This window comes from Glutamicibacter sp. GQ173 (genome assembly GCF_059759215.1).
This window is the reverse complement of record NZ_JCAXDT010000008.1, coordinates 113,973-226,239: the sequence shown is the minus strand read 5'-3', so window position 1 is coordinate 226,239 and position 112,267 is coordinate 113,973. Positions and strand designations below refer to the sequence as shown.

Sequence of the window (112,267 nt, the reverse complement as noted above, 5' to 3'; positions counted from 1 at the left end):
CGACACGTTGTACGGCACCAAGCCGATGCCGATGATGCCTGCCGCGACGATCAGCAGGCACCAGCGCACGATCCGCGGGCGTGGCCGAACCATCCTGGCGAGCCTGTAGCGCTCAAGGCTCGGCCGGCAGCGGTAGGTCTGCGACAGGCGCACCAGGTCGCGGGTCAAGAATTCGGAGAAGGCTGCCAAGACCAATCCGGAGACCACCAGCGTGAGGTTGAAGGTCCAGAAGGATCCCATGCCCGCTTGCGTGGTCCCCAAGGAGGAAAACATGCTCTGCCACCAGCCCTGGTCTTCGGCGAGCAGCATGCTGATCAGCACCCCGGCAGCCATGAAGATTCCCAGGACTACCGAAAGGGTCTCGGCATTGATGCGCGCGGTCGCTTCCAGGCACAGGTATGCCGACATGCCGGTGGCAACACCCACGGCGAGCGATCCGGCGAGCACATCCAGGCGCAGCCCGAAGAAGGCTTGCTGGAACAGGTGGAAGACCACCAGCAAGATCATCACCGTGCTCGCCACATGCACCAGCACCAGCCCGAGCGCAGCGACTACCTGGCGCCATTTGGGAATCCGCTTCAGCCAGGGTTCGCGGGCGCGCAGCATCGTGCGGAAGGCATAGGCGCTGCTGCATCCGGCCGCTGCGGCGCCGCAGACCGCCGAAACAACGCCCACCGACAGCTTCCCGAACAACGCCGGGCGTTCGCCGGCGAAAACAATGAGTCCCACTACCAGCCCGAAGAGCGAACAGAGCAAGCCGGACCACAAGGCCCGGCGTTCGATATCGAGTTCGGTGATTCTATGGCTCACGGCGGCATCGGCATTCAGGTATGGCACATCCCCCATTCTCCCATTGAGGTTGACGAACCCGCATCCGGTGTAGCTTGGGCCTACTGGCCGGCGAGCGCGGCAATGCCTTCGGCCATCAGGCCGATGGCTCCGCCAAAGGCGATCAGCACCACGAAGATCCTGCTGTATTTGGCAGGGATTTTCGGTGCCAGATAGTTTCCCAGCAGGATCCCCACGAGCATGGCGCCAAAGCAGGCCACCCACTGGGTCCAATGAAGGTGCGGCACTCCGCCCTTGGCCAGCAGGGAGGTGCTGGAGAGCACCAGGAAATACAGCTGGACGGAGATCGCGAACTTCGCCTGCGGCCACCGGCTGGCCACGGCGTATCCGGCGATGGCCGGCCCGGAGACTCCCGCGGTCACAGACATGAAGCCTGATACCGCTCCGGCCCCGATGGCCATCGTCTTGCCTTGGGCTGCCGGAAGGTTGCGGACCAGGAAGCTGGATACCAGTGCGAGGATGACCATGAGCGAGATGCCGATGGACAGCCATGGCCCATCCACCCTGGCGGCCACCCACGCGCCGGGGATGGTCATGAGCATGGCCGGGATCAGGATCAACGCGACTTTTTTGTACTCCACCTGGCGGAAAACCTGAAGGAAAATCAGCAGGCTGCTGCAGGCGCCGAGCAGATTGACCAGCGTGATTCCTTCATGCGGACCGAGGACCATGACCAGGAATGGAGAGGCCACCAGCGCGAAGCCCATGCCGGAGATGCGCTGTGTTGAAGCCCCGACGAAGACCGCTGCCGCCAAGGCGATCACCGTCGCCAGTTGCGCGCTCTGCTCCACGCTGCCTCCACATCCTTGTTGCCGTCCAACTATTACGTTAGTCCAGGGACATTGCGTCTGCTGACCTGACGGCGCCGGGACTTGGGTTCTAGGCTGTAGAAGTGAGCAACAACGTAGAATTCCTGATCATCGGCGGCGGGGCCATGGGCTCTGCGACCGCCCTGTCCCTGGCCTCGGCTGGCCATGAAGTACTGCTGCTGGAACGATTCGCCCCGGGCCATCATGAAGGGGCCTCGCACGGCGCAACCCGTAATTTCAATCCGGCTTATGCCGAGCCTGCCTACCTGCGCCTGCTGCAGCGGGCCGACGTCTTGTGGGATGAGATTTCCGCGCAGGCCGGCACCCGGCTGCTGCATCGCACCGGGCTGGTGAACCATGGCATTGCCGCCGAGCAGCGCGTGATGCACGGTCTGCTCGCCCAGGCCGGCTTCGGCAGCGAGCTGCTGCGCATTTCAGATGCCGAAGAGCGCTTTGCCGGCATGAAGTTCGAGACCGAAGTACTGCATATTCCCGCTGGCGGCCAGATCAACGCCGATCTGGCGGTCTCGTCGCTGCAGCAGCTGGCCAGTGCGGCCGGGGCCGTGATCAAGCACGGCCACCAGGCCTCGCAGCTGGAAGTGCTCCCGGCCGGCGGCGTCCGGGTGCAGGTGCAGGCCAATGGCGCGAGCACGGGCATCAGCGCCCGCCACGCTATCCTCACCGCCGGGGCCTGGACCAGGCAGCTGCTCGGCGGCCAGATGAAGCTGCCTGCCATCCACGTCACCGAAGAGCATCCGGTGCATTTCGCCCAAATAGGCCAGCCGGTGCATTGGCCGGGGTTCAACCACAGCCTGGATCCCCAGCGGTATATCGGCTCGCCGGTCTACGGCCCCATCTATGGAATGCATACCCCTGGCGAGGGGATCAAGGTGGGCTGGCATGGCAGCGGGGACATCATCGATCCCGGGCATCGGCCGCACCGGGCCAGCGAAGCACAGTTGCGCGCCCTGCAAGAGTATGCGGCCCGGTGGCTTCCGGGCGTGGACCCCTCGAGCTATTCCACCGTCTCCTGTACCTACGCGAATACCGAGGACGAGCATTTCATCCTCGACAACTTTGGCCCGCTCACAGTGGGCGCCGGTTTCAGCGGACACGGCTTCAAGTTCGTTCCCGCTATCGGCGAGTACCTGGCCGAGCTTGCGCTGGGCAAACGCCAGGCCGAGCCGCTGTTCTCGGCCACGCGCAGCATCGCGAAGCCGATCTTCCTGGAGCGGCGCAGCTCCGCCGGCCTGGCCTGAGCCGACAGCGCCCCGCAGCCACAGCGGCTGCGGGGCGCTCGGCGAGACGCGGCTAGGACGGTTCTTCCAGCTTGACGTATTTGGTTTCGGGACGGGCTGCGTAGAATGTCCCGCGCCGCTTGCGTGCGCCAACCAGGAATAGCGCGCCGAGCAGCAGGATGCCGGCTCCGACCAGGAATACCAGGCCCAGTCCGCCGATCTCGGTGCCCGAGCCATAGGCCGGGTCCAGCGAATCCACGATGGTCTGGAGGAACACCGCCGCAAGCGCCACCCCGCCAAGCAGCGGGGCCAACCCGCGGGTGATGAAGTTGCGCGGCGAGGCCAGCAGCGTATGCCGGAAGTACCAGGCGCAGGCAAAGGCCGTAATGCCGTAGTAGAAGCAGATCATCATGCCCAGGGCCAGGATCGTATCGTTGAGCACGTTGGTGGAGACGAAGCGCATCAGCGCGTAGAACACGGTGGAGATCACCGCGGCAACGATCGTGGAGAAGGCGGGGGTCCCGAACTTCGGATGGATGCGGGTGAACGCCGCAGGCAGCGCCCCGTGGTGGCCCATGGCCAGCATCGATCGGGCAGGCGAGATCATGGTCGACTGCAGCGAGGCCGCGCAGGAGGCCAAGGTGGCCAGCGAGAGCAAGATCGCGGCGGGGCCCATCACCGGGCCGGCCAGCGATGCGAACACGTTGCCGATGCTCTCGGGGTTGGCGAGGCCCAGCCCGGCATCCCCCACTCCTGCGTACACGGTGGCGGCCACGGAAGCGAGCAGGTAGATGCCCAGCACGATCACCGCAGTGAATCCGGCGGCCAGTCCGGAGGTGCGCTCGCCATTCTTCGTTTCCTCGTTCATGGACAGGCAGACGTCCCATCCCCAGAAGGCGAAGATGGACAGGCTCAGGCCGATGGCCATGGCGGAGAAGGAGTCGATGCCCATCGGGTTGAACCATTCGAAGGAGAAGTCCACCGCGGGAGCCGCCTTGGTGAACGCAGCGATGGAGAACCATACCAGCAGCACTACCTGGAATCCCACCAGCAGGTACTGCAGCAGCGAGGCGGCGTGCAGTCCGCGAACAGAGACCCAGGTGGCGCCGAGCATGAAGGCCAGGCAGGTGGCCACGTTGATCCAAGGGTTCGCCGCGAGGTCGGCCAATGAGTCCTTGCCGGTGAGCTGAGCGAGGAACAGGTAGAAGAAGTCCACCGCCACGCCGGCCAGGTTGGAGAGCACGATGATGTTCGCGGCCAGCATGCCCCAGCCGCCCATCCAGCCCGCGCGCGGGCCGAAGGCCCGCCACACCCAGGTGAAGGTTGTGCCGTTATCCGGCATCGCCCGGTTCAGCTCGCGGTAGCCCAGGGCCACCAAGAACATCGGGACGAAGCCGAGGATGAAGATTGCCGGCAGATGGGTGCCGACAGCTTCGGCGGTGGGGCCCAGGGTGCTGGCCACCACGTAGCTGGGGGCGATCGTGGAGACGCCGATGACGATTGCGGTGAACAGGCCGATCTGCCCGGCGGTCAGCCCCTTGCCGGTCTTGGTGACAGGGCTGGTGCTCAGTGTGCTGGTCTTCGTGCCGCCGTTCATATCACCGGAGCCTTTTCTTCGGCGCAGCGCGCGAGTGCGTCCATGGTCTTGCCCTCCAAGAATAAATAGAATGATGTTCATTTACGATGATAGGGAGTGATCCAGGTCTCACGCAAGCATAAAATGAATCACTTTCATATTCATTGCCGGTGCTGGGCCGCACCGCTCCATCGCTCTTCATTAAATGCGGCACCCCATCAGCTCTTTGCAGCTGCTGCCCCGCGACGCCGCAGTGCCTGAAAATAAGTGAAGAGCCCCTGAGCGGTGCCGCTCAGGGGCTCAAGGCGCAGCTGCGCCTTGCGGACGGCCTAGACCGTTGGCACCTGCTGGGTAATGCAGTGGATTCCTCCGCCGCGCGCGTAGAGCTCGGTGGCATCGACAGCCACCACCTCTCGGCCCGGGTACGCATCGGCCAGGATCCTTGCGGCCACGGCGTCGTTCTCGTCATTGAAGGCGCAGGCGATCACGCCGCCATTGGTGACCAGGTGGTTGATGTACGAATAGTCCACCCAGCCCTCCTCGTCGCGCAGGGCCTTCGGCGCAGGGACGCCGATGAGCTGCAGCTTGCGGCCCTTGGCATCCGTTGCGGCTTCCAGGGTGGCGCGCACCTGGGCGGAGATCTCGAAGTCCGGGTGCGCGGGGTCCTGCTGGTCGTGGTACAGCACCACTCCGGGCTCCGGGAAGCAGGCGACGATGTCCACGTGCCCGCGGGTGCCGAATTCCTCGTTGTCGCGGGTCAGGCCGCGATCCAGCCAGATGACTTTGCTGATGCCCAGCAGGCTGGAGAATTCTTCCTCGATCTGCGTTTCGGTGGCACCGGGGTTGCGCCCCGGATCCAGCTGCACGCTGCGGGTGGCGAGCATGGTGCCCTCGCCATCCACATGGATGCCGCCGCCCTCGTTGGTGATCGAGGACTGCACTCGTGTGGTGCACTCAAGCCCCGCCACCTCCGCGGCGATCTTCGAATCCTTGCCCCAAGAGGCCCAGGACTGGGCACCCCAGCCGTTGAAGTTCCAGTCGATGGCGGCCAGTGCGCCATTCCCGTCGCGGACGAAGGTCGGACCGATATCGCGCATCCAGGCGTCGTCCAGCTCGCGCAGCTCGTAGGCCACCGCGTCGCCCAGATGGCGGCGGGCATCAGCCTCGGCCGACGGGTCGACCACCATGGTCACAGGAGTGAAGGCTGCCACCGCGCGGGCGACGTTGGCCCAGGTGGTGCGGGCCGCTTCGGCCTCCGCTTCGGTATCCCCCAGCGTGTAGCCACTGGAGGGGAAGGCCATGTAGATGCGCTGTTGTGCCTCGGTTTCCGCCGGCATGAAGAATCTAGGCATGCGCTTTCTCCTGCTCGCCCAAGCCAGCGTCGTTGCGCTGCTGCGCCATTGCCGCGTAGGTCTCCGGTCGGCGGGTGCGCAGGAACGGGAAGAGGGTCAGCCAGTCGCGGCGGGCATCGAGGTCCAGGGTGGCGACCAGGACCGCGGATTCGTCGCGCGGGGCGCGGGCCAGGATGCGGCCGTAGGGGTCGGAGATGAACGAGGAACCGTAGAAGGTCAGCGCACCTTCATCGCCCCAGCGGTTGGGCACCACCATGAACAGGCCGTTGGCGATGCCGTTGCCGATGATGGTCTGGCGCCACAGCGGCTCGGTGTCGAAGTCCGGGTGGTCCGGCTCCGAGCCGATGGCGGTCGGGTAGGCCAGCAGGTCCGCGCCGGCCAGCGAGTAGATGCGCGGCGGCTCGCTGAACCATTCGTCCCAGCAGGTCGGCAGGCCCATGGCCAGGTCGCCCAGGGCCTCGATCTTGTGGACCGGGTAGGGATCTTCGGCCGGGCCTTCGCGGAAGTACTTGTCCTCGTAGTAGCCGGCGGTGCGCGGGATGTGGAGCTTGTTGGTCAGCGCGACGATCTGGCCTTCCGGGGAGACGACCACTGCGGTGTTCAGGCCCAGGCCGTCGGCGGCGGGGGCCTTGCGGAACAGCGAGATGTGCACGTGCAGGTTGTACTTAGCGCTCATCGCGCGGGCGAAGGTCAGAGTGGGGCCGGTTTCAAGGTCCTCGGCGGTCTCGTCGGCCGCTCCGGGATCCGGCACCGCAAAGGCCGGGTACTTGCTCAGCGTGACTTCCGGCAGGTAGACGATTCGCGCGCCGTGGGAGGCCGCGCGGGCAATGCCGTCTTCCAGCTCTTCGCGCAGGGCCTGGGGGTCCTCGTGCCATCGGTGCTGGACCAGCGCCACGGTGATCGTGCCGCGCTCGGCAGCTTCAGCGCGGGCCGGGGAAGCCGGCGGATTCATGGCGAGTATTTCTTGCATGGTTCACCTTCACGGGTTTAAACGAATGTGATTCGTTTATTAGAATAGATGCGTCCTGTTGGCGAAATCAAGTGTTTTAACGAATGACTTTCGTTTAATTTGTGTATGCTCAAGCCAAGAACATTCGACGCGACCGGAGAACTCATGGCAAGGCCTTCCACACCCAAGCTCAGCACCCGGGCCATTGCCGATGCGGCGCTCGGGCTCGTCGATGCCCACGGCGAATTCACCCTTCCGCAGCTGGCCAGGAAACTCTCGGTTTCCGCCTCCTCCCTGTACAACCACGTCCAGGGAAAGGGAGAAATCATCGAACTGATGCGCGGGCGGGCCATGGCAGAGATCGAGCTGCCGGATTTGGGACATGTCAGTTGGCAGGAAGCCGTGCGGGCTATCGCGACCGAATATTGGGCTTCCTATTCCAAGCACCCTCGCCTGATACCGTTGCTGACCAGCCATACGGTGCGGGACAGCACCACGCTGCGTGTCTACGACGCGCTGGCCGAAGCATTGGCACTGGCGGGAATCGAGCCGTCGCAGCGCCTGCAAGCGATCACCATCATCGATTCCTTCGTCCTGGGTTCCGCATTGGACGCGGCCGCGCCAAAAATCGTGTGGGAAGCGGCTCCCGAGTCGTCAAGCTACTTCAAGGAGGCGCTGGAGGCCGGCTTGTCGGACAGCAGCCGCCCGCAGATCACCTTCGAGCTCGGGCTCTCGATGCTCCTTGGCGCATTGGGCCGCCAGGCTGCAGCCGACAGCGACGGAGGCTAGGAGCAAGTAAAGTCCCTGGCGAGCAATAGTCCTGGGTGATAGACGATGCTCCTGGTGGGCGAGGTCCCCGCTGGCGAAACCCACCCGATATTGCTACCGGTTTCATTCACCGCGTTGCCATCGGTGGTGTAGACAACCAGCAGCTTCAGCTCCATGGAGCGGGACCCGCCCGAGGTGACCAGCCCCAGCAGATTCAGTCCTGGCCCATAAGACGCCGTAGTCGCACCAGCCGGCAGATTCGTGTAGCCATAGGTCGATGCATCGGTTTGCAGCCTCAGCACTAGCCGGGATCCGGCCGGAATCTGCTGCGCAGGCCAAGAGATATTGGCCGTGGTCAGCAAAACCCCGGATTCGTTGCAGGCAAGCGGCCCGGTGGCCGGAGCCACCGCGCCCGCGTTGAGGGCCGACGACGCATTAGCTGTTCCGGTGAAGGCGGCCTGGGTCAGTTCAGCCTTCGGGCCGTGCACCGCAAAAGCGGCGAGCAAAGCCGCTACGGCCAACCCGGCCCCTAATCGCCACCATTGAAAGGTTTTCCGTCCAGGCCGGGGCGGCTCTCCGTGGCTCTCCGGCAAGCTGCGGTTCCACGCCCCCGGCGCGCCGGTTCCACCTTCATTGCCCCTGCCGCGGAAGGCGATGAAGAGCAAATAGGCACACAACAAGCCCCCGAGGGCGTAAGCCCAGGGCTGGCTGAGCCAGGAAACGACATAGCCCAGCCCGGGAATTCCCACGAACAGCCGATCCACCTGGCCGGCCTGGTAGGTTTCCAGATCGGGTACGGGATTGGCATCTCCCTTGAGCACCAATCCACCCGGGACCTTCTCTACCACTCGGTGGGTAATCCGCTGGTTCCCGCTGTTGACCACCGACACCACGTCGCCCACGACGACGTCTTCGGCAGCCGCAGGAACAGCCAGGCCCAGGGATCCGGTGGGAATGCCCGGAGACATGGAGCCCGAGGCGAAAACCAGTGGCTTGATTCCAAACGCTAGGGCCAGCACCGCCATCACCAGGCACAGCGTACCCAGGACAGCACAGGTGTTCAGCAGAATCTTCTGGAATGGCTTCAACGAGGATGCCCGATCCGAGCGGGTTCGATTCACCGCCATCTCAAGACCCCACGGTCGAGGTGAAGGCCAGGGACACCGTCGTTGACGCTGATTGCAGGGCATTGGCCGCATTCACGGGAAGCGCGTACTGCACGCACAGCGTTTCGCTGCCGCCTGAAGCCAGGGGCCTGGGATCCGAGGCACTGCCGAACTGGGAGCCGGCGTTCTTCGTCATCAGCGTGGTACCGCCCGAGCAGGTGACGCTGGAGCCGCTTCCGCTGACCGTGGCGCCGGTTTTCACCACGATACTCAGTCCCGCGCCCAAGGCCGCGGATCCCGATTCCGTGATTGCCCCCTGGAAGGCATACGGCGCGGAGATGGAGCCGGTATTCTTGACGGTCACCACCGAGGCCGAGCTGGACCCCGGAAAGAGGCTGTTGCCGTTGATCGGCATCTGGTAGCTGGCCGAGGTGGCGGTGCCCGCGGCGGCTCCAACCCCCAGCGCAACGGTTGCCGTGCTGATTCCGGCAGTGGCGGTGGCTTCGCCCGTCCACGAGGCCAGGGTGGAAACAGCGCCGAATCCCACGAGGATGCCCATGGACAATACCGCCTTAATGCGCAGTGAACGTTCGCTCATCGTTGTGCCCCGTTCCTTTTCTGTTCACGTCGGTTCATTCGCCTGGACGCAGCCAGCACGGCGCCTCCTAGCGCCAGGATGCCAGTAGCCGCCCACAGCACGGCACCGCTGAATCCAGTATCCGGGAGATCCACTTCTTGCTCCGGACCCGGAGCATCGGGGCCACCGCCCTCCTGGGCCAATTCCACTGCATCCACGCGCACTTCCAATGCCGGCACCAGCTGGTCCGCCGAGCCATTGGACGCGGACCAAGGCAATCCGAGCCGCAACTCGACCTCTGTGGTTCCCGAAGGCACCAAGGTGAACGTCGAGGCGCCGACTGTCGTGAAATAGATTTCAGTTGACGCCGCTGGCGCGACCGCACGGACGCTGACCTCGATTTCCCGATCCCTGTCATTTCTGATCCATAGGGATTTGCCGACTTCGTCGCCGGGCACCAAGGCGTTGCCCCCAGCGAAGATTGGAGGAGGATTCCGGACGTAGCTGCGCCCATCCAGGCTGTAGCTCAGCCCGCGATCTGTTTCCGCACCCGCTGCCGCAGACACGGCCAGGCCTAGAACAAGGCAGGAAACGGCAGTGATAGCGCCCGTGGCGATTTTCAGCAGGGTCCTATTCATCACTGCCTCTTCCTTTGCCGTTCACGCCAAGCTCCCACGAACATCACCACTGAATACACCATCAGCCCGCTCGCGGCAGCCCACGTCAGCCAGGTCCTCTGCTGGCCGGACAGGGCGCTGTTGACGAATCCGAGCATTGGCACCGAATACCAGAGCTTGCCCCGGATCTGCTCGGGCTGCACCGGCTGGTCATCGACATTATTGGCATCCCCGCGAAAGGTGAAGCGCTCTTCGCCCGCAATGCTGGATCCGATTCCGGCAATGCGATGGGTGACCACTTCGGGCTCCCCCGATACCAGTTGGTAGGTCGCCACGTCGCCGATCCGCAGCAACTCGGGATCAATGGGCTTGACCACCACCAGCGTCCCGGGCGGAAACTGCGGTCTCATGGATCCGGTCAACACGGTATACGCCGTCGCCCCGCCCAATTTCGGAACCACGATCATCACAGCGATCAGGGCCAGCACGATGAAAAGCAGCAGCCAGGAAAACACCTGCCCGGCCCACCACAAGATGCCCGTTCGCTCCCGCAGATCCCTGCGGCGCACCACGTGTCCAGCAGTCATCGTTGCTGACCTGCAAACTTCAGGGCCAGTTCCACTGTGCCGCCAGCGGCCGATTGCGCCGCCCCGGACGGAACCGCAACACGCACGCACAAGGTCTCGCTCTCGGGCACCGGCTCGGCATCCAGTACCCTGGCATTCGCAAAGCTTGCGGCAGAGCCCAGGGGTCCTGCATACAGTGCTTCGCCGGCCAATGGCTGGCCGGCTTCGCAGGCCACCGGATCCATGCCGGCATAGACGCTCAGCTGCAAGGCGCTAGCCAGCGCCTGGTCGGCGCTGCTTGGCGAGGCGGCCGCATTTATGGCCCCATTGAGCTGGTACGACAGGCCAACCGTGCCCGCGTTGCTGATCTGAAGCGGTGCCTGGGTGAATGACCCGGGAATCAGCTCGCTGCCTGCCAGCTCCAGGAACTGGTACTGCGCTTCGCCGCCAGCCAGCAAGGCCAATGATCCGCTGGCCAGCGCTGGCGGATCCACGGTGCTTTCGGCACGCCAATTGGCGGCTGTGCCCTGCGCACTGACTCCCAGCAGCAAAAGCACAGCCGCGCATATGGCGAACTTCAAGGGTTTGGGCATGCACCGGCCGATCCACACGCCATGGCTAGGCGCGAACCTGGTCCAAGGTCAGGGTCAGCGCTTCAAGGTCGAGGACCTGGTCATAGGTCGAAGGCGGAGTGTCTCCGACGGCCCCTTCATCAAAGGTGACGGTGATGAGGAACGGCACCGAATACGTTCCCGGCTCAGCAAAGGTCAGTGTTCCGTCGGCTTCCTCGGTGATCCCCGGCGCCGAAGCATCAACCTGCAGCGCGACGGTCACGTAGCCCTCCAGCGCGCCCAGCGCGGTGTCCAGCTGGTCAACACTCAGCGAACCGGCGATGTTCTTGCCCTCGGCATCGATAGTGGCCGTCTGGCTGAATGAAACCACATCGCCTGGCACTAGCTGCTGGGTTGCCGGGTTGAAAGGCTCAGGCGCATCAGGGTTGCTGATATCTTCCCAGACGCCGGCTCCCCCGGTGGTCAAATTCAGGTGGCCCGTTTCCACGGTGCCCGCATCGATGGTCTGCTGCGCCTGCCAGCGCGCTACCGTGCCGGCACCGCCGAGAAGCAACGCGCCAGCGGCCACAGCCGCAATGGTTGCCTTGGTTACTTTCTTCATGAAATACGCTTCCTCAAAGTCCACGCGCCGCAGATGGCACATACCTCCAAGTAAAGCTTATTTAGTAAATTTTTCAAGCCCTCAACTCCCCCCTGCCCATCGCTGGTGGAACGCAACATGGAAGAACTGCCCATTCGAGCGCCCGCCGCCAATGACGCGAAAGCTGCCATTCTCCAAAGATGCCCGGTTGACTAGGCACCTTAAGTCGCCATAGCAATACTGGGCATCACAGTTGGGAGATTTTCGACAAGTGGTTGAATTTGCCATACATCTGTCCAAGAAAGTCTAGCTAGTTGGCAGATCTTCACGCATCACGAAGGAGTTCGACCATCCGCAAAACTAGCTTCGCCGATCCGGAGCCGAGGCAAAAAGGTTCAGCCCCATGGCGCGCGAAAGCGCTCCGATGGCAAGCTGCGCCCGCACCGAGTTCCCGGCCATATCCAGCGGTGGCGAAAACGCGCCAATGGCGCCCTTGCCCGGCGCCACCGCGACGATGCCACCCGAGACCCCCGACTTCGCCGGAATGCCAATCTCGAAGAGCCACTCCCCGGAGCGTTCATACAGGCCATTCGAGGCCACCGTGGCCAAGGTGTCGCGGCAAACGTCAGCCTCGACTACGCGCCGTCCGGTGACCGGGTTGACTCCTCCATCGGCAAGAGTCGCACCCATGACCGCCAAGTCATGGGCGGTGATGTTCAGCGAGCACTGCTTGGTGTAGACATCAACAGCCTCAGAAGGATCATTCTCCAGCCGTCCGTAGCTCTTGAGCAGGTGCCCCAAGGCCCTATTCCGCTCATTGGCCAGCGACTCGGAATGGTAGACCTCGTCATCCAGGCTCAACGGACGACCGGCAAAGGCCGAGAGCCCCTCGCGCACGTTTTCCCACTTCTTGGCGGCAGTCCGCCCTGGCATCATCGACGTCGTGGCGATGGCGCCGGCATTCACCATTGGATTCATTGGCAGCCCGTTGTTCAGCTCCACAGCCATCACCGAGTTGAAGGACATGCCGGTGTTGTTCACGCCGATTCGCTCGCGCACTACTTCGCGGCCATGCTCTTGGACCACCAGTGCGTAGACGAACATCTTGGAGATGGATTGGATCGAGAACGGGTGCGAGCAATCGCCGACGGCATGCACCGAACCACCCACGTGGGACATGGCAATGCCAAATAACCCGGGGTCAGCTTGGCCAAGTATGGGGATGTAATGGGCTAAGAGTCCGTCATCTGCGTCGGCGTAGCGAGCATGCGCTTCCTTCAGCAGGGCATCGATGCGGTCATGCTCCAGCTCGCCGGTGGAAACCTGCTGAACCACGTCATCGAAGTCGGTAGGAATAGTTTCGTTATTCCCTTCCGAGGGGTAGGTCATTTTCACCTGTCTTCCTTATTGGCCTTGTTGATTCGTGCTGTGTGACTTGACCTTATCAACAGCGCGCACGGTTGGCACCCACGAACCACGAAGCGAGAACACAAGGTGCGGATCCAGCCTTCCTTGCCCCGGGGACTGAAGGGAATCCCCGCTGCGGACCATATGTGTTTTCACCTACACTGTGCATCACCTAACAGCGCAAGGCCCCCTCGCTGACTTAGCATTTTGAGCATGGCTAAGGGTATTACTTTTCATACGCGCAAGTGGGTTCGCCCAGAAGATCTGAATGCAAACGGGACGCTGTTCGGCGGCAGCCTGTTGCGCTGGATCGATGAAGAAGCTGCGATCTACTCCATCATCCAGCTGGGCAACAAGCACGTTGTTACCAAGTTCATGTCCGAAATCAACTTCATCGCCTCGGCAAAAGAAGGCGATTTGATCGAGATGGGCCTGACTGCCATCGACTTTGGGCGGACTTCGATCTCGCTGCGCGCAGAAGTGCGCAACATCTTCACCCAAGAATCGATTCTCACCATCGAGAAGATCGTCTTCGTGAACATCGGCGAGGACGGCACGCCTCAGCCGCACGGCTACGACCACATCACCTACACCCGTGACCGCATTCCGCTGGAAATCACCAAAGCGCTCGTCTAGGTTTCCTCAACTTATGCCCTAAGCCCACACTGCATTCAGGGTGCTTTCAAGGCCTCGACCAGCGGCGCTGCCACAGTGCCCTGGCCGGGGCCTTGTCGTATCCTGCCGGAAGTTCGCCTATGCCCTTGATCTGGCACGAAGCATGGCGCAGAGTAGTACTTGCCATCAAGCAGCACCCGCCGAGACTGAAGCGAGAATAGCCATGGGCCGAATGATCTTCGTCAACCTTCCAACCGCAGATCTAGCCACAGCCGACAAGTTCTACGAGGCACTGGGATTCACGAAGAATCCCGCCTTCTCCGATGAGAATGCCACCTCTTGGATCATCGACGAGAACATCTTCGTCATGAGCCTGCAGCAAGAATTCTTCTCCAGCTTCCTGGTCAACGGCGACAAGCCGGGCCTTGGCTCCGGCCAGCGCGAAGCACTCAATGCCCTGTCTTCCGAGACCCGTGACGGCGTGGATGAATTTGTCGCCAACGCCCAGGCCGGCGGCGGAAGCATCTACCGCCCAGCCGATGAGCCATTCCCCGGAATGTATCAGGCAGCCGTCCAGGATCCCGACGGCCACGTCTGGGAAATTTCCTGGATGAGCCCCGAAGCCCTGCAGTCCATGGAAGCACCAGAGGGCTAGATCCGGGCGGAAAGCTAGGACACGTCTGAATTCCGCAAATGCCGCGCATCAGTAACTCCGCGGCGTTTGCGGAATTGCTTTTTCATCCCCTTGGCTGGATACATCGGTTCTGGCCACCTCGGCTGAAGCACATCGCCCAGGGTCACTCCGCGCAGCCGGCGCCCGAACATCGGCAGCACCCATTGCCGCAGCCATTCGACATCGCGCTGGGTGGCCTGCCAGAAACCCACCCTCTGGGCATCCTCGAGCGGATCGAATTCCAGATGGTGTTCCGAGCCGAGAATCTCCAGTATGCGGATCGCCATATAGCGGTGGCCGGCACGGTTCATATGCAATTTGTCGGTGTCCCACATGCGCTTGTCCCGGTAGACATCCCACTGCCAGTAATCCACGAGCACCACGTTTTCGGGATACATGAGCGCCAACTCCCGCACGCAATCATTAAAACGCCAGTTCCGTCTTTTGAACGGGGCCAGGACCGGGTGCACCGGGATATCAAAGCCGGTGAACAACAAGACCTTGGCCCCGGTCGAAACGAGGTCGGCGACGGCCTGGGAATAGCGTTCAAGGAAGAGCTTCATATCCTTGCGAAACTCCAGGATGTCGTTGCCGCCAGCGTAGAAGGTGATCACTTCCGGCTTCAGGTCCAACGCGACCGGAATCTGCTCCTCGACGATCTGTTCCAGTCGGCGGCTACGGATGCCCAGGTTCACGTACTGCCATTGCGGGTCGGCCTTGGATAGCTGCTTGGCCACGCGATCGGCCCAGCCACGCACGCCGTTGGGCAGCCGGGGCTCCCAGTCCCCCACACCTTCGGTGAAGGAATCTCCTAGCGCCATGAATAGCCGTCCCATGATAGCGACGCTATCGGCACAGGCTAAAGCTCCGATTGCAAACCGGCAAACGCCCGGGCACGGGCAAGTGGACATTGAACCAACTACCGGGCTCCATCAGCTGGCAGACGTCAGCGGCTATCTGCCAGGCTCTCCATCACCGAGAGCCCTTCCACCTTGGTGAAATCGGCGCGGATCTGCGAGGAAATCACCGTGGCAACCTCATTGGTAGTCATTCCCATTCCTGGGCCGGCCAGCTGCGGCAGATCCTTCAGCACGTTCACCGCTGCGGCTTCGATGGCTTGCGCCGCGGTCTTTTCCCCGAGATGGGCAAGCATCATCGCGGCTGAAAGAATTGCACCTACCGGATTCGCCCAGCCTTTGCCAGCAATATCCGGCGCAGATCCGTGAATCGCTTCGAACATGCTCGGAGACGAGCCATCAAGATTCAGGTTCCCGCTTGCGGCAACTCCTAGCCCGCCCTGAATGACGGCGCCCAAATCCGTGATGATGTCGCCAAACAGATTATCCGTGACCACGACGTCGAACCTTTCCGGCGCGATGGGAAGGTGGAAGCACATGGCATCAACGTGGACGTAGTCCACTTGAACTTCGGGGTACTGCTCCGCCATGGAGTCAACGACTTCTTGCCAGAGTTTTCCGGCTTCGATGAGGATGTTTTTCTTGTGGCAGAGCGTCAGTTTCCTGCGACGGCTCATGGCGAGCTTGAAGGAATATTCAACGACTCGCTCGATGCCGGCTCTTGTATTGACCGACTCCTGAACAGCAACAGTATTGGCCGTATTGGCATGGATCGTTGACCCCTGGCCGACGTAGGCTCCTTCGGTGTTTTCACGCACGATGACCAGATCGCAGCGTTCAGGCGTGAGCCCTACGATCGGAGTCGCTACGCCGGGATAGAGCTTGACCGGGCGCAGGTTGACGGCTTGCTCGAATGCCTGCCGCATCGCGAGGATGAATCCGCGTTCCAGGATTCCCGGTTGCACTGAGGGATCTCCCATGGCCCCGAATAGCACGGCATCGTGCGTTCGAAGCTGTTGTTCAAGCTTTTGGTTCCACAGTTCTCCGGTGGCCAGATAATGTTGCGCGCCCGCTGCGTAATGCTGGTATTCCAGGCTGATGCCAAACGTCTCTTGCGCGGCCGCCAGCACTTTTAGCGCGCTTTCCATGACTTCGGGACCAATACCGTCTCCGGGTACTACTGCGATGGAGTAGCTGTTCATAGCGTGGTCCTTTCGTTGTTCTCGATGAGTTGGAGCAGTTCGTCGAAGTACTTCTGAATCTCGCTGCGCGCATCTGGCACCGAGCCGTGCACGATCGCATCACTGGCCGCCTCGATATATCGAAATAGGCTGTTTTCGGATTCCGCATGCCAGGGTCGGGTGGGCAGCCAGACTTCCTCTGTCAGTCGCACCATAGGCACGCCGTGGCGCAGGTGATCATTGCGCGTGTGCTCAAGCAGCTCTGTGTGAAATCTTGATCGGTTTCGAGGCGAGTGGTCGCCGCTCAGGCTTGCCAAAGACTTCTGCAAGTCGGCCAGCTGTTCGGCTGCTTCATTGCGCTGCACGAGGTCGCAGGCACCCATCTCGATCATTCGCCGGTAGTGCAATGCGTCTTTGAAGGCACGCTGCGTCATCACTGACACGGTGGCTCGGCCAGATTCATCGAACTGGATCAGCCCGTCGCTTTCCAGCAGGTTCAATGCATCCCGCAAGGGCGTCCTGCTCACTTCCAATTGCTCCGACAAGGAAGCTTGCCGGAGCTGCTCCCCTTGCGCGTACCGCCCAGAGAAAATGCGCTCGCTGATCAGCCCCGCGGTTTCAGTCGCCAAAGAGATGCTACTGCGCCACTTCGTTGACATCTTCACCGCCCGGCATCAGATTCCTGCCTATCTCTGGCTTGGTATCCAGAGTCATCTTATTGACCAATACTGTTCCTGTGCCCCATCAGGTTGTCAATGATTTCAATGATTCTGACCATCTTTGGCGTCAAATTGAGCAAATTCATTGACTGCGAGGTAGATCACAGGTTAGCTTGAATCACCTACTGGTCTGACCAGTACAACTTCCGCTAACGGCGTCTCGAAAGTAGGAATGGTGTCGACTTATCTGAATGCCTATCCCGAAGGCCTGCCAATCGGCAACCAGTGGGTTCCGGGTGGAGACAGCGTTGATATTGTCTTCCCCTACGATTCATCGGTGGTTGCCACAGCGCCGGTGGGAACCGTGGAAGATGCCGAGAACGCCTTGGATGCTGCTGAGCAAGTCTCGGCCGAAGTCGAACATCTGAGCACCGGAACGCGCCGTGCCATTTTGACTTCCGTGCATGATCGCTTGGCAGAACATCGCGAAGAACTGGAGCAGCTTCTGATCCTCGAAACCGGAAAGCCGCTGGTTGACTGCCGGGTGGAAGTAGCTCGAACCCTCACCACTTGGTCTTCGGCGGCCGAAGAAGTCGCCCACATTCATGGCGAGACAGTCCCGCTGGATCTGCAGTCCGCCGGCGAAGGCATGATGGGCTTCTGGATTCGCAAACCTGCAGGAATTGTCATAGGCATCGCAGGATTCAACTACCCGCTGTTGCTGGCAAGCCACAAACTGGCACCGGCCATCGCTGCTGGATGCCCGATCATTCTCAAGCCGGCGCCGAATACTCCACTCGCCACGTTATGGGCCGTGCACATCATCCGGGAGGTCCTGGCCGAATACGGCGTTAGCCGTAGCGCCGTCCAGCTTGTCACCGGCGGCATCGATGTCGGCGAGCGCCTGGTGGACGATCCACGCTCGGCGGTGGTTTCCTTCACCGGTTCCGCTGCCGTCGGACATCAGATTGCCAAGAACGCCGCACCGCGGAAAACCGTGCTCGAGCTTGGCTCGAATACCGGAATCATCGTCGCAGCGGACGCCAGCATTCCAGATGCTGTCGACGCTGTGCTTCGCGGAGGGTTCTATGCCAACGGCCAGGCCTGCATCTCAATCCAGCGTGTATTGCTGGACCAGGAAATAGCCCAAGATTTCCAAGAGCAGCTTCTGGAGCGGATCAAGGAAGTTGTTGTCGGAGATCCACGCTCCCCAGACACCCGGGTAGCGCCCGTCATTAATGAAGCGTCAACCCGAAGAATTCTGGGATGGCTCAACGATGCCGCAGAACGAGGCGCTCAGGTGCTGGCAGGTGGCGCTGTCGAAGGACGGTCCCTTCAGCCGACCGTGGTTCGCGGCGTCCCGAGGGACCTGCCGTTATGGAGCGAAGAAATCTTCGGTCCGGTTGTCTGCCTGGAGACGGTTCCCGATCTTGATACGGCCTTCGAGGTTCTGAATGACTCCCGGTACGGACTGCAGGCCGCCATCTACAGCAGCTCGCTCAAGACCGCTTTTCGCGCTATCGATACGCTCCAGGTCGGCGGAGTTGTCATCAATGAAATCCCCGGCTTCAGGTCCGACATCATGCCATACGGAGGTGTCAAGGATTCGGGCATCGGCCGAGAAGGCCCTCGCTTCGCCATCGAGGAGTTCACGGTAACCCGGATGGCACTGATCCGACCATAACCGCCCGTACAGAAAGAAGCCCGCTCGTGGACTACTCACAATTATTCCAGTTCTCCTCACGCCGCGTTCTGGTCATCGGTGCTGGCAGTGGCATCGGGCGCGAAGCCGCCCTCGCCCTCAACGCCCACAATGCACAAGTCATCTGCGCAGATCTCAACGAAGAAGCAGCTCAAGAGACAGCGAGAATGCTTGGCGACACCGCGACGGCCATCAAGCTCAACGTCCTGGACCAGGAAGCAGTCCAAGCAGCCGCAGAAACGTACCAAGACATCTCGGCTCTGGTGTTCACTGCCGCTATGAACGTGCGCAAGCGCATTGTCGATTACACGCTGGATGAATTCGACAAAGTCGTGAACCTGAACCTGCGTGCCTCGTTCTCTCTGATCCAGGCCTTCGCGCCCCGCTTGGCAGCCAATGGCGGCGGATCCATCATTGGTGTCTCTTCAATTCGCGCTTCCGTAGTCGAACCCGGACAGAGTGTCTACGCAGCAACCAAGGCGGCGCTGGTGCAGCTGGTTCGCACCGCCGCGGCAGAGTTCGGTGAGCAGGCGGTGCGGGTCAATGTCATCGCCCCGGGAGTTGTCGAAACTCCGCTGACCGCGCAGATCAAGGCCAATGAGCAGTGGTACAACGCCTACGCCACCAAGAGCGCCCTGGGGCGCTGGGCCAAACCCGAGGAAATGGCCGGGGCCATCGTGTATTTGGCTTCCGACGCTTCGAGCTTCGTTACTGGTTCCGTGCTCAGTGTCGATGGTGGATGGACCGCCATCGACGGACGTTTCACACCGCCCAACTGATCTGGATCAGGGAAGAAACCACCCATGGCGCAGTTGCCCCGGCCGGCAGAAGCCCCCAAAGCACGGGCTTTCGAATCCATCGTGAACCACATCGAGCAACAGGTGCTCTCCGGCGAGCTCAAAGCCGGCGAGCACCTGCCGGGCGAACGCGAACTGGTCACGACCTTTCAGGTCAGCCGCTCCTCGGTGCGCGAAGCCATGCGCGTGCTGGAAAGCAACGGCATGATCGCTTCCCGTCCTGGCGACCCCCGCGGGGCGGTGATCCTGGCACCGACCTCGGGGCCCTTGCAGAAAGTGATCTCCCGGCTGGCCCAGGCCTCGGCATCCAGCCTCGCGGACCTGCTGATTTACCGTATGACCCTCGAATCATCGGCTAATTCCCTGGCCGCCACTCGGCGTACCGAGGCCGATCTCCTGCAGCTGGAAAAAGCCATGGCGCGGATGCGCGCGGCCCGGGCACAGGGACAAGAGGCCTTCAGCAAGGCCGACTTGGATTTCCATGATGTTGTGGCCAACGCCAGCGGCCATGCGCTGTTGCGCATTTCCGCTGAGGCCGTGCGCGACTCCATCGAGCAGCTCATCGCCGCAAGCATTGAGCAGAGCGCAGATGACCATGCTCTGATGCAGCGCACCATCGACCACCACGCCCAGGTATTCCAGGCAATTCGCGATCGGGATGCCCACTTGGCGGAGCACTTGGCGCGTAGCAGTCTCTTCGAGTATTACGGCCATCTGCTGGCGGAGGAAGAACGGACCGCCTTGTCCGCTCTTGCCTCCTTCGGCAGCACCCCTGAATAGCAGGATTGCCCGGAACTAATCCAGCTCCAGCCAGTTGGGCACAGCGGTTGCAGGTCGCTGAGATTCGTACCAGCCAGCTGCCTTCAGCACCTGGTCATCTGCTCCTACCCGCCCGGAAAGCTGCACCCCGATGGGCTTGCCATCGCTGGCGAATCCGCAGTTCACTGTCGCAGCTGGCTGTCCCGACATGTTGTAGGGAACGGTAAACCCGATGTGGCTCATCGTGGCATGAGGATCAGGGTGTGGCATGGGCTGCTCGGCGGGGAAGGCGGTCATCGGGGACACCGGCGAAATCACGAGGTCGAATGCGCTGGTGGCGGCAATCGTCGCCTTTTGCATCTGGTCGATGGCCCCGAAGTTCCTGATGGTATCCGCGCCATCAAACTTCCCGCCGTCGGTGCACCACGCGACGATATAGTCCAGCACCTTGGACTGTTCTGCTGCTGGAAGATCCCGGTAGTCCGCCAGCGAGCGTGTCCGCCAAAAACCATCAAGCCGGTCAAGCATCTGTTGATCAATGAATGGATCGAGCACTTCCACACCTGCCCCTGCAGCTGCAAATAAATCAGCGACAGCGGAAACTGCCGCAGCGACTTCTGGCTCGACTGCTGCACCGGCGTTGGCATCGAGGTGTACGGCGACTTTCAGTCCCCGCACGTCGATAGGTTCTGCCGCCCAGTCCATGGCGGGGTAGGGCCTGGTCGTGTAATCCCGAAGATCGGGTTGAGCGAGAATCGACATGAACAGGGCAATATCAGTGACGCTGCGGCCCATCGGCCCCGCGACCCTGCCGATATACGGCACATCCAGCGGAATCAGGCCGGCGCTCGGCTTGAGCGTCGCCAATGCCTGCCATCCGCCCGGCAGCCGAATCGAGCCTCCGATATCCGTGCCGACATGCAGGGGCCCGTAGCCTGCCGCCGCGGCGGCCCCTGCCCCGGCGCTGGATCCGCCGGTAGTCCATTGCGGGTTCCACGCACTGCGGGTAATACCGTGCAGGCTGGAAACCCCGGAGGAGAGCATGCCCCAGTCCGGCATGGTGGTGGATCCGACAATGACCGCTCCAGCTTCCAGGATCCGGTCGGTGATGGGAGCGTTCTGCGTGGGAATCTTTGGATTGGAAAGAGCGGTTCCCGATGGCATCGGAATACCCTCCCGGGCAATATTCTCCTTGACCGTGACCGGCACTCCATCCAGGGCGCCGCGGGGTGCTCCGCTGGCCCAGCGTTGCTCGCTTTGCTCGGCTTGGCGCAGCACGTCCTGAGGATCGAACGTGTACATCGCGTTGAGTACCGGCTCGCGTTCCTCGACACGGCCGATCACCGAGCGGGCTACCTCCACGGGTGATAGCTCGTGCGCGGCGTAGGCCGCACCGAGTTCACGAGCCGAGAGCTGGTGCAGCGCTGTGGAATGCTCTGATAGTTGTGACATGCGAACCTCTCGATGTGGGCAGTACTCCTAGCGAGTCGCTAGTTCCTCGCGAAGCGACATTGATGAATTCACCAATGTGCGGGTGTAGCTATGCTGCGGATTGTCGTAGATCTGCTCGGTGGTCCCGCTCTCGACGATCACTCCGTGGTTCATCACCACGACGTTGTCGCAGATGTAGCGCACGACAGAGAGGTCATGGGAGACGAAGACCAAGGTCAGCTGGTAGCCATCGACCAAATCGGAGAGCAGGTTGAGCACCTGGGCCCTGACCGAAACATCCAGCGCGCTCACGGGCTCATCAGCGACGAGCACCTTGGGCTCGCAGATCAATGCCCGGGCAATCGAAATCCTCTGCCGTTGCCCGCCCGAGAACTGGTGCGGGAAGCGTTCAGCGGCATCGGCCGGCAACCCCACCGCACCGAGCATGTCGGCCACTTGCTTCCGGTGCCTTGCGCTGCCGACCTTTTGCCCCGGAGCCAGCAAAGGCTCGGCGATGATGTCTCTGACTTTCATGCGTGGATCCAGGGACCCCATGGGATCCTGGAAAACGATCTGCAATTGCTGGCGCAGTTGCAGCAGGTCTTTTTCCCTGGCACCAGCGATTTGGTTGCCGGCCACTTGCACGCTGCCTGAAGTCGGCTGGTCGAGTCCGGCGAGGATTCGCAGCAGGGTAGATTTCCCGGATCCCGATTCGCCCACGACGCCGAATCGTTGGCCTGCGGCCACGTCAAAGGAAATGCCTCGCAGCGCTTGCACTTCGCCCGGCTTGCCAAAGAGCGACGTGCGGCCCACCGGGTAAGTGCGGACAAGATCCTTGACGCTGATCACCGGTTCCTTGCCGTCAGCCGCCACCTGCTGATCTGGCTCCGGAACCTTGGCCTCAGTGATGGCTTCTGGCTGTGGATCATCAAGCGATGGTGGCACATAGGCTGCGGCCGAGGCCACCGTGAATAACCGCCCATCGGCATCGGTGGCATTCAAATCCGAAGCCGCCAACAAGCCGCGCGTGTAGTGATGCTGCGGGTTGCTGAAGACTTCTTCGGTGCTTCCCTCTTCGACAATGCGCCCGTTGTTCATCACCAGAACCCGATCGCAGACATTGGCCACAACTGACAAGTCATGGGTGATGAACAGCAATCCGGTACCGCGTTCAGCCACGGATTCCTGGATCAAATCCAGCACTTGGCGTTGCACCGTGACGTCCAGCGCGGTCGTCGGCTCATCGCACAAGAGCAGTCCCGGATCGTTGGCCAGCGCCATGGCCAGCATGGCCCGTTGCCGCTGGCCGCCCGAAAGCTGATGCGGATAAGACCGCGCGGCGCGTTCAGGATCCGGCAATTTGACCGAGGCCAGCAGCTCAACGGCACGCTGGCGCGCTTCGGCCTTGTTACCCACGCTCTTGTGAGTGCTCATGATTTCCGCGACTTGCTTCCCGACCTTCATGAGCGGGTTCAAGGCGGTCAACGGCTCCTGGAATACCATGGCCATGTCCTTGCCACGGATCTTCTGCAGTTCCTTGTCGCTGGCGTCCACCAGGTTTCCGGCATGGCTGGCAAGCTGGATCGACCCCTGGGCGCTGACTCCCTCGGGAAGCAGGCCCATCAATGCCGATGTGGTCATTGACTTGCCCGAACCGGATTCGCCGATCAGTCCCACCCGGTCCCCGCGTTTCATGCTCAGGTTGAAGTCCGTGACCAATGTGCGGGTCTTGGTTTTGATCGTCAGGTTGGAGACTTCCAACAGGTTTGAGCGCACGTCGTTTTCGGCCATGATTAGCGCTCTCCGTTCAGTTTGGGATCGAACCGGTCCCGCAAGCCGTCACCCAGCAGGGTAAAGCCCAATACGGCAGTCGCGATCGCTACACCTGGCCAGACGGCCAGCATCGGGTAGGTGCCGAGGAACTGCTGCGATTCCTGGAGCATGCGCCCCCAGGATGGCACCGGTGGCGGGGTGCCCAGCCCGAGGAAGGACAATGCCGCTTCGGCCAATACGGCGATGGCAAAGGAAACGGAGCACTGGACGACAACCATGCCGATGATGTTGGGCAAGACGTGGCGCCTTGCGATCCTCCAGCTGCTCTGGCTCGCTGCCTTGGCCGCCATGATGTATTCGGTGCTCATCACCTGCAGCGTTCCGCTGCGGGCAACACGAGCGAAGCCCGGGATCGAGCCGATGCCGATGGCAAGCATGGCGGTCAGGGTGCTGGCCCCGAACACCGCGCCGAACATGATGGCTACCAGCAGCGCCGGAAAAGCTAGCAGGATATCGGCGCCGCGCATGGTGACTTCCTCTGTCATGCCTCCGCGCATCCCGGCCAGGATCCCCAGCGGGGTGCCGATCAGCAAGGCGATGCCAACCGCGACAAGGCCAACCAGCAAGGTGATGCGTGCTCCGTAGAGCACCCCGGAAAACACGTCTCGGCCGTATCGGTCGGTGCCCATCAGATGCTGGGCGCTTGAACCTTGCAAGCGGTCGGCGGGGACGGCCTGGACCGGGTCATAGGGGGTCCAGATAAAGGAGACCAAGGCCGCGATAAGCACCAGGGCGACGAGCGCGCCGCCCACGATCAACGTCGATGACAGCTTGCGCTGGGCGGGCTTGGCCACCATTTGTTCTTGCGCCATTACGCTCCCTTTCTGATGCGTGGATCAAGGATCGTATAGAGCACGTCGACGACCAGATTGATGATCAACGTGATGGCCACGAGCACCATCACCACCGATTGCACGGTGAGCAGATCGCGGTTTCCGACGGCATCGAGCAGCATGGATCCCAAACCGGGAATAACGAAGACCCGTTCAATGACTACGGCTCCGATGATCAACGCCGCCAGCTGCACGCTGGTGACCGTGAGCACCGGAATCGACGCATTGCGCAGGCCGTGCTTAATCAGCGCCTGCAGCTTGCTCAGTCCTTTTGACCGTGCGGTGCGCAGATAGTCTTCACTCATGACTTCCATGACTGCGGAGCGGACATACCGGGTAAGGATGGCGCCCTGGACCGAGGCCAGGGCGAGCACCGGCAAGATCACGCGCGCCAGGAAGTCGGCAAAATCAACGCCGGGCGGGGTCCACCCGTTGGCCGGCAGCCAGCCCAGGCCTACCGCGAACACCACGACCAGCAGGATTCCGGCAAGGAAGTTGGGAACGGCAACTCCCAGCTGGCTGATTCCGCTAATCAGGATGCCGCTGGGGTTACGGTGCTTGACCGCTGCGTAGGTTCCAAAGGGAACCGCAATAGCCAAGGCCACGATCATCGCCAATACGACAAGGATCAGGCTGACTTGGACCCTGTCCGCGATCAGCGGGCTGATATCCTGCCGGGTGACATACGAGGTGCCGAAGTCGCCAAATGGCAGACCCAGCGCCCAATCGAAGTACTGGACGATCAGCGGACGGTCGGTGCCGAATTCCGCACGGGTCTTGGCCAAGAGCTCGGGCGTCGCATTCACGCCCAGGGCGATTTGCGCAGGATCACCGGGGATCGCTCTCATGAAGAAGAACACCGCCACGGTAGCCACCACATACGTGACAACAAACCTCGCCACATTGATCAGTATTCGAAGTCCCATCAGCGATTCCCTTCAGATATCGGCAGCTTGTCAGTTCCAGCCGATTCCGGTCAGATCCAGCGCTTCGGTGACGGAGTTTTCTGGAATTCCAGTGACTCCCGACTTGGCGACAACGATGTTGGGGAAGATGAACAGGGTATCCGCGGCAGCGTCGTCGACGATGGTGCGTACGACCTTCTTCATTCCGTCGACGTATCCGGCTTCATCGGCCGCGTCGGCCTTGGCCGCCACATCCTTGATCTTCGAGTTGTCGTAGCCCAGGTAGTAGTCCGGATTATTGAACATGGCCAAGACATCGCGGCTCTCCACGGCCAGCACCACCGACATCTGGTAGTCCTTCTTGGTGAAGACCTGGTCCAGCCATACCGCAGGGAATTCGGCGGATTCGATACTTGCCTTGATGCCCACATCGGCCAGTTGCGAGACGACGATTTCGGACACCGCGGTGGCGTAAGGACGGGTAGGCACCGTGAACTTCACGCTGAGGTCTTCTGCTCCCGCTTCCTTCAAAAGCTTCTTGGCTTTCTCAGGATCGTAGGGGTAAACGCCATTGAGGTCTTCGTAGTACGGGTCGGTTGTCGGAACTGGCCCACCGACTACAGTTCCGTAGCCATTCCACGCAGTATCGACGACAGCTTGGCGGTCGATGGCATACATGATTGCTTGGCGGACTCGCTTGTCATCAAATGGAGCTTTCTTGTTGTTCATCGACAACACGATTTCTCCGTTGGAGGTTCCCTCCAGAACCTGGAACTGGTCGTTGGATTCAAAGGAGGAAAGCAGTTCCGGGGACTGCATGTTGTAGACGACATCCACGTCACCGGATTGCAAGGCGTTGGTGGTCGCAACCGCGTCCGCGAAGTAGCGCAGCGTCGCCTTTTCGACTGCTGGCTTCTCGCCCCAGTAGTCGTCGCGCGTGGCGAAGTTGATGGACTGGCCGCGGTTCCATGCTTCGATTTCGTACGGGCCGGTGCCGATGGCGGTGCTGGCCAAGTCGTCGACGCCGCTCGGGTCGAACATGGCGCCGACCAGGGTTCCCATGTCGAAAAGCCAGGCATTGCTTGGCTTCTTGAGCGTGACAGCCACTTCGGTGTCGTTGATGACCTTCACCGAATCAACGATGTCCATTTTCGCTTTCAGGCTGGAGACCCATGCGTCGGACTTGACTCGGTCGATGCTGAATTTGACGTCATCGGCGGTGAAGGCTTCGCCGTTGGAGAAGGTAACGCCGTCGCGAAGTGTGAACGTGTAGGTTTTGTTGCCGTTGCCCAGTTTCCATGATTCGGCCAGCAGGGGCTGGATCTTTCCTTCCTGGTCGATCTCGACCAGGCCTTCGTAGACGTTGGACATGAGCGCCTGGGGAATTGCGGCGCCTGCGGTCTTGGTGAAATCGAGATTGACCGGCTCGCCGGTCAACGCCACGGTGACCGAAGTCTTCTCGCTAGCATCGTCGGTCGCGGTCGAGCTTGATCCGGCAGAGCACGCGCTCAAAGCCAATGTGCCAACAAGTGCTGTGGTAACCAACCGGCAGAGGTTTTTCTTCGAGCTCATGATTCTCCATCGTTCAACGTGCCAATGAGTGATGTGATCCATGAAACACCATCCATGCTGATATTTCTACTAAGTTTTCTGGTCTTACCAGTTTGAGAAGTTTTCGGTTTTGCGTGTTATTGAAGCGACAGCTGGGATATCTTTGTCCTCAACCGAGTGTTTTCGATCCAAGGAAGGCTCCACATGAGCAAGCTGACTTTTACGCCGGCCGTGCCAACGCTGACCTACGAGCGAGTTGTCCAGCAGATCGAAGAAGCGATCCTGTCCAAGGAGATCAAGCCGGGACAGCATCTGCCCAGCGAACGCGAGCTGATGACTCAGTTCTCGGTCAGCCGTCCCACGGTTCGCGAGGCATTGCGGGTGCTCCAAAGCCAGGGGCTGATCGCGTCCAAACCCGGTGGACGCAGTGGTCCGGTCGTCTTGCCGGTATCCACGGATCATCTGGAAAGGTCCTTCGCCAACCTCACCCGGATCACTTCCCTGTCGCTCGATGAGCTGGTGCAGTTCCGCATCGTTTTGGAAAGCTCAGCCTGCCAGCTCGCCGCAGTCATGCACAACGATGAGCAGCTGGCCGCGATGCGTGACGCCGTCGAACGCATGGAAGTCGAATCCAGCACCGGGTCCGATTCATTCAACCGCGCCGATCTGGATTTCCACGCCGCGGTATGGGAAGCCAGCCATAACAGCATCCTGCGGATCTGTGGCGAGGCAGTCGCCGGCGCGATCCTGCAGGTCATGAACGATCAGATGAGCCATGCCGATAACGAGACGCGGGAAATGAAGAAAGTCGTTTCCCTGGACCGCGCCATATTCGATGCCATCGAAGCCGGCGATCCGGTCGCAGCGGGCGACGCGGCTAGAACGGCGATCTCCTCGTACTTTCACAAGAGCTTGGATGAGCAAGGACTGCTAGGTGTGCAGGCCCTCACCGAAAAACGGTAGCCACCGGCTCTCTGCCTCGGATGCATCACAACATCTTGCGCATGATCAGCCTCGGCATTCGGCTGGCCACCGCATCGCTGACGCCCACCACTTCGAAGCCGGCCTCCTCGAACATCTTGCGTGTCCCGACAAAGGCCATAGTCAGATCCATCCGGCCTTCAGGATCCACCGGGTAGGCTTCCACCGCAGGTGCGCCCTGGCTCTTGGCATAGTCCAGCGCGCCGAGCACCATCTGGCGGTTCACTCCCCTGCGCCGGTAACCGCCGCGCACCACCATGCAGATGATGCTCCACACCGCCAGATCATCCACCGGCCGGATCAGCTTTGAGTTCTCCAGCCTCGGAATCCGCGCCCGCGGCGAGATGCTGCACCACCCCACCGGCTGGTCCTCCAGATAAGCGATGACTCCCGGGGCGATCTTTTCGCGGGCCAGCGAGCACATCGCTTCATAGCGGTCCTCTCCGCCGTGTTCCCGGATTTCCTGGGCGCTGAGCCGGTGAGACAAACACCAGCAGTGCTTCTGCCGATGATTCGGGTTCACCACCGCAGCGAAGTCTTCCATCCGCGACTCGGTCAACGGTTCGATTCTCAGGGATTGGACGGTATCCATGCCATCATCTTGCGCTCAATCAGGATCCACCACCAGAGCCAACCTGTGAAAAGTTCGGGTTTTCCCTACCGAACTTCTCCGGTTCCCTCGGTACCCGCGCCACAACGCGCAATCTACTGTTGAACTATGACTTCGACACCTTGGTCTCCACCGGGCGCCAGAACCGGGCGCCCACCACTGAAATTAGGCTTCACGCTGCTGCATTTGGCCGTGCTCGGCAGCTTCGGCACCATCGGGCTCTCGCTGCTGATCGCCTGGCTGGCCATGGGCATCGGGCTGACACCTCTGCTGGGCATCGGCCTGCTCCTCCTGGTGGGCCTGCTCTACACATTATTCGCGGTGGCCCGCACCGAAATCGTGCGCATCAGCGGGCTCTACGGCATCGACGCGGTGCCGCTGAATTGGCCGGCCCGTCGCGGACCGGGCTTCGGCCACTACCTGAAAACCCTGGGCCGGGCCTTGGCCGATGGTCGCATGTGGGCTTCGTTGGGCAGCCTGGTGCTCTCCTGCATCATCGGCACGATCATGCTCGGGGTGCTGCAATGGACCGTGCACTTGGCCATCATCTCCTTCGCCCCGCTGACCGATGTGGACACGGTCGCGGGCCCCTTCTCCCTGCATACCCCGGCCGCCCAGGCACCATGGCTGATGCTGCTGGCGATCGCGGGCGCCGGCATCGTGATCGGTACCGCCTTCCTGCACCGCAGCGTCACGGTGGGCATCATCGGGTCCTTGGCCCGCGAAACCCAGCTGACCGAGAAGGTGCGCAGCACCACGGTCCAGCGCGAGGGAGCGGTACGCGCCGCCGAGGTGGAACGCACCCGGATCGAACGCGACCTGCACGACGGCGTCCAGCCCCGGCTGGTTTCGGTGGCGATGACCTTGGGCCTGGCCCATCAGCAGATCGACAGCAACCCGCAGCAGGCCAAGGAATTGGTGGCCGAGGCCCACGCCTCCACCAAGTCGGCCATCACCGAGCTGCGCCAGCTCGCCCGCGGCATCTACGCCTCGGTGCTCGATGACCGCGGCCTGGATGCGGCGCTGTCCGCGGTGGCCGGGCGCTCCCACATCCCGGTCCAGCTTGATGTGCAACTTGAAGGGCGCTACCCCCGGGTGGCCGAGGCTGCCATGTACTTCGCCATCGCCGAAGCGCTGACCAACGCGGCCAAGCATTCGCGGGCCCAGCGCTGCCAGGTCACCGTGCGGGTGCGCGAGCATGACGGGCAAGAGCATTTGTGGGCCCGGATTGAAGACAATGGCGTGGGCTCAGCCCGCATCACCCCCGGCGGCGGGCTGGATGGCATCAACAACCGGGTGGTGGCTGCCGGTGGAACCCTGCAGCTCGACAGCCCGGCCGGCGGACCAACAACACTGGAAGTGAGCGTGCCATGCGTGTACTGATTTGCGAGGACTCGGTCCTGCTTCGCGAAGGGCTGGTGCGATTGCTGGATCACAGCGGGCACCGCGTGGTCGCCGACCTTCCCGACGCCACCGGACTGATGGACTTCCTGGACGCGGCGGCTGGAGAGGACTTCCCGCAGATCGCCATCCTGGATGTGCGATTGCCGCCGAGCTACACCGATGAAGGGATCCGCGCTGCCTTGCAGGTGCGGACCAGGTACCCGGATCTGCCGCTGCTGGTGCTCTCCCAATATGTGGAGGAACGCTACGCCTCGGAATTGATCTCCACCCAATCCGGATCCATCGGCTACCTGCTCAAGGACCGGGTCGCCGACGTCAACGAGTTCATCGCCTCGTTGGAACAGATCGCTGCCGGCCGAACCATCCTGGATCAGGAAGTCGTGGCGCAGCTTTTGACCCGGCGCAACCACGATGACCGGATGCAGCGGCTGACCGATCGGGAACGCAGCGTGTTGGCCGCGGTGGCCGAAGGAAAATCCAATCAGGCGATCGCCGCCATGCTTTTCCTTTCGGAAGCCAGCGTCGAAAAATACATCACCTCCATCTTCCAGAAGCTCGGCCTCGAAGCCGATGGAACGGGCAACCGGCGTGTGCTGGCAGCCCTGGCATATATACAAAACCTGGGCAGCAACAGCACAGATAGGAACGGATCATGACCGACACGCAAACGACTGGGATGCCACCGGTTCATCCCACGCCCCAGGGCAATCCGCGGGCCAACGGCACGGCGCTGAATATCACCCTGGCCGTGATCGGCGGCCTGGTGATCCTGACCCTGCTGATCAGTTCCGCGCGCAGCGCCTTCGCTGCGCTCAACCGGGATAGCACCACCCAGAACGCCAGCATGGAAGGGGTGGGCGGCCTGCAGATCACGGCCGGCTCGGGCAGCTTTGATCTGCGATTCGCGAAGGTCGATGAGGCCACGCTGGAGGTGGATAGCTCCAATTCCCGGGCCTGGGAGCTGAAGCGCGAAGGCAATAAGCTCGTGGTGGATTCGCCGGATTCCTGGGATAACTGGTGCTTCTTCGGTTGCGGCTCCTACGAGAATACCGCTGTGCTGACCCTGCCGGAGTCGATGAATGACGGCAGCCTGGACGCGTCCTTCGAACTGGCCGCCGGGGACTTCAACGCTGTGGGCTCCTACAAGAACCTGGATATCGAGGTGGGCGCCGGCCAGCTGGATATGTCCGGCACCGCACAGACGGCCAAGGTCCATTTGGGCGCTGGCCGGGCCGACGTGTCCCTGGAAGATGTCAACCAGGCCGAGTTCGATATTTCCGCCGGGCATTTGAGCGGGACCCTCTCGGGTAAGGCGCCGCAGAACATCACCGCGAAGGTGAGCGCCGGAGCCCTGGAGCTGGAGCTACCCGATGGCACCTACGATCTGCGCCAGAATGTCGAGGCCGGCGACGTGAGCAATTTGCTGGCCACGGATATGGATTCGCCGAATAAGATCTCGGTAGATGTCTCGGCGGGCCATGCTACCTTCTACCCGCAGGATTCGGGCCCCGGCCTGTGGGAGCACTAGCCTTCTCCCAGCACAACAGCGCGAGCCGCCATGGATTCTTGATCCTTGGCGGCTCGCGCTGTTGCTGTCTGTTGTGGCGGCTAGGCCTGCTTGTTCTTCAGCGCGGCCAGACGTGCCTCGACTTCGGACAGATCCGGGGCCGCGGCTTCCAGCTCTGGGCCGGCTGGTGCCTGCTCGATGACGTCTCCGGGATTGCTGCTGGCCTTCAGCGCGGCCAGGCGGGCATCAACCTCGGTGGCTGCGCCCAGATCCTCGAGCTGTGCGAACTGCGCATCCAGCGATGAGGCGGCCAGTTCCTGGGCGCCGCGGACCTTGGCCTCGTCCTGGCGGATCTTCTGCTCAAAACGGCTGATCTCGCTGGATGGATCCCTGAAGTCCAAGGCCTTCATGGTATCCATCATCTGGGTCTGGGTCTTGGCGTTGCGAGCACGAGCCACCAGCTCGTCACGCTTGGCCACCAGCTCTTGGCGCTTGGACTGCATGGAGTTCAAGCCGGTCTTGAGCTTCTCGACCACTTCGCGCTGGCTGGTGACGGTGGACTGCAACGAGGCAGTTTTCTTTTCCGCCGACATCTGGCGCTGGATGGCGACGGTGGCCAGCTGGTTGAATTTCTGCTGGTTGGCAGCGTCCCCGGCAGCCGCGTATTCATCGGCCTTGTTCGAGGCGGCCACGGCCTTGGTGCCCCATTCGGTGGCTTCCTGGCGCAGCTTGGCCAGGTCGTCCTCGGCCATGCGCAGATTGCCGATGGTCTGGGCAACAGCCTGCTCAGCCTGGGCAATATTGGTGGTGTAGTCGCGGACCGTCTGGTCCAGCATCTTCTTTGGATCCTCGAGGGCGTCCAGTGCCGCGTTGGCGTTGGCCTTGCCGATACCGAAAATTCGAGCCCAAATTGAGCGCTTCTGTGCCATGGTGCGTCCCTTCATCGTCCTTTGCTTAAAAGCTTAGGGGAAGAGCGCCGGCCTCAATAACTGGGGGTTGCTTCGATGAACTCAGGCGTCGAAGTGCCGCAGGTAGCGTCCTGGCGCTTCGAGGAACAAGCGCCAGTTGCTGACCATTTCCAATTCATCATAATTTGCCGGGCGAATTCCCCACTGGCCGATTTCATAAATTCTTGCTTGCGGCAGCGAGGCAAGAATAGGCGAATGGGTGGAAATGATGACTTGGGATCCGCTGCGCAACAGATCAGAAATGTGCGAAAGCAGCATCAGGCAGCCGTTGAAGGAAAGCGCGGATTCGGCTTCATCGAAAACCCACAGGCCGTTGACGCTGGAGCGTTCAGTGAAAAACTCGATGAAGGATTCGCCATGGCTTTGGAAATTGTGCTTGCCGCGCGACCCAATGGACCCCAGATAAGCGAAGAGTCCGTGCATGGTTTCGGCCCGTAGGAAGACTCCTGCCTTGGAGGCTCCGGCGCCTCGTTCCAGCTGCAGGTGCGAGGACAACCCGGATTCGGTCATTTGGGATTGGTGCATGGAGTTGCGGGTTCCGCCTTCGGGATTCAGCCCGAAAGCGGCGGCGATGCCTTCAACCAGCGTTGATTTGCCGGCCCCGTTTTCACCGACCAGCACTGTCAGCTGCCCCAGTTCCAGTCCTTCGTCAAGGACCTGGCGCACTGCCGGGATCTGGGCCGCCCAATCGGTGCGGTCCATGGGCGCTTTGGGATGCTCGGCGATGCGGCGCACCGGCAAGGAATCAAAGAACGCGTTCATGCCCCAGAGAGTATCAGCCCCGTACGACAGGACGAGTTGCTGGTCGTACGGGGCTGGGACTGCCCCTGCCCCTTAGCAGTTCCCGCCGTTGCCCACCGGCAGCATGTTCCCGGCAAAGAACTCGCTGATTTCCTCACGGGCATCCAGCGGGAAGATGCCAGCAACATACTGGTCCGGGCGGACAACTACGATGGCACCGTCCTTGCTGATCTCGCGGTCACGGAAGATATCGCGTCCGTGGCCTGCAGCGAAAACCTGGTTGATATCGTGCAGTCCATAGGGGACCTTCAGCGGCTGGAAGATCTTCGGCACGTCATGCAGTTCGACGTCGGTGTAGTCCTGCTGGTAGATGGCCTTGGTATCAAAGACCGCGTCCTGATCTCCATCAACCGGAGTGTAGAGGTTGCGCGGGGAAGCTGAATCCTTCTCCCACCACGCAGCGAAGCCGGCCATGGCGGTGCCTTCCAAGGCAGGAGCCGCAGCATCGGCGAAGGCGTAGACCCGCCAGCGTCCGTCGGCCTCATGGAAGTGGCCCAGATGGCGCCAACGGTTGTCGGAGCGGCGGATCACTTCAGCTGATTTGAAGCGCTTGCCCACCGGGAAGCCGGGTGCCAGATCCTGATGCTCCAGCCCGGTGGTGATGGCCGATTCGGTGTACTGGGTCATGAAGCCGGCAGGGAATTCCTGGGTCTTGGTGTAGTACTTCTCCAGTTCGTCCGGGTCTTCCCAGTCATCCACGGACTTGGCCATCAGGGTGGACCATTCCTTGTCGAAGTCGATGAGGTTCTGGGCGATGACCTTGCGCTCCTCGGCGTAGGTATCCAGCAGCGCGTCCGGGGCGCGGCCTTCGAGCACGGCGGCCAGCTTCCAGCCGAGGTTGAAGCCGTCCTGGATGGATACGTTCATGCCCTGGCCCGCCTTGGCCGAGTGGGTGTGGCAGGCGTCGCCCATGATGAAGGCCCGGGCGCAGCGGGTGCCGCGCTCGTGGTCTTCCACATCGTCGAAGCCATCGGTGATGCGGTGGGCGACTTCGTAGACCGAGAACCAGGCAACGTTCTTCACATCCATGGTGTACGGGTGGATGATGCGGTTGGCGGTGGCCACGATCTCTTCCACCGGGGTGTTGCGGATGGCCCCGGCATCTTCCGCGGTCAATTCTCCCAGGTCCACGTAGAAGCGGACCAGGTAGCCGCCTTCGCGCGGGATCAAAAGGATATTGCCCGCCTCGTGGGACTGGATGGAGCACTTGACCTGGATGTCCGGGAAGTCGGTATTGACCATGACATCCATGACGCCCCAGGCATGCAGGGCCGCGTCGCCGTGCAGCTTGTGCCCCAGCGAGCGGCGCACCTGGCTGCGGGCACCGTCTCCGCCGACCAAGTACTTGGCCTTCACGGTGCGTTCTTCGCCAGCGCGTTCGCCGGCCACGTACTTGATGTGCGCGGTAACCGGGTATTCGGCGCCGGGGTCGATCTCGCAGCCGAGGTATTCCACCCCGTAGTCCGGAGTGACCTTGCCCGGGGCTCGTTCCGCGTCGCGCAGGAAGTAGTCCAAGATGCGCGACTGGTTCACGTAGATGTGCGGGAATTCGCTCATCCCGGTGGCATCGTCGGCGGCGCGCGAGTGGCGCTTGATGTTCTGCGGGTTTTCGGGATCCGGCGTCCAGAAGCACATCTCGACATTGCGGTACGCCTCTTCGATGACCTCATTGGCAAAGCCGAAGGCCTGAAAGGTTTCCACCGAGCGGGCCTGGATGCCATCGGCCTGGCCGACGTCCAGCCGGCCCGGGCGCATTTCGATGGCACGCACGTTGATGCTGGGGAAACGGGAGAGCTGCGCGGTCACCACAGAGGCAGCCGGCCCGGTGCCGACAATCAATACATCCATTTCGTCGGGAATTTCAGTTGCCCGGTTGATCCCGTAGCCGGCGGCTTCCTTGACGCGTGGATCTCCCGAGACGTATCCCCGGTGGTGAATCTGCATGGTGTGACTCCTAGGTCCGTGCCGCAAAAACTTCATTGTCTCTATATTTGCGACAATGTTCTAACTATAGAAACAAGTGTAGCTTTACTTGCCCCTCGCACACCATGGCCAGCGGCATTTTTCTGCGATGCCACAAATGATAGGTGAACTGAATTGGGAAAACAGGTGCGTCCAAGGATCTGAAATCATCTTCACAGGGCCATTTCGATGCCCATGTAACCAGGGGTTCACGTGGTGAGATCCTGTTTACCTGCTGGACACAGAACGGCCGAGCCCAGCGAAACATGCGCTCACTAGGCTGATGCACATGACAGCGACGAATGAACAACAGCAGGCACCGGAACGCGTTTCCGCCGGCACGAATCAAGGGCAGCTAAACGCCGCCAAGGAGTCCCTGGAGGACTACACCCTGCGCTTCGCCCCGCGCTCCTACCGGCGCTGGGTGCCATCAGTGGTGGCCACCAGCGCTCTGGGCGGGATCGCCTATCTGGCGGACTTCTCCATCGGCGCTAATATCGCGTTGGCCCACGGCACGGCGAGCGCCATTACCGGTGTACTCATCGCGGCACTGATCATCTTCGTCACCGGATTCCCGCTGGCCTACTATGCAGCCCGCTACAACCTCGATCTGGATCTGATCACCCGCGGCTCGGGATTCGGCTACTACGGTTCCATCGTCACCAACGTCATTTTTGCCACCTTCACCTTCATTTTCTTCGCCCTGGAAGGTGCCATCATGGCGCAGGGCCTGGAACTGGGCCTAGGAATCCCTAAGCCGCTGGGATATGCAATCTCTACTGTCATGGTCATCCCGCTGGTCATCTACGGGATGAAAACCCTGGCCAAGCTGCAGGTCTGGACCACACCGCTCTGGCTGGTCCTGATGGTTGTGCCCATGGTGTATCTCGTTGCCACCCACCCGGAATCCGTGGAGACCTTCGTGAACTACGCCGGCGAACAGGGCACCGGCGAAGGCGTGAACTTCGCTTCGGCCATGCTGGCGGCCGGTGTCTGCCTCTCGCTGATGGCGCAGATCGCCGAACAGATCGACTACCTGCGTTTCATGCCTCCCAAGACCGCCGCCAACGCGCGCAGCTGGTGGGCCGCAGTGATTCTTGGCGGCCCGGGCTGGGTCATCTTCGGTGCCATCAAGCAGATCACCGGCATGTTCATCGCCGTCTACCTGATTGCCACGCTGGATCCGCAGGCTTCGGCCACCGCCAACGAACCGGTGCACCAGTTCCTCGGCGTCTACCGCGAAATGATGCCGGCGTGGCTGGCCATGAGCCTGGCCGTGGTCCTGGTGGTCATCTCCCAGATCAAGATCAACGTCACCAACGCCTACTCCGGCTCGCTGGCCTGGACCAACTCCTTTACCCGCGTGACCAAAACCTATCCCGGACGCATGGTGTTCGTGCTGGTCAACCTCGGCATCGCCCTGATACTGATGGAAGCGAACATGTTCGACTTCCTCAATACCGTGCTGGGCTTCTACGCGAACTGCGCCATGGCCTGGGTGGTCACGGTGGCCAGCGACATCGCGATCAACAAGTACCTGCTGAAGCTCTCCCACAAGGTGCCAGAATTCCGCCGCGGCATGCTCTATGCGGTCAACCCGGTGGGCTTCATCTCGATGCTCGTCTCTGCCATCGCCTCGATCGCAGTGTTCTTCGGGCTGCTCGGCCCGCAGATCCAGCCATTCAGCCCGCTGGTGGCCGTGGGCCTGGCACTCTTGATGCCACCGCTGCTGGCCATCGCCACCAAGGGCCGCTACTATCTGCGCCGCAGCGATGACGGCATCGACAGCCCGCTGCTGGACGCCGAAGGCAACCCGAGCGACGAGCTGTACACCTGCTGCGTCACCGGCCTGCGCTTCGAGCGCCCGGACATGCTGGCCTCCGCGGTGCCCGGCCCGAATGGAGAACTCCAGTACATTTCTTCGCTGGCGTTGGCCACGGATCGAACCGGCGAGCACCTGCTGCCGGCTGATCCACCCATCCGCTAGTTCCAGGAGCGCCCCTCGCAGGGGCACTGACAACGGAAGGCAGGCTGCACCGCGCAGCCTGCCTTCCGTTGCCTATCACCCCGTTAGCCCTGCGAATCCGCATCGAGGCATTGGGCTAGGCTGTGAGCTAGAAATAGATCACTTGAAGCAGTACCTTGCCGAGCTAACGGCAGGTGGGATGAAATGATGAAGCAATGACCAAATCCACCGAAGGCGGGTCCCAGACCTTGGGCCGCGGGCTCGAAGCTCTGACCCTCATTGGCGAATCCGCTGCACCGCTAAGTGTTGCCGAACTGGCCGCGCAACTCGGAATTCACCGCTCCATGGCCTACCGCCTGGTCAAGACCTTCGAACAGTATGGCTTTGTCGAGCGCATGCCTTCCGGAGATTTGGAACTGGGTGCACGCCTAGGCGCCTTGGCACGCAATGTCGCCAAGTCCCTGCAGTCGGCAGCTGCCCCGCATCTGGCAGCGGTGTCAGACGAGCTTCGGATGACTGCCCTGCTGGTGGTCTTTGACGGCGAAGCCGCGGTCACGTTGAGCACGGCCGAGCCCCGAATGGCCGATGCAACGGTGGCCCAGCGCCCCGGCACGCGCCATCCCATTGATAACGGAGCACCTGGACGGGTCATCCGCTCGCAAATCAATCCGGTGCAATACCCGGCCAAGGACTTCGAATCCAGCCACGACGAGGTCATCCCGGGACTGCACTCCATCGCGGTCCCCTTGCTGTTGCCACAGGATAAGCCGGCGGCCGTTGCGGTGATCTATCCACCGCTGGAATTGGATGAAAACCATATCGCCCAGGTACTCGCCACAGCCTCCGAGCGCATCTCTGCTGCTCTGGGAATCCGGCTGAAGTAAATACCTGAGCGATGGGTTGTACTGGTTATTGCCTACGCGGTGCAGGCTTCATTGGAGCATCCGGCATCACGCGGCTTGTAGGTTTCCGTACCTTCGACTTTTTCCCACACAACGTGACGATGCTGTCCGCAACGCTCGCATGAAGGAGCAAGGTAAGTGGCCCGCTCTTCCATGGTGTATGTCCGAAAATCACCCATCAGAACCTCTCCTAAACCAGCCTCGAATCAAGGACCCGGGGCATGCTGGACCTGCTTGGTGCCTTCACTCTACGCGCGGATCACATCACCGGCTAGAGTCGTTCCCAAACAGTTACCCACACCCAGCCAAGCAGCATTCCCGATGACCTGCAACACTGGTGCCGTGAACCAGCACAAGCCGATTCGCTACCCATCGCACTGCCCGGAAAGAAGATGTCATGAGCACCTCTGAACAGAAGCTTCAGCGTCTGAAGGAACGGATCGCGCTGCTGCTGAACAAGGCGGAGAACACCAACTTCCCGGCAGAGGCCCAAACTTTCCAGGAGCACGCCGAGCGGCTCATGGTCCGCTATGGCATTGGACGCGCTGAACTGGATGCGCAGCCGATAGGCCCTGGCAAGAAGAAGGAACCGATCGTTGAAGAGCACTTCGATATGCGCGGCACCTACCGGCTGGGCCAACGCGATGGACTGTCTTCGGTAGGCCACGCCTTCAGAACCGTAACCCTACTGCAAACGAACTACTCGAACTTCTGCCGCCTGTACGTCATTGGCCACGAGTCCGATGTGAGTACCGTCAAGAATCTCTTCTCATCATTGGTGATCCAGGCAAGCCTGGCGATGAGCCATTGGTGGAGCGAAGAAGGAAAGCATGTGGCCTGGGATCGGACCGATTCCGAGAAGGTCATTGAGCGCCGCGAGTTCCAGCGCAGTTTTTACCTCCAGGTGGCCGAACGCATCAGCGGGCTTTACCAGGAAGAAAGCCGGCACAGCGGCAGCGGTACCGAACTGGTATTGGTGAGCCGCAAGGAACAGGTGGATGACTTTGTCAGTAGCAAATATCCCTCTCTGCGGCGCAGCCGAAATCGTGCTGCCACCGGCAGCTTGAACGCTGCCTTGGCTGGACGGGTCGCCGGCAGCCGTGCAGACCTGGTTTTTGGAAAAGACGTTGAGTCCAATGGGGCCGCCGGAGCAGTTGCCAGTTAGAAATTCTTACTCGGAATTTTGCCTCAGATTCCGAATTAGACGATCCAAGTGGAAATCTTGGACTGCTGAAGATACAGCAAAGGGCCGCTCCGAAGAACGACCCTCAGTACTGGAAACCGCCAATATTTAGCCAAGCTTGGCGCGAACCATCTGCGAGACGGCCTTGCCGTCGAATCGGCCGGCAATTTCAGCTCCAACCAGCTTCATCGCCTGCCCCATATCCTTCATGGTGAGCTCATGATCCGCTGCCAGTTCAGCCATCACCTTGTCCACGATGCTCTGGGCTTCTGCCTCATCAAGCATCTTTGGCAGGTAGGTAGAAATGAACGCAGCCTCTGCCAGCTCGCGCTCTGCAAGATCAGTTCGGCCATCCTTGGCTGCCAGCTGCGCAGTTTCCTCGCGGTTGCCCACTTCCTTGCGCAACAGGTTCTCGACATCCTGGTCGTTGAGTTCGCTAGGGTTTTTGCCCGACTTCTCCTTGGTGCCAATAGCACTGAGGATATTGCGCAGAGTAGTTTTCTCCAGCTCGTTGCCTGCCTTCAGGTGGACGATGCTGTCTTCGCGCAGGCGATCTTTCAAACTCATGGGGTCTCGCTTTCAAAGTACGTGTGGTTGAAACTCTACCCGCTGGCTCCTCCGATCGAGTGGTCGTGTTGGTACGGTAGCTAAATGAAACCACTGCGCCTTGGAGCGATCATCACGGCTCTCATCCTTGCAGTGGTCATCGTGCTGATCTGGAAGCCCTGGGACGCGTCCAAATCATGCGATGCCCCCAAAGAGTACTGCGCACTCGCCGCGGAATTGGATCAGAAGGAAGGGATCGACTCGACCAGCGTCGACCATGAAATCACCTCAGTTGATGCCAAGGACGGAAACTCCTCGCAAGCGTCGTGGACGGTGAATCTCGATGAGCATCTGGCGCCTGAGCAGGCAGGCGATATCGCGCTCTGGGCTTCATCCCTAATACAGGCATTTACCGGACAGCAATCCAAGGTACACAGTTCCGTTCGTTTTGTTGCCGGAGAACCACAGGATTCGGACGTCCCTGATCTGGTGCTGTACCCGCTGGACGTGTCGGACAGCGAGAACGTCAAAGAGCAAATAATCCAAGCGTTCTCCCTGCGCCAGCTCGGTGCCCACAGCGTGGGCCAGGGATCTGCGGTAGCCAAGGATGTCCCAGGGTTGAAGGTCCTGGGCGGCTATGCGGCCGAGCATGACGAACCGGTCTCCCTGCGGCTGGAAGACTCTTCGCTGATCTATAGCTCTGATCAGCGATTGGATCTCGCCGAGTTTGATCTGGCCGTGGAAGCAGCGGCACTGGATGCCGTTGAAAGCACAGTATTTGATTCCAGCGGTCTGTCGGTGCACACCACCGCTGAGGCAGACTCGGAAGACACTGGCCGGGTCAAAGAATGGCTCGCCAAGCATGCTCCACTGGAACAACCAGTGGCATTCACCTTGAGCACTGCCGGCTACGCCGATGTCATTGAGGGCTGGGTCGGCGGGAAGCTGCCCGAATCGCTCATTGCGCGTCCGGCGCCGCTGCCTGAAAATGTGGCAGCTTGGCCCGAGAACCCCGCTGCCCCAGCCTGCGCCCAGGACGATTTGGAGCTGGCCCTTGGCTCTCCTGATGCTGCGTTGGGCTCGAGGTACATGGCTCTCTACGCCAAAAACACCTCAACGGCTCCGTGCGCCGTCGAAGGGTACCCGCAGGTTAGATTCCGCAATTCCCAGGGCGAGGCACAACGGGATGTCGCCCTGGTGCCGATGGCAAGCATTCAATCCCAGCGTGTGGTTATTCCCGCAGGCGAAAGCATCCTCTCTGCGCTGAAGTGGAAAGCCATGTCCACCGCAAATGATCCAGATGCGACTACCTCGCTGGACATAGCCGCAACTGCGGGATTCGAGTCCGCCGAGCTTGTCCCCGAAGTTCAGGGGTCTGCCACTAGCCTCGACATTCTCGACGGAGGCGAAGTCGCCCAAAGCCCATGGCTTCAAGCCCTGGACGGCTGGCCAGTGCCAGGTGCTGTCGGCCAGCAGCCATCTGGAGGGCGTCCCTAAGCGCAGGCGTTACTGTGCGCGCGGAGGGAACTTCTTGTACTTGCGGTAGTGGTTGACCGCATTCAAGACCAGGTAAAGCTTGCGGCGCGGGTTCTTCTCCGCCGAGAACTTCAACGGGTTGGACACCTTGCCTGCCTTGAGCAGCACGGCCGCTTTCCTGCCAGTCCCGCTATCGAGGAATCGGCGGAGCAAGTGGTGCGGCAAAACAGTGAACAGCTGCTCGCGGTGCAGCTGCAGCACCCCAGCGGCGGTTTCCACGACGGCATCGGTGTGCGGATCCGAGTTGTCGAAGTCGGCGCCGAGGAACTCGGTGACGTAGAAACGCGCCGGGTTCACGCCAGCGGCGGTGAGGTAGAAGTGATTGCGGCCCAGTCGGGGGTTGATCTCGAAAAACTTGATCTTGCCGTCACGGCGGTCGTATTTCGCATCGATCATCGCGATGCCACGCCACCCCAACTCTTCGAGCATGCGGGCACCGTCGGCGGCCATCTGGTCGTTCTGTCCAGTGACGATGGCGGCCGAGTTGCCCAGCACCAGCGGCGCATGCTCCTCGATGACCACTTCGCCATATCCGGCAAAGATGACTTTGCCTTCCTGGGTGGCGAAATAGGTGCACAACCGCATGGCGTCATCGCCTCCTGGAACGTATTCCTGCAGGACGTAGCCGGAGGTGTAGCCGCTGCCGTCGATCTTGGACAGCAATGCTTCCAGCTCAGCCCGGCTGTTGATCGTGTGGATCTTCTGCTTGCCCTCGAACTTCGCGGCGATCCAATCCGCCGAGCTTGAAGGCTTGCCGATCACCGGGTAGGTGAAGTCCTCGGCCAAGGCTTCCAGATTGGTGCCCGGGTGGTAAACGGCGGTGCGCGGGTGGGCGATGTCCAGCTTTTCGGCGAGCGCGTAGAAGTTTTCCTTCAGCGCGGCCGCTTCGATAGTCTCCAATTCGGGATAGGGAATCACGAAGTGCGCGTCGAGCTGTGCCCGGTGCTTGGCGATCAGCATGATGTGGAAGTCCAGGGAACCGAAGAGCATCAGCGGGCGGGCCGAATCGGCGACCAGCTCGGTGGCCAAGTCGGTCAGCGCCGCGACCACTCGCGACTCATCTGCCATCGAACCGATGGGGCGCAATTCAACGGCCACCGAATGCTCGATGACTCCGTTGCCTGCAGCTGGAAGCACGACGGAGCGAACGCCATAGGCCTCGTAGAACTCGCGGGCCAGGGTGTAGGTGCCGATGTCGCCACCGAGGATGACGGGGACAAACGGCTGGGTTGGGTCAATTGCCACGGTGCTGATTTCCCTACTTCTTGCGCCAGTTCATGTACTTTTCGAAGGCCCACGCCAATGGCTTGTTCAGCGCAAGGTCCCATTCGCCGTTGGTCTGCACGATGTCGCAACCGGTATTGGTCTTGAACTTGGTCAGACCCGAGAGGTGGTGCTCCTTGTCCAAGGTGGCGCTCACGCCGCCCTGGTCCAGGTAGCGGCAGCCCGCGGCGATGGAATCTTCCACCATGCGGTTCATGATGGCCTTCGGCGCGAAGATCTTGCGCTGTTCCGAGGACGAGGCTCCGTAGAGGTACCAGGCAAGGTTGGATGAGCGGATCACGATGGACGCTGCGAGGTCCACTCCTTCGTTGCTGGCGATGTACAGGGTGCAGGATCCTGGCACAGCTTCATTGAGCACACGGTGCATGGTTTCGAAGTAGCCCAGTGGGCGGCCGGTGAATTCTTGGCGGTCCGCGGTGTGGTTGTACAGGGCATGGAAGCGGGCCATGTCCGAGGTGTCGCCCACCTCGATTTCCAAGGTGCTCTTCAGAGCCTTGCGGGTTTCGTTGCGCGTGGTGGCCGAGTAGCTGGCCATGACCTGTTCCACGTCCAGCTGCTTGCCTTCTTCATCCTGCAGGGCAACACGGGCCACATATTCCGGCTGGCCTGCGCCGAAGTCCAGTCCGACGTCTTCTTTGGTGAACCCGAGGTCCAATAGGGCGTCATTCAGCGCCAGTGCTTGGGCTGAGCTGCTCTTCAGTTCCAGGTCGGCCAGCTGGGTGAAGCCTTCTTTGCCCAGGTTCTTGCGCACGGCGGCCGCGGCCCAGGTGCGCACTTCCCGGCCTGGTCCCATCTTCAGCTGGAAGGAGCCACGGTTTTTGAGGTAGGCGGCCAGCGGGCGGATGACGTTTTCCGCCCTGTGGGCCTGGAAATCGATGACCGGACCGTCGGGAACATAGGCCAGGGTCTTGTTGATTACGGGGGCAGCCCGGTGCAGCACCAATGCGGCGCCTACCAGTTCGTCCTGGTCGAAGAAGCCGAGGGATTCGCCTCGCCATCCACCCTTGACCCGGGCCCACTCGGGACGCTGCAGGAAGCTGACGTCGTGGGCAGTTTCAAGGAAGGCTGAGTGTTCGGCGCTGGAAATCGGACGCACGTGCAGGTCGTTGTGGCTCACGGGTGAAATCCTATCGTGCTTCTTCTGCTTAAGTGGGGAGGCCGAATACCCCTAGGGGGTACTTGACTTTATACCCCATAGGGGTATTATCGAAGTATGGAAACCAACCAGAACCCGGATGCCCAGACGCAGCATCACGGTTATCACGCGGATAAGTCCGCGCTGGAACGCCGCCTGAAGCGCATCGAAGGCCAAGTTCGCGGGGTCGCCAAGATGGTCGATGAAGACAAATACTGCATTGACATCCTGACCCAGATTTCCGCCATCAACGCGGCATTGCACAAGGTCAGCGTCCAACTCATCGATGACCACATCGGCCATTGCGTTGTTGATGCCGCGAAGTCCTCGATCCAGAGCGGCGACCCCAGCATCGTGCAGGAAAAGATCGCCGAGGCCACGGCCGCGATTTCCCGCCTGGTGCGCTAGTTGCCCTCACGCACCTATTTCCGATTCACACAGAATTCATCGAAAGAGAGCAAGATCATGAGCCACAACTGCAATTGCGGATGCTCCTCAGAGAACACCTCCGACAGCTCCCAGGGCCTGCAGATCACCACGCGTGAGCAGGCCACTCCTTTGGCTACCCAGACCGAAATCAAGATCTCCGGAATGACCTGCGGCCACTGCGTTGCTTCGGTCACCGAAGAACTCAAGGAGCTGGACGGCGTCCAGGACGTCGATGTCCTCCTCAACGCCAATGGCATCTCCACCGCCACCGTCACCGCTACCGGCAAGCTCAACGAAGCGAGCCTCCGCGAAGCGATCGACGACGCCGGCTACACCGTCGAAGCAATCAACGCCTAGCCCTACAAGCCAGGCACCAAGCCACCTTGAAGTGGCAGGAAAGTGCAAGGTACACAATGTCTTCCCATGCGCCAGAGCACGCGCTGCCCGAAGTACGCACCGTAGACCTCGATATCCAGGGCATGACCTGCGCCTCATGCGTGAACCGGGTGGAACGCAAACTCGGCAAGCTGCCCGGGGTGACCGCCTCGGTCAACCTCCCCCTGGAGACCGCCAAGGTCCAAGTTCCGCAAGATGTCACCAACGAACAGCTGGTCCAGACAGTCCAGGCCGCTGGCTACTCGGCCAAGGTGAAAGCCCCGGTCCACCCGGCGGCGCACACAAGCCATGAACATCACGGCGGCCACGAAGATCAACAAAAATCCATGCCGCACGCTGATGAGCACGGCTCGCACGAAGGCCACGACCACCTGGTCCCCAGCCACCTGCTACGCCGCCTGGTCATCTCAGCGATCTTCACCCTCCCGCTGTTCATCATCTCCATGGTGCCGGCGGCGCAGTTCCCGCAGTGGGGATGGGTGGCCTTTGCCCTGGCCACTCCGGTGGTCTTCTATGGCGCGTGGCCTTTCCATAAGGCCGCGGCAATCAACGCCCGGCATTTCGCTTCCACCATGGACACCCTGGTGTCACTCGGCGTGCTGGCCGCCTACCTGTTCTCCGCCATCCAGCTGATCCTCGACCCGCAGATGACGGCGCACATCGGCATGGCGATGAGCGAGCACGCACTGTACTTCGAAACAGCAGGCGTCGTGGCCACGCTGCTGCTGCTAGGGCGCTACCTGGAACATCGCGCCAAGTCTTCCGCCTCTGATGCCTTGAAGTCCCTGTTGAGCTTGGGCGCGAAAGACGCGGTCGTTCTGCGTGATGGTCAAGAAGTAAAGATTCCGGCCACTCAATTGCAGGTCGGCGAGCAGTTTGTGGTGCGCCCGGGCGAGAAAATCGCCACCGACGGTGTCGTAGTCGACGGTTCCAGTGCCATCGACACCTCGCTGATCACCGGTGAATCCGTCCCGCAAAAGGCCGCAGAAGGCGACGAAGTTACCGGTGCCACGCTGAACACCTCAGGCCGGCTGCTCATCCGCGCCACCCGCGTCGGCTCCGACACCACCCTGGCCCAGATGGGCAGGCTGGTCTCCGAGGCGCAGTCCGGCAAGGCGCCGATCGCCCGCCTGGCTGACAGGATCTCGGCGGTCTTCGTCCCGATTGTTCTGGGCATCGCGGTTCTCACCTTCCTGGCCTGGTGGCTGGTCACCGGTGACATCTACGCCGCCTTCACCGCCGCGGTCGCCGTGCTGGTCATCGCCTGCCCTTGCGCCCTCGGCCTGGCTACCCCGATCGGCCTGCTGGTGGGCACCGGACGCGGCGCCCAGCTGGGCATCCTGATCCGCGGTCCGCAGGTGCTGGAGGATACCCGCAAGCTGGACACCATCGTGCTGGACAAGACCGGCACCGTAACCACCGGCGTGATGACCCACCTGGGCACCGCAGCACTCGACGGCGTCGACCCGGCGCAGGTGCTGAAGCTGGCGGGCTCCGTGGAACACCACTCCGAGCACCCGATCGCCCAGGCCATCGCCAAGGCCGCAGCGGCCCAGGGCGAGCTGGCCCAGGTCACCGGCTTCGAGTCGGATCCCGGCGGCGGAGTCCTCGGCGTGATCGAGGGCCGCAAGGTGGTGGTCGGACGCGCCAGCTGGCTCGCCACCCAGGGCACCGATCTCGACCAGCAGGCCCGCACCATGCTCGCCGACGCAGAGTCCCAGGGCGCCACGGCGATCCTGGTCTCGGTGGACGGCGAGTTCCAGGCCGTAATCTCCGTGGCTGACAAGGTCAAGGATTCGAGCGCCGCAGCGATCAGCGAACTGCAGCAGCGTGGACTGCGCGTGGTGCTGCTGACCGGCGATAACCAGTCGGTGGCGGCCAAGGTCGCCGCCGGAGTGGGAATCAAGTCCGCAGACGTGTTCGCCGGGGTCTTCCCAGCGGACAAGGCCAAGGCCATTGCCTCGCTGCAGGAGCAAGGACGCGTGGTGGCAATGGTCGGCGACGGCGTCAACGACGCTCCCGCCCTGGCCCAGGCGGACCTCGGCATCGCCATGGGCTCGGGCACCGATGTGGCTATTGAGGCGGCCGACATCACCCTGATGGGCAACGACCTGCACCAGGTCACCGCAGCCATCGACCTGTCGGACAAGACGCTGTCAACCATCAAGATGAACCTGTTCTGGGCCTTCGCCTACAACACTGCGGGCATCCCGATCGCAGCCCTTGGGCTGCTGAACCCGATGATCGCCGGCGGTGCCATGGCGGCCAGCTCGGTGCTGGTGGTGCTCAACTCGCTGCGCCTGCGCCGCTTCGGCAAATAGCGCCCGGCCTGCAGCGCTTCCCCGACGCAGGTCATGACTTGCTTGAAAGTCGCGAAGCATCCGCTTTCACTCAAGCTCATGACCTCGTCCAGGGTTGCGACTCCGTCTTCGCCATAAGCCATAGCCTGCAGATTCCCTCCATGCATCGCCATGATTTGCGCCAGATCACTTCGAGTCCTGAAGTAATCGAGCGCTGGCATCCCAGTGCATACTTGCCATTCATCGCTCTTGATGAAGGCGGCCACCCTGCTGGTTGGGACAAGAGTTCAAGTCAGGTGCGGGAACAGTTTCGGGCAGACCGCCTGCAACACCTCCCCTTGCCTCCGACAAGGGCCCGAATTCCCGCGATATCCGCCAAGCCGGCTCGCGGCCATTCCTGCGGGACGGCCCACGAGGCAACAATAAAACTTTCAGTCGTGCGACTTGCATCACATTCACAGTTCTGCGCATACTGTGATGGCAATCACCACATATGCCGCTGATGCGTGGCGGGAGAGACTCGTCCTCACCAAGGGCGGGCGCCGTAGGAGCAATTTCCTCCCCGGGAAACTCTCAGGCACCCGTACCGCCACGAGAAGGCAACTCTGGAAAGCAGCACAGAATGAACTGTGCTCACCGAAGGAGCAAGCTTCGCCCAGTAGTCGGGTTGAAGTGAAAACTCTCAGGTTCAAATACAGATTGGGGAGGGACCACGAACACTGACGCTTTCGGCGCCTCCGATTCGACGGCTCTCTCCAGCGGCATAGGCAGCAGCTGCTCTCAGCGCAGCGGGCTGACGTTGCCTTCCCGGAGCCGGGCGAGTCTGGCGTTCCCAGCAAAGTAAGTTGCTAGGTGTCACGCCACACTCCTGGAAGGCAACCAGCATGAGTACCACCAGTTCTGATCCCACACTTGAACGCGGACTATCCAACCGGCATATCCAGCTCATCGCCATTGGCGGCGCCATAGGCACCGGCCTGTTCATGGGCTCCGGCAAAACCATCTCCGTCGCCGGCCCGTCGGTCATCTTTGTCTACATGATCATCGGCTTCATGCTCTTCTTCGTCATGCGTGCGATGGGCGAGCTGCTGCTGAGCAACCTGGACTACAAGACTTTTGCCGATTTTGCAGGCGACCTGCTGGGTCCCTGGGCAGCTTTCTTCACCGGCTGGACCTACTGGTTCTGCTGGGTGGTCACCGGCATTGCGGACGTCGTCGCCATCGCCCATTATGTTGCTTTCTGGTGGGGCGACCTCCCGCTGTGGATTCCTGCCTTGGCCTGCATCGCGCTGCTGCTGGTGCTGAATTTGGCCACAGTAAAAGCCTTCGGCGAAACCGAATTCTGGTTCGCGCTGATCAAGATCGTCGCCATCGGCGCGCTCATCGTCGTTGGCCTGGTCATGATCATCACCGGCTTCCAGCACAACGGTGCCACCGCATCAATCGCGAACCTGTGGGCCAACGGCGGAATGTTCCCCACCGGGTTCATGGGTTTCGTAGCCGGATTCCAAATCGCGGTATTTGCGTTCGTGGGCATCGAATTGGTGGGCACAACTGCCGCCGAAACCAAGGATCCCGAAAAGACCCTTCCGAAGGCCATCAACTCCATCCCGGTCCGCATCCTGTTCTTCTATGTGGGCGCCTTGATCATCTTGATGACCGTCCAGCCTTGGAAGCTGTTCTCCTCCGAGAACTCTCCCTTCGTTGGGATGTTCGCCCTGGCCGGGCTGGCTGGGGCTGCCGGCATCATCAACTTCGTGGTGCTCACCAGTGCAACCTCCAGCGCTAATTCCGGCATTTACTCCACTTCCCGCATGCTGCGCGGGCTGGCCTTGGAAGCCGATGCTCCGGCCGGCTTTGCGAAGCTTTCACGCCGCAAGGTTCCCAAGAACGCACTGATGTTCTCCTGCATGTTCCTGCTGGCCGGTGTCGTCCTGCTCTACAGCGGTGATTCGGTCATGGGCGCCTTCACCCTGGTCACCACGGTGTCGGCCTTGTGCTTCATGTTCGTCTGGACCATCATCCTGCTCAGCTACTTGGTTTTCCGCGCCCGCCGCCCTCACCTGCACGACGCTTCCAGCTTCAAGGTTCCCGGCGGACGGGTCATGCCGTATGCGGTGCTGGTCTTCTTCGGATTCATCCTCTGGGCGCTGACCACTCAGCCGGATACCTTTGCCGCCCTGCTGGTCACGCCAGTTTGGTTCCTGGTTCTGGGCTTGGGCTACCTTGTTGTTCGCCGCAGCCCGCAGCACGAAGCATTGCGTCTGGCCCACAGGGGTAAGGTGGCACACGAACGCTATGAAGCAGCGGCCTACCGCGACAGCCAGGCCTTCGGCCACGGGGAAACGTCATCTGTCGTTGAGTCTGCAGGGAACAAGGCACGCCAGTAGTCTGAAATGGTCCAGCATCGCTGGCTGCTGACCCGCACCTTGGCCAAGGTGCGGGTCTGCCTGCGCATTCACTGTGCGCCCTGTACCTTCACTGCAATTACTGCGAAGATGATACTGGCGGCCTCTGGCCTGCACCATGGGATAAAACTCCGCCTCACAAGGAGATGCTCTCATGACTAATATTCGACAGATTTCCCGCGCTCAATCACCGGTCAGCCTTGCCCCGGAACAGCGATTAGCCGCTCTTCAAGAGTGGAAGCGAAGCAAGGAATCATTCACTGCTTCCTACCGTTTTGATTCGACTGGCACCGCGCTGGAATTCATCACGCTCGTTGGGTTGCTTGCGGAAAAGGTCGACGTCCACCCTCATGTGGACTGGCGCTTCGACATCGTAACCCTTCGCTTGGCCCACGGCCTGAACACAGGAATCACAGCGAAGGACTTGAGCCTGGCCCGGCGCATTTCTGTCGATGCGCACCGGCTTAATGGCGCGGTCATGGTCGATTATCAGGACCGTCAGACCACCGCCTAAACCAGCAAGCCAGCGCTACTTGGCACTCACACGTCGATGGGCAAGCATCCCGATGACGATGCTCTGGACGGCACCAACCCCAGCACCCAATGCCGTCATGGCCACGCGGTCTAGAAGCAAGCTGGATGCCGGCTCCGGGCTGACCATGTGAACCATCAGCAGCGCGGTGACGGTCATGAAGACCATGCCAATGGCGTAGTTGCGCAGGATCACCAATTCGATGCAGATCTGGCCGATAATCGCAACGACAAGAATGACCCAAATTCGTGGTTCGAAGATGAGCACCGCGGCGGCGAGCATCACGCCAATACAGGTGCCGACGCTGCGCTGCAGGCCACGGGCCACTTTGGAATACGCGTCGATTCCGGTCACCGCGGCAATGGCTCCCAGACTGGCCCAGTACCAGTGTCCGCCATTGAAAAGTTCGGCGGCAGCACCTGCCAACAGCACGCCCAAGCCCATTTGCGCAGATTCCCGCAGCGCTCTCGGCGAGGGCGTCCAGGAGCAGCCCGCGCGAAGAGTATTCAAGAGGCTGGCCCGACGCGCTGAGAGACCCAGCATGAACAGGAGGCTGAAGACCATTGTTCCGCCGCCCACGAGGAGCACGCCAGCAAAGGAGTGCATGGTGGCCGGAATGCTAATGCAGGTTCCACCCGCGAAGACGGCAAAAATGGGACCCGCCGGCAACCACCGTGCCGCATGCGAGACATAGTTCGCCCCGAACCCGATCACCGCGAGCACCAGGAGACAGATGATGAACGGCGCGTGAATCAGCGAGAAGAACGTTCCCAGAAGCATAGCGGCCAGTTGAACCAAGCCGACAGACAGCTGCTGCCAGAAGCGTGAAGCGTACCCATCATAGCGGCCGAAGACTGCGCAGAATGCCCCGAAGGCCGCGTACATCGCCCAATCCAAATGCCCGGTAATCGCGACCAGCACCAGAGGAACGCTCAGCGCAAACGCCGCCTTGGCAGCCGGGATGGCCGAGGGAGTAGGTGGTGCCAACGCCACGGAACGGTTCAGTACTTCCTTGACGTGATGCTTCATTTGCGGGCCTCGCCACCCTTGAGGGCTACCAGTTGCAGCAGGCTTCGCAAGGTTTCTTGCTGCTGCGCGTCAAGGGCGCCGAAGACTTTTGCCTCGCTGCGTTCGGCCGCAGCGGTGGCACGTGCAGTGAATTTCTTGCCTTCCGATGTCAGGGCAATGATGTTGCGGCGTCGATCGACTGGGTCAACGCTGCGTTCGAGGATCTTGTGTTCAGTTAGTTCGTCGAGGTAGGCCACCAGGTGCCCACGATTCAAGTTCGCGTGCTTTGCCAGGTCGTTTTGCGACATCGGCCCGAACTCGGCGAGCGCGCAGACAATCATGAAGTGGTTGCGGGTCAGTGATTCTGATTCCATGAGCTCGGTCAGCTCCTGGGTGCCCACCCGCCCTGCTCGCGAGGTCAGATAGCTCAGGGAGTTCCACTGGAACTGGGGAATCAGGAAGTCGCTCATCCCTACAAAATATCATTTCACCACGAAACTATTCCAGCAGGAACCGAATATTCGATCAAGGACACACTGCGCGGAAGTCCAGGGCCTAGGCAAGCCCGAGTTCCTTGAGCATGAACTTGGCGCCCTGTTCCCCAATCAGAATTGACGGTGCGTTGGTATTGCCTGTGGTAATCCTGGGCATGATCGATGCATCAATCACGCGCAGTCCGCGCAAGCCATGCACCTTGAGCTCGGGATCCACCACCGCCCGTCCATCCACGCCCATCGCGCAGGTGCCGACCTGGTGATGGTAGGTCACCACGTTGTTGCGGATATAGTCCTCCAGTTGCCCGTCATCTTGAACATCTGGCCCGGGATAGACTTCCTGCGCTCCCCAGATTTCCGCAAGTGCTTCCTGGGCAACCATTTGGCGGCACTGCTTGATGGAGTACAGGAAGGCGCCCATGTCCCGGTGGTCAGCCAGCGCGTTTAGGTCGATATTCACCGGATCATCCAGCCCGGGTCCGCTCAGGGTGAGCTCGCCGCGGCTGTAGGGGGTGACAATCCCGGAGTGCAGGGTGAAGGCGGTGCCCTCGATGGGTTCCATCCCCGGTGAATACATTGGGACCGCAAAAAAGATTGGCTGGGTATCAGGCTTGTCAAGATCATCACGAGACTTCGCGAAAAGGTGCGTTTGCGACACCGAGACCCCTTGACGCGGCGCTGGAATATCGCGCTTCGTGGTCTTGGCGATCACCGGAGCCAGCAGATGGTCATGCAGGTTCTTTCCAACGCCGGGCAGCGCGTGCACCGGCGTCACTCCCGCTTGTTCCAATTCTTTCGGGGCCCCGATTCCTGAACGCAGCAGAATCTGCGGGGAACCCAAAGCGCCAGCGCTGAGCACGACGTGGTCAGCGGTCAGCTGGTGCATTTGCCCGTCTTGGCGGTAATTCACTCCGGTGACCGTGCCGTCCTGGAGAATCACAGAATGGATTTCCGCGCCGGTAATGATCGTTGCCTGCCCACGAACCGGCTTCAGATAGGCCTTCCACGTATTCACTCGCTGGCCGTCAACGATATTGACCTGTTCTTTGGACACGCCGTCCAGAACGCCGGAATTATAGTCCGGGTTGAACGGGACGCCGGATTGCTCGGCCGCTTTGATAATCGACGCATGAATCTCATCAAGTTCGTAGTCATTGTCAACCGGGATGAGCCCGCCGATCCCGTGGACGTCGCTGGCTCCGCCAGTGAAGTCTTCGATGTCCCGATAGATCGGCAGCACATTCTCCCAAGCCCAGGCCGGCCCGCAGTGTTCTGCCCAACCGTCAAAATCTTGTTGGGCGCAGCGAACCCAGATGGTTGCATTGAGCGCGTGCGATCCGCCGAGGACCTTGCCGCGCGGAAGGTGCACCCGTTTGCCGGCGGTGCCTTCCATAGGCGTGGTGTAGTAGTCCCAATCGTCCGGGCTGTGCCAGAGCTCGCCTAGCCTCGAAAGATCATGGATCGCAGGGTTGGTGTCTTCTCCCCCGGCCTCGAATACCGTCACATCGGCGCCGGCATCGATCAAGCGCCGGGCAACCACCGATCCCGCTGAACCTGCTCCGACCACAATGACAGACACCTTGCCCATGCCAACCCCTCTTTCTACATTCCGTCCGGCCACCCCGAGGTGGACCACGACGCCATAGTCCAAGTGTGTCGCGGGTCACTCCCCATGGATTGCCTTTGCGCGCATACGGCTTGTCTGTCAGCGCAAAGACAGCACCCGCTCAGCGTTCCTTGCGTACGGCCCGCAATTCGTCAACGCGCACCAGCACCACGCCAGCCACGATCAGCAAACCGCCAAAGAGCTGCACCAGCCCCGGCAATTCCGAAAGCAAAAGCCACGCCCACAGCACCGCGAACAGCACTTCGGTCAGCGAAATGAAACTGGCGACCTTGGAACCCAGTTCCCTCGCCGCCATGACGCCGGTGGTGTAGGAAAACACCGTCGCGATCAGGATCAGGCCGCTCAGGGCCAACCACCATGGCGCCTGGAATCCCGCAAAGGACCCACTGCCCGCGGCGAAGGTCATCGGCAGGACCCCAAGGGACCCCACCAGCAGCATGGACAGTGCCCCAACAGCCATGCCGCCGGCGGAGAGCATGATCGGCGGCAGCGCGCCATCGACCTTGGCGCTGATGAAGAAGTACACGGTCAGGCCCACCGCTGCCCCGAGTCCCCACAGGACTCCGATCGGATCAATTCTTGATGTTCCAGTCAGGTCCAGGACCGCCACCAGGCCCAGCAGGGACAATAGCGTGCCAGCAATCGTGGCTGCCGAGGGCCGCTTCTGGTGCCTGGCCCACAGCACCAGCACGATCAGCACCGGAGCCAGATATTCGAGCAGCAATGCCACGCCGACATCCAGCCGCTGCACGGCCAGGAAATAGCACAGCTGGCAGGCACCCACGCCAAAGAGGCCAAAGAGCAAAATCGAGAGCCAATTGGTGCGCACCAGCACCCAGCGTCCGCGCATCGCCAGGGCCGCCGGGATGGCTAGCACCACTGCAGCCCCGGCCATGCGCGCAGCTACCGCGGCGGTGGGGCTCCAGCCTGCCTCGAAAAGGCCCCTGGCAAAGGAACCAGAAATTCCAAAGGCGGCCGAGGAGGCTAATGCAATCCAGATTCCGCGGGTTTGGCTGGTACTGCGTGCAGCTGGCTCGCGGGTGCTAGCAGGCAGCTGCGAACCGGTGGTTTCGCTCATGGGCGGTGATGACTTTCTTGGAGAATTTTCTGCCCTGCGCAGGGCCAATAAAGCATATGGGCATGACGATACGGTTAGGCTTGAGAGGCAGTCAATCCACATCCCGCCCAGGAACGAATTATGACCTTTGCCCCAGATATCGAAGCTTCGCTGAAGACCGTCGTGAATCTTTTGAATACCGAGGTGCAGATTATCGACATGCTCTCCACCGTCGCGGATCTGGACGAGTTCCTCGACTCTGAAAACTTCGAGGGCTCCCGGGCACACAACCAGTCGGAGTTGCGCTCCATCCGCCAGCTGCGCTCCCAGCTCAAGAGCATCTGGACCGGCAACGAAGATGAAGCTGTCTTTCGAGTCAACCAGATCCTGCGCAATGCCAATGCACAGCCGCAATTGATCAAGAGCGAGAACCTTGGCTACCACCTTCACGCGACCACCACCAGCACCCCGTTGTACGACAGGCTCGCGGTGGACGCCGCCATGGCGCTGGCTGAGGTCATTCGTTCGGGTGGCAAAGCGCGGCTGCGAATCTGCGCTTCCACCGACTGCCAGAATGCCCTGCTGGATCTGTCGCGGAACCGGTCCAAGATGTACTGCGATACCGGGAACTGCGCCAACCGCGAGCACGTTCGCGCCTACCGGGCGAGGAAGGCCGGCAAGTCTTCCTAGACCGGCACCCCGCTCCCCGGGAACCGTGGCAATTCCGCACTGGGCACGGCTGTCGATTCCATCTTTCGCTCGGGGAAAATTGCGCGGGTCGCAGCAATCCTGACGCACCTGGCTGGATGGTCATCGCCGCAGGCTCGAACTGCGGGGCCTGAATCGCGCCTTGCGCAAGATCGGCCCGCTCGGTTCCTGCCCTTCCATGCGCTCAATCAGCAGATCCAGCGCATCGGCATAAACCTCATTCGGGTTCAACTGGATGGCACTGATGGCAGGACGGCTAAAGCGCGCGGCCTCCGAATCCGATCCAGTGGCAACCAGCAACTCATCGGGGACATTGATTCCCTGGTCCAAGGCCGCTGCCACTACACCGACGGCATGCCGTGCTGTCATCGCGTAGATGGCGTCCGTCGCGCCGTTGTCCCAGACAGACCCGAAAAGCTCCGCAGCGCCGGTAACGCCGCTGGATTCATCGAGAATGTGCACTTTCGGCTCCAGGCCATGATCGTTGCACCAGGATCTGTAGGCCTGCTCGCTGCTCAGATTCCATGAATTTTCATTGGCCCCGCGCAGCAAGGCGGGGCGTTGGCCTCCTTGCCGGCGAAAGTGCTCCATGACCTGCAAGCAGCTTTCCCCGTCATCGTCTGAGGCCCAGGACTTGAAGTGCTTCCTTCCTGGATCACTGCCGATGCAGGCATACGGAATCTCGCGATTATCCAGCAAGTCGATCACTGGATCATTGCTTTGCGGGGACACGACGATATAGCCGTCCAGAGCAAGGGAAATTGCAGGGATCTTCGGCCCCGTCAGGTCCGGCAGCACCATCGGAGCAATACCGCGCTGGAGCGCCATGGCGCTGAGCGTGCTGATCGTCTGGTCGAAGACGTCGATGCCGGGCAGAAAGTACTCGCCGAGCAGGTCGAGCGATCGATTGACTATTCCAATGGCGCCCAGCGGGGATCGACGCAGCCCCCGGGCCAGCGCATCGGCTTGATACCCGATATCCCCAGCGGTGGCGATGATGCGCTCCCGCGTCTGGTCGCTCAACGTCCCCTTGCCGTTCAACGCAAATGAAACCGCGGCAACGGAGACATTCGCGGCCTTCGCCACGTCGTGAATTGTGGTCTTCCTGGCCCTTGCCATCACAAAAATCCAGCCATTCTTCCTAGTCATTGGCAACATTGGCAAAACTTGTTTGCGCCTGTTGTATAAAACGTTTTATGTCCTTAATGTGTAACACAGCTTACAACCCCGCCCGCAATCCCCTGGGTTGCGCCGACCAGCCGAGGAACCCCGTGCAACTTCATTCGCTTCGTACCACCACGCTTGATCCCGCAGAACGCGGCCAGGCCATCGCGTCAAATTTCGGTCCGCTCATTAAGCGCAATGCCGCCGACTATCTCGTGCATTTCTCCAGGATGCAGATTCCTTCCTCCACGTTCCGCACGATCGCTGAAAACACCCACGGGGCACTGCGCGAATGGGATGAGAATCTGGCGGTTGAGCTGGAGGCCCAGGCCGCAGCGCTGGGCATCGACCTGTGGCAGCTGGCGGCCCTCAATGCCCGCACCGAAGTCCTTGCCGCGGCGCCGCCGAGCAAGGAGGGAGAATGCTCTACCGCAGTATTCATTCCAGAACAGGGCGCGCCTGCGAGCTTCCAAACCTGGGACTGGCACCCGCATCTGGCCTCAGACGGTCTGTTGCACGAGCTCGTCTGCCGCGAGGGCCGCCGGGTGAAGCTCTTCACCGAATTCGGCATCAGCGGAAAGATCGGCGTGAATTCCGACGGGCTGGGAGTGCATTTCAACATCCTCGCCCATGAGGCGGACAAGGCCGGGGCCGGCGTCCCGGTCCACTCCATCGCCCGCTCGATCCTGGAGCGCGCCGGCAGCATTGCCGAAGCCATCGACCTCACCGAGGGCGTGGCGGTCAGCGCCTCCACCGTCCTCACCGTCGTGCAAGGCGGCGCGCAGCCAGAAGCCGCCAGCATCGAATTCAGCCCTACCGGCCGCCGCATCGTCAATCGCACCAAGAGCGGATGGGCATTGCACACGAACCATTTCCTGGATCACGGCCTCTTTGCCGGCGATACCATGCCCGCAGACTCGACCACTGCCGAGCGCTACAGCTATCTTGCCGAACGGACCGCAGGCAGCCATCCTGCCTCGACCAAGGAGATCGCCGGCATCCTGTCGAGCAGGACCGGGGAAACCCCCGTGCTGTGCATGCGCCCAGAGCCGGGCAAGCCTGCCATAGAACAGTGGGAGACCCTGTTGAGCATCGGAATCGACACCGAGAACTTCGAGCTGAACTACTTCGCCGGCAATCCCGATGCCTCGGCCCGCAACGGCCTGCTGACCTTCTAGCCTCCAAGGATGATGATGACTGCGATCCAAACCCCTGCCCAGCCGGTCATGAGCGCGCGCCGCATTTTCATGATCGCCGGCTTTGGCACTGCCCTCGAGTTCTATGATTTCACCGTCTATGGACTCGCCGCCGCGTTGATCTTCCCGAAGCTCTTCTTCCCCGGCTTCGACCCGCTGGTGGGAACGATCATCGCCTTTGCGGCCTTTGGCTCCGGCTTCCTGGCCCGGCCGCTGGGCGGCATCGTGTTCGGGCACTTCGGCGACAAGTATTCCCGCCGCACGGTGCTGATCACCACGCTGAGCATCATGGGCGCCTCGACCTTCCTGATCGGCTGCCTGCCCAGCTACCAGACACTGGGCGTGGCTGCGCCGATCCTGCTGGTGCTGCTTCGCCTGCTGCAGGGATTCTCGGCTGGCGGCGAATGGGGCGGCGCCTCGCTGACAGGTGTTGAAAATGCCCCCGAAAAGTGCCGTGGCCTCTACGGGAGCTTCACCTCGATGGGTATTGGCCTGGGCAGCCTGCTCGGGTCAGGAGTCTTCGCGCTGCTGACCCTTCTGCCACAGGACTTGCTGTTCTCCTATGGCTGGCGCGTGGCGTTCTGGCTGGGTGGGGCCTTGGTCATCGTCGGGCTTTTCGCCCGTAGAAGCATGCCGGAGGAAAAGCCCTCCGCGGCACCCACCCAGGGCGCTCCCCTGGTTGAAGCCCTGCGCAAGCATCCGCGGCAGATCCTCCTGGCCATCGGCGTTGCCTACGGCTACAACACCATTGCCTACATCGGTTCCATCTTCACCGTGACTTACGCGGAACAGCGCGACTACTCCCCCACCATTTCCATGTTGTTCCAGGTAATCGGCGCGGCGGTCTTCGTCATCTCGGCGCCCGTCATGGGCGCGCTCTCGGACCGTTATGGGCGCAAGAGAATCGTCGGCTGGGGAACCGCGATCTACACCGGCATCTTTTTCCTGTTCTTCCCCATGGTCGACGCACACATCGGATGGCTGGTGGTCCTTGCCTACGCCTTGCTGAATATCTTCATGGCTGCCCCGCAGGGATGCATCCCGGCCTTCCTCTCCGAGCAGTTCCCTCGCAAAACCCGCATGTCCGCAATCAGCACGACCTACCAGACCGGCGCGGCACTCGGCGGCGGTACCGCTGCGACCGCTGCGGCCGCGCTCTTCGCGGCGATGGGCGGCAATCCCTTGGGCGTTGGCCTCTACTCTGCTTTCGCCGCCCTGGTGCTGGTCCTTTGCACGGCGGGCCTGCGCGAAACGTCCAAGGTCCGCACCGGCGATCTGGGGCTCAAGAACTAGGAGCAGCGAACCGGCGGGTTCCCCTGTGCTTGCTCGAAGCGGTGCCGCGGCAAATTCCGCAGCACCGCTTCGTGGCTTCTACCCGCCAAGGCGCCCATCGCCGCCCGCTACGGGCGTCGCCCAGGTCCGGCACGGCGGGCGGGCACAGGTCCTCGCCTTTAACCCGGCCTGAGCCCTATGATGAACAGATCACCGGTACACCGGCGTTGCAGCAGCTGAAAGGGCAGGTCATGTCACAGGAATTACATGCTTCGGACGACTATGAAGCACGCTTGGAAGCCGCCCACAGCAACCCGTTGATGGCGGCCGGACGCTGGGTGGTCGCGCTCGCCTCGGCAACTTTGGGCGATGGCGAGTTCGAAGCCAACGAGCCGCAGGTCGTGGTCCATTCCCGCGTGGACGATTCGGTGATGCTGCGCTTCACCACCTCCAGCTTGGAGGAAGCCGAACGCCTGATCGTGCAGATCCGCGAGGACTTGGAGAATCTGAGCACCGAGGAGTTCCGCGCCGAATGGGAGCCCGCAGCAGACCGGAAACGGTAGCCCTGTACCGGGCTACTGCTCGATGAGGATTCCATCGATATCCGCGTAGACCATCGCCCCGGGGCGCACCTTCGCGTCGCCGATGCTCAGGACTTCGTCCACTGCGCCATGCGAGCGTTTCACGGTCTTGCGCGGGTTGCTGCCCAGGGCCTTGATGCCCAGTTCCATTTCCGCCAGGGCCGCCCGGTCGCGCACGGCGCCGTGGATGATCACTCCGGCCCAGCCGTTTGCTTCAGCGCTGGCGGCAATCATGTCGCCCATCAGCGCATAGCGCAGCGAGCCGCCGCCGTCGACGACGAGCACCGATCCATTGCCCGGGAAGCTGAGGATCTCCTTGATCAGCCCGTTGTCTTCATGGCACTTCACGGTGCGTGCGGGCCCGTGGAAGGACAGCCGTCCGCCGAAGTCCTGGAATTGGACCGAGACGGACTGCAAGGACTCGCCGTGCTGGTCGTACAGGTCTGCGGTGCTGATGGGATCCTGCTGCATGATGCTCCTATGAATCTGCGATGCTCTTCCACCCACAGCATAGCCGCGCACCGCGTGCCTTCCGGTAGATGGCGGTTCTAGAGCTCAAGCTCCTGCTGGTAGGCCTTGGCATCGAGTGCACCCAAGCGCGAGTGGCGGCGTCCGTAGCCAAGGTAGATGCCGACGCCGACAATCATCCACAGCCCGAAGACCGCCCAGGTGATACCGGCCAGGTTGAACATCAGGAAAAGGCAGGCGGCAATGCCCAGGATCGGAGTCACCGGATACAGCGGAACCCGGAAGGTGCGCGGAGTATCCGGCTGGGTCTTGCGCAGGTACATGACCGATACGCCGACCAGCGCGAAGGCGAAGAGCGTGCCGATGCTGGTGGCTTCGGCCAGCTGCCCCAGCGGAATCAGCGAGGCTGCAATGGCGACCAGCAGCCCGGTGACGTAGGTGCCAATCACCGGGGTGTGCGTCTTGCGCGAGACCTTGGCGAAGAAGCGCGGAACCAGGCCATCGCGTCCCATGGAAAGCAAAATGCGCGTCTGGCCATACAGGGTGGTGAGCACCACCGAGACGATGGCGATGACCGAAGCCAGCGCGAAGGCCAGCACCATCCAGCGCTGCCCGGTGATCTCCGAGACGATCTGCACCAGGGCGGCTTCGGAGTCGGCGAACCAGTTCCACTCGCGGGCGCCAATCGCGGCAACGGCTACCAGCACGTAGATGGCGGTCACCAAAGCCATCGCGATCATGATGGCACGCGGCAGGTCCTTCTGCGGGTTCTTCGCTTCCTCGCCGGCGGTGGAGGCTGCATCAAAACCAATGTAGGAGAAGAAGACCATCGAGGCCGCGCCGGTGACTCCGGCCGCGCCCATCGGCAGCAGCGGGGCGAAGTTCCCGGCGTTAAAAGCAGTAAAGGCGACGATCACGAAAAAGACCAGGATCGCGATTTTCACCAGCACCATGATGGTATTGGCCATCGCGGATTCGCGGGCTCCGCGCACCAGCAGAACGGTTGCCAGCACCACGACGATCAACGCCGAAAGGTTGATCACCCCGCCGTCGCCGGGCCCTCCGGCCAAGGAATCGGGCAACGACAAGCCGAAAATCTGCAGGGTCTGATTCACGTAGGCCCCTGCTCCGACAGCTACCGCCGCCGCGGAGACTGCGTATTCCAAAACCAGGCACCAGCCGCAAATCCATGCGACTCCTTCACCCAGGGTGGCGTAGGAATAGGAATAGCTGGAACCCGACACCGGAACCATGCCTGCCATCTCGGCGTAGGATACCGCGGAGAGCAGCGCGGTGATGCCCGCCAGCACAAAGGCGATCCAGATGGCTGGCCCGGCCACCGGCACAGCAGATCCGAGAATGACCAGGATGCCGGTCCCCAGAGTGGCGCCCACCGAGATCATCACCAGCTGCATGACACCCAGCGAGCGTTTCAGCGAGCCAAGCCCGGCGTTGCTGGCAGCGTCATTGGCCATCGCGTTGATGGATTTGCGCCGCAACAGCTGCTTGCCCAGAGGGGTGCGTCCGGCCGGCGGGGTGGTACTGGTGCTACTCACGGGAAATCCTTGATACGTATTTGTCGCAAACGGGAACGCGCCGGGACTATCTGTAATGGACAGTCCCAGCGCGTGATCTCTGGCTAAGCTTTATTATCAGTCTTCAAACTTCTTGTCCGGGTTGGCCGAGGATCGGTTCACGCCGGTCCCCTTGCCCAGGTCTGGATCATTCTCCTTGCCTGCCATGGTCATCACCGAGATGACCAGAAGGCAGGCGATGAAGGCAATGCCGAAACAAGCCAAGCCGATGTCGAAACGCAACGGATTTTGCGATCCACCGGTGGAGCTGACCAGGCCGACGACTCCCGCGACGATCGCCATGGCCAGCGAGAAGCTCAGTGGGCCCTTGATCGACTGGCTCCACGGCTGCTTCTTCTTATTGTTTCCCACCAGAAACTCCGTTTCTACTTTTCCTGCAGACTTCAAGACTAGTTGTTTTCTTGCTCCGGCATATCGGCCGCGTTGGGCGCTTCAGCCTTCATCTCGTGGCGATGGCCGAATCCGGCAATCAGCTCGAAGACTGCAAGGACGATGGTGCCGCCGCCAATCAGGCCGAAGAGCGCGTGGGCATCCATGCCGCCGCTGAAGCACAGCGCCATGGCCAAAATCACGCCCACAGCACCGGTGACCAGCTGGTTCCTGAATGGCGGGAAGGCGTGGCGGAGCTTGGCGAAAACGTAGAGTTCAGCAATGCCGGAGACCAGGAAGGCGAAGGCCGCGATGTATCCGATCCACGCCACCGAGGTGGCGAAGATGGTGGCGATGCCGGCCAGCAGCATCAGTCCGGCGCCTGCGGCATAGGCGCCGCGGGACCTCTCCGGGGCGCTGCCAACCACCACGTACTGCCACATGAATACGCCGGTGACTACGAGGAACCCTGCCGTTGAATAGGCCAGGGCCTTCTGGTCCGCGCCGATCCAGAAGATCGAGAGCAGCGCGTAGGCGACCGCAGTGAGTCCGCGCAGGAAGACCGGGCGGAAAACATCTTGGGCTTGGGTTGGGGTGGTTTTTGGTGCAGGCACAATTTCTATTCTACCGCGCATAGAACTAACCGCCAGTTCAGCGATGACGGAAGCGGGGGTTGCGTGGACGGCTGGCCACGCAAACACGGGAGATCCGAGGATCCAGTTCGCATCTTTAGCGCGCAATTGCCTCCGAGGCCATTGCGGGTTGAACAGCCAGGCAGCCCTAAACCGGGCCCAGCCACCACCCGCGTGCAATGCGGAAAGCAGTCGGGCCCGAGCCATTGATCGCTGCTGCTGGCCTGGGAACTAGCCGTGCTGGATCCAAGTGGTTTTCAAGCCCGTGTAGTTATCCAGCGCATGCGCCGATAGGTCTCGGCCGAAACCGGATTGCTTGAATCCTCCAAATGGGGTTGTCAAACCCAGCGCATCGACAGTATTGATCGACACTGTTCCGGCTACCAGCCGAGCAGCGACGCGGTGGGCGCGGGAAAGATTCGTGGTCCACAATGATGCGGCCAGCCCATATTCCGTGCCGTTGGCCAGTTCAATCGCTTCCTCTTCGGTATCAAAGACGCTGATCGTCGCGACGGGACCAAAAATCTCGGTATGGTGCAGCGGATGCTGGGCCGGCAACTGCGCAATGATGGTCGGTTCGATATAGGCATCGGACCCGTTCAAGGCCAGTCGCCGGCCCCCAGCGCGGATGACCCCGTCATTCCGGCCGCTCTCGATGGCTTGTTCTACCTGATCGGCATGGGCGCTGTTCACCATTGCTCCGGCCCCGGCATGTTCAGGATCCAGGGGGTCCCCCGGCGCATATTCGGCACTGTGCTTGGCCAGCGCCTCGATGAACTGTTCGGCAATGCCGCGCTGGACCAGGATGCGCGAGTTCGCCGAACAGACTTCGCCTTGGTTGTAGAAGGCTCCGAAGGCCGCTTTGGCCGCCGCCTCATCAAGATCCTCGACATCATCGAAGATCAGGTTGGAGCTTTTTCCTCCGGCTTCCAGTCCGAGGCGCTTCATATTGGACTGCCCCGAGCATTCAAGCAGCCCCTTGGCCACCGCCGTTGATCCGGTGAAGGCCACAGCATCCACATCCATATGGCGCGCCAGCCCTTCTCCCACGATCCTCCCTGAACCTGGAACAACATTGAGCACGCCAGCGGGAATACCCGCTTCCACGGCCAATTCGCCTAGCCGCAACGCCGAGAGCGAGGACTGACCAGCTGGTTTGAGCACGACGCTGTTTCCGGCTGCCAATGCCGGCGCAAGCTTCCAGCAAGCAATTTCCAGCGGGTAGTTCCACGGAGTAATGGCCGCCACCACGCCCAGCGGTTCGCGCGTCACCAGTGCGGTAGTGCCCGGTGGGGTTGAAGGGATTTCATCAGATAGCTTGTCGACAAGCTCCGCGTACCAGCGGAAGGTCTCAATGCTTCCCGGGACATCCACTGTGGTGCTCTGCGCGATGGGCTTTCCCATGTCGAGGCTGTCCAGCAAGGCCAGCTCTGCGCCATGAACCTCCATCAGGTCCGCCAAGCGCAGCATGGCTTCCTTGCGGGCTGTGGCGCCGATGCGGCTCCACTGGCCGCCCTCGAAGGCAGCCCGCGCCGAAGCAACTGCCGCTTCAACGTCCTCGCTGGTGCAGGCAGCAATATCGGCCAGATGGCGCCCATCGACCGGGCTGATGCTGGGGAACGTCTCTGCGTTCGAAGCGTCCCTGCGTTCCCCGTCAATCAAGGCTCGCCCGTCAAGACGAAGCGACCCGGCGAGTTCTCGCCATGAAGTGTCTGTAGATAGCTTGGTCATGATTTATTCTCCAATGCGAAGTGGTGCGTGGCGTGGTTCTTTTATCCAGGAGGGCATTGCGTGCCACTACCGGTAAGCGTTCTGGGATCCAGCGCGCGGGCCAGTTGCTGTGACTCCAATAATTGGCGTTGGGTGATCAATTGGGTGAGGTTCGTGCCGCTGCGCTGGGCCTCTTTGACCAGCGAAGCCGAGAGCGCATAGCCCAGCAGCGGGGTCAGCGCGGTGACCACGCTCAGTGATTCATCCATGCGGCGGGATAGCAAGGGTTCGTTGGCCTCGATGCCTTCGACACAGCGCTCGCGCAGCAAAAGGCTTGCCGTGCCAAGCCACTGGATGGACTCCAGCAGCGCATCAACCATCACCGGTTCAAAGGCATTGAGCTGCAGTTGTCCGGCCTCGGCCGCCATGGTGACCGTGGTATCTGCCCCGGCGATCCGGAAAGCCACCTGGTTGACCATCTCCGGAATCACCGGGTTGACCTTGCCCGGCATGATCGAGGATCCGGCCTGAACCGGCGGCAAGTGAATCTCGTTGAAACCGGCCTGCGGCCCCGAAGAGAGCAACCTAAGATCATTGCAGATCTTGGAGAGCTTGATGGCTGCGCGCTTCACGACTCCGGATACCAGCATGAAAACTCCGGTATCGCTGGTTGCTTCCACCAGGTTCTCGGCACTGACTACCGGCACACCGGTCAGTTCTGCCAGCTGCCTAACGGCTTCTTTTCGATAGTTGCTGGTGGCGGTAATCCCGGTTCCGATGGCCGTGGCACCAAGATTGACTTCGCAAAGGTGCGGCAGCAATTCCAGCATGCGGGCGCGGTCTTCTGCCAGGGTATCGGCAAAGGCCCGGAATTCTTGGCCGAGGGTCATCGGCACCGCGTCCTGCAACTGGGTACGACCCACCTTCAGGATCTGGCCAAAAGCTGCTGCCTTGGCCCGGAAGGCTTGTTCCAGCAACTGATGCTCGTCGCAGAGCGCGACCAGTTCAACGTGCAGCGCCAACTTGGCGGCTGTGGGATAGGTGTCATTGGTGCTCTGGCTGCGGTTCACATCGTCGATCGGATTCAACTGCGCATAATCCCCCTTGGCCAATCCCAGAATTTCCAGGGCCCTGTTGGCGATGACCTCATTGACGTTCATGTTGGTGCTGGTTCCCGCGCCTCCTTGGATGCGGTCCACCACAAAATGCTCGTCCAATTCAGCATTCATCACCTCTTGTGCGGCTTGCTCGATCGCTCGCGCTTTCCAAGCTGGGACCAGCCCCTGTGCTTCATTCGCCCTCGCTGCTGCCTGCTTGATCGCGCCGAAGGCCCAGATCAAATGGCGCTGGCTGCCGATGGTTCGGCCACTGACCGGAAAGTTTTCCAGGGCCCGCTGGGTGCTGATGCCGTAGTAGGCCGCGGCGGGCAGGCGGCAGCTTCCCAGCAAATCGGTTTCCGTGCGCCAGCCTGGATTGATGGCTGGCGCGCTCATGCCTGAGGTCCTTGAGCGGCGGGGAAATCTGCTTCAGCGATGAGGTAGTCAAGGCTGGTCAGCGCCAGGGCAATCGATCCGTCGTGGATGGCCTGGTTGGCGGCCGGGCCCACGCATTGGGCAGCGAATTCTGGCTGGTGATTGGACACCGGGTAGCAGCCCAGCCCGATATACGGGTGGATGGCGGGGACGACCTGCGACACATTGCCCATATCGGTCGAGGCCCGATTCATCGTGGCCTGTTCCGCGGGTGCGTCGAAGCGGCGCCCCAAAGCCTGGGCATGCCGCTGGTAGATGGCCAGCGCGCGCAGGTCGGTACGGAATTCGGAATATGGCTCTGATTCAGGGGTCATCTCCAGCTCGCATCCGGTAGCTACCGCTCCGGCTTCGAAGCAGCGCTCCACTTGAGTTTCAAGCTTTTCGAGCTCGACAAGGTTCTGTGCCCGCACATACCAGCGCCCCTCGGTTTTGCCGGGAATTGCGTTAGGTGCTTGTCCCCCATTGGTCTGGATACCGTGCACGCGCGTGCCGGCCGGAAGCTGTTGGCGCATCAGCCCCAGCGCTACCTGGGCCACGATGAAAGCGTCATTGGCGTTGACGCCTTGTTCCGGGTAGGCCGCAGCGTGGGCTGCTCGGCCACGGTATTCCACGTGGTGGTGGGCGACGGCATAGGGATTGGCCTCCGCGCTGTCCACCGGGGCCGGGTGGGCCATCAATGCCAGATCCAGTCCCTGGAAGGCGCCGCGCTTCAGCAGCTCGATCTTCCCTCCCCCGCCTTCTTCGGCCGGGGTGCCGTAGAGTTCCACCTGCAGCCCGGCATCATCGGCCACTTGGGCCAAGGTGATGGCCGCACCGCAGGACATCGCCGAAATGATGTTGTGCCCGCAGGCATGTCCCAGTCCGGGCAAGGCGTCGTATTCAGCCATCAGCCCGACCCTGCGAACGCCGCTGCCGTAGACAGCCCGCATAGCCGTGGGGAACCCGAGGTAGCCGCGTTCCACCGTGAAGCCATGCTGTTCCAACAGCTGCGCGGTCCACTCGGCTGCCTGGTGCTCTTGCCACCCCAGTTCCGGATGGGCATGCAGCCTTTCGGAGAATTCAATCAGCTCGTCCTGCAAGGCTTGGGACTTCTGGGCAGCCTGCTGGCGCCAATGCGCCAATTGGCCAGATTGTTCCAATGACTCAGCGCGCATCGCCGGGCACCCCGTAACCAGCCGAGGCCGCAGGCTCCAAGGCGCGTTGCACATAGTCATCGCGCTGCGGAAGCCAGATTTCCAGGACCCGTTCCAATTCCGTGATGGGATCCTCGTGCCAATCAACCCGCAGGTCGGTGTCGCGCCAGCCGTGGCCGGAGACCACTGCCAGTCCCGCTGAGTGCACTGGACCGGCTTCTCCCCCGGCAGCAATCCCGGCTTGCAGGGCTGCGAGCAGCCGCAGTTCAAGTTCACCGCCGGCCTCAGCGAATCCCTGCGCCACCGCCTGCGGCACCCCGGCGTTGGCCAGCATGTTCCCCGCGGCAACGCAGTGCTGCCCTTGGGCTCCGGCATAGATGCCCAGGGTCTGTTCCCCGTGGAAGAGCGCCTGGTTGCCCTGGGCGTCGAGCACCGTGAGCTGCCGGAAGGCAGCATCCGCATAGCCTTCCAGCGCCGCGTCCATCGCCTGCTGTGCGGTGGCTCCGGACTGGAGCAAGTCCAGGATTCTGGTGCCCAGCCGCGGATCGGTGATGTTCTGCGAGCTGACCGCGCCGACATGGTCGCGCAGGTGGGTGCAGCGGGCGGCGACCGCCGGCGAGGAGGAGGACACGGCAAGCCCGAAACGGCCGTTGCCGTCGGTACCGATCACACTGAATGTCATGGATGCTCCCTAGGAAATCACTGCGGTGGCGTCGATTTCGACAAGCCACTCTGGACGGGCCAAGGCCTGGACCACCAGGCCGGTGGATACCGGGTAAACGCCCTTGAGCCACTTGCCCATGGTGCGGTACACGGTCTCCCGGTAGCGCGGGTCGATAAGGTAGACGGTGACCTTGACGATGTCCTCGAGGCTGCTTCCGGCTTCCTTGAGCAGCAGCTCGATATTGGCCATGGCTTTTTCGGTTTGCGCCTCGACGTCCCCGATGCCCACCGATTCGCGGGTATCCAGGTCCTGGCCGATCTGGCCGCGCAAGTAGACGACCCCGTTGGCAACGACCGCCTGGCACAGATCGTTATCCAGGTTCTGTTCCGGGTAGGTGTCTTTTGTATTGAAGGTGCGGATGCGGGTGTGCTTCATTGGTTTCTTTCCTTCAGGCGATGGCGGGCTCAGGCGCAGGCCGCGGAGGACAGCGCGCTGGCCGTCATGGGCTGGTGGGCTGCATAGGCACGCTGGATGCCGATCTGGTCTGCAATGTACTGCGCATCGTGCCAGACGCCCCAGATGAAGCTGGAGCCGCGGCGCGATTGCCATGGCAGGCCAAGGAAGTAGACCCCGGCTTCCTGGGCGACCCCCTTCTGATGCCGCGGGCGTCCGCGCTCATCGAAGGTGTCCGCTTCCAGCCAGCTGTAGTCCACGGAGAATCCGGTGGCCCAGATGACGGTGGTGATCCCGGCAGCCGCCAGGTCCAATTCGGTCAATGGATCGGTGATGCATTCGGGCAGCTCGCCCAGCTCCCGGGCCTCGGGCTCCTGGGGGAAGCCCAGTCCGTTGCGCTCGATGTAGGCATCGGCTTCGTCCAGGATGGAGAGGTAGTTCGCGTCGCCGCGGGCCACGTTCTGGGCCACATCCGGATCGAAGCCCAGGACTCCGTCGCGGTAGCTGGACGCGCGGCCCACCAAGGTGATGCCCTGGCGACCCAGGGCGCGGAAGTTCACCGTCTGCCCGCCGCGGGCACCGCTGACCGCGATGGTCACGTGCTCGGCGCCCTGGGGTGGCGCGGACATTTCCCACTTGTTCAATACCCCCAGCCACCAGCAGAAGTCCTGTCCGCGGTAGCGCCGAGGCGGGCGGTCGTGCGGCCCCACGGCCAGATGGACCTGGCGTCCGGACCGGTGCAGCTCGTCGGCGATCTGCACGCCCGAGGATCCCGCGCCCACCACCAGGACGTTGCCTGCGGGAAGCTGGCCCGGGTTGCGGTAGCCGCTGGAATGGATCTGGTTCACCGGGGCATCTGCCGGAACGATCTGCGGGATCACCGGGTTCTGGAAGGGACCGGTCGCTGCGACGACGTAGGACGCTTCGATGGTTCCCTCGCTGGTTTCCACCGTGAAGCCCGGACGGCCCTGGTTGCGGGTAACCCGGTTGACCTGCACTCCGGTGCGCACCGGGGCGCCGATCTGGGCGACGTATTCCTCGAAGTACTGCGCCACCTGGTCCTTGCCGGCAAAGCTTTCGGGCTCGATGCCGCTGAATTCCAGGTTCGGGAACCGGTCGTGCCAGGCCGGGCCATTGGCCACCAGGGAATCCCACCGGCCAGTCCGCCAGCGCTCGGCAATGCGGTCCTTCTCGAGCACGACGTGGCTGATGCCGCGCTGGCCCAGGTGCTCGCTCATCGCGATGCCTGCTTGGCCTCCGCCAACCACCACTACTTCTGTGCGGGTATTCTGCATTGTTGTTCTCCGTCCATGGGAGTTGTCAGTTGGTGTCTAATCCAGATTCGTCCCAGCGGACTACATCTGTAAAGAAGTTCTTTTCGTTAATATGAATCTGAAAATCAGATGCTAAGTCTGCCGTCCTTCGAGCAGCAGTTGGCCAGCGCAGAGCGCAGGGGCGCGATCAGCTTTCAGGGCCGGGAGATCCGCGTCGATCTGCTGGCCGCCAGCCAGGGTGCGGGCGATCACCGCCAGCAGCATCACGATCACCAGCTCGAAGCCGACCAGGCCCAGCATCTCCTGCAGATGCCCGTTCTGGGCGGCGATCACCTCCGGCCCTCCACCGTGCCGATGACCGCCGGAGGAAGCATGGGCGGTGATCAGGCCCATGTGGATCAACGCACTGCCGCTCGAAATGGCCATGGCCAGCAGGGTTTGCCGGCGCAGGCCATGGCGTCCGAACATGGGATGGATGGTGCACCACAGGCATAGCAGCCCGCCGGCCAGCATGAACAGCCCCATGGCCCCCGGGGATCCAACCGCGAGGACAAAGTGCGCCACGGCTGAGGCCCCGGTCAGCATCCCGACGGCCCACGGCGCCCATGCGGCAGCCTGCCTGCGCCCGCGGGCCGCGAGAACGCTCATGGCTGGGACGGCTCTTCGAGCTTGCTTCGCCCGCTGCCGCCGGCCTCAGCGGGATCCGCATCCACCCGGCGGACCTTGGCGCCGCGAATGTAGCCGACCACGCCTAAGACCAGGATCGCCACCAGCGTTCCCACGGCAAAGAGCTCGAATTCGACTTGGGAAACTCCCCAGATCTCCTCGAAGTCGTAGTCCGCTCCCAGCAGGGCTTCCAGGGTGCCGGGGAATACCGCGACCCATGAACCCAGCAGGATCCACGCGAAGCAGATCCCGCCGAGGATCTTGAAGACTCCGTCGGATACGGGCACCCGGAAGGGGCGGTCAACCGCCGGGAATTTGCTGCGCAGGCGCACGGCCGCTGGAATCGCTATGAGGTAGCTGAGCAGGAAGGTCGAGATGGAAATGGTCAGCACGATACCGAAAATTGCCGCACTGGATCCGTTCAGCTGCATGGCCATGAGCATGAAGATCGTTGCCACGATGCCAGAGAGCGTATTAACCCTCATCGGGGTTCCCAGCTTGGGGTTGAACCGGCCGAAGTAGCCCCCGAAGAAGGAACCGTCAGCTGCGGCCATCGCCTGCATGCGGTCCGAGATGATCATCCATGCACCGCCCTGGGAGACCAGCACGAAGCAGAAGACCATGGCAGCGATGGCCAGCATGGCCGGCGCGCCCGCGCCGAAGATCGTGAAGACTTCCTCCACGGCACCGAACAGCCCGCCAATGCCGGTGATTTGATCCAGCGGGACCACCAAGAGGATGGCCAGCACAGGGAGCAGGTAGCTTCCGGCGGCCAGCAGCGAAGTCCGCGCAATCGATATGGGCACGTCCTTGGCCGGATTCTTCATTTCACCCGCGGCGCTGTTGCCGGACTCGAACCCGAGGAAGGAAAACAGCAGCAGGGGTGTCAGCCCGAGGAAACCGCCGACGCTGGGCGAGAAGTCCTTGACGGACAAGCCGTTGAATCCGTTGATGAATCCATAGATGAGCGTGACCGCCAGGAAGAACATCAGGAATCCGACCTTGAGGATCGCTCCCAGGGAAGGGAGCCACTTGCCGTGCTTGAGGCTGATGATGGCCGATGTGACGGTGATCCAGATGAAGGCCAGCTTGAAAAGATAGTCCCACATCGAGCCAGATTCTATGGGTGCCACATACTCGGACCAGGTTTCCACCGCGACGAAGGACATCGCTCCACCCACCCACACCGGCTGGGTCACCCAGGTCAGCAGCGAGGCAATGGCGGCAACAACGCGTCCGAACGCCATCCTGGTCCATACATAGACGCCGCCCTCCTCGGTGAAGGCGCCACCGGTTTCAGCGAAGATCAGCCCGTACGGAATCATGAAGGTGACCGCGAGAATCAGGGTCCAGGTAAAGGTTTCAGCACCGAAACCGGAGACCTGCCCAAGGATCTCGATAGAGACGACCGCTGCAACCACCAGAAGCAGAAGGTCCATGCGGCCCAAGCTCTTTTGCAGATGCTGCGTCTGGTCCTGGGCAAGCCTTGTTGAAGATGCATCATTATGCATGTCTATTTCCTTTTGCCGTTCCCTCCGCGGACGCATCCGGCCCGTGGAGGCGTGATTCCCTTGCGGAGCTGATATCCAAAGCTCTCCAGGGCTACTTGCGGCGACGCGTCTTCCAGCTGGCTCAAAACCACAGTGCTTCGCGTCACACGACCTACAGTAGAGGGCCATTCCGATCGCGTAAACAAATATTATTAGATGATACAAATCTGAATTTCAGATCCAAAAGACCGCGAGCCTCAGTACGCCACCAGCCCGCTGTCCACGCAGCTCGATCGGCATTGGCGATCACCCGGCGGGGTGACCCGCCGCGCCAGACAGGCGGCCGCAGGCCGGGGAAGAGCCCCCGCTTCCTCTGCCATCATCCGGAAACCAGGGAACATAGCATCACGGCGCGCCTGCCATGCGGCCGGAGCTGGGCCCGGCGGGAAATATTCCCGCCCGGTGGTTGCCATTGCACGTATCCCCTGTCACAATCGAAATTGATTTTGAACGCTTGTTCCATAAAACATCGAGGAGAAACAGATGGCCCACTCAGATTCGGCGACCGCGATGGAGACGGCGCATCCGCTGGAGCAGCTGACCGGAGCAGAGATCCAGCAAGCCCGCAGCATCCTGGCCCAAGCCGGCCTGGCAGAAGAGACCACCCGTTTCGCCTACCTCGGATTGCTGGAACCGCCCAAGGAACTTCTGTATGCCGGCGGACAGGCAGCGATCAGCCGCAAGATCCGTGCCATGCTCTATGACCCGAGCATCCCCCGCTCCCTGGATATCACGATCAGCCTGGACAGCGGGCAGATCGAATCCCAGCGCGAAATCGAGGTCGGGAAAGACGGGCAAGTCCCGGTGCTGCTGGAGGAATTCGACACCGTCGAAAAGATCCTGGCAACCGACGAAGGGTGGATCGAAGCCCTGGCCAAGCGCGGGCTGACCCCGTCGCAAGTTCGCGTCGCACCCCTATCCGCCGGTGTCTTCGACTACGAGAACGAAGAAGGCAAGCGCCTGTTGCGCGGACTGGGCTTCGTGCAGAATTCGCCCGAAGACCATGCGTGGGCCCACCCCATCGATCGCCTGGTAGCCTTCGTCGACCTCGAAAACCAGCGCGTTGACCGGCTAATCGATGATGGCCCGGTTCCCGTTCCGGAAATCAACGGAAACTACACCGATCCCAAGGTCCATGGTGAACTGCGCAAGGATTTGAAGGCCATCGAGATCACGCAGCCCGAGGGAGCCAGCTTCACGGTCGAAGGCAACCACCTCTCCTGGCTCGGCTGGGACCTGCGCGTCGGCTTCGATGCCCGCGAAGGACTCGTGCTCCACCAGATCCACCACACCCAGAAGGGCACACGCCGCCCATTGATCCATCGCGCCTCCATCTCCGAAATGGTGGTCCCCTACGGCGATCCATCCCCCTACCGCAGCTGGCAGAACTACTTCGACACTGGCGAATACCTGGTGGGACGCGACGCGAACTCGCTGAAGCTCGGCTGCGACTGCCTTGGCGAAATCCACTACATGTCCCCCGTGGTCGCCGACGACTTCGGCAACCCGCGCATCATCGAGAACGGGATTTGCATCCACGAGGAAGATGCCGGAATCGGCTGGAAGCACACCGATGAGTGGGCAGGGTCCAACGAAGTGCGCCGCAACCGCCGCTTGGTGGTTTCCTTCTTCACCACGGTCGGCAACTACGACTATGGCTTCTACTGGTATCTGTACCTCGATGGCACCATCGAATTCGAGGCCAAGGCCACTGGCATCGTCTTCACCGCGGCGTTGCCGCACAAGGGCTACGAATACGCCTCGGAAATCGCGCCGGGCCTGGCCGCCCCGTACCACCAGCACCTCTTCGGCGCCCGCCTGGACATGATGATCGATGGCCACACCAACGCTGTTGATGAACTTGAGGTAGTCCGCCTGCCGAAATCCGCAGGCAATCCGCACGGCAACGCGTTCACCCAGAGCCGGCAGCGCCTGGCCACCGAACAGCAGGCGATCCGCGATGCCAATGCCGCGGCAGGACGCGTCTGGCAGGTCAGCAATCCCAATTCGCTGAACCATGTGGGCGAGCCGGTCGGCTACACCCTGTACCCGCAGAACAACCCGACACTGGCCATGGCCGATGACTCATCCATCGCTGCCCGCGCCGCCTTCACCCGGCATGACCTGTGGGTCACGCGCTTCGCCGAAGGAGAGCTGTACGCCGCCGGCGACTTGGTCAACCGCAATCCAGGCGGGGCCGGGCTCCCAGCCTTCGTGCAGGCCGACCGGGATATCGACGGCCAGGACATCGTGTTGTGGCACTCCTTTGGCCTGACGCACTTCCCGCGCCCCGAGGATTGGCCCATCATGCCCGTGGATACCGTAGGCTTCACGCTGAAGCCCCATGGCTTCTTCAATGAAAATCCCATGCTGGACCTCCCCGCCTCGACGAGCTCGCACTGCTCCGCCCCAGCCGGCCCGCCCGCAGGACACTGCGGAGCATAGCTGGCAGGCCGCTGCGGCCATGCGAGGATGGACAGGAGCTGGACTGCCCGGGCCAGTTCCTGTCCATTTGCCCCTATCCGACCAGACTTGGCGTTGCTCGCCGGAAAGCTGCGTGACCATGCCTCGCCTCGTCGACCACGAAGAGCGCCGTGTTGCCATCATCCACACCACCTGGAACATTATCGCCACCCGCGGCATTGAAAATGCGACCATGCGGGATATCGCCAAGGAATGCGGCTATGCCACTCCCGGCATCATTTCCCACTACTTCGCGAACAAGAACGAGCTGTTGCTCGCAGCCTACGAGTTGATCTGCCAACGCACCGACCAGCGGATCGCCCACGTGCTGGCTTCGCGCCGCGGACTGGATGCGTTGCTGGCCCTGTGCTTTGAAATCATCCCGGCCGATGAAACTACCATCGCCGAGGCCCGGGTGGCAATTGCCTTCTGGCAAAGGGCGCAAACCGATGAGTCGCTGCGCAGAATCGGGGCTGCGGCCCTGAACGCCTGGATGGTGCAGATCAGCCAGTGCCTGAACGAAGCCAAGGATCTGGGCGAGGTTCCCCGGAAGCTGAATGTCAACTATGCACGGAGCGAACTGATCAACGCCATGATGGGCTTGCACATCACGTCAATGCTGGAACCGGCAGAAGTCACTTCTTCGCATCAGAGGCACTTGGTCAAGACCATGATCAACGGATATCGTTCAGTTGCCTAGCCTGGCTGCACGCCTGTTGCGCCCGGGCCCTTGGCGCGTTCTGCAATCTGGGCGTGCACGGCATCGGCCACCGCCCTCATGCGCCCCGTGGGCCGCTGCGATCTAAGGTAGGCCAGCACCGTGCGCAGTTCAGGGACTTGATCCGCGATCTCCACGATGGCCACTTCGTTGCCGTCGTAGGTCATGGAATGCGTCGGCCGTTGATGCAAAATGGAATATCCATGGGAGTGCGCGACGAAGGTGCGCACGGTTTCATAGCTTGCCGACTGGAATCGGACCTCTGGCTCCACGCCGGCTTGGCGAAGAATCGACAGCATCAAGTCCTTTGAGTGCGGCATATTCAGCAGGATGAATGGCTCGGCGGACAGCTGCTGCAGCTTGATGGCCTTCTTGCCGGCAAACCTGTGCCCCATGGGCAGCGCAATATATGGCCTGGCGTTGCTGACCGTGCTCGTGGAGACATTCTCCGGCAGCCCGAGGTCATAGCACAGCGCCAGATCCGCTTGCCCATCGCTCAATGCCCGGGAACAGCCAGCCGCGTCGGCTTCGATGACTTCCAGCACAAGATCCGGATGATCTGCCTTGAGCCGGTTCACCAAGTCAGGAATGTGGAACGGCGCCAGCGTGCTGAAGCACGCCAACCTGACCACTCCCGCGACGCTGGCCTGGTCGCCTTTCGCGTTCTCCACGACTTCTTCGAGATGCGCGAGCACGGCGTTGGCATCCTTCAAAAACAGCTCGCCGGATTGCGTCAACAGCAGGCCCTTGGCCCGCTGCCGAATGAACAACTGGGAGCCAATCTGCTTCTCGAGCTGCGCTACAGCACTGGACACTGCGGACTGGGCGACGTTCAGCCGTTCGGCCGCACCCGTCATCGACAATTGGGCTGCTGCTTCGCTGAAGTACCGAAGCTGCGTCAAGGTGATGTCCATACCGCAAGTATAAGTTCCTGACATCAATAATCAAGATATGAATCATCAGGTGCCATCTGTGAATCAGTTGCTCTTTGCGGGACTACCGTCGGCGGATCAACGACTCATCCAGGTCCTTGATCGAGGCCGCCCCCATCAGCTGCATGGCAACTTCCACTTCCCTGGACAAGAGTTCAATGGCACGGCTGGCTCCCTGCTCGCCACCAGCCATCAGTCCGTAGAGGTAGGCGCGGCCAATGAGCACGAAGTCGGCCCCGGCACACAGCGAGGCGACGATGTCCGCGCCGGACATGATGCCCGAGTCCAGGATGATTTCCATGTCTTGGCCGACTTCGGCGCGAACCTCGCGCAACGCTTCGAAGGCAATCGGGGCGCGGTCCAGCTGGCGTCCTCCGTGATTGGAGACCACGAGCCCATCGGCCCCTGCGGACTTCGACTTGGCCGCATCTTCCGCGGTGAGCACCCCCTTGACGAAGAGCTTGCCCTTCCACAGCTCGCGGATCCATTTCAGATCATCAAAGTCCAACGAGGAGTCGAACATGGAGTTGATAATCGTTGGCAAATCGGCCGAGGTGCCGGAGAGCGAAGCGAACTTCAGCGAATCGGTGGTCAGGAAGTTGAACCACCACTCCGGACGATAGGAGGCATCAACGATGGTCTTGAGGGTCAGTTCCGGCGGGATCTTCATGCCGTTGCGCGTATCGCGATGGCGCTGCCCGGCCACCGGCGTATCCACGGTCACCAGCAAGGTGTCAAACCCTGCGGCAGCGGCACGTTCCACCAGGGCCCTGGACTTCTCGCGGTCCTTCCACAGGTACAGCTGGAACCAGTTGCGTCCTCCCTGGGCAGCAGCGGCCACTTCCTCGATGGAGCGGGTGCCCATGGTGGAGAGGCTGAACGGGATTCCGGCCCTCTGCGCCGCACGCGAGCCGCCGATTTCACCTTCAGACTGCATGAAGCGCGTGAATCCAGTCGGGGCTATGCCGAAGGGTAGCTTCGATGGCGCTCCTGCGATGGTGGTGGATAGATCCGAGTGCGCGGTTCCGTGCAGGATCCGCGGCAGCAATTCCACGGAGTCGAAGACCTGCCGTGCGCGTCGCGCGGTGATCTCCCGTCCGGCGGCGCCATCCACGTAGTCGAACGCGGCGGCGGGGGTCCGGCGTTTGGCGATCGCCCGCAGGTCCCAAATGTCGGCAGCAGCCGCCAGCCGTGCCGCGCGACGGTCAAGGGATGGGACCTTGAACTTCATCAGGCTCACCAGCTCGGACAGATCAGGCACTTGGCGTTTGAGGTTCCCCACGGATGGCTCCTTTTCGATCCAGAAATTGTCGATTCATGCACGACTTGCCGCGGCCTCACGCAGGGCATAGCCGCATCGTTCGATGGTGCTCCCCGGGCACCGAGGCCAGCCGGCACTGCAGCCCTGCTGCTGGCAAAGTTGCCACAATGCCCACGACGTCGTTCCCCGGGAAGAATGGATATCTCGTAAGATTCCTGAAATATATTTCTACCCAGACTAAAGTGTTCATCAGATCAGCACCTAGCGCAGGTCGCTAAGTTACGACCGGAAGAATCAAGGAATCATGGCCAGCTCGCTTTCTGAGAAACTCGCCGATACCCTGCGCGAACGCATCAACCGCGGAGAGCTGTCGCCCGGGACGGTGGTTGTCGAGCCGGCCTTGGCCCAAGAATTCGAGGTCTCCAAGACTCCGGTGCGCGAATCCTTGCGCCAGCTCGCCAGCGAGGGGCTGCTCGAGGTCTTGCCTAAAAAGGGCTACCTCGTGCGCGCCATTTCGCTGAACGACGTCTACGAAGTCCTGGAATTGCGACGGCTCCTTGAACCGCACGTGGCATCCGAAGTTGCCGCGCTGCATTCGGCGCAACTGGTGGCCAGCCTCAGCGCCCATCTGAAAGACCAGGAGGAGCTGGCAGTCAGTGATCCCATCGACTCCATGCACGCAGCCCGCCGGTTCCACAGCGAACTATGCGCGGCCTCGCGCAACTCCCGGATCACCGCCAGCCTGGAGACCTGCCTGGCGCAAACCGCGCGCGCCCATTATGTCCTGCCATCCATGCAACCCTACATGTCGCAATCCGGGGAACTCACCGAGCACCAGCGCATTCTGGCCGCAATCCAGAATTCCGATGCCGCCGCAGCATATCAGGCGATGAGCGAACACCTTGATTCCATCCGCCGGGCCATGCTGGGCGAGAACCCGGTGCGGCAGGCACCGATAAGCTGACAGCAGTTCTGCCACCAGAGACCAGGAGAGCACCTATGGAGCACCAGGCATCGGCCTATCCCGCGGTCAGCGCCGATGTACTGGTCGCCTGGAAATGCAATCTGAACTACACCATCGTCGTCTGGGTTCACCAGGGCACCGCGCGCGTGCATTTTGAAGATGGGGTCATCTCGTTGCGGCCGGGCCAGGCGCTATGGATTCCGCGACGCACAGCCCATATGGTTGAACACGCTGCCGACAGCCTGGCCTTGGCGATCCTCATCCCGGCACGCCATAGCGGGCCGGCAATCGACCAGCTGCTGCGAATCGAAGTTCCGCCGGGACAAACCGGCTGGATGTTCTACCTCATGCTGCTCACGCTCTCGCCGTTGCATCGGGGCCAAATGCCAACGGGGCGTATAGCGGAGCATCTGGCGCACTTTATTGTTCAAGAGCACCGCCCTCCAGCTTCGCCGCTGCCACCGGCGCGCCACCTGGCAGTGGAACGCGCGCGCAGGCTCCTGCGCCATGAGCCAGCAGCTGTACGGACCCTTGGCGATGTGTCCGCCCGGCTGGGGGTTTCCGAACGTACTTTGCGCCGCCAGATCTCTGCCGAATATGCCATGGGCTTTGGGGAATTCCGGCAACGCTGCCGCGCTGTGGACACCATCGAGGATCCAGACCGACGATGGCAGCCGGTCCCGGCCTTGGCTACACGCTGGATGAGTTTTCCGCAGCATCGGTACGCGCTATGGGCCTACCAGGGACGCGGTTCCGTGAGCCTGTCCGCCCCCGGTGCGGATGAGCAGCAGATTCATACCCAGCGCCTGGAAGCCGGCGAGCTACTGGTCATTCCCGACGGCTATTCGGTCCGCCTGTCCATTGATTCTGGAGCGCTCTTCTTTCCGCTGAGCATGCCATTGCCCGGCGGCGGGCAACGCACGCACCTGCGTCTACCGCTGCGCATCCCTCCAGAACTCGAGCCGCAGCTGATGCGCCAAGCCATCGCCCACATCACCGCGCTGCGGCCGCCGCACTTTGATCGGCGCGAAGTCTTCGCCTTGCTGGAGCGGGGCGCCCATTACCCGGGGCTGCGTTGGCCGCAGGACCCGAGCCTGGCGGGCATTGCCCGGCGCCTGATCCTGGATACCACCGGAGCAGCCAATCTCGCCGAGCTGGCCGCGGAGCACGGACTAAGCCCGCGGAGCCTGCAACGCCAATGGCGCGCGGCCACCGGCCAATCCCTGGCGGCTTGGTGGACGGCCTACCGCATGCAGCGAGCCGAAGGCATGCTTGCGGCCGGATTTTCAATAGATTCCGTGGCCCGCTGGATGGGCTATGGGCATGTCCCGAATTTCTCGCGCGCCTTTCTCGCCGCGCGGGGTCGCCGGCCCAGTTCCGTGCACCATTCCACAATTTCCGGACAACAGAATATCTATTAACGACAAAGTTCCTTTGGGGCCGAAAACCTGCCATTCACGGATTTTCTAGGCCTTATGCCCCTGGAAACGAACTCATGCCGGCCTTTGATGTATGGGTAACCTAACTGCGTAAGGATAGGCTCGCATCTCGTTATTGCTCGTCCGCCTTGCTCATGGATCCTGCCCCGTGCAGTCCCGGGCAAGCCACCGCCAAGGAGAGATTCCAGGTGCGTTTCAACCTTCGTACGATTGCTTCGACCACCGTGGCCGCGGCCCTGGTGCTGGGCCTCGGGGCCTGCACTGCCAGTGGCTCCGCCACGCCTGAAACCAGCGACACCCAGTCCTCGGCCGCTCAACAGGGCCAATGGCCACGCACCGTCACCGATGAAAAAGGTTCGGTGACCATCGAAGAACAGCCCAAGCGCATCGTGAACACCGCAATGTCCACCACCGGATCCCTGCTGGCCATCGACGCACCCGTGGCAGCCACCACCATCACCACCCCCGGACCGGAAGCCGACTCCAACGGATTCTTCACCCAGTGGAGCAAAGCTGCCACCTCCGCCAACGTCCAGCCGCTGTATAAGATCGGCAACTTCGATCTGGAGTCGATCATCGCCCAGGACCCCGACCTGATTGTCGTCTCCACCTCGGGTGCCGACTCGGTGATGGACCACTACGAGCAGCTCACGGAAATCGCCCCGACCATCGTGGTCAACTACTCCAATAAGGACTGGCCAGAACTGACCCGGCAGTTGGCCGAGGCCACCGGGCACGAGGCTGAAGCCGAAAAGATCATTGCCGAATTTGACGAGCGCGCGGCCCAGGTGAAGGAAAAGCTGGCGATTCCTTCGGGTACCACCGCCTCCATCGTTTCCTACAATAAGGGCTCGGCCTCGCCTGTGGGCAAAACCACTGGACCGCACTCCCGGCTGATCTCCTCTCTGGGCTTTGAGGTCGTTGAGCCACCCGAAGCGTTCAACACCAATCCACAGAAGCGTGATGACTTCGTCTTCACCTCCTATGAGGGCCTGGCCAAGTCCGCCACCGGCGATGCGGCCTTCCTGATTGCGGCGACCGAAGACACCGCCAAGAGCTTCCTCGCGGATCCGACCTTGGCCAACCTGCCTTCGGTCAAGAGCAAGAATGTCTTCCCGCTGGCCAATTCCTTCCGCCTGGACTACTACTCATCCAGCCAGATCCTGGACTACTTCGAGAACGACTTCCCATCCTTGGCAAAGTAAGGCCACGTGTTCCAGCCTCGCACCGTTCCAGGACGCCGCTCACCACTGCTGTGGTGGGCGGCGGCCTTGGCCATGCTCTGTCTCCTGATCGCCTGCTCCTTTGCCGTGGGCTCCGCGTCCATCGGGCTGCGCGAATCATTGCGAGCCATCACCGGCTTCGACCCTTCCAATACCGAGCACCTGCTCGTGCATGAGCTGCGCATTCCGCGGACCTTCCTGGCCATCCTGGTCGGCGCGGGACTGGGACTGGCCGGAGCACTGATGCAATCGCTGACCCGCAATCCGCTGGCCGAACCAGGATTGCTCGGAGTCAATTCAGGAGCGGCTTTTGCCGTGGCCATCGCGATCACCCTCGGGGTGATCCAGCCGGCGGTACTGATGCTCTTTGCCTTTATCGGTGCCGGCATCAGCAGCATCGCCGTGTTCCTGCTCGGCCAGCGCAGCACCCGGGGAAACGACCTCTCCCGCATGGTCCTGGCCGGGGCAGGACTCTCGGTCATGCTCGCGGCGGCCACCACCATTTTGATCATCGGCGGAACTTCGCAAAACCAAACCAAATACGCTTCCTGGGCTACCGGTTCACTGCAGGGACGCGGCTACGATGTCCTGCCGGCGACCCTAATCGTGATCCTGATAGGTTCGGTGCTGGCCCTGGGCATGTCGCGCACCCTTGATGCACTGGCCTTGGGCGAGGATTCGGCCAAGGCCCTGGGCATCAGCACGCAGCGCGCCTGGGCGCTCGGGCTGCTGGGAATAGTCCTGCTCTCCGGAGCCGCCACCGCGGCGGCCGGACCCATCAGCTTTATCGGCCTGGCCGCCCCGCACGCCGCGCGCATGCTGGTAGGAGCCGGTCACCAACGACTGCTTCCCTTGTCCATGGCCCTGGGAGCACTTGCATTGCTCATTGCCGATATCCTCGGCCGAATACTCGTCAGGCCCGATGAAGTCGGTGCCGGGGCCATGAGCGCGCTGATCGGCGCACCGCTGTTCATCCTCTTGGCCCGACGCATGCTCAAGGCAGGCAGCTAATGGCACGAAGCCACTACACGAAAGCTCGCCGGCATGCGGTAATGATCACCCTGGGGGTGCTCTTGTGCGTATTGGCCGTCGTGGCGCTGGGCACCGGAACCATCAGGCTCTCGCCTCCAGAGGTCCTGAATGCCCTGGCCGGACACGGCAGCCAACGGGATCTGCTGGTCGTTGGTTCCATCCGCGCACCGCGCGTGCTGACCGCGATCGGCGTGGGCGCGGCCCTGGGCGCGGCCGGAGCGAGTTTCCAATCCATCGCCCGCAACCCGTTGGGCAGCCCCGATATCATCGGCTTCACCACCGGGGCCGCCACCGGCGCGGTGGCGCAGATCGTCGTGTTCAATGCCGGCGCCCTGGCCACGGCCGGTGCGGCGATGGCCTGCGGGCTGCTCACCGCGGGGCTGGTCTACTTGCTGTCCTATGCCGGAGCGCGTACCGGGGGCCAGCGCCTGGTCATCATCGGCATCGGGGTCAGCGCCATGCTCTCGGCTGCCAATACGCTGCTCCTGGCCAAGGGCGACGCAGAGCTGGCGGCCCAGGCCAACCTCTGGCTCACTGGTTCACTGGGCGGACGCAGCTGGTCCGATGCGCTGCTGGTCCTGCTGGCCCTGGCCTTCCTCCTACCGGTGCTGCTGTGGCATTCCACCGGGATGACCCTGCTGGAAATGGGCGACGACGCGGCACGCGCGCTGGGCGTGGGGGCCGAAACCGTGCGCCGCGTGACCGTCTTCACCGCGGTCTGCCTCAGTGCCGCGGCCACCGCGGCGGCCGGACCGGTAGCCTTCGTTGCCTTGGCTTCGGGAGCGATTATTCGCCAGCTGATCGGTTCGCGCACCGTCCACATCGTGCCCGCGGCGCTCACCGGCGCCGTCTTGCTGCTCGGCTGCGATGTTGCGCTGCAGCAGCTGCCCCTGCAATGGCAAATGCCCATCGGCATGGCCACCGCGCTCGGCGGCGGCCTGTACCTGCTCTTCCTGCTGACCCGAAACCCTGCACGGCGCCAATAGCCCGCACTAGCCACCAACCCGAAGGAGTCCTCTCCATGAGTGCCCATACCTTGATCGTCGAGGAGATTCTCGACTACACCCCGCGGATGCGCCGCGTCATCTTCCAGGGGGAAGGCGTTCGCTCCTACGCCGCCGATGGGCCCGCCGTCCCCAATATCAAGATCTATTTCCCCCGCCCCGGGCAAGAGCTGGATTTTCCCCAGCGCGACGCCAGCACCGGGCGGTGGGCCTTTGCCGGAGACCAGCGCTCGCGGGTGAGGACCTACACGGTTCGCTGGCTTGATGCCGAAGCCTCGCGGATGGCCATCGACTTTGTCCGCCACGGCGACGAAGGACTGGCCAGCGCATGGGTGGAGAGGATCAGTGCGGGAAGCAGGCTCGGCGCTTTTGGCGGCGGCGGACGAGTACTCAAGCCCGGGGGCACAGCGCTGATGTTCGGCGATGAAACGGCGCTGCCAGCCATCAGCGACACCCTTGAGCAGATGCCCGAGAACCAGGAAGGCGAGGTGTTCATCGAGGTGGCCGACGCCCAGGAGATCCACGAGCTGCGCGCGCCGGCAGGAATGCGCATCACCTGGCTTTCGCGCGCCGGTGCCCCAGCGGGCAGTACCCGCCATCTGGTCAACGCCATGGAAAGCTACCACGTCTCGCACCCGCAGCAGATCCACCTGTGGGTGTCGGCCGAATCCGAGGTGGTCCGATTTGCCCGGTCCTGGGCCGCGCAGACCGCAATCCCCAAAGCGAACCGCCTCATTATCGGCTATTGGCACCGGACCCTCGATGAGGTGTCCTACGCCTATGATTCCGACCATGACCGCGTCGCCGACGAGATGGCCTACGAACGTCCCGGCCATGAAGAACATGCGCACTAGGCCCGGCACCGCGCCAGGGTCCCTGCGCTGTTATGGCTACCTGCGTGACACTCGGTCAGCTGGAGAACTACGCGCCTGGAAGCACGCCCTGCACAATGACGAGATGCGCACCCCGGTCTTTGAGGCAGCGGAGGATCCGGCCCTGGTGTATGCCCATTTCCTGCTGGCCGATCATGGGCAGCCAGCACCGCTGGCCGCAGCGATCTTGTCGGCCAATGCACTGGTGGATCACCGTGATCTCGACGCCAGCGAATTCGAGGAAATCGCGAACGGCTTGTGGGCTGTCACCTTGCAGGTTCCCGCCGATTGGCGTGCTGGCTACCGCATCACGACGCACCGTGGCGCGGGCCTGCCCGCCTGGCGCACCGAAACCGGGCGCCGGCCCATCCGGCTGGCCGCCGACGCTGGCGGAATCGATGAATTCAACCAGTTGGTGGGGGCAAGCATGAATGGCGCCCCGGTGTCCTTGGCCTACGCCCCTGCCAGCCGGATTCCCGGCTCGCTGGCTGCTGCGACCCCGGACCGGAATCGCCCCGGTCCTGCGGTCGGCGGCTGGGGAGATCCGGGACAAGCACCTGGAACCACGCACCCTCGACTGCATCATCACGAGCTTTATGATGAAAATTGCCATCGCTCCCGGAATCTGTGGATGTACGTGCCGGCCCAGGCGGACGGGCCGACGCCACTGGCCATTGTGCACGACGGTGCCACCTACGCCCGGTACCTTGCGGCCGCTCAATCGCTGGATGCCGCCATTGCATCCGGAGAGCTTGCCCCGCTGCATGTGCTGTTCATCGACAGCACCACAGTCCAGATCCGGAGCGAGGAACTCCCCATGCTCGGGGGAACCACCAGGTCAATTGCGGAGCAGTTCCTGCCGTGGGCACGAAGCCGCTACCGGATCTCCCTGCGCCGCGACGACGTGCTAATTAATGGTGCTTCCTTTGGTGGTCTTGCGGCCCTGTTGATGCTCTGCCACTACCCGCATCTGGTGGGTTGCGCGCTCGCCCAGTCTCCTTCCCTCTGGCACACCGACCTCACCAAGAGCATCACGGCGCTGCCGGAACACAGCACGGTGCTGATCCAGGCTGGCTGTTATGAAACGGATATCCATGAGGGGTGCCTGCGCCTGATGGAGCACCTGCGCGAATTTCCGCCGGCAGGCCAAGTGGACTTCGAGTCGCTGAGCGGCGGGCATGACTGGTCATGGTGGAATCCGGAGCTCCTCTACGGATTAGCCAGATTCTTCCCCGGACCGGCTCACACCGGCGGGTCGATGTAGAGGCAGTTGGCGGCCCAGCACTTGTTCGCCGCTCCCAGGGCGGCCGCAGCGCCGCCCTGCAGGGCGATCCGTTCATCAGCAGGGCGTGTGGCCCGATTCAGCTCATGCAATGCCGCCACGATGGTGGCGAGGTGATGGCAGCCCAGGTCTCGACATGTCTGCCAGAGATCCAGTGGACGGGCTAGGAATAGAAGAGTCGTGGTCCGGGCAACCAGCTGGCAGCCTCTTGGCTAGTGCCCTAGCCTCATCCACGCGGTTCCGCGGGCCCGCACCCACAGCGTGATGCCACGAGATGCCATGAATCCCAGTGCAAAGGCCACCCAGATCCACCAGATTGCCGAGCGCGGATCGCTGGTGAAGGCCAAGACCGCCCAGAGCATCGGAGCGTAGACCACCAGGTTCACCACGCTGGCCAGGCCCAGGTAGCGGGCATCCCCGGCGCCGATCAGCACCCCGTCGAGCACGAACACCAGTCCGCACAAGGGCTGGGACAGGGCCAGCACCCACAGTCCTACCGTGGTCAGTTGGCGGATCTGCTCATCTGGGGTGAACATCATCGGGAAGATCCATGAGGTGGCGAACAGCAGCAGCCCAGTGGCTACACCGAAGTAGATCCCCCAGCGGCTCATGATGCCAGTGAGCTTGCGAACGCGCTCAGCATCCCCGCGGCCCAGTTCCTGGCCAATCATCGCCTGGGCCGCGATGGCCAGCGCGTCCAGCGCGAAGGCCAGGAAACTGAAGATCGTGAAGACCAGCTGGTGCGCGGCCAGGGTCTGGGTGCCGGAGCTTGTGGCGACAAAAACAGTTAAAAGCAACGCCGCGCGCATGGTCAGGTTGCGCAGCATCAGCCAGGACCCGACTTGCCCGGTGGAAATGAACCCCGCCCAGCTTGGCGCCAGCGAGATCCCCTGTTGGCGGATTCGCGGCAACAGCATCCACAAGTAGACCGCCGCCATCAGCCATTGGGCAATCGAAGTGCCCAGGGCGGCACCGGCCACGGACATCTGCGCCCCGTAGACCAGGGCGAAGTTCAGGACGATATTCAAGCCAAAACCGGCGGTGGCAACCACCAGCGGAGTCTTGGTATCCTGCATTCCGCGCAGGACGCCGGTGGCAGCCAGTACCAGCAGCATCGCGGTCAGCCCCGGCAGCGAATAGTGGATATAGTCCACCGCAAAATCCGTAGCCGGCCCCTCGGAACCCATGGCCTGCACCAGGGGCCTGGCGGTGAGGTATCCCAGCACTGAGAGCACCACGCCCAGGACCACCGCGAACCACATGCCATCGCGTCCGGCGGCCATCGCCTGCCCGGGACGCCCCGCGCCAATAGCGCGCGCCACCGCAGGGGTGGTGGCATAGGCCAGGAAGATCATCAGTCCCACCGCGGTCTGCAGGACCGTGGTTCCCAGGGCAGCGCCCGCCAATTCGTCCACGCCAAGGTGGCCGACGATGGCCGAATCGGCGAGCAAGAAGAGCGGCTCGGCGATCAGCGCGCCAAGGGCAGGAACTGCCAGGGCCAGAATCTGCCGGGAAATGTTCTTCGGGGATTCGATGGGGGTTGAGGAACTCACGCTTCCCACTCTACGAAGCGCAAAGCCCTTTCACCATTTAATATCGCTGGGCGAGATGCCTCAGGCAGATGCCGTCTACCGGATGGAGTAGAAACGCATTAGGTTGGAAGCAACCTAAGAGGCCGTGGGGACGCGGCCAGAAGGAGCAGCAGAGCCCATGAGCCAAGAGCACCTCGATCAGTGGCAGTGCGCAGGATGCGCCGTGGAGTTCCCGCCGGGCGCGCAGCCTGAAGGGCTGTGCCCGATCTGCGCCGACGAGCGCCAATACATTCCCGGAGGCACCCAACGCTGGATTCGGACCGGTGATCTGGTGGCGGACGGCCACGAGCTGACCCTGACGGAACTTGAACCCGGGCTGACGGCCATCGCCTCCCCGGAAATCGGCATTGGGCAAAGCGCCTTGCTGGTTCAGACCACCGGCGGCAATCTGCTCTTCGATGTTCCCGGGCTGATTACCGACCAGATCATCGCCTGGCTGCAGTCCTGTGGCGGGTTGGCCGGGATCGTTGCCAGCCATCCGCACATGTACGGGGTGCAGCAGAAGTACAGCCAGGCCCTGGGCGGCGTCCCGATCTACGTGGCACAGGCGGATGCCCGGTGGGTCCAGTATTCATCTTCGGCGATCAAGCTCTGGCAGGATGCTTTTGAAGTCCTGCCCGGCATCACGCTGAAGCAATTGGGCGGGCATTTCCCGGGCAGCACCATCGCCTGCTGGCAGGCCGGCGCCGATGGGCGTGGTGTGCTCTTGGCTGGAGATGCCATCTTCCCGGTGGCTGATGGCAACGTGACTTTTCTGCGCAGCTACCCCAACCGAATTCCGCTTTCGGCGCCCGTGGTGCGCCGCATGGCCAAAAGCTTGGAAGAGCTCGAATTTGACCGCCTCTACAACAACTTCGCCAGTTGCGTCCGCTCGGATGCGCAGCGAATTGTCCAGTTTTCCGCGGATCGATACGCCCGCTGGGTGTCGGGAGAATTCGACCATCTGACCTGATCTGGCGGGGATTTCAGATATTCCTCCTGTGGAATATCTAGGCTTTGCCCAAAGATGGATCGCGCTTGGAGAGGAACGAAGCCAAGACCATCGCCACCGCCTGCAGCACGACCACCGAGAGCACCACGCTGCCCCACCCATAGTGCATGAACGGGATGCCGATGAGCCATCCCAGCACCGAGGAACCAACGTAGTAGAACAGGTTGTAGAGGCTCGATGCCTGAGCGCGGGCGCCGGAGGCCAAGACTGGAACCCAGCCGCTGGCCACCGCATGTGCCGCGAAGAAGCCCGCGGTGAAGACCAGCAGCCCGGCAACAATGACTACGAGATTGCCCGCAAGGGTCAAGGCCAGCCCCGCAGCGCTGCACAAGATGCTCAGGCGCAGCGTATTGCGGCGCCCAATTCTGGCCACCACCTTCCCACTGGCCACCGAGGTGTAGGTGCCAGACAGATACGCCAAGAACACCAGGGCCGCCAGAGACGACGGGATGAGATAGGGAGGCGCTTCCAGCCTGAACGCCAGATAGTTGTAGACCGCGACGAAGCCGCCCATGAGCAAGAAGCCCTGGGCATAGACCAGGATCATCTTCCCGCGCAGCGCTTGGCCGAACTTCGCGGCGATCGCCTTGAGGTTCTGCTCCCGAATGGGTGCGAAGCCTTGGGCTGCGGGAGCTTTGAGCAAGAAGAACAGCGTGGCCAGTCCAGCCATGATGCTCACCGCGGCGATCCCCCACCGCCACCCCGCGGGCTCTCCGACGAAACTGGCCACCAGACGTCCTGCCAGGCCGCCGAGGGTGGTTCCCGAGATGTAGGTGCCACTGGCTACGGCAACCGCCCTGGGGCTGACTTCATCGACGAGGAACGCCAAAGCAGAGCCGGGCACACCGGCCAAAGCAAGGCCTTCGAAGAAGCGGATAACAACGAGCGATTCGAAATTCGGCGACTGGGTGCTGAGCAATCCCAGCAGCACCGAGGCAATCAAGGCCGCGCAGATGACCTTCCGCCGGCCAATCCGGTCCGAAATGATAGCCCATGGAGTCACTGCCAGGGCCAGCCCCAAGGTTGCCGATGAGACGGCTAGCGCAACTTGGGATGAGCTGATCTGAAAATCATTGGAAATGACTGGCAGCAGCCCCTGCACCGCGTATAGCTGGGAGAATGTGGCAACACCACTGGCAAAGAGCGCCAGCAGCATGCCGCGGTAGGCCGGGGTGCGTGGTTCATGCCCTGCGAACGACACTGCTTAGATTCCTGCAGGGAGCAGCGGGTATAGCAGGTAGACAACCAGCAGGGCCACGGTGTTGTTCAGCACGTGCAGCAGGTATGAGTAGGCCATCGACTTGCCGCTGAGGATGTAGGCCAGGCCCATCGTGATGCCGAGCATGAAGTAGGGGACGACTTCCAGCCAGGACCCTACGCCCGCGCCGACGAAGTGGATCCCCGCGAAGAGGACGGTGGAGAACAGCAGGCAAATCCAGATATTGAATTTGCGTGACAGCTTGCCGATCAGCAGGTGGCGGAAGAAGTATTCCTCGACAAACGGGCCAAAGAGCGCCGTGACGACCAGCATCACGGGCAGCGGCACGGTTGTGGCCATGCCTTCCAAGGCGGCTTGGTTTTCGCTGGTCACCACTTGGCCGGTAAGTCCTGCGATGATCGCGTTGACCATGATGGTCAGCAGCCAGCCTCCGGGCAGCATCAGCCACTTCGCCCACGGGTGGTAGCGCATGGTCTTGAAGGAATCGAAGAACTGCGGACCGCACTGGATCATCGCGAGAATGAAGAAGCAGACGTACAGGATCAGGTTGATGCCGAAGAGCGCTTGCTCCTGGGTTTCGAACGCTGTCATGTAGCCCGGGATGAGCGCAATCAGCCCGGCTGCTCCCCCAATGAAAAAGACCAGGTAGGCCAGCATCGTCCACACGTCGCCCTTGCTGAACTTGCCGGCGTTGAAGACGCGTTGCCTGGGCCGTACAGCCATGTATCGAACTGGGTGCTCTGGCCATTGTTGCATGGTACAAGCCTAATCGGCTTGCCTATGGATTTGCCTCAACCGTGAGCGAGCAGACGCAGACCGCTGTCCTTGCCGGTTCCCAGGGGCTAGAACGCCCGAAGGCGATCGCCGCATGAGCAGTGATCGCCTTCGGGCGCAGAGAGCTGGCGTTAAGGGCTGGAGAAGATTAGAACCTAGTTGCGGTCGAATCCTTCGCGGCCCTTGTTGACGAAGGCCGGGAACAAGACCTTGTAGCTGACGCCGGCAATAGCCGCACCGATAATCGGCGCAAGGATGAACAGCCAGACCTGGCCCAAGGCTTCTGGACCGGCAAACCAGGCTACGCCCAGCGAACGAGCCGGGTTGACCGAGGTGTTGGTGACCGGAATCGACACCAGATGGATCAGGGTCAACGACAGGCCGATGGCGATCGGGGCAAAGCCCTTGGGCGCGCGCTCGTCGGTGGATCCCAGGATCACGTAGAGGAAAATGGCGGTGAGGACGATTTCAGCAACCAAGGCCGCTACCAGAGAATAGCCGTCGGGAGAACGATCGCCGTAGCCGTTGGAGGCGAAACCTGAATCTACTGCGCTGAAGCCATCCTTGCCCGAGGCGATCCAGAACAACACCGCGCCGGCGGCCGAGGCGGCAATGATCTGCGTGACAATATATGGTGCCACGTCTTTCCATGGGGTACGGCCTGCGAAGGCGGTGCCCAGGGTGACCGCCGGGTTGAAGTGCCCGCCGGAGATATGCCCGACGGCGTAGGCCATGACCAATACGGTCAAGCCGAAGGCCAAAGCAACGCCCATGAATCCGATCCCCATGTTGACGGATTCATCTGCCATGACTTTTGCCGCGAAAATGGCCGAACCGCAGCCACCAAAGACCAGCACAAAGGTGCCCAAGAATTCTGCCGAAAGTTTTGCGCCCACAGTAGGCACGGATGCGTCAGACATGCTTTCTTTTCCTTTCCTCGATGAAAATATGCGAGTTCAAGGACAGCTTATGTCCTGACAGCCGGATTCGGGTAGACCTCAGGCTATTTAATAGAATTCATTTGTCTTATTTTTCATCGGGGTTCATGCTGCTGTTCGATTTCCGCGCTTCGCCCACGTTAGCCTTTTGTGGATGAAGGACGACGTTCAACCACGGCGGCCGCCGCAATGCCGACCACTACGCCCAGCAGATTTCCCATGGCGCAGTCCCACACCAGCTGTGATCCGATCTTTGGATTGGCCAATTGGAGCATCAAGATAATCAGCGGGGTGAAGAAGCTGAGGGCAAGCCCGTAGTTTCTGGCCATGTAGGCTTCGGTAGGGAACATCAGCAGAATGATCAGGCACCCGATCACCGCCTCACTGGGCGCCAGGTAGCTGATTCCCAACAGCGCGCCAATGCCAGCCAGGGTGCCGGCGAGCCGGTGAGCGCCTCGCCGCAAGCGCCCTCGGGCATTGCCAGCGGCCAGCGGAACGGCCGCCCCGGCCAGGATCCACTGGAGATGTTCCACGTTCAGAAAGATCCCGACAGCTCCAGCCAAGAAAATCACCAGCAGGTAGGTTCTTGCCCTGCGCAGGATGGCGGGCCAGGGAATCACTGTGGCGCCCCTCCAGCGTTCGCCCGTCGATTCAAATCGATCGGCTTGGCCGAGCAGGACGCTGAACATTGCGGTCGCCACGAACGCAGCAAGTCCGTCCACTGCGGGCAGTTCCCCCACCGGCAAGGTCCCCAAAGCGCCAAAAGCAAAAAGCGGGAAGAAGGCTCCGCCTGGCTTGATCCCATATCGATCGGCGATCACCGAGCTGAAGGCTGACCAGAACATTCCTCCGGCAAGCAGCACCCACCCGTGCAATCCCAGAGGAGCCATGGCGATTCCGCAGATTCCCGCGCAGAGCATCATGGCCGCCCCGAGCAGCTGGTTCTTCAGCCGCTGCCAACGGTGCGGAGCGCGTCCGTACATTCCGACGATGGAGCCGAAAACCGCGTAGGCGAGGAGGTCTGTCCGGCCTGTTGCCAGCAGCACGCTGCCGGGGATCCCCAGGCCCAGGCCAAAGCGAACTGCCGGACGGATCTCCGGGCTGTGCGCCATGGCAAAGCGCTGCCAGTCAATAAACGAAGCGGGCTTCGGCGTGGACTTTCGGATGGCCGTGAGGAGCGGCGTTGCTCTGCCCATCGTCAGCGCAGCTCTGGGAACAGCGTGGAATCTGGCCCGTTGCCACCTTTGCTTGGCCCCCGGAGAACTGAAGCGCTGCCTCGTTCCATTGATTTATCCCGCCTCCCGTCGCATGGCCCGAGTCGGTCGTGAGATCGGGCCTGTTTCTAGGTTCAGGGATATGCCTTGATCAAATCCAACAATCAGATCCGATGATCCAATAATTATTAGTTATGAAGACTACTGGGAGCGCCATTAGTCGTAGGAAGAATTTCAAGAATAATCTTCTGGAGCGCTCGCGTCATCAAAGTTAACGGATTGTCATCTTCCATCACCAGAGAAATCTGCGAAGTGACCTGCGGATCATCCAGCCGGGTCAGCTCGATTCCGGGAAGGGCACCCAACGGAGGCAGCCACTGGCGCGGGACAATGCTGGCCCAGTTTCCCGTTGACACATGCGCGAGCAGCGTGACTATCGAGTCGCATTCGATGCGCGGGGCAACTTCCAAGCCATGCTGGCTGAGGGTCTGGTCCAGGACTTGGCGTCCCCGCAGGGATGAGTCGAGAAGGCACAATGGCAACTCCAAGGCCGAGCTCCATGAAACCACCGCGTCTTTGGCGAGTACACCCGTCGCGGTGAGCAGCACATGCTCTTCGGCATAGAGCGGATAGACCAGCAACCCGGCCACGTCCTGCGGCTCCGCATAGATCAGGCCCGCGTCCAGCTCATAGTTCCTGATTTGGCGGATAATCTCTTCCGACCGGAGACTCGCCTGGACATTGATGCCCACTTCCGGATAGGCCCGGGCGAATTTGTCGGTGAGCGTGGCGACGGTGGAAGAGGCAGCAGGAACGGTGCCGATGCGCAGGGTGCCATTGAGCCCATGCTGGTAATGGGCAATTTCCTGCTTCAGCGATTCGTGGTCTTTCAGGAGTTTTCGCGCCCATTTGAGCACGGTCTGCCCTTCGACCGTCAAGCTCTGGAAGGCATGGCTGCGCCTGACCAGCGGCGCACCCAATTCCTTTTCCAGTTTGCGAATGCCCTCGGACAAAGCTGGCTGGGAGACCGCGCATTCCTCGGCCGCCCGGGCAAAATGCCCTTCATTGGCCAGCGCCACCAGATATTCCAACTGTCTAAGCATCATGATCACATTGCATCATCATCCGGGGAAAGATGCGCTATTGGTGACCTGATCGCATGCCTTGGCAGACTGCCGGCTTTCCGGACTAGCACGGCAAAGGCCCCGGTTCCGGCAAGATCGAACTGCCAGAACACGGGGCCTTCGCAGGAGGAAAACTACTCGGTTTCCTCCTTGGCCTCCGGAGCCAACTCGGAAGCCACAGGAGCTCCGGCGGACACCGCGGCCACCGCTGCAGTATCCGGATTCGCGTCCACGTCCTCGGCTGGACCAGCAAACTGCGACTGGTACAAGCGGTAGTACGCACCCTGGGTCTTCAGCAGATGCTCATGGTTGCCCTGCTCAACGATCTTGCCCGCTTCCATCACCAGAATGGTGTCGGCATCGCGGATCGTCGAAAGGCGGTGGGCAATCACGAAGCTGGTGCGGTCGCTGCGCAATGCGGCCATCGCCTGCTGCACCAGCAGCTCGGTACGCGTATCCACCGAGCTGGTGGCCTCATCGAGGATCAGCAGGGAAGGATTGGCCACGAAGGCACGGGCGATCGTGATCAGCTGCTTCTCGCCGGCCGAAACGTTGGTGCCTTCTTCATCGATGATCGTGTCGTAGCCATCAGGCAATGCACGTACGAAGCGGTCCACGAAGGTTGCCTTGGCGGCCTCGATGACTTCCTCATCGGTGGCATCCAATCGCCCGTAGCGGATGTTCTCCATGATGGTGCCGCCAAACAGCCATGCATCCTGGAGGACCATACCCACCTTGGAACGCAGATCAGCACGCGAGAGCTGGGTGATGTCATGGTTATCCAGCATGATCTTCCCAGAGTTCAACTCGTAGAAGCGCATCACCAGGTTCACCAAAGTGGTCTTTCCTGCACCGGTCGGACCGACAATCGCCACCGTGTGGCCAGGATCCGCATCAAATGACAGGTCCTCGATCAGCGGCTTGTCCGGGGTGTAGGAGAAGGACACGTTCTGGAAGGAAACATGGCCGTCGGTGCGCTCAGGCAGGCTTGCCTGGGCGTCTTCAGGATCCTGCTCTTCGGCATCCAGCAGCTCGAAGGTCCGCTCTGCCGAGGCCACACCGGACTGCAGCATATTCGCCACGCCGGCGATTTGGCCCAGCGGCTGGGTGAACTCGCGCGAGTACTGGATGAAGGCCGTGGCATCACCAAGGCTCATCGCTCCCGAAGCTACGCGCAGGCCGCCCACGACGGCGATGCCGACGTAGGAGAGGTAGGAAACGAAGTTCATCACTGGCATGATCATGCCGGAAACGAACTGGGCACCGAAGCTGGCTTTGTACAGTTCTTCGTTGCGCGCGGTGAAGCGATCCACCATGTCCTCTTCGCGACCGAAGACCTTCATCAGTTCGTGGCCGGAGAAGGACTCCTCGATCTGGCCGTTGAGCGCACCGGTGTTCTTCCATTGCGCGGTGAACAGCTTCTGCGCCCTGGAGCCGATAACACCGGCGGCAATACCGGAGAGTGGCAAGGCGACCAAGGCAATCAAGGCCATCTGCCAGGACACGACGAACATCATGATGACAATGCCGATGACCGTCATGATGGACTGCACCAGCTGGCTCAAGGCCTGCTGCAGCGCATTTTGGATATTGTCCACGTCGTTGGTCACGCGGGAGAGCACGTCTCCGCGTTGGCGGGTATCGAAGTAATTCAGCGGCAGGCGGTTGAGCTTGTCCTCGACGTCCTTGCGCAGGTTGTAGACCACGCGCATGACCAGCTTGTTCAGCAACCAGCCCGAGGCCCAGGAGAAGAGCGAAGCCACGAAGTACATCGAGAGCACGATCAGGATGAACTGCGAGAGCTGGGTGAAGTCGATGCCCTGGCCGGGCACGAAATCAACCTTGGCCAGCATGTCGGCCTGGGTTCCCTGGCCCGAGTCGCGCAGCTGCTCGATGACCACGTCGGCTGGAGTTCCGGCAGGGATGTTCTTGCCGATCAGTCCGGCGAAGATCACGTCCATGGCCTTGCCCAGAACGCGAGGTGCGATCACCGACAGCACCACGTACACGGTGATCAGTGCAAAGACCAGGACCATGCCCCACTTGTAGGGGGACATCAGGCCGATAAGGCGCTTGGCCGATGGCCAGAAGTGCTCGGCCTTGCGAGCTGGAGCACCACCGCTCCAGTCATCGGCACCGGCGGCTACTTCAAATTCGTCAATTGCAGCCAGCTCGCTGTCAAGCTGCTCTGGCTCCGCATTTTTCTGTTTCTTCGCCACTTAGGCCACCTCCTCCACGCTCAGCTGGGACGTCACGATTTCCTGGTAGGTTTCCGAGGATTCCAGTAGTTCTTCGTGGGTTCCCCTGGCCACGATTTCGCCGTGGTCCAACACCAGGATTTGGTCTGCCTCGGTAATTGTGGAGACACGCTGGGCCACGATGATCACCGCTGCGTCCTTGGTGGGTTCGGCCAGGGCCGCACGCAGCTTGGCGTCGGTACTCACGTCCAAGGCCGAGAAGGAATCATCAAAAAGATAGGTCATCGGCTTGGCTGCCAAGGCGCGGGCAATGCACAGCCGCTGGCGCTGGCCGCCCGAGACATTGGTGCCGCCCTGCGAGATGGTGGATTCAAGCTGGCCTTCGCGTTCGGTGACGAAGTCGGTTGACTGCGCGATGTCCAATGCTTCCCATAGTTCTTCATCGCTGGCATCCTGCGCACCAAAGCGCAGGTTGCTGGCGATGGTTCCGGAGAACAGGTAGGGGCGCTGTGGCACTGCAGAGATATTGCGCGAGATAGCCTCCCGGCCCAATTCCTTCAGCGGCACGCCGCCAATGAGGATCTCGCCTTCCGTCGCGTCGTAGAGCCTCGGGATCAGATTCAACAAGGTCGTTTTTCCGGCACCGGTGGAACCGATAATGGCAGTGGTCTGTCCCGGCTTGGCAGTGAAGGAAATATCGGAGAGCACAGGAGCTTCTGCCCCCGGGTATCCGAAAGTCACGTTCTTGAATTCAACGGTGCCCGGTTCTGGAAGCAGGACCTCGCGGTCTGCCGCATCCTGCATCGACGGTTCACTGTCAAGGACCTCTGAGATGCGGTCGGCCGAAACCATGGCACGGGGAATCATCATGGCCATGAAGGTGCCCATCATGACCGCCATCAGGATCTGCAGCATGTACTGCAGGAAGGCGGTCAGGGCACCGACTTCCACATCGCCGTTATCCACGCGGTGTCCACCGAACCAGAGCACTGCCGCGGTGGACAGGTGCAGGATCATGGTGATCGCAGGGAACATCAAGACGAACAAGTTGCCGACCTTGACACCCAGGTCGGTCAGCTTCTGGTTGGCATCGTCATAGCGCTGCGTCTCATGCTCTTCGCGCACAAAGGCGCGGACCACGCGGATGCCGGTGATCTGCTCGCGCAGCACGCCGTTGATCCCATCAATACGCGTCTGCATATCGCGGAACAGCGGCATCAGCTTGATGACCAGCAGGCCCACGACAATCAGCACCAGCGGCACGGAAACCCAGACGAGCCATGACAGCCCCGGATCCTCGCGGATGGCCATGACCACGCCGCCGATGGACATGATGGGCGCGTTGATCATGAAGTTCAGCGCCATCAGGGTCAGCATCTGGATTTGCTGCACGTCGTTGGTGCCGCGGGTGATCAAGGTGGCGGCGCCGAACTTGTTCACGTCTTGGGCAGAGAAGGTGGAGACCTTTTCAAAGACCGACTGGCGGATGTCACGCCCCACGCTCATGGCGGTCTTGGCCCCGAAGTACACGGCGGCCACCGCTGTGGCCACCTGGATCAGGGCGACAATGAGCATCAGTCCGCCGGTGCGCCAGATGTAATCGATATCAGCTGTTCGCACACCGACGTCAATGATTTTGGCGTTTAGGCTTGGAAGGTAGAGAGTGGCCATGGTGGTGGCCAGCTGCAAAATGATAACGGCAATAATCCAGCCCGTATAGGGCTTGGAATGTTTCAAGATGAGCTTGAGAAGCATGTGGAAAATCCTCGCTGGCATCAGGCTCTCCGGCACCGCGCCACTCCGGATTAAGGGCGCGATGATTGAAGGGCGCTTGCCAGTCTAGCTTGACAATAGGACAGTAGGAGTCATCCTTGCGATTGATTCTTCTCAACCAGTACCAAGCAACTGCTTTCCGCAGAATCCCGGGCGTAATGGCGTTAATCATAACTTATTGATTTAGTGGCGGAATAGCCGGTGCGCCAGTCGATACCCCACAAGTAGGAACGCAGAAACCGTGCGGACCAATCTGGACCAAACACCTCATTCAAGCCCTGCATTCTAGATCCGGCTCAACCGATGGCTCAATGCAGCCTGCGCGATCAATTAGGCAATGGTCTTGAACCTAAGCCTCCCCTGCTGAGCGTTCTTCTACGTTGCGGATGTAGAACGTCAAAACTTGCAAGAACTTTCCTATGACAGCGTCACGATTACAGCAATCGTCTATCTACCGTATTGAGACAAAAGTCTATTTGCTCGATGGATCTCGCGCTGCCACATGCACTGACTAGTCGCACTGACTATCCGGCGGCGAGCTCGCTAGATTCGACAACGATCGCTTTGGAGTGGAAATGAAACTGAATCATGTGCTTAGACGCATCGCGTCTGCCCATGTGGCAACCGTTCATCTCCCCATGGCACGCATCCGAATAGGACTGGGTATGCACCAAATAAGACATGCAAGGCCAATGCATAGATATGGAGCGGGGCTTCTAGCCCTGTTCCTTGTCATCGGCACTCTTTTAACCGGAACGACAGCCGCAAATGCCGCGACTAACGTTACTTATCCTGACGCTATCTCCAATATCAAGATTGAGCGTGAGAATGGTCAAGAAGGCCCACTTAATCAGTGGGAATCAGCAAAAATTACCGCTGACTGGTCTGTTCCAAATGGAGCCAAAGCTGGGGATACCTTTGGCATGACTCTGCCCGCAGAGTTTTCGCGCTGGGGTCAGGGAAACTTCAATATTGTCGACCCTGCGACCAATGAAGTCATGGCAACTTGTGAAGTCTCCGATGCAGGTAGCCCGGAGGTCATCTGCACTCTGACCAACGTAGTTGGCGACCAAGAGAATATTGGTGGCTCCTTCTGGATGAGTGTCCAAGTAGACAAGTCCACGTCAGAAGAAAAAGTGGAATTTGAAGTCGGCGACGAGTTCGTTATTGTCGATCTTCCAGGCGAAGGCGGGATTGTCCCCGAGGACATGACGGCCCCGGAGTATCCAGTGAAGTGGGGCGGAGAAACTGATACCGAGGGTCGGTTTAGCTGGACTATCGCTGTTCCTGCGGGATTCGTGCAAGATGGCGGATTCAGGATTTCGGATCAACTGGACCCGACGCATGAAAACCACCATTACACGGGCGATGCACAACTCATCGAACGACCAGTTGAAGATGGTCAGCTGGTTGGAAATTGGCAAGTTGTCGACCCATCGCTTTACTCGGTTACTTGGTCGCAAGACATGAAGTCGTTTGAATTTGAGGCTCACGGTGTGAGCGATCAGAACACGTACCGTCTTCAGTATTGGACGGAAGCCGACGGGGTAGTTCTTGAAGGCGATGTTTTCGGCAATCAAGCTGTCGTTGGATCTACGAAGACTAGCTCGCAGCACCACGTGAAGTCTAAAGGCGGCGGCACGGGCACAGGCGAGGAATACACCCGATTCACCGTTACTAAAACTGTCGAGGGGGACGGCTCAGCTCTTGTTAATGACGCAGTCTTTACGGTTGAATACAGTGTCAAGGGGTCAGACGCGGCTCCGAAGTTGATGACCGTTCCAATCGGCCAGCCCACTAAAAGTGACCGCGAGCCACTGGGGACGACATTCATTGTTGAAGAGATCGATCTTCCGGAGATTGACGGGGTAATTTGGAGCGAGTGGACCCTTGATGGCCCAGGGGTCGCCAAGCTTGAAGATGGCACATACGAGGTAACGCCAGAAAGTACTGCCGGAGTCGAGCTGACTCTGACCAATAACGCACAGGTTGCTCCCGAGGTCCATGGAAGCGTTCTATGGACGAAAGTTGACCCACATGGCGATACCTTGCCGGGATCCGAGTGGGAACTGACCGGTCCTGATGGTCAGCCAATGGCAGTGATCGACAATGGCCAGAAAGATGCCGACTCTGACGCGGGGGCTTTGAAGGTTCTCGACTTGCCTCTCGGCGAATACACCTTGAAGGAGACCAAAGCTCCCGAGGGCTACGTCTTATCTGAAGATGTCTTGGCTGTAACCATCAGCAAAGAAGAGCAAGAAGTCACCTTTGGCGCTGTCCAGAATACGCCGGTCCCTGTAGAACCGACTCCGAGCGAAACTCCAACCGAGCCAACCCCGAGCGAAACGCCGACGGAACCAACTCCAACGGAACCAACTCCGAGCGAAACTCCAACGGAACCAACCCCGAGCGAAGCTCCAACGGAACCAACTCCAACGGAACCAACTCCGAGCGAAACGCCAACCGAACCAACTCCAACGGAACCAACTCCAACGGAACCAACTCCGAGCGAAACGCCAACCGAACCAACTCCAACGGAACCAACTCCGAGCGAAACTCCAACCGAGCCAACCCCGACCGAAACGCCAACCGAGCCAACCCCAACGGAACCAACTCCGAGCGAAACTCCAACCGAGCCAACCCCAACGGAACCAACTCCAACGGAACCAACTCCGAGCGAAACTCCAACGGAACCAACCCCAACGGAACCAACTCCGAGCGAAACTCCAACCGAGCCAACCCCAAGCGAAACTCCAACGGAACCAACCCCAACGGAACCAACTCCGAGCGAAACTCCAACCGAGCCAACCCCAAGCGAAACTCCAACGGAACCAACTCCAACGGAACCAACTCCGAGCGAAACTCCAACCGAGCCAACCCCAAGCGAAACTCCAACGGAACCAACTCCAACGGAACCAACTCCGAGCGAAACGCCGACGGAACCAACTCCAAGCGAGCCAACCCCGAGCGAAACGCCGACAGAAGCAACTCCAAGCGAAACGCCGACGGAACCAACCCCAAGCGAAACTCCAACGGAACCAACTCCAACGGAACCAACTCCAAGCGAGCCAACCCCGAGCGAAACGCCGACAGAAGCAACTCCAAGCGAAACGCCACGGTCTCCGGAAGAACACCTGGCCAATACGGGAACGTCTAGCGGGATTATTCTTGGAATTTCCGCGCTGGCTCTAGCTTCAGGAATCGTGCTGATCCTACTTCGGAAACACCGTAAGCATGGTTAAGAACTGAAGAAGTTGGTGATTGGGCCGCCTGCTGCCGTAGATCTTTCGAACCGTCAGCGGCCCTGCACCAATTGTGCGATGTGTACCGTCGCGGATATCGTGCTGCTAGCTAACTAGCAGTGAGATATCCGGGACGGTATCGTCTATTCCCCAGCTGTTGGTTCTATTCCACGATGAACATCATCGGTCTATCCACCAGCCGGCCCCACATTGGTCGCTCGCGAACGGTGAGATTTGGAATCTCGCCGTTCGGGTACACACCCTTTCCCACCCTACCTATGACCACCAGAGGCCAGTGCTGAAATGGTTCTCATCGTGGGTCGTCATCCCCGGACCAATTCCCACACCGATACCAGTACACACTGACGACAAGAAACTCATCTCATGTTCTCGCCCTACGCAGTGGAGAGCCTCCATGCTGGCCCTTTCGATCAGGGATGCATCGAGGCCAGTTCCGCTTAATGGCTCCATGGACGCTCGCTATAGTCCCTTCGCAGCCCCGTAGTGCTGGCACCGATACTCGCCTAAGCCCAGCGAACCCCTACGAAGATTTCTGAATCAGTAGCCTTCCGGAGCTTTTGACCTGCCATTATTAGCCTCATCCAGACAGCTATCCGTATCCTAAGGAATACCCGCCTACCTTTGCGACGCTACTTGGAGGCAGCGGTTGACTCGCGAGCAACAAGCCGAGTCTCCAGCAGAAAAGGGCGGGCAAATCGGCCTGGATCATCCGCCAAGGCCAACAGTCGTTCCACAGCAATTTGCCCCATTGAATTCAACGGTTGGCGTTGGCGTACCGTGATCAACGGCGGAGACATCCAAAGGCTATAGCGTGGCGCAAGACCAGCCTGCAATCGGTGGGCATGCCATTGATCTTGGCCAGATTCCTGAACACCTTGATCATGCGTTGCCCAGGGTTCCGCCACCGTGGCCGACACCACCGCGGCCTGGCTCATGGCGCCGGCGGTCTCCGCCTCCGGCGACCAGTCCCCGTTGGCCCTGGCCTGCATTAGTTGTCGCCATTGTTTCCGGCTCCATCCCCCTCTCCCACGTCAACGACTCGGGCTTCTGGCTGGTGAGCCGCTTCCTGGGCATCTCCACCAAGATTTCCCTGTCGACGTGGACGGTGATTGCCACCGCCATCGGTGTCATGAGCTTTGCGCTGTGCTGGTTGCTCTACGCCCTGGTAGCCTAGCGCCACTTGCGTAGTTTACGGCTCCCGCGCCCAGGTAGGCCAGCGCGGCCAGAACCTGGGTGCGGGTTCCTGTTTCAAGTGCTGGGTTGATGACCGGGGCGAAGAACGGCGAGTGGTTCGCCGCGATCTTCGAGGCAACGGTGTCCTCGGCCGCCGCGGCCCGATATGCATCCGGATCCGCGCAGCCCGCGGTGCGGTATACGTAAGGGATGCCGAAGGCATTGGGGATGGTGCTGCAGTCTTCCGAGGCGGTGACCGGGTCGGCCTGCTAGACCTGGCTCTGGTCGAAGTGGGCCTCGACGGCCTTGGTGACCCGGTCGTTGGCCACCGTGTCGTTGCCGGTCAGCGGGAACTGGTCGTAGAACTCGAAATCAGGTTCCTGCGGCGAGCCGGCAGCTTGGCATTTGCCGGGCGTCATGCGCGCGATGGAATCAATAATGTGCTGGCGCAGCGCAACATCATAGCTGCGGATGTTCAGCAGCAGCTGGGCCCGATCCAGGATGATGTTCGCGGCGCTGCCGGCGTTCAACGCGCCCACGGTCAAAACGGCGAACTGCCCGGGCCGGGTTTCACGCGAAACAATGGTCTGCGGCTTGAGCACGATGGACGAATCCAGGACCATCGGATCCACCGAGTTGTGCGGCATCGAGCCGTGGGCTCCGTGCCCGCAGATGGTGATGCGCAGGTTGTCGTCTGCGGAAAGGGCCGGCCCCGCGGTGGTGCCGGTCTTCCCCGCTTCCACGGGCAACACGTGCTGGGCCAGCGCCACGTCGGGCTTCGGGATCTTCTCCACCCGCCCGTCGGCCACCATGGCCTTGGCGCCTGCGGCGGTTTCCTCGGCGGCCCGAAGAGCGCGATATGGTTGCCGGACCCGGATTCCTGGTGTTCGGCGAGTATCTTCGCGGCCGCAGGCATGCATGGCTCCCTGGACGCCGGAGGCATTGTCCAACCCGGTATTCTCGGTGACCGGAAGGGCGTCGATATCGGCGCGGGGCTAGCACCACCGGCCCGGCCTCGTTGGCCGGCACTCCGACAACTCCGGTGCCGCCGATCTTGTGGATCTCATAGCCCAGGGCACCGAGCGCCGACGCGATCCGCGCCGAGGTCCCATGCTCTTGCAGTCCTAGTTCGGGATGCCGGTGGAAATGCTTGTAGGGCTCGGTCTGCCAGGGCAGCTGCACCATTATCGAAGCGGTGATTTCTTGTGCAACGCCCACTGGTTGTCCTGCCAACTCCCCAAGCAGCGTCCAGCCCAAGGTCCCAGCTGACTCAGTTGCTGTCAAGCTCTGCCTTGGCCGGCAGCCTGCCGAACGCGGCCGGCGACAGGTACGGCGAGCGCCGGTGCCGCTAGCGCTCCCGCTCGGTGCAGATGCAGAAGCGGTTGCCTTGCCTGTCGGTAGCCACCACGAAGCTCGGCGCATGCTGGTGATCAAGGCCGGCTTCCTGCTCCCGCAGCGTATCCAGCACCCCGGAGCTTTCGGAATAAGGCTTCCAGATATCCAGATGGAACCGGTTCGGGTTGGGCGACGCTGTTTCCTGGAACCAGATGGCCGGCAGCCTGCGGTGGGGATCCACCAGGGAACCGTCCTCCATCACCCGGTAGCCCAGCCCGGCGGCCCACTGCGGGGCGATCTGCAGCGGATCATCGCTGTCGATGCAGACTTCCACGACGCTGATCAGTTCCGGGCGGGCAGCGATGCCCAGCGCTTCGGCATGCTCGGAGATCTTGCTGGCCAGGGCGATGTCGCGGGTGGTCACCCTGCCGCCTGCATCATGCGAGGTGGTGGTGACAAAAACCTTGTCATAGCGCCAATCCACGTCCGGGTGGTGCTGGTCCATTTCGGCGGCCCCGGCGATATCGCTGAACAGCTCGATGGCCGCGGCCGAGGTCTTGGCCTGGAAGACCGCGGCGATGGCCCCGGGCACTTCGCGCCAGTGCGGCAGGTCCTTGAGATAGTCGCTGATTTGCTGCTTGCTGAGAACGTCTTGGTTGTTCATGGTGATCTCCTCCTGATGCCACGGTGGCATCGAAGCCGTACCAGCTCAAGGGCATTGCCCAAATGCACAGGTTCGCACCGCCGCACAGGCAGGGCCGGGTTCTGGAAATCTCCTGTGAACCCGGGTTATCCAGTCGAACGCGCCAGAGGGAAGTTCTAGCCTCGAAGCCAGAGGCGCAAGGAGGATCCAGTTCCATGCAAAACATCTACCAGGCCACGGTTGATGACTCGACCTTGGATGACATCACTGCAGAAGAGGACAATCGCGGACGCCGCCGGCTGAGGCTGGCTACGCTGCTCGCAGTGGCAGCGCTCGTGCTCATGGCCCTCATCGGCGCATTCGACCAGAAGAAGACCACCAGCCAGCGTGCCGGGAACCTGGAGGTCCAGGTGGAATACCCGTCGGTCGTTCGGGCCGGCAATGAAATCCAACTGCGGATAGCCCTCAACTCGCCGCAACCGCTGCCGGAAACGGTCAAGCTCACAGTCAGCGAGGACTACCTCATGCTGTTCGAGGACTTCTCGGCCTTCCCGGAGCCGGAATCCCAGGCAAGCCGGGGCGATGGCACGGTGGAATTCGAGGTGTCCCCGGCCACGGGGTCGCGGGAGATGGTCGCCACGCTCACCGGCCGGGCCTCGGACCAATGGAACCCCCGCACCAAGGGGGCGCTGGGCATCACCGCAGAAGATACGCAGACAACCCTCGACATTGAAACCTGGAGGACCCCCTGATGGAAATCGTCATCCGCGCGGCCGCCGCGTTCATCATATTGTGGCTGGTGACCCGCGCCTCCGGCAGGTCCACCCTCGGTGAGCTCAGCTCCTTCGAGCTGGTCCTCTTCGTGGTCCTGGGCGATCTGGTGCAGCAGGGCATCACCATGGAAGACCGTTCGCTCACCGGCAGCCTGCTGGCGGTGTTCACCATGCTGGTTCTGGCAGCGGCCCTGAACTACGCGAATATGCGCTGGCCGAAGGTGGGCAAGCTGATGCAGGGACGGCCCATCGTGCTGATCCGCGACGGGGTGGTGGACCGCAAGGCGCTGCACAAGGAGCGCATCGGCTTGGACGAGTTGAGCATGCTGGCCCGGCAATCGGGCATCGAGAACTACAGTTCCGTCCGGCTGGCGATCCTGGAGGCCAGCGGCAAGATCTCCTTCTTCACCCGGGAGGCGAAGGCCGGGCACTAGGGCAGGCGGCAACCCGCCGTGCTACTGCTGGTCCGGGTTCTCGCGCTGGTCGGGCAGGTTGGCGATACGCTGCCCGTCACTCCCCTGGCCTTCGGCTGGCCCCGCTTCCTCCAGCTCCGTTTCGTCGGCAGCGCGCTGTTCATCGAGCGGTTCGGGTTCCAGGCCCAGCGGATCGTGATCGTTCTCGTCCAGGACCTTCTCCACTCCATGCAGGGGATCCTCGGCATCCAAAGCCCGGGGCGCATCCGATGAACCGCCGGCGGGCTGGCTGTCGCGCCCATCCAATGGCTCATCGGCATCCAGATCCTGGCGCACGTCATCAAATTCAGAGTTTTCCAGTGACATGTCTTGTCCTTTCCGTGATTTTCAGGGAACTAGCGCAACGATGAGAGCATCTGGCATAGTTCCTGCGTGCTCATCAGCTTTTGCCGGTGCTGCTCCTGCATGAATTTCAGCGTGCTCTGCTCGAAATCCGGGTCGGAGCAGGCAGTGGCATCCGTAGCCAGCGCCACGGGGATATTCGCGGCGAAGGCATCAGCTGCTGTGGCCGCGACGCAGGTCTCCAGGCAGACGCCAGCCAGAACCATCGAGGTGGCACGGCGCTGCGCGAGCAGGGCCGGCAGCCCGGTATTCCAGAAGGCGCTATCGCGGTGCTTGAGCACCTCGATGCTTCCAGAGGCATCCAGTCCCTGAAGCGCCGCGGCCTGCCGGGTCCCCTCGAACAAGTATCCCTGCTGGTCCTCGAGCATCTTCAACGTCCAGGTCGATTTGTCCTCCTGGTGCTCGGTGCGCACATTGAACACCGGTACCTGACCAGCGCGGGCAGCGGTGGCCAGCTGGTTGCAGCGGTCCAGCACCCGCTGGCGCACCGCAACCAGCTCCGGGGCCTCGAAGAAACCCTCCTGCAAGTCGATCAGCACCAGGGCGGGATGGGCGAAGTCGCTGGTAGCGCCCATCTCAGCTGCGCCTTGGGCCTTGCTGGAAACGTCCGGCACAACGCCGGCACGCGGCGTGGCAAGCTGGCATCTCTAGCCTCCTCGGTCGCGGCGGCGCTGCCGGTTAGCGCCCGCCCTCCTCGTCGTCCTGCCCGGGCTTGTACTGGTCTTCAATCGAATCGTCGAGCTCGGGATCGGCGCCGGCCACCGGCTGGGTGTGCGGCGGCTGCGGTCCTGGCCGGGCGTTGCCCCGCTCCACATCATCCTCGGGCCCATCGGCGTCCGAGGGAAGATGCTCGTCATCGGGCTGGCCCGCAGGCCAGGTCTTCTCCACCAGATCCTTGTCCGGATCCTTCAGCCTCTGCGTGGCATTGCCGATGAGGTCTTTTGCCTTGTCCAGGATTCCCATGGTTCAGCTCCTTTCTCCGGTGTGCTTGCCTTCCCTTCTACCGAATACCAGCTTTCTCGGCCGCAAGTACATGATTAATCAGTTGTTGCCAGCTTGGAACCGGTCGAGTCCCAAAGGACGCTGGCAATCGTTGGTCCGGGCGATTCGGCGCTGGAGCGTGGCAGGTGACCGGTCATGAACCCACGAAAGGAGCAGGATCATGGTTGCAGCACGAGAACTGATGACTTCTCCGGCAGAATGCGTCAATGAGCGCGACACGGTCCAGGAGGCCGCCCGGATGATGAAGGAGCTGCAGGTGGGCATGCTGCCGATTTGCGGAACCGATGAACGTCTGGCCGGCACGATCACTGACCGGGACATCGTTGTCAATTGCGTCGCCGAGGGCATGGACACTTCAAGCGCCAAGGTGTCCGAGTACGCCCAGGGCAAGCCTGTCACCATAGGTGCAAATGATCCGGTGGAAGAGGCGATCCGCACAATGCAGGAGCATCAGGTGCGCCGGCTTCCGGTCATCGATGGGCATTCCCTGGTGGGGATGCTCGCCCAGGCGGATATCGCCCGTTCCTATGACAAGAACAGCACCGGAGACTTGGTGGAGGGAATCTCCCGGGACTAGCGGCCCGCTGGCCCCGTTCCCGGCAGGGTGCCGCTTCGCGCCGCAGCGCGGGGAGAACATCGACAAATGTTCTCCCCGCGCTGCGTTGCTCTATGCCCGGTTCTGGATTCAAGGTGCCGGATCACAGCCCATTCACATCGGTCCCTCCCCGCGGGTGGTCCGCGGCGCTGCGGCCCCGAATGGCCCGGTAGAGGCCATAGAGGAAAACCAGCGCTCCCCAGCCCACAACAATCCATAACGGGCCTGAGGTGCTGTCGGGTGCTGCCAGCACCGCGTAGATGGCGAACCCCACGGCCAGCAGCCCGCCGATGATCATCAGCCACAGCCCGGGCCGATGGCGATTAGTGCCTCTCAAGTGATCCTGCATGCCAGCTCCTTTTTTCGTTGCTGCGGGCTTCATCCTGCATCGAAGCGCTCTGCGTCGCCATCGTCCTGCTCTTGGGGGTCTTCGTTAATGGTTCCCCGGCGGGCAACCTGTTCTTCGCCTTGCGGTGATTCCTGTTCTTCCGGGTTTTCCACGTTCTCCCGGCGGTCCTGATCAGCCATCGCGATGCCTTTCTGCTAAAGCCCGGGCTAGGAGTTGCGCAGCGCCTTGATGAGTTCGGACTTGCGCATTTTCGAACGCCCCTTGATCCCGATGTCCCTGGCTCTGCTCTGCAAGTCCTTCACGCTCCAGTCCTCGTAATCGCCGGATTTTCCGCCACGCTTGCCCACCGCGGAACGCCCGTCACGGGCAGCGGCATTAGCGATCCGGGCGGATTTCTGCTTGGAGTTCCCCTCGTCGCGCAATTCCTCGTAGAGTTCTTCGTCCTTGATCCTGCTCTTTGATGTGCTGGCCATGCTGCTCCCCTCTGGTCTCTGGCTGGCTGGAACTCCACCGTAGGCAATCGCGGACCAGTCCGAAAGCGCCCCCTTCAGGCTTTGCGCCAAATCCCAGGCTTCTGCCCTAGCACAATCCGCGGAACCCGGTGCGAACCTGAATTGCACCCGGCAGCCAGCTGGCCGTTCGCGCTAAAACCGCACTGCCCGGTTCAGCTGCCCCGCCGGGCAGCGGAACACTGGGACATCCCGGGCGAAAGCAGGTGGAACGCACCGGCGCCCGCAAGAGAAACTCGAGGAGGACATCCCATGACCGAGACACCATCGCAGCAGCCGGACCGCGCAGGCAAGGAACGCATCAGCCCGCCGGAGCAGCAGCAGCCGGAGCCGGGACTCGACCGCAAGATGCAGCCGAAGGCGGATCACGGCGAGCGCAGCTACCAGGGCCGTGGGAGGCTGGCGGGAAAGCGGGCACTGATCACAGGCGGCGACTCGGGCATCGGCGCGGCCGTGGCCATTGCCTTTGCGCGCGAAGGCGCAAAAGTGGCGCTGGCCTATCTGCCCTCAGAAGAACCCGATGCCCAAGCGATCGCCGCGGTGCTCGAGGAGGCCGGTGTCGAAGTGCATCATCTTCCCGGGGACCTGCGCGACCGCAGCTACCGCGATAAGCTCATCGACGAGGCCGTCACCGCATTGGACGGCCTGGATATCCTGGTCAACAATGCCGGCAAGCAGATCAGCGTCGAGTCGCTTCTCGAGCTGAGCGACGAACAGGTGGAAGCGACCTTCGATGTGAATATCTTCGCGATGTTCGCGCTGAGCCGCGCGGCGTTGCAGGTGCTGTCCGAAGGAGGCTCGATCATCAATACGACCTCCATCCAGGCCTTCGATCCGTCGGATCACCTGATGGACTATGCCGCGACCAAGGCCGCGATCAGCAATTTCACCAAGACGCTGGCCTCGCAGGCGGCCCAGCGTGGAATCAGGGTCAATGCCGTAGCGCCCGGCCCCATCTGGACTCCCTTGCAGCCCTCCCATGGCCAGCCCATCGAGGCCTTGCCGGAATTCGGGCACGACACCTGGCTCGGGCGTGCAGGCCAGCCGGTGGAGGTCGCCCCGGCCTATGTCTTCCTGGCCAGCGACGAGGCATCGTACGTGGTGGGGTCCACGGTGCACGTCAATGGCGGCAAGAACCAGCCGTAGTCAGGCGGCCTAATTGAATTCATCGCCCGGTGCGGAAATCGAGAAGTCCATGTTGCGCCGCTCGTATTCGCGTTGGCTGAAGGTGGCGCGCTGGACTTCTTCCACGTTCTCGAAGCTGGAGCCGATGGCACCACCCATGGTCCCCAGCGAGGACGCCAGCCATGCCAGATTCACGTAGTCGGCCAGCGTGACGCCGTGGCGCAGCTGGTAGGCCAGGTATTCCTGGTCGATGACGATCAGCGCGCCGGCCAGCAGGGCCAGGAACATCAGCAGGTACATGGCCGCGGCGGCGAATCCCACGGTCAGCACCGTGGCGGCGTTGTAGACCACCAGGCGCTCGCGGCGGCGGCTGCCCTTGGGGCTTTCCCACAACCGGTTGTGCAGCAACAGCCACAGGGTGAGGATCATGATGCTGGAAAGCGTGATCAGTGAGAGCCGCTGGGTGGAGAGGTAATCGGCCATGGACCAGATGCTGGTGTAGAAGACGCCGAAGGCTCCGGTCGCCACGGCGCCGGCCATCGCTGAAGACAAGCGCGGAACGAGCTTCCAGGGGCGGTTGCTGCGCACCATGCCGGCGATGAGCAGCAGCCGTCCGCGCAGCCCCTCGATGCTCAAGATCCGGTTCTGCTCGTTTTCCTCATCCTGCCAGCTCGCGTGCACGCTCATGGCCCGCCCCAGCGGTGTGGGCGCCGAGCCAGGGCGCTGGCCAGTGGATAATTCCTTGACCAGCCCGGCCAGTGCCGAGGCCACGGCGCGCGGCCGGGCCAGTCCCAGGCTGGGCATGGAGAGCACCGCCGAACAGGATTCCGGCGACACGACCGAGCGCACGGGCCGTTGCTGCACGTAATGCGGGGCATCGGTGAGATAGATGATGTAGTCCCAACCGTGCTTCTTGCGCAGCTTCGGCACCTTGTCCTCCAACGCCACCCGGCCCGATTCGCCCAAGGGCAGCGAAAACGGTGCGACCTGCACCTCCCATTGGCCCTGGTGCTCTTCCAGCTTCTCCAGCACGACTTCGAGCCGCCGGGCTACGCGATTGGCCATGGCATCGGCGATACCCGGATCCGCGATCAGCCCGACGGTGCAGGCTGATGGTTCTTGCATGCCCATTGGCACCCCTTCTGATCGACGTTACTTGGCGTGGCCCGCTTGGATTCCACCCTAGGCACCGATCTCCGCAGCTGCAGTGCCATCCAGCGTCCTTGCAGGAAACTGCGCTGCGCTACCAGCCCGGCATTGACAAGGAGCACAGCAAGGATTCAAACGGTATGGCAACACAGGATCCGAGGCCTGAGACGCAACGTGGGCCAGGCGCAAACGAGAAGAAAGGCAATACCGTCGGCGGACACGGGGACGCTTTCGAACTGCCACCCGGGAAGCAGGATCCGGGCCAGGCGGACACCGGTGAGTTCAAGCCCGGCTGATTCCATTCGGAAGCCTCGACCAAGGCCATCTGGCCAGCAGCTTAGTCCCCGTTCTTAGGAATGAAGCGTCTTTCGAAGGTAGCGAGCGGCAATCACGTTGCTGCTCAGTGGACATGACGTCCAAGGCGCGCAAGCGAGGATGCCGGCGCAACGATGCATCGCTTCAGGACATTCTGTTGTGGTGCCATGCGCCGCTGGAGACGGAACGAGCAGCGCTGGCAACAGGGGTCTGTTCAACTTCCACGGTGTTCCGCTATCGCGCCCAGTCGCGAATTTTGCCGATGCCATCATTCGATCAGCCGGCGAAATGGGGCAGATGAGCTGCTGTAAGCCCTTCGGAGCTGGAATTGCAAATAGCCCTGGAAGGGCCCAACGGGGGTGTTGGGCCCAGGCCCAAATAGTATTTCCGGAATCGGCAGGTGCCGGGTTGTGCGTTGTCAGCCTCGGCCAATCCGAATTGTTCCGGCATCTCCCTCATCATCGAGGACAGGGCCCGGCATGCACCATCAACGCAGAGGGGTCCTGCACCGCTACCGGTGCAGGACCCCTCAAAGCAAGCTCTAGAGGTTTCCTCTAGCCACCCAAGCCACCGAGAAGGCCTTTGATGATTTCAAGCAGAGTGTTTACCAATTCCATGATGTTCTCCGTATCTGATGTCGAGCGATTCGCGATGTATCAACGGGTGTTGATGTAAGGGAATCTAGCAACCAGAAGCGAACTCTTGTCCAATATTCGCAATTATTACAGTTTTAACTGGGTGACTTTCTATTTAACAACTAGTGGAAGTGCTAAGTGCATGAATTATTCATTCATGTCAATAATACTTTTGGAGGAAGGCGATGCGCTTGGCGTTGCTGAAACCTGCCAGTCCCCCTCCCAGCTACCTGCCTCGCGGCAAGAGGTGCGCGGAGGTTGCTGGAGCCCACTGGCAAGAACAGGAACGCCTGGGATGGCAGGTACCAGAAATCAGCCAGTTTCGCGTGGGTCCCGGGACCATCTAGCCTGCATGTTTAGTATGGATAATCATGGGACGCGATAAGCAATCATCACCCGGCATGCCCGATCCTCAACTCGCCATGGAACAGAACCTGGCCGAGCACGCCTGCCACCTTCACCGCAGCATGGACGACGCAACTGTCATTGAAACCAACGACCTGATGATCGCTGATAGCGGCCTCAACGACGACACCTCCAACATCATCGCCGCCGCCCGATTCACCGCAGCGACCGCGCCCACCCGCATCGCGCAGACACTCCAGCGCCTGGCTTCGGCTGGACGTCCATTTTCCTGGTGGGTAGGCCCGGCCAGCACACCCAGCAACCTGGCCGAGCACCTCGAAAACGCCGGGCTGGAAGCCTCAGAAACCGAAACCGGCATGTGGAAAGACCTGCGCGGAGCACTCTCCCAAGCCCACGACGCCGGACTGGACATCCGCCAAGTAAGCAGCCCAGAAGAACTCACCGACTACGCAACTGTGCTCTCGGCCAATTGGAACCCGCCAGCTACCACCGTGCAGGACTTCTACGCCCACGCCTCGGCATCCGCGCTGTCCGCAGATGCACCAGCCCGGTACCTGGTCGGCTACGCCAACGGCCACCCCGTCTGCTCGGCAGAAGTCTTCCTCAACGCCGGCGTCGCCGGCATCTACAACATCTCAACACTGCAATCGGAACGCCGCCAAGGATACGGAACAGCCATCACCCTGGCCGCCATGCATACCGCCCGCAAGGCCGGCTATGACGCCGCAGTGCTGCAAGCATCCCATGACGGAGAACCCGTCTACCGGAGCCTTGGCTTCAAGGAATGCGGCCGCTTCACGGAGTACGCGCTCAATTGCTGACCATGCAGGTCAAGATCATCCGTTATCGACTGGACCATTTGCGCAGATCAATGATTTTATATTTTGGGCATGAGGACTGTCGCGAGAATTTGGCTAATTGAAGTGGGATAGGCGAAGGGGCACCCGGTCTCAACCGACCAGTTCAGTTTCGCCCCGCTCTATGCAGAATTCATTCCCGACAGGGTCACGCAGGGTCACCCAGCCCCGCCCATCCGCTGAACGGTGATCTTCATATATCGATGCGCCCAGGGAAATCGCACGTTCCACTTCAGCATCTCGGCTACGGCCGATCGGCTGCCAATCAATGTGCACCCGGTTCTTCACCATTTTCGCTTCTGGCACCCTGATGAACAACAAGCCCGGCAACGGGGCTGGAGCCTCGATCAGCACTTCGGAGTCGCCGTTTTCATCCACCTCCGATATAGGCCATCCGGTCATCAGGCTCCAAAACATCGCGGGCGCATACGGATCGGCGCAATCGATACTCAAATGTCGAAATCTCATCTCAACCACAACTACTTAACTAGTCACTTATTGGACGAATGATACGCCCATCCCCTGATGGCGCAGGCATGTACGCCATGAGCTTTGTTCGGACAACGTCATTCGACCTGGATTTAGTTAACGTATCGCAGGCCCATCCGCTGCCTGTCGTGGCGCAGGCGACGCTCTCCGATCATCCGTAGGCGATGGATAGCACAACCTAATTTATGAACCGGGGCTCTCCTGGTTTGATACGTATGAAAATCACTGTTGCCCAGAACTTACCGGACATCCCTCTTCCACCACCATAAACGGCCGGGCACGAGATACCCGCTTGCGTCGAAAGCACGCTACCGGCTGCCAGCCTACCGCCGCAATCGCACCAATCGTCCAAGGTGTCCATCGATTCAATCTCGTCGTGGAGCTACTAAACCAACCAAAAAATCGACTTTACTGGACTTCATTTCCTTATTCGAAGACCCAAGCAAACTATCGCGAAGTAGGTTTCTCATTAGTTAATTGATTCTTTCCCAGGGTCCAATGACATTGATATCAACTCTCCTCCATGAATCTAGGTGAGTTCTCCACTATCAAGGACTCCCCAAATACTGCACTAGCAAGGTGCCTGAAAATCCCCGGGCGCAAGGCAATTGCATCCGGGCCCCAATCCCTCGAAAGTTGCCTATTGGCGCCTCCAGAATAGGCTGCCAAGATGGATACGCTTGACTGCATCGCTGGCAGAGAAGAGAGTCCATCACTACTTGCGGCATCCCCATTCAGAAATGCCCATCGAACAGCCCTGTTCCGATTTGGCTTCGCCTGAGGATTTCTCTGCTAGCACGGATCTTGCTTGGTCGGTTGGCTTCACCTATGCGGCCTTGGATCTTCCAATCAGAGCCGCGGTCATAGTCGGACACGCGAACCAAGCCGATCAGCATTTCACGGACCCATTGAAAACCTGAAAAGAGTCGAGATGTCCGCAAGATTTTTGCCGTTCCAGTCGCAAAGCCGCGACTGGCAAACCCATTATCAAGAATTCATTCATTTCGCGGGAACTGATGTGAGCCCAGAAAATCCGTCAGCCCATGGCCCCGTGCTTGCGCGCTGATTGATTTACTGCCCCGCAGATTAGTAGTGC

General features: G+C 61.5%; 109 protein-coding genes and 2 riboswitches (1 of these 111 running past the window's edge). Of the genes, 42 read left to right on the top strand and 67 right to left on the bottom strand.

Translation table 11 applies throughout. The annotated features are described in order from the left end of the window. Nucleotides 1–837 carry the 5' portion of a hypothetical protein gene (locus AC6CHO_RS14085; RefSeq protein WP_498215830.1) on the bottom strand. It extends 336 nt beyond the left edge of the window, so only the first 837 of its 1,173 coding nucleotides appear in the window; it begins with the start codon at nucleotides 835–837; its stop codon lies beyond the left edge, outside the window. Between the two features lie 53 nt (nucleotides 838–890). Next, nucleotides 891–1,640, bottom strand: a complete 750-nt coding sequence (locus AC6CHO_RS14080) for a sulfite exporter TauE/SafE family protein (RefSeq protein ID WP_444661797.1) — start codon at nucleotides 1,638–1,640, stop codon at nucleotides 891–893. Nucleotides 1,641–1,741: 101 nt separating this feature from the next. Here AC6CHO_RS14080 and AC6CHO_RS14075 point away from each other — a divergent pair, with 101 nt between their 5' ends. After that, a complete protein-coding gene (locus AC6CHO_RS14075; RefSeq protein ID WP_498215828.1) occupies nucleotides 1,742–2,917 on the top strand; it encodes an FAD-dependent oxidoreductase in 1,176 nt (391 codons plus the stop codon). 52 nt (nucleotides 2,918–2,969) lie between these two features. On the opposite strand, the gene AC6CHO_RS14070 is transcribed toward AC6CHO_RS14075, so the two are convergent. From AC6CHO_RS14070 to AC6CHO_RS14060, 3 genes are all read right to left on the bottom strand, one after another. Next, a complete protein-coding gene (locus tag AC6CHO_RS14070) occupies nucleotides 2,970–4,493 on the bottom strand; it encodes an APC family permease (protein ID WP_498215826.1) in 1,524 nt (507 codons plus the stop codon). Between the two features lie 308 nt (nucleotides 4,494–4,801). Further along, on the bottom strand, nucleotides 4,802–5,824 hold the full coding sequence (locus tag AC6CHO_RS14065) for an agmatine deiminase family protein (protein WP_498215824.1): 1,023 nt from the start codon (nucleotides 5,822–5,824) through the stop codon (nucleotides 4,802–4,804). Continuing rightward, on the bottom strand, nucleotides 5,817–6,794 hold the full coding sequence (locus AC6CHO_RS14060; protein ID WP_498215822.1) for a nitrilase-related carbon-nitrogen hydrolase: 978 nt from the start codon (nucleotides 6,792–6,794) through the stop codon (nucleotides 5,817–5,819). The genes AC6CHO_RS14065 and AC6CHO_RS14060 overlap by 8 nt, the downstream gene beginning before the upstream one ends. A 105-nt stretch (nucleotides 6,795–6,899) precedes the next feature. Here AC6CHO_RS14060 and AC6CHO_RS14055 point away from each other — a divergent pair, with 105 nt between their 5' ends. After that, entirely contained in the window at nucleotides 6,900–7,562 is a 663-nt protein-coding gene (locus tag AC6CHO_RS14055; protein ID WP_498215821.1) for a TetR/AcrR family transcriptional regulator, read from the top strand. On the opposite strand, the gene AC6CHO_RS14050 is transcribed toward AC6CHO_RS14055, so the two are convergent. From AC6CHO_RS14050 to glsA, 7 genes are all read right to left on the bottom strand, one after another. Next, nucleotides 7,559–8,668: a signal peptidase I gene (locus AC6CHO_RS14050; RefSeq protein ID WP_498215819.1), complete on the bottom strand. Its 1,110-nt coding sequence runs from the start codon at nucleotides 8,666–8,668 to the stop codon at nucleotides 7,559–7,561. The two genes, AC6CHO_RS14055 and AC6CHO_RS14050, sit on opposite strands and share 4 nt — an antisense overlap. Before the next feature lies 1 nt (nucleotide 8,669). After that, entirely contained in the window at nucleotides 8,670–9,245 is a 576-nt protein-coding gene (locus AC6CHO_RS14045; protein ID WP_498215817.1) for a hypothetical protein, read from the bottom strand. Continuing rightward, entirely contained in the window at nucleotides 9,242–9,865 is a 624-nt protein-coding gene (locus AC6CHO_RS14040; protein WP_498215815.1) for a hypothetical protein, read from the bottom strand. The genes AC6CHO_RS14045 and AC6CHO_RS14040 overlap by 4 nt, the downstream gene beginning before the upstream one ends. Next, nucleotides 9,862–10,428: a signal peptidase I gene (locus AC6CHO_RS14035; protein ID WP_498215813.1), complete on the bottom strand. Its 567-nt coding sequence runs from the start codon at nucleotides 10,426–10,428 to the stop codon at nucleotides 9,862–9,864. The genes AC6CHO_RS14040 and AC6CHO_RS14035 overlap by 4 nt, the downstream gene beginning before the upstream one ends. After that, on the bottom strand, nucleotides 10,425–11,000 hold the full coding sequence (locus tag AC6CHO_RS14030; RefSeq protein ID WP_498215811.1) for a hypothetical protein: 576 nt from the start codon (nucleotides 10,998–11,000) through the stop codon (nucleotides 10,425–10,427). Before AC6CHO_RS14030 ends, AC6CHO_RS14035 begins: the two co-directional genes overlap by 4 nt. 25 nt (nucleotides 11,001–11,025) lie before the next feature. Beyond that, on the bottom strand, nucleotides 11,026–11,580 hold the full coding sequence (locus AC6CHO_RS14025; RefSeq protein ID WP_498215809.1) for an alternate-type signal peptide domain-containing protein: 555 nt from the start codon (nucleotides 11,578–11,580) through the stop codon (nucleotides 11,026–11,028). A gap of 339 nt (nucleotides 11,581–11,919) precedes the next feature. Further along, nucleotides 11,920–12,948, bottom strand: a complete 1,029-nt coding sequence (glsA, locus tag AC6CHO_RS14020) for a glutaminase A (protein WP_498215807.1) — start codon at nucleotides 12,946–12,948, stop codon at nucleotides 11,920–11,922. Nucleotides 12,949–13,179: 231 nt separating this feature from the next. On the opposite strand from glsA, the gene AC6CHO_RS14015 reads away from it, so the two are divergent. Both AC6CHO_RS14015 and AC6CHO_RS14010 read left to right on the top strand, forming a co-directional pair. Beyond that, complete coding sequence (locus tag AC6CHO_RS14015) at nucleotides 13,180–13,602, top strand: acyl-CoA thioesterase (protein WP_075972515.1); 423 nt, start codon at nucleotides 13,180–13,182, stop codon at nucleotides 13,600–13,602. A gap of 142 nt (nucleotides 13,603–13,744) precedes the next feature. After that, nucleotides 13,745–14,236 (top strand): VOC family protein, encoded by a 492-nt coding sequence (locus AC6CHO_RS14010; protein WP_498215805.1) that lies wholly within the window; start codon nucleotides 13,745–13,747, stop codon nucleotides 14,234–14,236. Between the two features lie 14 nt (nucleotides 14,237–14,250). Here AC6CHO_RS14010 and AC6CHO_RS14005 read toward each other — a convergent pair whose 3' ends face one another. The 3 genes from AC6CHO_RS14005 to AC6CHO_RS13995 form a co-directional block, all read right to left on the bottom strand. Continuing rightward, the gene (locus AC6CHO_RS14005; protein ID WP_498215803.1) at nucleotides 14,251–15,090 is read right to left on the bottom strand and encodes an SGNH/GDSL hydrolase family protein; all 840 of its coding nucleotides are present in this window, start codon (nucleotides 15,088–15,090) and stop codon (nucleotides 14,251–14,253) included. A gap of 110 nt (nucleotides 15,091–15,200) precedes the next feature. After that, a complete protein-coding gene (locus tag AC6CHO_RS14000; RefSeq protein WP_498215801.1) occupies nucleotides 15,201–16,313 on the bottom strand; it encodes a 3-isopropylmalate dehydrogenase in 1,113 nt (370 codons plus the stop codon). Further along, a complete protein-coding gene (locus tag AC6CHO_RS13995) occupies nucleotides 16,310–16,921 on the bottom strand; it encodes a GntR family transcriptional regulator (RefSeq protein WP_498215799.1) in 612 nt (203 codons plus the stop codon). The genes AC6CHO_RS14000 and AC6CHO_RS13995 overlap by 4 nt, the downstream gene beginning before the upstream one ends. 262 nt (nucleotides 16,922–17,183) lie before the next feature. Here AC6CHO_RS13995 and AC6CHO_RS13990 point away from each other — a divergent pair, with 262 nt between their 5' ends. The 3 genes from AC6CHO_RS13990 to AC6CHO_RS13980 are packed head-to-tail and all read left to right on the top strand — an operon-like array spanning nucleotide 17,184 to nucleotide 20,230. Next, nucleotides 17,184–18,635 carry an aldehyde dehydrogenase family protein gene (locus AC6CHO_RS13990; protein WP_498215798.1) on the top strand — a complete coding sequence of 484 codons (1,452 nt, stop codon included), beginning with the start codon at nucleotides 17,184–17,186 and terminating at the stop codon, nucleotides 18,633–18,635. A gap of 26 nt (nucleotides 18,636–18,661) precedes the next feature. Continuing rightward, complete coding sequence (locus AC6CHO_RS13985; RefSeq protein ID WP_498215796.1) at nucleotides 18,662–19,432, top strand: SDR family NAD(P)-dependent oxidoreductase; 771 nt, start codon at nucleotides 18,662–18,664, stop codon at nucleotides 19,430–19,432. Nucleotides 19,433–19,456: 24 nt separating this feature from the next. Then, on the top strand, nucleotides 19,457–20,230 hold the full coding sequence (locus AC6CHO_RS13980; RefSeq protein WP_498215794.1) for a FadR/GntR family transcriptional regulator: 774 nt from the start codon (nucleotides 19,457–19,459) through the stop codon (nucleotides 20,228–20,230). A gap of 15 nt (nucleotides 20,231–20,245) precedes the next feature. Here the strand turns inward: AC6CHO_RS13980 and AC6CHO_RS13975 are convergent, their stop codons facing one another. Genes AC6CHO_RS13975 through AC6CHO_RS13955 form a run of 5 tightly spaced genes read right to left on the bottom strand, consistent with a single transcriptional unit; the run spans nucleotide 20,246 to nucleotide 26,783 of the window. Next, nucleotides 20,246–21,661 carry an amidase gene (locus AC6CHO_RS13975; protein ID WP_498215792.1) on the bottom strand — a complete coding sequence of 472 codons (1,416 nt, stop codon included), beginning with the start codon at nucleotides 21,659–21,661 and terminating at the stop codon, nucleotides 20,246–20,248. A gap of 27 nt (nucleotides 21,662–21,688) precedes the next feature. After that, nucleotides 21,689–23,431: a dipeptide ABC transporter ATP-binding protein gene (locus tag AC6CHO_RS13970; RefSeq protein ID WP_498215790.1), complete on the bottom strand. Its 1,743-nt coding sequence runs from the start codon at nucleotides 23,429–23,431 to the stop codon at nucleotides 21,689–21,691. A gap of 2 nt (nucleotides 23,432–23,433) precedes the next feature. Continuing rightward, a complete protein-coding gene (locus tag AC6CHO_RS13965; protein ID WP_498215789.1) occupies nucleotides 23,434–24,285 on the bottom strand; it encodes an ABC transporter permease in 852 nt (283 codons plus the stop codon). Continuing rightward, nucleotides 24,285–25,232, bottom strand: a complete 948-nt coding sequence (locus tag AC6CHO_RS13960; RefSeq protein WP_498215787.1) for an ABC transporter permease — start codon at nucleotides 25,230–25,232, stop codon at nucleotides 24,285–24,287. Before AC6CHO_RS13960 ends, AC6CHO_RS13965 begins: the two co-directional genes overlap by 1 nt. Nucleotides 25,233–25,262: 30 nt before the next feature. After that, complete coding sequence (locus tag AC6CHO_RS13955; RefSeq protein ID WP_498215785.1) at nucleotides 25,263–26,783, bottom strand: ABC transporter substrate-binding protein; 1,521 nt, start codon at nucleotides 26,781–26,783, stop codon at nucleotides 25,263–25,265. Nucleotides 26,784–26,966: 183 nt separating this feature from the next. Between AC6CHO_RS13955 and AC6CHO_RS13950 the strand changes: the two genes are divergently transcribed. After that, a complete protein-coding gene (locus AC6CHO_RS13950; protein WP_498215783.1) occupies nucleotides 26,967–27,725 on the top strand; it encodes a FadR/GntR family transcriptional regulator in 759 nt (252 codons plus the stop codon). Between the two features lie 25 nt (nucleotides 27,726–27,750). On the opposite strand, the gene AC6CHO_RS13945 is transcribed toward AC6CHO_RS13950, so the two are convergent. Further along, a complete protein-coding gene (locus tag AC6CHO_RS13945; protein ID WP_498215781.1) occupies nucleotides 27,751–28,335 on the bottom strand; it encodes a GNAT family N-acetyltransferase in 585 nt (194 codons plus the stop codon). A 126-nt stretch (nucleotides 28,336–28,461) separates the two neighbouring features. Here AC6CHO_RS13945 and AC6CHO_RS13940 point away from each other — a divergent pair, with 126 nt between their 5' ends. From AC6CHO_RS13940 to AC6CHO_RS13930, 3 genes are read left to right on the top strand one after another with little or no spacing between them, the layout of a single operon-like run. Next, entirely contained in the window at nucleotides 28,462–29,736 is a 1,275-nt protein-coding gene (locus AC6CHO_RS13940) for a sensor histidine kinase (protein ID WP_498215780.1), read from the top strand. Continuing rightward, nucleotides 29,724–30,413 carry a LuxR C-terminal-related transcriptional regulator gene (locus AC6CHO_RS13935; protein ID WP_498215779.1) on the top strand — a complete coding sequence of 230 codons (690 nt, stop codon included), beginning with the start codon at nucleotides 29,724–29,726 and terminating at the stop codon, nucleotides 30,411–30,413. Before AC6CHO_RS13940 ends, AC6CHO_RS13935 begins: the two co-directional genes overlap by 13 nt. After that, complete coding sequence (locus tag AC6CHO_RS13930) at nucleotides 30,410–31,285, top strand: DUF4097 family beta strand repeat-containing protein (protein WP_498215778.1); 876 nt, start codon at nucleotides 30,410–30,412, stop codon at nucleotides 31,283–31,285. The genes AC6CHO_RS13935 and AC6CHO_RS13930 overlap by 4 nt, the downstream gene beginning before the upstream one ends. A gap of 80 nt (nucleotides 31,286–31,365) precedes the next feature. Here AC6CHO_RS13930 and AC6CHO_RS13925 read toward each other — a convergent pair whose 3' ends face one another. The 3 genes from AC6CHO_RS13925 to AC6CHO_RS13915 all read right to left on the bottom strand — a co-directional run bounded on the left by AC6CHO_RS13925 (nucleotide 31,366) and on the right by AC6CHO_RS13915 (nucleotide 34,977). After that, nucleotides 31,366–32,193: a PspA/IM30 family protein gene (locus AC6CHO_RS13925; RefSeq protein ID WP_498215777.1), complete on the bottom strand. Its 828-nt coding sequence runs from the start codon at nucleotides 32,191–32,193 to the stop codon at nucleotides 31,366–31,368. 81 nt (nucleotides 32,194–32,274) lie between these two features. Next, nucleotides 32,275–32,994, bottom strand: a complete 720-nt coding sequence (locus AC6CHO_RS13920) for an AAA family ATPase (protein ID WP_498215775.1) — start codon at nucleotides 32,992–32,994, stop codon at nucleotides 32,275–32,277. 72 nt (nucleotides 32,995–33,066) lie between these two features. Continuing rightward, a complete protein-coding gene (locus AC6CHO_RS13915) occupies nucleotides 33,067–34,977 on the bottom strand; it encodes an FAD-dependent monooxygenase (protein WP_498215773.1) in 1,911 nt (636 codons plus the stop codon). A 307-nt stretch (nucleotides 34,978–35,284) separates the two neighbouring features. Here AC6CHO_RS13915 and AC6CHO_RS13910 point away from each other — a divergent pair, with 307 nt between their 5' ends. Continuing rightward, complete coding sequence (locus tag AC6CHO_RS13910) at nucleotides 35,285–36,982, top strand: purine-cytosine permease family protein (RefSeq protein WP_498215771.1); 1,698 nt, start codon at nucleotides 35,285–35,287, stop codon at nucleotides 36,980–36,982. A gap of 194 nt (nucleotides 36,983–37,176) precedes the next feature. Beyond that, nucleotides 37,177–37,845 carry an IclR family transcriptional regulator gene (locus AC6CHO_RS13905; protein ID WP_498215770.1) on the top strand — a complete coding sequence of 223 codons (669 nt, stop codon included), beginning with the start codon at nucleotides 37,177–37,179 and terminating at the stop codon, nucleotides 37,843–37,845. Nucleotides 37,846–37,877: 32 nt separating this feature from the next. Here AC6CHO_RS13905 and AC6CHO_RS13900 read toward each other — a convergent pair whose 3' ends face one another. Beyond that, complete coding sequence (locus AC6CHO_RS13900) at nucleotides 37,878–38,042, bottom strand: hypothetical protein (RefSeq protein ID WP_172511628.1); 165 nt, start codon at nucleotides 38,040–38,042, stop codon at nucleotides 37,878–37,880. Nucleotides 38,043–38,260: 218 nt separating this feature from the next. On the opposite strand from AC6CHO_RS13900, the gene AC6CHO_RS13895 reads away from it, so the two are divergent. Continuing rightward, a complete protein-coding gene (locus tag AC6CHO_RS13895) occupies nucleotides 38,261–39,028 on the top strand; it encodes a DUF2786 domain-containing protein (protein ID WP_498215768.1) in 768 nt (255 codons plus the stop codon). Between the two features lie 126 nt (nucleotides 39,029–39,154). On the opposite strand, the gene AC6CHO_RS13890 is transcribed toward AC6CHO_RS13895, so the two are convergent. After that, nucleotides 39,155–39,613, bottom strand: a complete 459-nt coding sequence (locus AC6CHO_RS13890) for a GatB/YqeY domain-containing protein (RefSeq protein WP_498215767.1) — start codon at nucleotides 39,611–39,613, stop codon at nucleotides 39,155–39,157. An 84-nt stretch (nucleotides 39,614–39,697) separates the two neighbouring features. Here AC6CHO_RS13890 and AC6CHO_RS13885 point away from each other — a divergent pair, with 84 nt between their 5' ends. Beyond that, nucleotides 39,698–41,089 carry a DUF4232 domain-containing protein gene (locus tag AC6CHO_RS13885; protein ID WP_498215765.1) on the top strand — a complete coding sequence of 464 codons (1,392 nt, stop codon included), beginning with the start codon at nucleotides 39,698–39,700 and terminating at the stop codon, nucleotides 41,087–41,089. A gap of 9 nt (nucleotides 41,090–41,098) precedes the next feature. Here AC6CHO_RS13885 and AC6CHO_RS13880 read toward each other — a convergent pair whose 3' ends face one another. Continuing rightward, entirely contained in the window at nucleotides 41,099–42,373 is a 1,275-nt protein-coding gene (locus tag AC6CHO_RS13880) for a carboxylate--amine ligase (protein ID WP_498215763.1), read from the bottom strand. Nucleotides 42,374–42,386: 13 nt separating this feature from the next. Then, nucleotides 42,387–43,529, bottom strand: a complete 1,143-nt coding sequence (locus AC6CHO_RS13875; RefSeq protein ID WP_498215762.1) for a lipid II:glycine glycyltransferase FemX — start codon at nucleotides 43,527–43,529, stop codon at nucleotides 42,387–42,389. Between the two features lie 96 nt (nucleotides 43,530–43,625). Between AC6CHO_RS13875 and AC6CHO_RS13870 the strand changes: the two genes are divergently transcribed. The 5 genes from AC6CHO_RS13870 (at nucleotide 43,626) to AC6CHO_RS13850 (ending at nucleotide 49,594) form a co-directional block, all read left to right on the top strand. Beyond that, nucleotides 43,626–43,955, top strand: coding sequence for a metal-sensitive transcriptional regulator (locus AC6CHO_RS13870; protein ID WP_498215760.1), 330 nt, complete (start codon nucleotides 43,626–43,628; stop codon nucleotides 43,953–43,955). Between the two features lie 57 nt (nucleotides 43,956–44,012). Next, nucleotides 44,013–44,333, top strand: coding sequence for a heavy-metal-associated domain-containing protein (locus AC6CHO_RS13865; RefSeq protein WP_498215758.1), 321 nt, complete (start codon nucleotides 44,013–44,015; stop codon nucleotides 44,331–44,333). A gap of 56 nt (nucleotides 44,334–44,389) precedes the next feature. Beyond that, nucleotides 44,390–46,693, top strand: a complete 2,304-nt coding sequence (locus tag AC6CHO_RS13860; protein WP_498215756.1) for a heavy metal translocating P-type ATPase — start codon at nucleotides 44,390–44,392, stop codon at nucleotides 46,691–46,693. Nucleotides 46,694–47,172: 479 nt separating this feature from the next. Further along, nucleotides 47,173–47,271, top strand: a riboswitch (glycine riboswitch). A 1-nt stretch (nucleotide 47,272) separates the two neighbouring features. Beyond that, nucleotides 47,273–47,380, top strand: a riboswitch (glycine riboswitch). Between the two features lie 176 nt (nucleotides 47,381–47,556). After that, entirely contained in the window at nucleotides 47,557–49,062 is a 1,506-nt protein-coding gene (gene cycA / locus AC6CHO_RS13855; protein ID WP_498215754.1) for a D-serine/D-alanine/glycine transporter, read from the top strand. Nucleotides 49,063–49,234: 172 nt separating this feature from the next. Continuing rightward, a complete protein-coding gene (locus AC6CHO_RS13850) occupies nucleotides 49,235–49,594 on the top strand; it encodes a 4a-hydroxytetrahydrobiopterin dehydratase (protein ID WP_498215752.1) in 360 nt (119 codons plus the stop codon). A 15-nt stretch (nucleotides 49,595–49,609) separates the two neighbouring features. Here AC6CHO_RS13850 and AC6CHO_RS13845 read toward each other — a convergent pair whose 3' ends face one another. The 4 genes from AC6CHO_RS13845 to AC6CHO_RS13830 form a co-directional block, all read right to left on the bottom strand. Continuing rightward, a complete protein-coding gene (locus tag AC6CHO_RS13845; protein WP_498215750.1) occupies nucleotides 49,610–50,641 on the bottom strand; it encodes an FUSC family protein in 1,032 nt (343 codons plus the stop codon). After that, nucleotides 50,638–51,090 (bottom strand): MarR family winged helix-turn-helix transcriptional regulator, encoded by a 453-nt coding sequence (locus AC6CHO_RS13840; protein WP_444661752.1) that lies wholly within the window; start codon nucleotides 51,088–51,090, stop codon nucleotides 50,638–50,640. Before AC6CHO_RS13840 ends, AC6CHO_RS13845 begins: the two co-directional genes overlap by 4 nt. A gap of 85 nt (nucleotides 51,091–51,175) precedes the next feature. Continuing rightward, complete coding sequence (locus AC6CHO_RS13835; RefSeq protein ID WP_498215748.1) at nucleotides 51,176–52,702, bottom strand: GMC family oxidoreductase; 1,527 nt, start codon at nucleotides 52,700–52,702, stop codon at nucleotides 51,176–51,178. Between the two features lie 139 nt (nucleotides 52,703–52,841). Continuing rightward, a complete protein-coding gene (locus tag AC6CHO_RS13830) occupies nucleotides 52,842–53,819 on the bottom strand; it encodes an EamA family transporter (protein WP_498215746.1) in 978 nt (325 codons plus the stop codon). A 120-nt stretch (nucleotides 53,820–53,939) separates the two neighbouring features. On the opposite strand from AC6CHO_RS13830, the gene AC6CHO_RS13825 reads away from it, so the two are divergent. Beyond that, the gene (locus AC6CHO_RS13825) at nucleotides 53,940–54,488 is read left to right on the top strand and encodes a CGNR zinc finger domain-containing protein (protein ID WP_498215744.1); all 549 of its coding nucleotides are present in this window, start codon (nucleotides 53,940–53,942) and stop codon (nucleotides 54,486–54,488) included. 120 nt (nucleotides 54,489–54,608) lie between these two features. Here the strand turns inward: AC6CHO_RS13825 and AC6CHO_RS13820 are convergent, their stop codons facing one another. Then, a complete protein-coding gene (locus AC6CHO_RS13820) occupies nucleotides 54,609–55,592 on the bottom strand; it encodes a LacI family DNA-binding transcriptional regulator (protein WP_498215742.1) in 984 nt (327 codons plus the stop codon). 185 nt (nucleotides 55,593–55,777) lie between these two features. On the opposite strand from AC6CHO_RS13820, the gene AC6CHO_RS13815 reads away from it, so the two are divergent. The 3 genes from AC6CHO_RS13815 (at nucleotide 55,778) to AC6CHO_RS13805 (ending at nucleotide 58,701) form a co-directional block, all read left to right on the top strand. After that, nucleotides 55,778–56,848 (top strand): C45 family autoproteolytic acyltransferase/hydrolase, encoded by a 1,071-nt coding sequence (locus tag AC6CHO_RS13815; protein WP_498215740.1) that lies wholly within the window; start codon nucleotides 55,778–55,780, stop codon nucleotides 56,846–56,848. A 15-nt stretch (nucleotides 56,849–56,863) separates the two neighbouring features. Continuing rightward, complete coding sequence (locus AC6CHO_RS13810) at nucleotides 56,864–58,159, top strand: MFS transporter (RefSeq protein WP_498215738.1); 1,296 nt, start codon at nucleotides 56,864–56,866, stop codon at nucleotides 58,157–58,159. 230 nt (nucleotides 58,160–58,389) lie between these two features. Continuing rightward, the gene (locus AC6CHO_RS13805) at nucleotides 58,390–58,701 is read left to right on the top strand and encodes a hypothetical protein (RefSeq protein ID WP_444661745.1); all 312 of its coding nucleotides are present in this window, start codon (nucleotides 58,390–58,392) and stop codon (nucleotides 58,699–58,701) included. 12 nt (nucleotides 58,702–58,713) lie between these two features. On the opposite strand, the gene rraA is transcribed toward AC6CHO_RS13805, so the two are convergent. The 12 genes from rraA to AC6CHO_RS13745 form a co-directional block, all read right to left on the bottom strand. Further along, nucleotides 58,714–59,190 carry a ribonuclease E activity regulator RraA gene (gene rraA, locus AC6CHO_RS13800; RefSeq protein WP_498215736.1) on the bottom strand — a complete coding sequence of 159 codons (477 nt, stop codon included), beginning with the start codon at nucleotides 59,188–59,190 and terminating at the stop codon, nucleotides 58,714–58,716. A 77-nt stretch (nucleotides 59,191–59,267) separates the two neighbouring features. Beyond that, nucleotides 59,268–60,662 carry an amino acid permease gene (locus tag AC6CHO_RS13795; RefSeq protein WP_498215887.1) on the bottom strand — a complete coding sequence of 465 codons (1,395 nt, stop codon included), beginning with the start codon at nucleotides 60,660–60,662 and terminating at the stop codon, nucleotides 59,268–59,270. A gap of 177 nt (nucleotides 60,663–60,839) precedes the next feature. Beyond that, nucleotides 60,840–61,133, bottom strand: a complete 294-nt coding sequence (locus AC6CHO_RS13790; protein WP_236995204.1) for a hypothetical protein — start codon at nucleotides 61,131–61,133, stop codon at nucleotides 60,840–60,842. Nucleotides 61,134–61,171: 38 nt separating this feature from the next. Then, nucleotides 61,172–61,765, bottom strand: coding sequence for an HdeD family acid-resistance protein (locus tag AC6CHO_RS13785; RefSeq protein ID WP_498215733.1), 594 nt, complete (start codon nucleotides 61,763–61,765; stop codon nucleotides 61,172–61,174). A 249-nt stretch (nucleotides 61,766–62,014) separates the two neighbouring features. Beyond that, entirely contained in the window at nucleotides 62,015–63,514 is a 1,500-nt protein-coding gene (locus AC6CHO_RS13780; protein WP_498215732.1) for an aldehyde dehydrogenase, read from the bottom strand. Nucleotides 63,515–63,555: 41 nt separating this feature from the next. Continuing rightward, complete coding sequence (locus tag AC6CHO_RS13775) at nucleotides 63,556–64,986, bottom strand: aspartate ammonia-lyase (protein WP_498215730.1); 1,431 nt, start codon at nucleotides 64,984–64,986, stop codon at nucleotides 63,556–63,558. Then, nucleotides 64,983–66,179: a M20 family metallopeptidase gene (locus tag AC6CHO_RS13770; RefSeq protein WP_498215729.1), complete on the bottom strand. Its 1,197-nt coding sequence runs from the start codon at nucleotides 66,177–66,179 to the stop codon at nucleotides 64,983–64,985. Before AC6CHO_RS13770 ends, AC6CHO_RS13775 begins: the two co-directional genes overlap by 4 nt. Continuing rightward, a complete protein-coding gene (locus AC6CHO_RS13765; protein ID WP_498215727.1) occupies nucleotides 66,169–66,840 on the bottom strand; it encodes a DUF1028 domain-containing protein in 672 nt (223 codons plus the stop codon). The genes AC6CHO_RS13770 and AC6CHO_RS13765 overlap by 11 nt, the downstream gene beginning before the upstream one ends. A 9-nt stretch (nucleotides 66,841–66,849) precedes the next feature. Continuing rightward, nucleotides 66,850–67,257, bottom strand: a complete 408-nt coding sequence (locus tag AC6CHO_RS13760) for a RidA family protein (protein WP_498215725.1) — start codon at nucleotides 67,255–67,257, stop codon at nucleotides 66,850–66,852. 29 nt (nucleotides 67,258–67,286) lie between these two features. Next, a complete protein-coding gene (locus tag AC6CHO_RS13755) occupies nucleotides 67,287–68,570 on the bottom strand; it encodes a flavin-containing monooxygenase (protein WP_498215723.1) in 1,284 nt (427 codons plus the stop codon). A gap of 111 nt (nucleotides 68,571–68,681) precedes the next feature. Next, the gene (locus AC6CHO_RS13750; protein ID WP_498215721.1) at nucleotides 68,682–69,197 is read right to left on the bottom strand and encodes a hypothetical protein; all 516 of its coding nucleotides are present in this window, start codon (nucleotides 69,195–69,197) and stop codon (nucleotides 68,682–68,684) included. Next, complete coding sequence (locus AC6CHO_RS13745; RefSeq protein WP_498215719.1) at nucleotides 69,194–70,726, bottom strand: APC family permease; 1,533 nt, start codon at nucleotides 70,724–70,726, stop codon at nucleotides 69,194–69,196. Before AC6CHO_RS13745 ends, AC6CHO_RS13750 begins: the two co-directional genes overlap by 4 nt. 522 nt (nucleotides 70,727–71,248) lie before the next feature. Between AC6CHO_RS13745 and AC6CHO_RS13740 the strand changes: the two genes are divergently transcribed. Both AC6CHO_RS13740 and AC6CHO_RS13735 read left to right on the top strand, forming a co-directional pair. Then, complete coding sequence (locus tag AC6CHO_RS13740; RefSeq protein ID WP_498215717.1) at nucleotides 71,249–73,210, top strand: primary-amine oxidase; 1,962 nt, start codon at nucleotides 71,249–71,251, stop codon at nucleotides 73,208–73,210. Nucleotides 73,211–73,328: 118 nt separating this feature from the next. Continuing rightward, a complete protein-coding gene (locus tag AC6CHO_RS13735; RefSeq protein WP_498215885.1) occupies nucleotides 73,329–73,928 on the top strand; it encodes a TetR/AcrR family transcriptional regulator in 600 nt (199 codons plus the stop codon). Here the strand turns inward: AC6CHO_RS13735 and AC6CHO_RS13730 are convergent. After that, nucleotides 73,925–74,860 (bottom strand): LysR substrate-binding domain-containing protein, encoded by a 936-nt coding sequence (locus AC6CHO_RS13730; protein ID WP_498215715.1) that lies wholly within the window; start codon nucleotides 74,858–74,860, stop codon nucleotides 73,925–73,927. The genes AC6CHO_RS13735 and AC6CHO_RS13730 overlap by 4 nt on opposite strands. 82 nt (nucleotides 74,861–74,942) lie before the next feature. Next, nucleotides 74,943–76,160, bottom strand: a complete 1,218-nt coding sequence (locus AC6CHO_RS13725) for an alpha-hydroxy acid oxidase (protein ID WP_498215713.1) — start codon at nucleotides 76,158–76,160, stop codon at nucleotides 74,943–74,945. 283 nt (nucleotides 76,161–76,443) lie between these two features. Here AC6CHO_RS13725 and AC6CHO_RS13720 point away from each other — a divergent pair, with 283 nt between their 5' ends. The 7 genes from AC6CHO_RS13720 (at nucleotide 76,444) to AC6CHO_RS13690 (ending at nucleotide 83,937) form a co-directional block, all read left to right on the top strand. Further along, entirely contained in the window at nucleotides 76,444–77,103 is a 660-nt protein-coding gene (locus AC6CHO_RS13720) for a GntR family transcriptional regulator (RefSeq protein ID WP_498215711.1), read from the top strand. 35 nt (nucleotides 77,104–77,138) lie between these two features. After that, on the top strand, nucleotides 77,139–78,524 hold the full coding sequence (locus AC6CHO_RS13715) for a helix-turn-helix domain-containing protein (protein WP_498215709.1): 1,386 nt from the start codon (nucleotides 77,139–77,141) through the stop codon (nucleotides 78,522–78,524). Nucleotides 78,525–78,730: 206 nt separating this feature from the next. Further along, a complete protein-coding gene (gene fepB / locus AC6CHO_RS13710) occupies nucleotides 78,731–79,747 on the top strand; it encodes a Fe2+-enterobactin ABC transporter substrate-binding protein (RefSeq protein WP_498215707.1) in 1,017 nt (338 codons plus the stop codon). Nucleotides 79,748–79,753: 6 nt separating this feature from the next. Continuing rightward, the gene (locus AC6CHO_RS13705) at nucleotides 79,754–80,776 is read left to right on the top strand and encodes a FecCD family ABC transporter permease (protein WP_498215705.1); all 1,023 of its coding nucleotides are present in this window, start codon (nucleotides 79,754–79,756) and stop codon (nucleotides 80,774–80,776) included. After that, the gene (locus AC6CHO_RS13700; RefSeq protein ID WP_498215703.1) at nucleotides 80,776–81,783 is read left to right on the top strand and encodes a FecCD family ABC transporter permease; all 1,008 of its coding nucleotides are present in this window, start codon (nucleotides 80,776–80,778) and stop codon (nucleotides 81,781–81,783) included. The genes AC6CHO_RS13705 and AC6CHO_RS13700 overlap by 1 nt, the downstream gene beginning before the upstream one ends. A gap of 35 nt (nucleotides 81,784–81,818) precedes the next feature. After that, nucleotides 81,819–82,655, top strand: a complete 837-nt coding sequence (locus AC6CHO_RS13695) for a siderophore-interacting protein (RefSeq protein WP_498215701.1) — start codon at nucleotides 81,819–81,821, stop codon at nucleotides 82,653–82,655. Beyond that, nucleotides 82,636–83,937: an alpha/beta hydrolase-fold protein gene (locus tag AC6CHO_RS13690; RefSeq protein WP_498215700.1), complete on the top strand. Its 1,302-nt coding sequence runs from the start codon at nucleotides 82,636–82,638 to the stop codon at nucleotides 83,935–83,937. Before AC6CHO_RS13695 ends, AC6CHO_RS13690 begins: the two co-directional genes overlap by 20 nt. On the opposite strand, the gene AC6CHO_RS13685 is transcribed toward AC6CHO_RS13690, so the two are convergent. Both AC6CHO_RS13685 and AC6CHO_RS13680 read right to left on the bottom strand, forming a co-directional pair. Then, nucleotides 83,916–84,047 (bottom strand): hypothetical protein, encoded by a 132-nt coding sequence (locus AC6CHO_RS13685; protein WP_498215698.1) that lies wholly within the window; start codon nucleotides 84,045–84,047, stop codon nucleotides 83,916–83,918. The two genes, AC6CHO_RS13690 and AC6CHO_RS13685, sit on opposite strands and share 22 nt — an antisense overlap. 120 nt (nucleotides 84,048–84,167) lie before the next feature. Continuing rightward, entirely contained in the window at nucleotides 84,168–85,508 is a 1,341-nt protein-coding gene (locus AC6CHO_RS13680) for an MATE family efflux transporter (protein ID WP_498215696.1), read from the bottom strand. A gap of 157 nt (nucleotides 85,509–85,665) precedes the next feature. Here AC6CHO_RS13680 and AC6CHO_RS13675 point away from each other — a divergent pair, with 157 nt between their 5' ends. Continuing rightward, nucleotides 85,666–86,499, top strand: coding sequence for an MBL fold metallo-hydrolase (locus tag AC6CHO_RS13675; RefSeq protein WP_498215694.1), 834 nt, complete (start codon nucleotides 85,666–85,668; stop codon nucleotides 86,497–86,499). Between the two features lie 37 nt (nucleotides 86,500–86,536). Here AC6CHO_RS13675 and AC6CHO_RS13670 read toward each other — a convergent pair whose 3' ends face one another. From AC6CHO_RS13670 to AC6CHO_RS13640, 7 genes are all read right to left on the bottom strand, one after another. Beyond that, complete coding sequence (locus AC6CHO_RS13670; RefSeq protein ID WP_498215692.1) at nucleotides 86,537–87,739, bottom strand: MFS transporter; 1,203 nt, start codon at nucleotides 87,737–87,739, stop codon at nucleotides 86,537–86,539. Between the two features lie 3 nt (nucleotides 87,740–87,742). Continuing rightward, nucleotides 87,743–88,513, bottom strand: a complete 771-nt coding sequence (locus AC6CHO_RS13665) for a CPBP family intramembrane glutamic endopeptidase (RefSeq protein ID WP_498215690.1) — start codon at nucleotides 88,511–88,513, stop codon at nucleotides 87,743–87,745. Nucleotides 88,514–88,686: 173 nt separating this feature from the next. After that, complete coding sequence (aqpZ, locus tag AC6CHO_RS13660) at nucleotides 88,687–89,451, bottom strand: aquaporin Z (RefSeq protein WP_498215689.1); 765 nt, start codon at nucleotides 89,449–89,451, stop codon at nucleotides 88,687–88,689. 158 nt (nucleotides 89,452–89,609) lie between these two features. After that, entirely contained in the window at nucleotides 89,610–90,665 is a 1,056-nt protein-coding gene (locus AC6CHO_RS13655) for an FUSC family protein (protein ID WP_498215687.1), read from the bottom strand. Nucleotides 90,666–90,871: 206 nt separating this feature from the next. After that, the gene (locus AC6CHO_RS13650; RefSeq protein WP_498215685.1) at nucleotides 90,872–91,789 is read right to left on the bottom strand and encodes a LysR family transcriptional regulator; all 918 of its coding nucleotides are present in this window, start codon (nucleotides 91,787–91,789) and stop codon (nucleotides 90,872–90,874) included. Between the two features lie 152 nt (nucleotides 91,790–91,941). After that, nucleotides 91,942–94,026: an ABC transporter ATP-binding protein gene (locus AC6CHO_RS13645; protein WP_498215684.1), complete on the bottom strand. Its 2,085-nt coding sequence runs from the start codon at nucleotides 94,024–94,026 to the stop codon at nucleotides 91,942–91,944. Beyond that, nucleotides 94,027–95,760: an ABC transporter ATP-binding protein gene (locus tag AC6CHO_RS13640; RefSeq protein ID WP_498215682.1), complete on the bottom strand. Its 1,734-nt coding sequence runs from the start codon at nucleotides 95,758–95,760 to the stop codon at nucleotides 94,027–94,029. Nucleotides 95,761–96,353: 593 nt separating this feature from the next. On the opposite strand from AC6CHO_RS13640, the gene AC6CHO_RS13635 reads away from it, so the two are divergent. Further along, nucleotides 96,354–99,020, top strand: coding sequence for an Ig-like domain-containing protein (locus AC6CHO_RS13635; RefSeq protein WP_498215680.1), 2,667 nt, complete (start codon nucleotides 96,354–96,356; stop codon nucleotides 99,018–99,020). A 900-nt stretch (nucleotides 99,021–99,920) separates the two neighbouring features. Here AC6CHO_RS13635 and AC6CHO_RS13630 read toward each other — a convergent pair. Continuing rightward, entirely contained in the window at nucleotides 99,921–100,043 is a 123-nt protein-coding gene (locus AC6CHO_RS13630) for a hypothetical protein (protein ID WP_498215891.1), read from the bottom strand. Between AC6CHO_RS13630 and AC6CHO_RS13625 the strand changes: the two genes are divergently transcribed. Beyond that, nucleotides 100,042–100,215 (top strand): GntT/GntP/DsdX family permease, encoded by a 174-nt coding sequence (locus AC6CHO_RS13625; protein ID WP_498215883.1) that lies wholly within the window; start codon nucleotides 100,042–100,044, stop codon nucleotides 100,213–100,215. The two genes, AC6CHO_RS13630 and AC6CHO_RS13625, sit on opposite strands and share 2 nt — an antisense overlap. Nucleotides 100,216–100,483: 268 nt before the next feature. Here the strand turns inward: AC6CHO_RS13625 and AC6CHO_RS13620 are convergent, their stop codons facing one another. Both AC6CHO_RS13620 and AC6CHO_RS13615 read right to left on the bottom strand, forming a co-directional pair. Then, nucleotides 100,484–101,164 carry a peptidase dimerization domain-containing protein gene (locus AC6CHO_RS13620; RefSeq protein ID WP_498215678.1) on the bottom strand — a complete coding sequence of 227 codons (681 nt, stop codon included), beginning with the start codon at nucleotides 101,162–101,164 and terminating at the stop codon, nucleotides 100,484–100,486. Nucleotides 101,165–101,562: 398 nt separating this feature from the next. Then, entirely contained in the window at nucleotides 101,563–102,213 is a 651-nt protein-coding gene (locus tag AC6CHO_RS13615) for a 4a-hydroxytetrahydrobiopterin dehydratase (RefSeq protein WP_498215676.1), read from the bottom strand. A 194-nt stretch (nucleotides 102,214–102,407) separates the two neighbouring features. On the opposite strand from AC6CHO_RS13615, the gene AC6CHO_RS13610 reads away from it, so the two are divergent. Both AC6CHO_RS13610 and AC6CHO_RS13605 read left to right on the top strand, forming a co-directional pair. Continuing rightward, on the top strand, nucleotides 102,408–102,944 hold the full coding sequence (locus AC6CHO_RS13610; protein ID WP_498215675.1) for a hypothetical protein: 537 nt from the start codon (nucleotides 102,408–102,410) through the stop codon (nucleotides 102,942–102,944). Beyond that, nucleotides 102,944–103,399, top strand: coding sequence for a DUF421 domain-containing protein (locus AC6CHO_RS13605; protein ID WP_498215673.1), 456 nt, complete (start codon nucleotides 102,944–102,946; stop codon nucleotides 103,397–103,399). The genes AC6CHO_RS13610 and AC6CHO_RS13605 overlap by 1 nt, the downstream gene beginning before the upstream one ends. Nucleotides 103,400–103,420: 21 nt before the next feature. On the opposite strand, the gene AC6CHO_RS13600 is transcribed toward AC6CHO_RS13605, so the two are convergent. From AC6CHO_RS13600 to AC6CHO_RS13590, 3 genes are all read right to left on the bottom strand, one after another. Further along, a complete protein-coding gene (locus AC6CHO_RS13600) occupies nucleotides 103,421–103,744 on the bottom strand; it encodes a hypothetical protein (RefSeq protein ID WP_498215672.1) in 324 nt (107 codons plus the stop codon). Between the two features lie 29 nt (nucleotides 103,745–103,773). Beyond that, on the bottom strand, nucleotides 103,774–104,355 hold the full coding sequence (locus AC6CHO_RS13595; RefSeq protein WP_498215670.1) for a cysteine hydrolase family protein: 582 nt from the start codon (nucleotides 104,353–104,355) through the stop codon (nucleotides 103,774–103,776). Nucleotides 104,356–104,458: 103 nt separating this feature from the next. Next, entirely contained in the window at nucleotides 104,459–104,743 is a 285-nt protein-coding gene (locus tag AC6CHO_RS13590; protein WP_498215668.1) for a hypothetical protein, read from the bottom strand. 199 nt (nucleotides 104,744–104,942) lie between these two features. On the opposite strand from AC6CHO_RS13590, the gene AC6CHO_RS13585 reads away from it, so the two are divergent. After that, entirely contained in the window at nucleotides 104,943–105,359 is a 417-nt protein-coding gene (locus AC6CHO_RS13585) for a CBS domain-containing protein (protein WP_498215666.1), read from the top strand. A gap of 121 nt (nucleotides 105,360–105,480) precedes the next feature. On the opposite strand, the gene AC6CHO_RS13580 is transcribed toward AC6CHO_RS13585, so the two are convergent. From AC6CHO_RS13580 to AC6CHO_RS13570, 3 genes are read right to left on the bottom strand one after another with little or no spacing between them, the layout of a single operon-like run. Continuing rightward, nucleotides 105,481–105,726 carry a hypothetical protein gene (locus AC6CHO_RS13580; RefSeq protein WP_498215664.1) on the bottom strand — a complete coding sequence of 82 codons (246 nt, stop codon included), beginning with the start codon at nucleotides 105,724–105,726 and terminating at the stop codon, nucleotides 105,481–105,483. Between the two features lie 29 nt (nucleotides 105,727–105,755). Then, nucleotides 105,756–105,905, bottom strand: coding sequence for a hypothetical protein (locus tag AC6CHO_RS13575; RefSeq protein ID WP_498215663.1), 150 nt, complete (start codon nucleotides 105,903–105,905; stop codon nucleotides 105,756–105,758). A 27-nt stretch (nucleotides 105,906–105,932) separates the two neighbouring features. Continuing rightward, nucleotides 105,933–106,199, bottom strand: coding sequence for a DUF7218 family protein (locus tag AC6CHO_RS13570; protein WP_498215662.1), 267 nt, complete (start codon nucleotides 106,197–106,199; stop codon nucleotides 105,933–105,935). Between the two features lie 288 nt (nucleotides 106,200–106,487). On the opposite strand from AC6CHO_RS13570, the gene AC6CHO_RS13565 reads away from it, so the two are divergent. Next, nucleotides 106,488–107,381, top strand: coding sequence for an SDR family oxidoreductase (locus AC6CHO_RS13565; RefSeq protein ID WP_498215661.1), 894 nt, complete (start codon nucleotides 106,488–106,490; stop codon nucleotides 107,379–107,381). 9 nt (nucleotides 107,382–107,390) lie between these two features. Here AC6CHO_RS13565 and AC6CHO_RS13560 read toward each other — a convergent pair whose 3' ends face one another. Then, complete coding sequence (locus tag AC6CHO_RS13560; protein ID WP_498215659.1) at nucleotides 107,391–108,485, bottom strand: hypothetical protein; 1,095 nt, start codon at nucleotides 108,483–108,485, stop codon at nucleotides 107,391–107,393. Nucleotides 108,486–108,649: 164 nt separating this feature from the next. Here AC6CHO_RS13560 and AC6CHO_RS13555 point away from each other — a divergent pair, with 164 nt between their 5' ends. Continuing rightward, entirely contained in the window at nucleotides 108,650–108,805 is a 156-nt protein-coding gene (locus tag AC6CHO_RS13555) for a hypothetical protein (RefSeq protein WP_498215658.1), read from the top strand. 1,025 nt (nucleotides 108,806–109,830) lie between these two features. Continuing rightward, complete coding sequence (locus tag AC6CHO_RS13550) at nucleotides 109,831–110,646, top strand: GNAT family N-acetyltransferase (protein ID WP_498215656.1); 816 nt, start codon at nucleotides 109,831–109,833, stop codon at nucleotides 110,644–110,646. A gap of 129 nt (nucleotides 110,647–110,775) precedes the next feature. Here AC6CHO_RS13550 and AC6CHO_RS13545 read toward each other — a convergent pair whose 3' ends face one another. After that, on the bottom strand, nucleotides 110,776–111,135 hold the full coding sequence (locus tag AC6CHO_RS13545) for a VOC family protein (RefSeq protein ID WP_498215654.1): 360 nt from the start codon (nucleotides 111,133–111,135) through the stop codon (nucleotides 110,776–110,778). Nucleotides 111,136–112,267: the final 1,132 nt, after the last annotated feature.

Bases quoted from the DNA above. Each gene is read 5' to 3' on its own strand.
- AC6CHO_RS13735 (WP_498215885.1), top strand. From the start codon at position 73,329: ATGCCTCGCCTCGTCGACCACGAAGAGCGCCGTGTTGCCATCATCCAC.
- AC6CHO_RS13900 (WP_172511628.1), bottom strand. From the start codon at position 38,042: ATGGGTGATTTTCGGACATACACCATGGAAGAGCGGGCCACTTACCTT.
- AC6CHO_RS13770 (WP_498215729.1), bottom strand. From the start codon at position 66,179: ATGCGCGCTGAGTCATTGGAACAATCTGGCCAATTGGCGCATTGGCGC.
- AC6CHO_RS13980 (WP_498215794.1), top strand. From the start codon at position 19,457: ATGGCGCAGTTGCCCCGGCCGGCAGAAGCCCCCAAAGCACGGGCTTTC.
- AC6CHO_RS13595 (WP_498215670.1), bottom strand. From the start codon at position 104,355: ATGGGCGCTACCAGCGACTTCGCCCATCCCGCCCTGGTGCTGATCGAC.
- AC6CHO_RS13860 (WP_498215756.1), top strand. From the start codon at position 44,390: ATGTCTTCCCATGCGCCAGAGCACGCGCTGCCCGAAGTACGCACCGTA.
- AC6CHO_RS14065 (WP_498215824.1), bottom strand. From the start codon at position 5,824: ATGCCTAGATTCTTCATGCCGGCGGAAACCGAGGCACAACAGCGCATC.
- AC6CHO_RS14070 (WP_498215826.1), bottom strand. From the start codon at position 4,493: ATGAACGGCGGCACGAAGACCAGCACACTGAGCACCAGCCCTGTCACC.
- AC6CHO_RS13895 (WP_498215768.1), top strand. From the start codon at position 38,261: ATGAGCACCTCTGAACAGAAGCTTCAGCGTCTGAAGGAACGGATCGCG.
- AC6CHO_RS13605 (WP_498215673.1), top strand. From the start codon at position 102,944: ATGGAAATCGTCATCCGCGCGGCCGCCGCGTTCATCATATTGTGGCTG.
- AC6CHO_RS14045 (WP_498215817.1), bottom strand. From the start codon at position 9,245: ATGAGCGAACGTTCACTGCGCATTAAGGCGGTATTGTCCATGGGCATC.
- AC6CHO_RS13970 (WP_498215790.1), bottom strand. From the start codon at position 23,431: ATGGCCGAAAACGACGTGCGCTCAAACCTGTTGGAAGTCTCCAACCTG.
- AC6CHO_RS13805 (WP_444661745.1), top strand. From the start codon at position 58,390: ATGTCACAGGAATTACATGCTTCGGACGACTATGAAGCACGCTTGGAA.
- AC6CHO_RS13825 (WP_498215744.1), top strand. From the start codon at position 53,940: ATGACCTTTGCCCCAGATATCGAAGCTTCGCTGAAGACCGTCGTGAAT.
- AC6CHO_RS13550 (WP_498215656.1), top strand. From the start codon at position 109,831: ATGGGACGCGATAAGCAATCATCACCCGGCATGCCCGATCCTCAACTC.
- AC6CHO_RS13690 (WP_498215700.1), top strand. From the start codon at position 82,636: ATGAAGAACATGCGCACTAGGCCCGGCACCGCGCCAGGGTCCCTGCGC.
- AC6CHO_RS13750 (WP_498215721.1), bottom strand. From the start codon at position 69,197: ATGAGCGTTCTCGCGGCCCGCGGGCGCAGGCAGGCTGCCGCATGGGCG.
- AC6CHO_RS14015 (WP_075972515.1), top strand. From the start codon at position 13,180: ATGGCTAAGGGTATTACTTTTCATACGCGCAAGTGGGTTCGCCCAGAA.
- AC6CHO_RS13835 (WP_498215748.1), bottom strand. From the start codon at position 52,702: ATGGGCAAGGTGTCTGTCATTGTGGTCGGAGCAGGTTCAGCGGGATCG.
- AC6CHO_RS13945 (WP_498215781.1), bottom strand. From the start codon at position 28,335: ATGGATACCGTCCAATCCCTGAGAATCGAACCGTTGACCGAGTCGCGG.
- AC6CHO_RS13960 (WP_498215787.1), bottom strand. From the start codon at position 25,232: ATGGGACTTCGAATACTGATCAATGTGGCGAGGTTTGTTGTCACGTAT.
- AC6CHO_RS13795 (WP_498215887.1), bottom strand. From the start codon at position 60,662: ATGGCCAATGACGCTGCCAGCAACGCCGGGCTTGGCTCGCTGAAACGC.
- AC6CHO_RS13920 (WP_498215775.1), bottom strand. From the start codon at position 32,994: ATGAACGCGTTCTTTGATTCCTTGCCGGTGCGCCGCATCGCCGAGCAT.
- AC6CHO_RS14055 (WP_498215821.1), top strand. From the start codon at position 6,900: ATGCTCAAGCCAAGAACATTCGACGCGACCGGAGAACTCATGGCAAGG.
- AC6CHO_RS13600 (WP_498215672.1), bottom strand. From the start codon at position 103,744: ATGTCACTGGAAAACTCTGAATTTGATGACGTGCGCCAGGATCTGGAT.
- AC6CHO_RS14050 (WP_498215819.1), bottom strand. From the start codon at position 8,668: ATGGCGGTGAATCGAACCCGCTCGGATCGGGCATCCTCGTTGAAGCCA.
- AC6CHO_RS13925 (WP_498215777.1), bottom strand. From the start codon at position 32,193: ATGGCACAGAAGCGCTCAATTTGGGCTCGAATTTTCGGTATCGGCAAG.
- AC6CHO_RS13905 (WP_498215770.1), top strand. From the start codon at position 37,177: ATGACCAAATCCACCGAAGGCGGGTCCCAGACCTTGGGCCGCGGGCTC.
- AC6CHO_RS13755 (WP_498215723.1), bottom strand. From the start codon at position 68,570: ATGCAGAATACCCGCACAGAAGTAGTGGTGGTTGGCGGAGGCCAAGCA.
- AC6CHO_RS13555 (WP_498215658.1), top strand. From the start codon at position 108,650: ATGGCAACACAGGATCCGAGGCCTGAGACGCAACGTGGGCCAGGCGCA.
- AC6CHO_RS13615 (WP_498215676.1), bottom strand. From the start codon at position 102,213: ATGAACAACCAAGACGTTCTCAGCAAGCAGCAAATCAGCGACTATCTC.
- AC6CHO_RS13695 (WP_498215701.1), top strand. From the start codon at position 81,819: ATGAGTGCCCATACCTTGATCGTCGAGGAGATTCTCGACTACACCCCG.
- AC6CHO_RS13830 (WP_498215746.1), bottom strand. From the start codon at position 53,819: ATGAGCGAAACCACCGGTTCGCAGCTGCCTGCTAGCACCCGCGAGCCA.
- AC6CHO_RS13955 (WP_498215785.1), bottom strand. From the start codon at position 26,783: ATGAGCTCGAAGAAAAACCTCTGCCGGTTGGTTACCACAGCACTTGTT.
- AC6CHO_RS13715 (WP_498215709.1), top strand. From the start codon at position 77,139: ATGGAGCACCAGGCATCGGCCTATCCCGCGGTCAGCGCCGATGTACTG.
- AC6CHO_RS13840 (WP_444661752.1), bottom strand. From the start codon at position 51,090: ATGAGCGACTTCCTGATTCCCCAGTTCCAGTGGAACTCCCTGAGCTAT.
- AC6CHO_RS13700 (WP_498215703.1), top strand. From the start codon at position 80,776: ATGGCACGAAGCCACTACACGAAAGCTCGCCGGCATGCGGTAATGATC.
- AC6CHO_RS13575 (WP_498215663.1), bottom strand. From the start codon at position 105,905: ATGGCTGATCAGGACCGCCGGGAGAACGTGGAAAACCCGGAAGAACAG.
- AC6CHO_RS13850 (WP_498215752.1), top strand. From the start codon at position 49,235: ATGACTAATATTCGACAGATTTCCCGCGCTCAATCACCGGTCAGCCTT.
- AC6CHO_RS13950 (WP_498215783.1), top strand. From the start codon at position 26,967: ATGAGCAAGCTGACTTTTACGCCGGCCGTGCCAACGCTGACCTACGAG.
- AC6CHO_RS13760 (WP_498215725.1), bottom strand. From the start codon at position 67,257: ATGAAGCACACCCGCATCCGCACCTTCAATACAAAAGACACCTACCCG.
- glsA (WP_498215807.1), bottom strand. From the start codon at position 12,948: ATGACCTACCCCTCGGAAGGGAATAACGAAACTATTCCTACCGACTTC.
- AC6CHO_RS13845 (WP_498215750.1), bottom strand. From the start codon at position 50,641: ATGAAGCATCACGTCAAGGAAGTACTGAACCGTTCCGTGGCGTTGGCA.
- AC6CHO_RS13630 (WP_498215891.1), bottom strand. From the start codon at position 100,043: ATGGCGACAACTAATGCAGGCCAGGGCCAACGGGGACTGGTCGCCGGA.
- AC6CHO_RS13975 (WP_498215792.1), bottom strand. From the start codon at position 21,661: ATGTCACAACTATCAGAGCATTCCACAGCGCTGCACCAGCTCTCGGCT.
- AC6CHO_RS13585 (WP_498215666.1), top strand. From the start codon at position 104,943: ATGGTTGCAGCACGAGAACTGATGACTTCTCCGGCAGAATGCGTCAAT.
- AC6CHO_RS13745 (WP_498215719.1), bottom strand. From the start codon at position 70,726: ATGCATAATGATGCATCTTCAACAAGGCTTGCCCAGGACCAGACGCAG.
- AC6CHO_RS13990 (WP_498215798.1), top strand. From the start codon at position 17,184: ATGGTGTCGACTTATCTGAATGCCTATCCCGAAGGCCTGCCAATCGGC.
- AC6CHO_RS14010 (WP_498215805.1), top strand. From the start codon at position 13,745: ATGGCGCAGAGTAGTACTTGCCATCAAGCAGCACCCGCCGAGACTGAA.
- AC6CHO_RS13570 (WP_498215662.1), bottom strand. From the start codon at position 106,199: ATGGCCAGCACATCAAAGAGCAGGATCAAGGACGAAGAACTCTACGAG.
- AC6CHO_RS13665 (WP_498215690.1), bottom strand. From the start codon at position 88,513: ATGCAACAATGGCCAGAGCACCCAGTTCGATACATGGCTGTACGGCCC.
- AC6CHO_RS14000 (WP_498215801.1), bottom strand. From the start codon at position 16,313: ATGAACAGCTACTCCATCGCAGTAGTACCCGGAGACGGTATTGGTCCC.
- AC6CHO_RS13720 (WP_498215711.1), top strand. From the start codon at position 76,444: ATGGCCAGCTCGCTTTCTGAGAAACTCGCCGATACCCTGCGCGAACGC.
- AC6CHO_RS13780 (WP_498215732.1), bottom strand. From the start codon at position 63,514: ATGACCAAGCTATCTACAGACACTTCATGGCGAGAACTCGCCGGGTCG.
- AC6CHO_RS14035 (WP_498215813.1), bottom strand. From the start codon at position 10,428: ATGACTGCTGGACACGTGGTGCGCCGCAGGGATCTGCGGGAGCGAACG.
- AC6CHO_RS13635 (WP_498215680.1), top strand. From the start codon at position 96,354: ATGAAACTGAATCATGTGCTTAGACGCATCGCGTCTGCCCATGTGGCA.
- AC6CHO_RS13675 (WP_498215694.1), top strand. From the start codon at position 85,666: ATGAGCCAAGAGCACCTCGATCAGTGGCAGTGCGCAGGATGCGCCGTG.
- AC6CHO_RS14005 (WP_498215803.1), bottom strand. From the start codon at position 15,090: ATGGGACGGCTATTCATGGCGCTAGGAGATTCCTTCACCGAAGGTGTG.
- AC6CHO_RS13740 (WP_498215717.1), top strand. From the start codon at position 71,249: ATGGCCCACTCAGATTCGGCGACCGCGATGGAGACGGCGCATCCGCTG.
- AC6CHO_RS13940 (WP_498215780.1), top strand. From the start codon at position 28,462: ATGACTTCGACACCTTGGTCTCCACCGGGCGCCAGAACCGGGCGCCCA.
- AC6CHO_RS14030 (WP_498215811.1), bottom strand. From the start codon at position 11,000: ATGCCCAAACCCTTGAAGTTCGCCATATGCGCGGCTGTGCTTTTGCTG.
- AC6CHO_RS13935 (WP_498215779.1), top strand. From the start codon at position 29,724: ATGCGTGTACTGATTTGCGAGGACTCGGTCCTGCTTCGCGAAGGGCTG.
- AC6CHO_RS13810 (WP_498215738.1), top strand. From the start codon at position 56,864: ATGACTGCGATCCAAACCCCTGCCCAGCCGGTCATGAGCGCGCGCCGC.
- AC6CHO_RS13565 (WP_498215661.1), top strand. From the start codon at position 106,488: ATGACCGAGACACCATCGCAGCAGCCGGACCGCGCAGGCAAGGAACGC.
- AC6CHO_RS13765 (WP_498215727.1), bottom strand. From the start codon at position 66,840: ATGACATTCAGTGTGATCGGTACCGACGGCAACGGCCGTTTCGGGCTT.
- AC6CHO_RS13560 (WP_498215659.1), bottom strand. From the start codon at position 108,485: ATGCAAGAACCATCAGCCTGCACCGTCGGGCTGATCGCGGATCCGGGT.
- AC6CHO_RS13885 (WP_498215765.1), top strand. From the start codon at position 39,698: ATGAAACCACTGCGCCTTGGAGCGATCATCACGGCTCTCATCCTTGCA.
- AC6CHO_RS13610 (WP_498215675.1), top strand. From the start codon at position 102,408: ATGCAAAACATCTACCAGGCCACGGTTGATGACTCGACCTTGGATGAC.
- AC6CHO_RS14060 (WP_498215822.1), bottom strand. From the start codon at position 6,794: ATGCAAGAAATACTCGCCATGAATCCGCCGGCTTCCCCGGCCCGCGCT.
- AC6CHO_RS13580 (WP_498215664.1), bottom strand. From the start codon at position 105,726: ATGCAGGATCACTTGAGAGGCACTAATCGCCATCGGCCCGGGCTGTGG.
- cycA (WP_498215754.1), top strand. From the start codon at position 47,557: ATGAGTACCACCAGTTCTGATCCCACACTTGAACGCGGACTATCCAAC.
- AC6CHO_RS13890 (WP_498215767.1), bottom strand. From the start codon at position 39,613: ATGAGTTTGAAAGATCGCCTGCGCGAAGACAGCATCGTCCACCTGAAG.
- AC6CHO_RS13590 (WP_498215668.1), bottom strand. From the start codon at position 104,743: ATGGGAATCCTGGACAAGGCAAAAGACCTCATCGGCAATGCCACGCAG.
- AC6CHO_RS14025 (WP_498215809.1), bottom strand. From the start codon at position 11,580: ATGAAGAAAGTAACCAAGGCAACCATTGCGGCTGTGGCCGCTGGCGCG.
- aqpZ (WP_498215689.1), bottom strand. From the start codon at position 89,451: ATGTCTGACGCATCCGTGCCTACTGTGGGCGCAAAACTTTCGGCAGAA.
- AC6CHO_RS13655 (WP_498215687.1), bottom strand. From the start codon at position 90,665: ATGGGCAGAGCAACGCCGCTCCTCACGGCCATCCGAAAGTCCACGCCG.
- AC6CHO_RS13775 (WP_498215730.1), bottom strand. From the start codon at position 64,986: ATGAGCGCGCCAGCCATCAATCCAGGCTGGCGCACGGAAACCGATTTG.
- AC6CHO_RS13730 (WP_498215715.1), bottom strand. From the start codon at position 74,860: ATGGACATCACCTTGACGCAGCTTCGGTACTTCAGCGAAGCAGCAGCC.
- rraA (WP_498215736.1), bottom strand. From the start codon at position 59,190: ATGCAGCAGGATCCCATCAGCACCGCAGACCTGTACGACCAGCACGGC.
- AC6CHO_RS13910 (WP_498215771.1), top strand. From the start codon at position 35,285: ATGACAGCGACGAATGAACAACAGCAGGCACCGGAACGCGTTTCCGCC.
- AC6CHO_RS13915 (WP_498215773.1), bottom strand. From the start codon at position 34,977: ATGCAGATTCACCACCGGGGATACGTCTCGGGAGATCCACGCGTCAAG.
- AC6CHO_RS13930 (WP_498215778.1), top strand. From the start codon at position 30,410: ATGACCGACACGCAAACGACTGGGATGCCACCGGTTCATCCCACGCCC.
- AC6CHO_RS13870 (WP_498215760.1), top strand. From the start codon at position 43,626: ATGGAAACCAACCAGAACCCGGATGCCCAGACGCAGCATCACGGTTAT.
- AC6CHO_RS13965 (WP_498215789.1), bottom strand. From the start codon at position 24,285: ATGGCGCAAGAACAAATGGTGGCCAAGCCCGCCCAGCGCAAGCTGTCA.
- AC6CHO_RS13865 (WP_498215758.1), top strand. From the start codon at position 44,013: ATGAGCCACAACTGCAATTGCGGATGCTCCTCAGAGAACACCTCCGAC.
- AC6CHO_RS13650 (WP_498215685.1), bottom strand. From the start codon at position 91,789: ATGATGCTTAGACAGTTGGAATATCTGGTGGCGCTGGCCAATGAAGGG.
- AC6CHO_RS13640 (WP_498215682.1), bottom strand. From the start codon at position 95,760: ATGCTTCTCAAGCTCATCTTGAAACATTCCAAGCCCTATACGGGCTGG.